This window comes from Rathayibacter sp. AY1F8, assembly GCF_002932165.1.
GTDB lineage: Bacteria > Actinomycetota > Actinomycetes > Actinomycetales > Microbacteriaceae > Rathayibacter.
Window position 1 is genome coordinate 1 of the sequence record NZ_PSVB01000013.1, and the last position, 91,685, is coordinate 91,685.

A 91,685-nucleotide genomic window follows, 5' to 3' on the forward strand; every position below is an offset into this window, starting at 1 on the left:
GCCGATGGTACTGCAGGGGGGACCCTGTGGGAGAGTAGGACACCGCCGGACACCATTCACGATGGCCACCCAGAAATGGGTGGCCATCGCTGTTTAACCACCACCTCGGATCCCCGCTGCTCACTGGAGCGCGGTGCGGGTTAGGGTGGTGCGACGGCTGCGGCCGTCCTCCCCGCCCTCGGGCGGGTCAACTCCACAGAGCATCACCACGACAGGCGAGGAACGCATGGACGACTCAGGATCCGACCGCAACGACCGGGACTCCGGACGTCGTGACGAGCGGCCGCCTCGCGCCGGCGGCCCCGGCCGCTCCTCGAACGATCGCGGCGGCTCGGGCGATTCCCGCCCCCGCCGCGACGGTGATGCTCGTCCTCCCTATCGTGGCGGTGGCGACTCCCGTCCGCAGCGGGATGGTGACGCGCGTCCTCCTTACCACGGTGGTGGTCGGGATTCGCGTCCGCAGCGTGATGGGGACTCCCGGCCTCCGTACCGTGGTGGTGGGGATTCGCGTCCGCAGCGTGATGGGGACTCGCGGCCTCCGTACCGTGGTGGTGGGGATTCGCGTCCGCAGCGGGATGGTGACTCGCGTCCTCCCTATCGCGGTGGCGACTCGCGTCCCCAGCGTGACGGGGACTCCCGACCTCCGTACCGTGGAGGTGGAGACTCGCGTCCGCAGCGTGATGGTGACTCGCGTCCTCCGTACCGCGGTGGCGGCGACTCTCGTCCGCAGCGTGACAGTGGCTCTCGTCCTCCTTACCGCGGGGGTGGGGATTCCCGTCCTCAGCGGGATGGGGACTCCCGTCCTCCTTACCGTGGAGGTGGGGATTCCCGTCCGCAGCGGGACGGTGACTCGCGTCCCCAGCGTGACGGGGACTCCCGGCCTCCTTACCGTGGAGGTGGGGACTCGCGTCCGCAGCGGGATGGAGACTCCCGCCCTTCCTACCGTGGTGGTGGCGACTCTCGTCCGCAGCGTGACGGGGACTCGCGTCCTCCGTTCCGTGGTGGATCGCGCGACGGGGGAAGCAGGCCGTGGTCGGACGATCGTCGTGGCGGCGGAGACCGCCAGGGCGGCGGACGCGGACGCGAGGGCTTCGGCGGCGGACGCGGCGGCCCCCGCGAGGAGCCGGAGCTCACCGAGGAGGAGCGCGAGCGGCGCTCCCTCCAGTCGGTGCGTCCGCGCCACGACGACCCGGACCTTCCGGACGACGTGCAGGCCAAGGACCTCGACAAGGTCGCCCGCAACGAGCTGCGCACGCTCTCGAAGGACAACGCCGAATGGGTCGCCCGTCACCTGGTGATGGCCGGCCGCCTCCTCGAGGAGGACCCCGAGCTGGCGCACCGCCACGTGCTCTCGGCGGCCCGTCGCGCGGGACGCATCGCCGTTGTCCGCGAGTCGCTGGCCATCTCGGCGTACGCGACGGGCGACTTCGCCCTGGCGCTGCGCGAGCTGCGGACCTTCCGTCGGATCTCCGGCTCGGACGAGCAGGTGCCGCTGATGGTCGACTCCGAGCGCGGCGTCGGCCGACCCGACAAGGCGCTCGAGCTGGGACGGTCGATCGACCGCACCACGCTGAGTCCCGGCGCGCAGGTGTCGCTGGCCATCGCCATGTCCGGCGCCCGCCTCGACCTCGGGCAGGCGGAGCTCGCTCTCATGGAGCTCGAGATCCCGCAGCTCGACCCGGACCGCGCGTTCTCGTACAGCCCGGATCTCTTCGCCGCCTACGCACTCGTCCTCGAGGAGGTCGGCCGCTCCGAGGAGGCGGCCGAGTGGCAGCGTCGCGCCGACATCGCGGCGCAGGCCGTCTTCGCGGCCGAGGGCGGCGGTGACGACGAGACGATCGAGGTGATCGAGGAGGAGCACGAGTCGGCCGACGCCGCGTCCGCTCCCGATCGCGCCGAGGAAGGGACCGCGGTCGACGACGCGGACGACTACCTAGACGACGCGGACGAGGACGACGCGATCGCCGTCGACGACGCGGACGAGGACGACGCCCGGCGGACCGTCTCCGAGGAGATCGCCGACGACGACGACGACGCGGACGCGGACGACGCTGATGCGACCGCTGGCGCCGAGGCCGACCTCGTCGACACGGACGAGCCGACCTTCGCAGACGAGTCCCTCGAGTCCGACGATCTCGCCGAGACGGACCCGGATGAGGCTCTCGACTCGGCGGAGCCGACCGCCGACGAGTCGGTCGAGCCCGCCGACGCCGCTGAGACGGCCGGCTCCCCGGACGCCCGCGAGACCGATGAGTCCGCCGAGCCCGCGGACAGCGGCGAGCCCATCGACTCCGACGAGCCGACCGACACCGAGGAGCCGACCGACTCCGACGAGCCGACCGACTCCGCGGACACCGACGAGCCCGCCGACACCACCGAGCCCGCCGAGCCCACCGACGTCGACGAGTCCGTCACTACCGACGAGCCCGTCACGACGACCCGCCGCACCAGGCCCGCCGACACCACCGAGGAGGACGCCGATGTTCCGCAGCAGCAGGACTGAGCCCACTCCGCTCGACGGCCGCGACTCCGTCCTGGCCGACCTCGACGGGGTCGTCTACAAGGGTGCCGACGCGATCCCCTTCGCGGTCGAGAGCCTCAACCGAGCGGCCGAGACGCTGCGGGTCGGCTACATCACCAACAACGCCTCCCGCACGGACGCCTCCGTCGCCGGGCACCTCTCCGAGCTGGGGCTGAGCGTCCGGCCCGAGGACGTCGTCACCTCCCCGCAGGCAGCGGTCGTGCTGCTCGCCGACCTGGTGCCGGCCGGCTCGACGATCCTCGTCGTCGGGGCGGAGGGCCTCACCTCCGAGGTCGAGCGCGCCGGGTTCACCGTGACGCGCAGCGCGGAGGACTCGCCGGCGGCGGTCATCCAGGGCTTCGCGCCCACGGTCGGCTGGGAGCAGCTGGCCGAGGCCTCGTTCGCGCTCCACACGGGGATCCCGTGGGTCGCGACGAACACCGACTGGACGATCCCCGTCGCGCGCGGCATCGCCCCGGGCAACGGGACCCTCGTCTCGGCCGTGCACACCGCGGTCGGCCGGCTCCCGGTCGTCGCGGGCAAGCCCGAGCGGGCCATCTTCGACGCGGCGACCGCGCGCTTCGGCTCGACGAACCCGCTGTTCCTCGGCGACCGGCTCGACACCGACATCGCCGGCGCGAACGGCGCCGACATGGAGAGCGCCCACGTGCTCACCGGGATCGACCGGGCCAAGCAGCTCCTCGCGGCGGAGCCCAAGCTCCGGCCGACGTACATCCTCGGCGACCTGCGCGAGCTGCACCTGCCCTACCCGGCGACGACGGTCTCGCGGAACGGCACGCACGCCGTCCGCGGCGCCAAGGTCCGCCTCGACGGCGAATCCGTGGTGATCGTGGACGCCGGCGACGACGCGACCGATCTGCTCCGGGCCGCCTGCTCGGTGATCTGGTCGTCCGGCCGCGCGATCTACGGCCTCGACGTGCCGGAGTCGCTCTACAGCTGAGCCTGCTCGGCGGGCTCCCGGCGTCCCTCGCGGCGCAGGAGCCCGTCGAGCCGGCCGGCCAGACCGACCGCGACGATCGCGATCAGCGCGGCGTACGAGAAGGTCGCGGCGAAGACCCCGGTCCCGGCCCCGATCAGCCCGGTGACCGCCGCCGCGAGGAGGCCCGTCAGCGCGAGGGAGACCGAGGCGCCGGTCGAGTCGGCGATCTGCAGGGCCGAGCTGTTGAAGCCCTCCCGGCCCGGAGCGGAGAGCGCGAGCGTCATCGTCCCCATCCGCGGGAACATCGTGCCCATGCCGCCGCCGGCCAGGAACCAGCCCACGCCCGCGACGATCGGGCTGAGGGCGAGCACCGTGACGAGCAGCACGACTCCGATGCCGGCGAGCACGAGCGTCGTGCCGAGCCGCATCGCTCCGCCGTGGCTGAGGCGGGTACCCGGGCGTCCCTGGATGTTCGAGCCGAGAGCCCAGGAGACGGCGCCCGCGGTGAGCATGGCGCCCGAGAGCCAGGGCGGCAGGCCGTACTGCTCCGAGAGCAGCAGCGGCAGGTAGACCTCGGTGCCGAAGAACGCCGCGGCGACGAGGGCGCGGAGGAGGATCACCGACGGCAGGACGCCCCGAGCGCGCAGCGTGCCGTCGGGCAGGAGCGCGCGAACCGCCACGACCACGACCACCACGGCGGCCGCGGCCAGGAGCCCGGCGAGGTCGGGCGCGAGTTCGGCGCTCGTGCTCAGCACGACGACTCCGGCCGAGACGACCACGGCGCGGGCGATGCGGCCCACTGCCCGGCGATCGAAGGGGAGGCGCTCGCGCGGCTCGAGCGAGCTGAGCGTCGGCGCGATCGCGGCGCTCGCGAGGGCCACCAGGGCGACGACTCCGAAGAAGACCCAGTGCCAGCTCGCGAGCTCGGCGACGACTCCGGCCACCAGCGGCCCCACCAGCGACGGCACGACCCAGGCCGCGGCGAAGGCGCCGAAGATCCTCGGATGCAGCTCGCTCGGGTAGACCCGCGCGACGAGCACGTAGAGGGTGACGGTGATCCCTCCGCTGCCCAGCCCCTGCAGCAGGCGGGCCGCCACGAAGACCGGCATCGACTGCGCGGCACCCGCGGCGACGAGACCCAGGGTGAAGAGCAGGATCGCGACCACGAGCGACGGCGTCGGGCCGCGGCGGTCGGCCGAGGAGCCGGCCGCGACCATCCCGACCACGGCGGCGGCGAGCGTCGCCGCGAAGGCCAGGGGGTAGAGGGCGCGGCCGTCGAGGTCGGCGCTGACGATCGGCATGATCGTCGTCACGGCGAGCGACTCGAACGCGCAGAGGAAGACGAGGCTCGTCGTTCCGATGGTCGTCAGGAGGAGGGGAGCCGAGGTGATGCCGCGGCGATCACGAGAACGCACCTGCTCAACAGTACGCCGAGCGCAGAGCCGGTCAGCGGTAGACGGCCCAGTCGTCCTTCGCGAGCACCGTCGGGGTGCCCTCGATCTCGACCAGCCAGCCGCGGTCGTCGCGCTCGAGGTAGCGCCCCTGCACGATCTCGGGGGCCCAGCCGCCGTCGCGGGACGAGATCCAGCGGACGAAGCGGACGGTGCCTCCGCGCCGGAACAGTGTGCCGTTGTGGTCGCTCATGCGGGGATCTTCTTCACGGAGAGGTCGTCGGGCGACGAGGTTTCGGGGAGGAGGTGGAGGCCGAGGCGGCCGTTCGAGGCGTTCGAGAGCTCGCGCAGCCAGTGCGGGTTCAGCTCGATCACGGCGGTGCCGTCGTACTCGTAGCGGGTGGGGATGCCGGGGTGGAGCCACAGTTCGGACCGGCGGCCCTCGGCGTCCTCGATCGTCAGGAGGAAGCCCTCGCCGCGGCGGAACCGCGAGGTGATCACGGTCTGGAGGTGGGCCAGGGCGCGGTCCTCGAAGGAGTGCGAGCTGGCGGGTGCGCCGTAGAGCAGTCGTCCCATCGCGCGCACCTCTTCACCGTCGGCGGCGCACGGAAGGCGTGCCGCACCGTCGACACTAGGTATTGCTAAGTCGGTTGACTAACAGTCTCGGCGCCGACTGCGCTTTCGGGACACACGCCGTCCGATCGCCGGAGAAGTGGTTCGATGGGGGCAGCGAGTTCCCGTCCGGGGCGCCTGCCGCTCGGAAGGTGCACCTCGATGGACGCTCGGCCAGACCTGTTCGCTCTGCTCGCGCGATTGCGCACGGCGGAGCGCGACTACGACGGCCGCGTGGAGCGCCGCCTGGGCATAGGCGCCACGGATCTCGCGGCCCTGCGGCTGATCGGGGTCGGGGAGCGGCGCGACGAGATCGTCCGCGCCGTCGACCTGTCCGCGGCCCTGTCGATCACGACGGCGGCCGTCTCCCTCCTCGTCGACCGCCTCGCCCGCGCCGGCTACGTGAACCGCACTCCCGACCCGTCCGACGGCCGCGGCCGCATCCTCTGCCTGACGGAGCGCGCGCAGAAGGCCATCGTCGGCACCGACGACCCGACCTACGAGCAGATCCGCGCGATGGTCGCGAAGGTGCCCGAGTCGGAGGCCGCGACCGTCGCGGTGCTGCTCGACGGCCTCAGCCGCATCCTCGAGGGGCAGCCGCCGCCCGACCTCGTCGACTGATCAGCTCTGCAGGGTGGCGCTCGGCGACTCGCCGAACCGCTCCGCGTAGGCCGCGCTGAAGCGGCCCGCGTTCCCGAAGCCCCAGTGCCGGGCGACGGCGGCGACTGTCGTCCCGTGGGGCGGGCTCGCCGCCAGCTCCACCCGGGCGCGGTCGAGCCGCACCAGGCGCAGGTAGGCGATCGGGCGCATCCCGAGCACCCGCTGGAACGCGGACTGCAGGCCCCGAACGGTCAGGCCCGACGCCGCCGCCATCTCGGCGGGGCCGATCGGCTCGCTGCAGTGGGCGTGCACGTACTCGACGGCCGTGCGGATCCGTGCGTTCCGGGGGGCGAGGAGCTCGGGCGGGACCGGAGCGGACTCCGGAGGGTAGAGGTCGAGCAGCGCGGAGGCCGTGGCGCGGGTGAGCTCGTCCCAGAGCAGCGGCTCGACGCGCTCGCTGCGCAGCGCGCGGGCGGAGTCGGCGACGGCGGTGCGCCAGCGGCGGATCGCCGCGGCGTCGGGGCGGTGCTCGGAGTCGAAGACGAGGGACCCGACGAGGCCCCGCTCGGCGGCGACCCGGTCGACCACTCCCCGGTCGAGGTGCACCAGGCGCTGGTCGAAGTCGACGTAGTCGAAGGCGAACGGACGGCCGACGGGGAAGAGGACGGGACGGTTCTCCTCCATCGCGATCGAGGCGCGGCCGACGTCGATCCGGCCGGAGCCGCCCACGATCCACTGCACGACGACGTCGTCCGAGTCGCCCACGCCGCCCGCGAGGCGCCCGGACATCCGCGAGGTGCGGAGGGTCATCCCGCCGTCGCCGATGGCCGCGTAGCGGTAGCTGAAGTCGGCCGCGGTGGTGGCGGCGCGCCACTCGTCGCCGTTGTAGAGCCGCGCGAGGCTGTGCCGCGCCTCGTCCGGGTCCTCGCCGCGGGCCTCGAGCCGGACGCGAGGGTGGTGATCGTCCACAGGTCGTTCCGGTGCCTCAGCGCGTGAGGCGCTCGATGAGCTCGCGGTAGCGCGCGGCCGTGCGCTCGACGATCTCGGACGGGAGGGTCGGCGGGAGGCCCTGGCCGTCCCAGTTGTCGGAGAGCCAGTCGCGCACGATCTGCTTGTCGAACGAGCGGCCGCGGATGCCGGCGTCGTAGTCGTCGGCGTCCCAGTAGCGGGAGGAGTCGCTCGTGAGGACCTCGTCGCCGAGGGTGACGACTCCGGTCCCGCGGTCGACCCCGAACTCGAACTTCGTATCGGCCAGCAGCACGCCGCGGGCCAGGGCGATGGTGGACGCCTCGCGGAAGACCGCGAGCGAGAGGGTGCGCAGCGCCTCCGCGGCCTCCTCCCCGACGATCTCGACCGTGCGCTCGAAGGTGATGTTCTCGTCGTGCTCGCCCTGCGGGGCCTTCCACGCGGGGGTGTAGATCGGCTCGGGGAGCGCGTCGCCGTCCTGGAGGCCCTCGGGGAGCGGGACGCCGCAGACGGAGCCCGTCTCCCGGTACTCCTTCCAGCCGCTGCCGGAGAGGTAGCCGCGGACGACGCACTCGATCGGGAACATGTCGAGCGTCTTCACCAGCATCGACCGGCCGCGGACCGCCTCGGGGATCGCGCCCGGGATCAGATGGTTGGGGACGTCGGAGAGCTGCGCGAACCACCAGAGGGAGAGCGTGGTCAGCAGCTCGCCCTTGCCGGGGATCCCGGGCTCGAGGACCGCGTCGTACGCGCTGACCCGGTCGCTGGCGACGACGAGCATGCGGTCGGCGCCGAGCACGGGGTCGGCGTCGTCGGGGGTGTAGAGGTCGCGCACCTTGCCGGAGTAGGCGTGCTGCCAGCCGGGCAGCGGCGCCGTGGTGTCGAAGGACAGGGAGTCGTCGCGGGTCACCGCACCATTCTCCCCGATCCGGGGGGCTCCGCGGCTCCTGAAGACCTCCTGTGTCCTGGCGGATCGGGGCTGTCAAGCACGCGCGGTCGCCGATCCCGCGCACCTAGCGTCGAGACATGACCTCGCAGAACGACCAGACTCCGCAGAACGACCAGTACACGTTCCAAGACCCGACCGCGATGTTCGCCGACATCGACACGGAGGCCCAGTACCAGGAGGGCTCCGGCCTCGACTCGAAGATGGACGACCCCGCCGACCGCGGCGAGTCGACCTACCGCGGCTCCGGCCGCCTGACCGGGCGCAGGGCGCTCGTCACCGGAGGCGACTCGGGCATCGGCGCGGCCGTCGCCATCGCCTACGCCCGCGAGGGCGCCGACGTCGCGATCGTCTACCTCCCCGAGGAGGAGTCGGACGCGAAGAAGGTCGTCGCGCTGATCGAGGAGGCCGGACGCACCGCCGTCGCCATCCCCGGTGACATCACCGACCACGACTTCGCGGTGGGCGCCGTCGCGAAGGCCGTCGAGGGCCTGGGCGGACTCGACATCCTCGTCAACAACGCGGGCAAGCAGCAGCACGTCGAGGACTTCCTCGAGCTCTCGGACGAGCAGTTCGACGAGACCTTCAAGACCAACGTCTACGCGATGTTCTGGATGACGAAGGCGGCCGTGCCGCACCTCGCCCCGGGCTCCGCGATCATCAGCACCTCGTCGATCCAGGCCTACCAGCCGTCGCCGATGCTGGTCGACTACGCCAGCACGAAGGCCACGATCAACACGTTCTCGAAGGCGCTCGCGCAGCAGCTCGCGCCCAAGGGGATCCGCGTGAACGTCGTCGCCCCGGGCCCGATCTGGACGCCGCTGCAGACCGCGGGCGGCCAGCCGTCCGACAAGCTGCCCGAGGTCGGCTCGCAGACGCCGCTCGGACGCTGGGGTCAGCCGGCCGAGCTCGCTCCCGCCTACGTGTTCCTCGCCTCCCCGGAGTCGAGCTACGTCGTCGGCGAGACGCTGCACGTCAACGGCGGCATGCCCACGCCGTAACACTCGGCGCTCACGGCGGGCCCGGTCGCGGAGCGGAGGAACCTCTTCCGCGCTGTGGCGGGGCCCGCCGTTTTGGTTGTCGTAACAATCGACTGCTGTGCAGGTTCGTGCGCGAGAGTCGGTGCATGACCGATTCCCTGCCGATCCTCGACCTGTCCCGCCTCGACCGGGGGGAGGCGGAGGCCGCCGCCTTCCGCCGCGACCTCCGGGAGACCACGCACGACGTGGGCTTCTTCTACCTCGTCGGCCACGGCGTGCCCCAGGACCTCCTCGACGACGTCGTCGCCGCCTCCCGCCGCTTCTTCGACCTGCCGGAGGAGGACAAGCTCGCGATCGAGAACACCCTCAGCCCGCAGTTCCGCGGCTACACCCGCTTCGGCGCCGAGCTCACCAACGGCGACGTCGACTACCGCGAGCAGGTCGACATCGGCATCGACCGACCGGCCGTTCCCGCCGGGCCCGGCGTCGCCGACTACGAGCGCCTCGAGGGGCCGAACCTCTGGCCCGAGGCGCTGCCGGAGTTCCGCGAGGTCTTCGAGCGCTGGCACGCGGAGCTCGCCGCGGTCGCGATCCGGCTGCTGCGCACCTGGGCCGTCGCGCTCGACGCCCCGGAGGACGTGTTCGACGAGGCGTTCGCCGAGCGGCCGTTCTCGCTGGTGAAGGTCGTCCGCTACCCGGGCACCTCCGACCCGGAGCCCAAGCAGGGCGTGGGCGCGCACCGCGACGGCGGCGTGCTGACGCTGCTGCTGGTCGAGCCCGGCAAGGGCGGCCTGCAGGTCGAGCACGACGGCTCGTGGATCGAGGCACCCGCGATGGAGGGCGCGTTCGTCGTCAACATCGGCGAGATGCTGGAGCTCGCCACGGGCGGCTACCTCAAGGCCACGCTGCACCGCGTGATCTCGCCGCTGATCGGGACGGACAGGATCTCGATCCCGTTCTTCTTCAATCCCGCGCTCTCGGCCACCATGCCCTCGCTCCCGCTGCCCGAGGAGCTCAAGTCCGGCCTCTCGGTCGACCCGACGAACGCGCCGATCCTCGAGACCTACGGCGAGAACGCGCTGCGCTACCGGCTCCGGGCGCACCCGAACGTGGCGGCCGCCCACCACGCGGACCTGCTCGCTCCCACCGTCTGACCCGGGAACGACGAAGGGCCCCCTTCCGCGCGAGCGCAGGAGGGGGCCCTTCGTCGTCAGTGCGTCAGCAGCGCGCGGCGGCCACGGGGACCGTCGCGGTGAACGCGGGCTGGCCGGTCGCCGATCCGGTCACCGTCACCGTGCCGGCCGGCATCGAGGCCAGGCGGGTGGTGAAGGCGGCGGAGGCGGACGAGCCGGGAGCGACCGCGGTGAACGACTTCGAGCCGTAGGCCGAGGTGATCGTGACGTCCGCGGCAGCGGTGTCGGTGTTCTTCACGGTCGCGGTGAGCACGATCTTGCCGGCGACGCAGCGCGTGGCGACCGCGGGGACGAGCTCGAGGGTGTCCAGCGGGACGACGGCCGAGACCGACGTGCGCACCAGCTTGTCCGCGTACCCGGTGTAGGAGGCCGTGACGCCGGTCACGTCCGCCGGGACCGAGACGCTCGCCGAGCCGCCGGAGAGCGGGACGGTCGAGGTCCACGAGCCGCCGGTGAAGGTGACCGAGCCGACGACGTCGCCCTTGTCGGCCGCCGCGACCGTCGCCGTGACCGTGCGGCCGTCGGCGGTGAGGGTCGTGGTGGAGTCGACGGCGGTGACGCCGGTCCAGTTCTTCATGGCGGTGAGGACCGTCTGCGGGACGCTCACGAACGCACCGTGCCGCGGGCTGGCCGGGAGGCCGGCGCGGCTCTTGGGCGAGACGTTCCAGTCGGCCGACTGCGAGAGGCGGTTCGTCTGCGAGCTGCCGGCGATGGCCGCTCCGGAGGTGAGGAAGGCCTTGTAGCCGCCGTCGCCGTAGTTGTCGACGAGGAACGCGTAGCCGTCGCCCGTGCCGGTGGTGTCGTTCGGGTCGCCCGCGTTCAGCTTGATGATCTCGGGTCCCTCACCGGCCTGGCCGGTCTCGAGCGAGGTCATCCGGGTGTCGGTGAGCTGCCAGGTGGTGTTCGGGTCGGCACTCCAGTTCGAGGAGGTCGTCCCGGCGGTCAGGACCTTCGACTTCTCGAGGAAGATGTCCTTTCCGGCCTCGAGGGTGCCAGCGGCGCCGCCCTCCTCGTTCTTGGTGAAGCGGTAGTAGTAGTCGCCGATCTTCGTGATCGTCGAGTCGATCCGCGCGTAGCCGGTGTCCTGCCAGGTGGCGGGAGGAGCGGTGAAGGTGCGGAAGTCGCGGGTGATCACGGAGAAGACGCGGGCGTAGAGCTTGTCGCTGTTGGTCTTCGTCGCGTCGGAGTAGAGGCGCGAGGAGAAGAACACGACGTAGGACTGCAGGGCGTCGTCCCAGTACGCCTCGGGCGCCCAGGTCATTCCGGCGGCCGGCTGGTTCACCGTGATGCCGGTGTCGGCGCCGTTGGTGCGGGTCCACTGCACCAGGTCGGTCGACTCCCAGACCTCGATCTTCAGGCTGCCCTTGGACTGGGCGTCGCCCCAGCCGGTGCCGCAGGAGATGCAGAGGTCGGTGGCGACCATGTAGTACTTGTCGCCGTTGTGCGAGCGGAGGATGAACGGGTCGCGCAGGCCCTTCGTGTCGGTCGTCGAGGTGATGACCGCCTTCCCGCCGTTGACCGGCGAGAAGGTGAAGAAGTCGTTGCCCGAGGTCGCGGCCTGGTAGATCTTCTCGTCGCCGTCCGACTTGAAGTACGCCGAGGCGTAGCCCGCGTCGGGAGCGGTGCGGCCGAGCTCGGCGACCGTCAGCGTGAAGGCGCGCGTCTCGGTGACGCCGTTGAGGGTGGCCGTCGCGGTGAGGGTGACGGTCCTGTCTCCGGAGCCGTAGGCCGGCCGGGTGACGACGCCGCCGCCGCGGTAGGGGTCGGCCGCGCCGACCGCCGGAGCCGCGTAGGAGGTGTTCGTCGGCGTGACGAGGGCCGGGTCCGAGGAGGTCCAGGTGATGTCGGTGCCGTTCCGGGCGCCCTTCACCGCGAGGGGGAGGTTCTCGGTGGTGCGCGTGGCGAGCTTCAGCGCGTCGAGGTCGTCGTTGATGCTCGGGGCGAGCACGACCACCTCGAAGGCGATCGTCGCGCCCTGGGCGGTGGTCGCCGTCAGGGTGACCGGGGTGTTCTGCGCGATCGAGCGCGAGACGACGCCGGTGGTCGAGACGACCGCGCTGTTCGAGGAGGTCCAGGTGAGCGGGACGCCGCTGCTGGAGGCGGGCAGCGTCAGGTTCGAGGAGACCTGGGCCAGCGACGGGTTGCCGGCCAGCAGGACGGGCTGGATGTCCGAGCGCAGCAGGGCGGAGGTCGCGGACGCCTTCGCCGCGGCGGTCGGCATGCTCGAGGCGACCTGCTCGGCGGTGAGGGAGGTGTCCCAGAACTTCACGTCGGTGACGTCGGCGGTCACGAGCGCGTCGCCGGAGTAGAGCGAGCGGCCGAGGTAGCCGAGCGTGGACCCGGTCGGGACGATGCTCGCCATCGACTTCGTGGTGTTCGCGGTCGAGATCTGCGTGCCGTCGCGGTAGAGGGTCAGCACGGTGCTCGACCCCGTGCCGGTGCCGACGAGCGTGAGGGTCGTGAACCCGGGGTTCAGCGTGCCGCCGAACGGCATGCGGGTCTCGCCGTTGCTGGTGGGCTCCTTGACGCGGATGCCCGCGAGGACCTGTCCGCTGGGCGAGCCGTCCGGGTTGCGCGGGTTCACGAAGACGTGGTTGCCGAGCTGCGTGGTGTTCCACGGGCCGACGCCGTCGCCGATGACCCAGCCGAACTGGTTGGCGGTGGTCTGCGTCTTCACCGTGTACTCGACGGCGAACGCGTTGTCGGCTCCGGTGACCAGGCCCTGGGGGAGGCTCGCGTAGCCGTCGTTCTTGAACCGGGCGACCTGGTCGCCGCCGGCGTTCGCGAAGGACGCGTCGGTGAGGCCGGTCAGGGTGGCGTTGCGTCCGTTGCCCGAGATGTCGAGCAGGGCCGAGCCGGCGTGGGACATGTCGTAGTGCGCGGTGGGCGCCGGGACGTCGACGGCCTGCGCCGAGACGGGGACGAGAGCGCCGGTGAGGGCGACGCTCGTGCAGGCGAGAGCGGAGAGGAAGAGGGATCGCACGCGGCGCCGAGGCGCGGCGGCAGGGGGCTCCGGGGAGCGTCGTCTCATCGTCGAGACCTTTCCTTCAGGGGAGGGATGCGTCGAGCCGAGGGGACCGACGCGTCTGTTCACGTTAACATGTGAGCCGCCTCAGAGCCATGGGGGAATTGCTCCGGCGGCGAGAGCGAACCATGCGACAGGGGAGCGCTTCGGCGCAAGACCTGCACCCCCGAGCGCCCAGGGCGTAGCGTGAGCGCACCGCATCCTGGCCCCCGGTGACGGAACCATGCCCATCCGCCTGCCCTGCGAGGATTTGACCATGACGACGCTCTTCCACACCGGTGGCTCCCTCTCCCTCGACGACGCGACCGCCGACGCCGTCGTCCGGTACTCGCTCGCGCTCGCGCAGCGGCACCGGATGAGCACGGTCAGCGTCGCCGACGACTCGGCCCCATCCTCCGTCGTGACGCTCACCGTCGGGCTCGGCGTCCCCCTGGTGGTCGCAGGGGCCGGTAGCGCAGCGGCGGAGTCGAGCACCGAGATCCTCGAGCGCCTCGACGCGCTCGACAGTGCGGGCGGACCGGTGCCCGCCTCGGACGTCGACCCCCGCGCGACGTGGGAGCTCGAGAACGAGTACTGAGCTCCGAGCCGCGGCGCCGCCGGCGCGGATCCGCCCCGCTCCTGCTCCGCTGGCGCGGAGCGTCAGCGCCGGTAGTCGCGGATGATCTCCTGGGCGAGCGTCGTGATCGGGGTCGACGTCGCTCGCGCGCGGACCCGCAGCACCTCGAAGGCCTGCTCGACCGTGGTGCGGTGGGCGTAGGCGAGGATCCCCTTCGCCTGCTCGATCAGCACCCGGCTGTCGAGGGCGTGCTGCAGCTGCTCCTGGGTGACCGTGCTCTGCTGGAGCGCGCGCTGGTGCAGGATCCCGATCGTCGCGACGTCGGCGAACGCCTGCACGACCGCGATGTCGTCCGGATCGAGCCGCCCCGGCCGGGCCTGGAAGAGGTTGAGGGAGCCGATCGTCGTCCCCGCCGAGCGCATCGGCACGCAGTGCGCCGAGAGCACGTCGAGCTCGACCGCCAGCGTCCGGAACTCCGCCCACTCCTCGCCCACGGCGCGGGCGTCCTCGACGATCACCGGCCGCCCGGTCTCGAAGCACTGGATGCACGGGCCCGACCCGCTGTCGAGCTGGAGCAGCTCGATCAGCCGGGTGTCCTCGTCCGTGGAGGCGAGCACCTCGAGGGAGCCGGTGGAGTCGGCGAGGACGAGCCCCGCCGAGACGGCGTCGAAGAGGGTCGCGCTGCTCTCCACGAGGGTCTGGGTGAAGTCGACGACGTCGTAGTCGTCGACCAGTGTGTCGGAGAGGGCGACGAACGTCTGGATGACGCTGCGCTCGCGGGAGTTCGTCACCATGTGTCGTCCTGGGCGGTGAGAGGGCGGTCGGGGAACCCGTCGTGCCGGGCCACGATGCCGGAGGCGACATCGACGACGGAGCGCTGCTGGGCGAAGGCGTGGGCGCGCAGCAGCAGCTGCGCCTCCTCGGCCGTGCTGCCGTAGCGCGCGATGATCATGCCGGTCGCCTGGTGCACCACGCGTCGCGAGCGCGGATTCGTGCTCTCCTCGACCTCGTTGTCGCGCAGCACCGCGGCCAGCACCAGCAGCGCCGTCGCGGTGGTCGAGGCGCTGATCCGGCCGAGGAGGGAGTCGCTGAGCGACGTGGGGCGGCGGGAGTAGAGGTCGACCGCGCCGATCGAGAGCCCCGCGATCGAGAGCGGGAAGGCGAAGACCGCGCGCACCGCCGTGGGGCCGATCGCCTCGGTGAAGAGCGGCCAGCGCTCCTCCGCGCCGGTGTCCGGCACCGAGACGGGGCCGGCAGCGCGGATCGCCTCCCAGCACGGGCCCTCGCCGAGGTCGATCTGGATCTCGTCCAGTCGGCTCGCGGTGCTGTCGCTCGCGGCGACGGTCTCGCCGCCGAAGGGGCTGCCGAGCGTGGAGATCGCGACGCCGTCGATCGGATACCCGCGCAGATACGGGTCGCAGAGAGCGTCGGAGTCGGTCACCGCGCCCATTTTAGCCGTCGGCTCCGCTCGGCGCGACGCTCCGTCGGACCGGCGGGGACGACGACGCGGTGACGCGCGGGAGCCCGCCTGGCTGCGCTGCCCGGGCGCACGAGGCGACGGCCCGTGAAGCGGCTCGTCGGGCGCGGACGGTGCATGGTGCGGGGCGACGGGAGCCGGAGGACGGCGGCCTGCACGGCGACGGAGCGGCTCAGGCCGGGGTCGATCGAGCCGGGACGCTCGAGGGCGGCGATGAGGTCGTCGAGGACGGCGAAGGCGGGATCTGTCATCACGGCTCCTGGCCGGGTGTCCGCGGCCGTTGTTCTGCGCGCCGGGGCGCGGGCGGTGTCGATCGGGTGTCGCCGTGCGGGGTCCGCGAACGACGTCGACGAGGTCCTGCACGACGGTACGGGGCGCGGATCGACCAGACGACGTGGTTGACCTCCCCGAGGTCCGCCGCTACTCGTGCTCTGCGTTGAGCTCGTCGAAGTCGTTCGTGATGATCGACAGCGGGGTGTACGGCGTGATGAGGAGGAGCGCCGGGTTCGCGCGTCCCTCGCCGTAGTTGACCGTCAGCCATTGCGGCGTCGGAGAGGCGAGGGCGGCCTCGACCTCGGCGCGGAACTCCTCGAGGCTCCTGTTGTTGACCGTGTAGGCGGTGCCGTTGTAGATCAGGTCGATGCGCTTCACAGCTGATCGCCCTTCGCCGGAGGACGCACCGGTTCGGCGGGTTCCGAGATCACGTACAGCCCGCCCGCGGAGTTCGCGAGGTCGGTGAGCGCGGAGATCCAGGCGGGGTTGATGCGGGGCATCCGGCCGCCGAAGTACTTGTAGCGGAGCGCGTGGGAGGGGTGGATCCAGATCGCGCTGCGGCCGTCGCCCATGCTGTGGTCGTCGCGCCAGCTGAGCAGGAACGACTCGTTGCGGCGCAGCTTCGCGGTGATGACGATCTGCAGGTGCGCGAGCACGCGGTCCTCGAAATCGATCTCGACGGTCCCGTCGTAGTGCAGCTTCCCCATCGGCGTCTCCAGCCCCTGATCTCCGGCCGGCAGGCGCCCGCCGTTGCCACCACCCTTCCGCAGACCGGAGGGATCCGACAACCCGGCCTGCCATTCTCTGCTCGATCTGTCCAGGTCTTCCGTCAGCGGCGGTCCTCTGTCAACCTCCTCCCTCCACGCAGCCGGCGCTGCCGAGCATGGACGGCATGAAGCACATCCTCTTCGCCGACAAGACGATCCTCGTGGGGGACGAGGCGGCCGACGCACTCGTCGAGTACGCCGTCGCCCTCGCCTCGAAGGGCGCGGCCGACACCGTCGAGTACACGGGGATCGGCGCCGACGGCGGGACGGTCGATGCCACCTTCCTCGTGAACGCCGCGGCCGCCCTCATCGTCGAGACCACGCCGAGCGACCTGCCCGAACCGGACAACGCGGCGGAGGTGGCACGGCTGCGCGCGCGGATCGACGCGCTCACCGGCGAGCATCCCGTGCAACCCGGCGACGGCGAGGTGACCAGTGGTGCCGACTACGAGGACTCCTACGAGCAGTGAGTGGTTCCCCGTCGTGCGGACCCGGACCCGGACCCGGACCGGGATGCGACCGGCGTCCGCTACCACTGCGAGGCTCCGCAGTGAACCCCCTGATCGGCTGAGGGGAGGCGGACGTACCGTGGCCCTGCGGGTCGCCGACGACACGATCACCGGTCGACCGCTACGGGCACGGCCGCGGGTCGGCCGGGGAGGAAGGACACCATGACCGGAGACCATCCCTTCTGGGTGCGCCTCGCGCGCAAGGAGCCGCAGTGCGCCATCGTGCGCGGCCGGGTCTTCGAGATCGGCGCCCCCGACGAGCGGGACGGCGCCTTCCTCCTCACGGTCTGGGAGAAGGGGCGGCCCGTCGGGCACGTCCTGAACGTGGATCCGCCCGCCTACAAGCCGTGCGGACTCGGGCACCCGGTCGAGCCGCAGCGGGTCGACGGGGTCGAGGAGCTGCTCGAGCTCCTGGTGCCCCAGCGCACCCGGCTCGCGGCGCACGGCTGACGCCGCTCCCGTCCGCGGGGGCCGCCCGAGTCCTGTGCACCGGGAGCGGGGCGAGCGCTGAGCACCCGCTGACGGACGCCCGGGACGGGGGAGTCGTGCGCCCGGGCGGCGGCTGGCATCCTGACCTCGGTGCGACGAGCGCGCCCGCTGACGGACGCCCGGGACGGGGGAGTCGTGCGCCCGGGCGGCGGCTGGCATCCTGACCTCGGTGCGACGAGCGCGCCCGCGAGGGGGAGCCCGATGAGCACCACCGAGGACGTCGACGACGGGACCGCTGAGTTCGGGTACCGCCCCTCCCTCACCCGCGGCATCGGCCGCTTCGGCAGCTTCGCCGCAGGCGTGAGCTACATCTCGATCCTGACCGGCACGTTCCAGCTCTTCTCCTTCGGCTTCGCGCTCGGCGGTCCCGCCTACTGGTGGTCCTGGCCGATCGTGTTCACCGGGCAGCTCATGGTCGCGCTGTGCTTCGCCGAGCTCGCCGCCCGCTACCCGGTCGCCGGCTCCGTCTACAACTGGAGCAAGCGCCTCGCCGGGCCGACGGTGAGCTGGCTGGCGGGCTGGCTGATGGCCACCGCGTCCGTGGTCACGCTCGCGGCCGTCGTGCTGGCGTACCAGGCGACGCTCCCGCAGATCTGGAGCGGGTTCCAGCTCGGCGGCTCCGCGGGGGTGAGCGCGGTGGTCTGGGGAGGACTGCTGATCGCGTTCACCACCGCGGTCAACGCGCGCGGCGTGCGGCTGATGGCCCGGATCAACAGCGTCGGCGTGCTGATCGAGCTCGTCGCGGCGGTGCTGCTGGTGGCGGTGCTCGCGGTGAACGTGGTGCATCCGCCGACCGTGCTGCTCGACACCAGCGGCTACGGCGGGAGCACGCCGGGCGGGTACGCCGGCGCGTTCCTCATCGCCGCGATCGCGTCGGCGTACGTGATGTACGGGTTCGACACCGCGGGCTCGCTCGGCGAGGAGACGCTCGACCCGCGCCGGACCGCGCCGACGGCGATCCTGCGGGCGGTGACCGCCTCCTTCGTCCTCGGCGGCCTCATCCTGCTGCTGGGCATCCTCTCGGCGCCCGACCTCGCCGACCCGGCGCTCGGGCAGGCGTCGGGCGGGCTGCAGCGGATCGTGCTGCAGGTGCTCGGCGGCCCCCTCGGATCGGTCCTCCTGCTCTGCGTTGTCGTCGCGATCACGGTGTGCGCGCTGGCGGTGCACACGGCGGCCATCCGACTGATCTTCGCGATGGCCCGCGACAACGCCCTGCCCGGCAGCCGCGTGCTCGCCCGCGTCGACCCGCGGCGCGGGACACCGGTGGCGCCGGCGCTGGTCGTGGGGGTGCTCGCGGTGCTGATCCTGGTCGTGAACATCGGGACGCCGGCGATCTTCACGGCCGTGACGAGCGTGGCGGTCATCCTGATCTACCTCGCCTACCTGCTGGTGACGGTGCCGCTGCTGATCGCCCGGCTCCGCGGCCGGTGGCCCGCAGCCGCGCCCGGGCGCTTCTCGCTCGGCCGCGCGGGCCTGCCGGTGAACATCGTCGCGGTGCTCTGGGGCGCGGCGATGACGGTCGACCTCGCGTGGCCGCGCGTCGAGGTCTACGGGGAGGAGCTGCGCTGGAGCGCGGTCGTCGTGATCGCCGCGGTCGTCGGGATCGGCCTGGCCTGGTTCCTCCTCCGCGGCCGGCACCGCCTCGGCACCCTGCCCGCGCACGCGCTCCCCTCGCCGCCGCCGCAGGGCTGAGTCGCACGAGAAGGCCCGTTCTCGAGGGGGCAGGACGATCCTTGCCGGGCGACTCGGCGGCGGCACCGGGAGGAGGATGGGGGAGCGGGTGCTCGGCCGAGCGCCGCGGGAAGGAGCGTGCGTGCGGAACCGCCTGGCGACTCCGTCCCTGCTCGCGCACGCCGTGCTCATCCAGGCCGTCGCGTTCCTGCTCCGGCCGGCCGCCGTCTACCAGGCGATCCGGCTCGACGTGCCGGCCTGGGCGCTCGGGGCGCTCGGCGCCTCGTTCGCGCTGGTGCCGCTGCTGATCGCGCTGCCGGTGGGCGGGCTGGTCGACCGGGTCGGCGCCCGGGCGGTGATGGCCGTCGGCTCGCTCGTCGCGGTGGGAGCGGCCGCGGTGCTGCTCCTGGCGGGCGGGAGCGTCGCGGGGCTGCTCCTCGGCATCGCCCTGCTCGGCGCGGGGCACCTGGGCTGCGTGGTCGGGCAGCAGACCGTCGTCGCGGGCGGCACCGGAGGGACGCGGCTCGACAGCCGCTTCGGCTACTACACGTTCGCCGCGTCGCTCGGGCAGGCGATCGGGCCCGCGTTCATCCCGGTGCTCGCGGGCGGCTCGGTGCGGCCCGACCCGGCGCCGCTGTTCCTCGTGGGCGGGATCCTCGCGGTGCTGCTGCTCGTCTCGACGGCGGGGATCCGCAGCCCGTCCCCGCGCGGACCCGCGGCGGAAGGGGCGGCGGCTCCGGGCTCGACGCTCGGTCTCCTCCGGGTGCCGGGCCTCGCGCGCGCCCTGCTGACCAGCGCGACCGTCGTCGCCGCCGTCGACCTGACCGTCGTCTACCTCCCCGCCCTCGGCGCCGAGCGCGGGCTCCCGGCCGGCGTCGTCGGAGCCCTGCTCACCGTGCGCGCGCTCGCGTCGATGGCCTCGCGGCTCCTCCTCGGCGCGGCCACCGCCCGGCTCGGGCGCACCCGGGTGATGGTGGGCGGCATCCTGATCTCGGCGCTCTGCCTGGTGCTGGTCGCCCTGCCCGCGCCGACCGTGCTCCTCTTCGTCGCGGTCGCCGCCCTCGGCCTGGGCCTCGGGATCGGCCAGCCCATCACGATGTCCTGGCTGATCGAGCGCACCCCCGCCGACCGCCACGGCCGCGCCCTCGCGCTGCGCCTGGCCGGGAACCGCCTCGGGCTGATCGCCCTGCCCAGTCTCCTCGGCGTCCTCGCGGCGGCGGCTGGAGCGGGCGGCGTCCTCATCGGCACCGGTGCCGCGGTCGGCGCGACCCTCCTCCTGCTGCGCGGGGTGCGCCTGGACTGAGGTGCCCGGGGCCGCAGCGGATCGGCGGCGCGAGCGGCGATGCCGGGCCTCGCAGTCGGAAGACCGGAGGGTCAGCTGCCCGGCTCCTCCACGCGGACGTCCTCGGCGGCCTTGTCGGCGCGCCAGCCGCGCCAGACCGGCTGGCGGAGGGTGCCGGAGGCGGTGCGCTCGCGGTAGCGGACCTCGCCGACCAGGACGGGCGACACCCAGTGCACGCCGCGCGACTCGAGCGGAGGGACGGAGACGGCGGGCTCCTCGGTGGCGTGCTCGGCCAGGCGGTCGACCAGTCCGCGGCGCTCGCGGTCACTGAAGCCGGTGCCCACACGGCCGGAGTAGGCGAGCCCGTCCTCGCCGGGGATCGCGGTCAGCAGCGCCCCGACCGACCCCTGCAGGCCGCCCTCGCCCTCGCGCCAGCCCACGATCACGACCTCCTGCAGCCGGTGGTGGGTGAGCTTGATCCAGTCGCGCGAGCGGCTGCCCTCCTGGTAGCGCGAGTCGCGGCGCTTGGCGACCACGCCCTCGAGGCCGAGGGTGCGGCTGGTGGCCATCGCCTCCTCCAGGTCGCCGTCGAACACGGACGGGACGTGCACGCGCTCGTTCTCGGCGACCAGCTCGACCAGTGCCGAGCGACGGGTGTCGTAGTCGCTCCCGGTCAGGTCCTCTCCTGCGCGCTCGAGCAGGTCGAAGACCATCAGGTGCACCGGAGTGGACCGGGCGGCCGCCTCGATCTCGCGCGGCTTCGTCAGCCCGCCGCGGGTCTGCAGGGCGCCGAAGTCGGGGCGCCCGCGAGCGTCGAGGGCGACGATCTCGCCGTCGAGCACGGCGTCGGCGGCGGCCTCGGCGAGCGGGGCGAGCAGATCGGGGAACGCTGCGGTCAGGTCGTTGCCGTTGCGGCTCGTGAGGGTCGCGGTGCCGCCCTGCACCCGCACGAGAGCGCGGTAGCCGTCCCACTTCATCTCGATCGCGGCCCCGGGGTCCACGTCGCCGCGGCGTCCGGCCGTGGCGAGCATGGGGCGGTGGCGGCGCGGAGCGGAGTCCTCGGCCGGGCGGTCTGCGGAGGGTGCGGGGCGGGGAGCGGGCGACGCGGCGGACGCGGCCGCCCGGCCCCGTCGCTGCGTCCCGTGCCCGTGAGCGGGACCCGGCGCCATCAGGTGCAGGAGCCAGTTCTTCTCGGCGCCCTCCCTCGAGCCCGTGTGCAGCAGGGCGTAGCGACGGGGCTCGCCGCCGAGCCCGCCGTCGGGGCGGCCGGTCAGCACCGCGATCACCTCCTTCCCCTCGCGCCACTTCTCGAGCGCGTAGGTGCCCTCGTCCCAGATGCGCACCTCGCCGCCGCCGTACTCGCCGGCCGGGATCGTGCCCTCGAAGGTCGCGTACTCGAGGGGGTGGTCCTCGGTCTGCACCGCGAGCCGGTTCGGGTCGCCCTCCAGCGGCGGGCCCTTCGGCACCGCCCAGCTGACCAGGACGCCGTCGTGCTCGAGCCGGAAGTCGTAGTGCAGGCGCCGCGCGTGGTGCTCCTGGATGACGAAGGAGTCGCCCGAGGAGGAGCCCGCGGACCCCGCCTCGGGCACCGGCTCCGGCGTCCTCGACGCGTCGCGCATGCTGCGGTAGGTCGCCAAGCGGTCGGAGGAGGCGTCCGTCGCGGCGAAGCCCGCCATCCGCTCCGGGGTCGGCTCGAGCCCGGCACCCCGGGCGGCGAGCAGCGGGCGGAGGAGGTCGCCGTCGCTCCGCAGCCGCTCCACCACCTCGTCGGGCGACAGGTGGCGCAGGTCCTCGGCACCCAGCTCCTCCCACGTGCGGGGCGCGGCGGCGGCCGGCCGGAGGCGCCCGCGGAGGGAGTAGGGGGCGATGGTCGTCTTCGCCGCGCTGTTCTGGCTCCAGTCGACGAGGACCTTGCCCTCGCGCAGGGTCTTCTTCATGTCCGAGACGACGAGGTCGCGGTGGTCCGACTCGAGCGCGCGCGCCAGCTCGTGCGCGACCGCCGAGATCTGGTCGCTGGAGGCGGAGGCGTCCAGCGGGCAGTAGAGGTGGATCCCCTTGCTCCCGCTGGTCACCGGCAGCGGAGCCAGCCCCATCCCCTCCAGCAGGTCGCGGGCGAGGAACGCGACCTCGGCGCACTCGGCGAGGCCCGCCCCCTCGCCCGGGTCGAGGTCGAGCACGAGACGGTCGGGCGGACGGCGCTCGCCGTCGGAGCCCAACCGCCACTGCGGGACGTGCAGCTCGAGCGCCGCCTGCTGCGCCAGCCAGGTGAGCCCGGCGACGTCGTCGACCAGCGGGTACTCGACGTCGCGCGACGAGTGCGCGAGCCGGGTCCGGCTCAGCCAGTAGGGGGCGGAGGAGGGGAGGTTCTTCTCGAAGAAGACCTCGCCCGGATGCTCGGCGGTGCCCACTCCGTCGACCCAGCGCTTCCGGGTGACCGGGCGGCGCGCGAGATGGGGCAGCATCGCGGAGGCGACGGAGGCGTAGTAGGAGAGCACATCGGCCTTGGTGAAGCCCGTCTCCGGGTAGACGACCTTGTCGAGGTTCGTCAGCCGCAGCCTCCGCCCGCCGACCGAGACGATCTGCTGCGAGGCGGCCATCCCCCCATGGTGGAGGCAGGCGCGCGCGGAGGGAACCCCGGACCGTCGCGGGAACCCGCAGCGAGCCGCCTCCACGACTCGGGGTTCCGTCGGCGGCGGGGAGTAGCGTCGACGCACCACGTCCGAAGGAGCCCTCCGTGCCCGACACGATCGCCGACATCCCCCTCACCACGATCGACGGCACCACGTCGACCCTCGCCGACTACCCGCCCGTGCGGCTGATCGTCAACGTCGCCTCCCGCTGCGGCCTCGCCCCGCAGTACGAGAAGCTCGAGGCCCTGCAGAAGAGCTACGGGGAGCGCGGATTCACGGTCCTCGGCTTCCCGAGCAACCAGTTCCTCCAGGAGCTGAGCGACGAGGACAAGATCAAGGCGTACTGCTCGACGACCTGGGGGGTCACCTTCCCGATGTTCGAGAAGGTCCGCGTCAACGGCCGCTCGGCGCACCCGCTCTACGCGGAGCTCACCAAGGCGGAGGACGAGAACGGCAAGGCCGGCCGGGTGAAGTGGAACTTCGAGAAGTTCCTGATCACGGCCGACGGCACGGTCCACCGGTTCCGCCCGACGGTCGAGCCCGACGACCCTCGGATCGTCGACCTGATCGAGGCGTCGCTACCCGCCTGATCCCGCTCAGCGGCGGGCGCGGGGCGGAGCACCCCGCCCGTCGCGGATCAGCGGTCGCGGAGCCCCAGGGCCGAGCGGGCGTCCGCGGGCTCGACGCCCTCGGGGCAGACGATGTCCGAGACGTCGAACGGCGTCGCGCGCGAGAACGGGATCATCTCGATCCCGTCGACGTGGCGCAGCAGCACGAGGCCGCCCTCGCCCTCGCGCAGGCTCCGGCGCACCTGGCGCAGGAAGATGCCGGCCATGTCGAGCTCGACGACGAAGGAGCGGCCGCTCACGTCGATCCGGCAGCCGATGACCGGCTGGGAGCCGACGGAGACGGAGTCCGGCACGCGGCGCGGCTCGATCGGCTGCTCCTTGCGGAGGGTCCGCACCGGGGTGAGGGTGGGCAGGCCGGTCGCTCGCGCGGTGTCCGTCATGGTCGTCTCCGTCCGTCGACGTCCGCCGATGGTTCCGGGGACGTCTTCTCGACGGTACTTCGCGTCCCCCGCAGAGGGGACGGGGTTGACGGCCGCCCGATCAGGGGGCAGCAGGGCCCAGGAGCGGCAGGGCCCAGGAGCGGCAGGGCCCAGGAGCGGCAGGGCTCAGGAGCGGCAGGGCTCAGGAGCCCTGGCGCTGCTCCTCGGGCTCCGGCAGGACCGAGAGCTCGCCGTGCATGCTGGCGACGCTGAGCATCTGCTCGATCCACGCGCGGTTGAGCTTGGGCTGGTGCGCCTCGGTGAAGCGGAAGTGCAGCGGCACCGACGGGTGCAGCCAGACGGAGCTCCGGCCGTGTCCGGTGGAGGCGTCCTCCATCCACGAGAGCGAGAAGGCTTCGTTGCGGCGCAGCTTCGAGAGGACGGCGACCTTCAGGTGCGCGAGGACGCGCTCCTCGAATTCGATCTCGAGGTTCTGCGGTCCGTAGATGAGCGTGGCCACGGGCCCCCTTCGTTCATCGGGCCGGCCCTGGCGGACGGCTCCTCGGGGGACGGTATCCGCTCGGACCCCGGTGCGGGGAATCGGGAGGGAGACACGCCGGACCCCCATTGACAGTCCCGCGGACGGGACGTAGCACTGCTGGGCGTGCTGGGCGCCACGTTAGCCGACGCATGTAGCGAGAGTCGATGCTCCGTCGCGGATCTCCCGTCGGCCGGGGCCGGCCCGGGAGCGAGCGCGGGCACCTCCGGCTGCCGGCCGCGCCGCTCAGGATCCCGTCACGGCCCGGCCGGCGCGTCCCACCCCTCCTGCGGAGTCGCGCAGGTGCCGCGGAAGACGTACTGCGACGGCAGCTTCCGCTGGTGCGAGGACCAGTCGATCGCCGGCCGCCGCTGCTCCGGAGGCAGGTAGCCGAGCCGGTACACCGCCATCAGCTCCAGCTCGTCGGGCACGGCGAGCAGCGACTCGATCCGCGCCCACGCTCCCGGCACCTCCATCGGGAACGACACGAACTGGATCCCCATCCCCAGCTCGACCGTGCTCAGCCAGACGTTCTCCATCGCGGCGCCCATGCTGAACACCGAGTAGAAGGAGGAGAGCTCGCCCGGCCGGTACTCGGAGCGGTCGAGCATCACCCCGAGCAGCAGCGGCGATCCCGCGACGAGCCGGCGGTTCTCCTCGCCGAGCGTCTGCGGGACGCGGAGGGAGTTCATCAGGAACTGCCCGCGCTTCGTGAAGACCTGCTTCGTGAAGGGGCGGAGCGGAGCCGGCAGCTTGTCGAACAGCATCCCGTCGCGCCGCTGCTCCATCTCCTCGCTGCTGAAGCGGAAGTAGGGCTTGTAGCGCTCGAAGAACGTGCCGTTCGACATCGCGGTGGTCATGCTCTCGCCGCTGATCGCGGCGATCCGGTCGATCGTCTCGCGCTCCTCGACGAGCACGAACCGCCACGGCTGGCTGTTGAGCTGCGAGGGCGCCCGGCCGGCCACCTCCATCAGGAGCCGCTGGTGCTCCTCGGAGACGGGGTCGGGCAGGAACGCGCCGTTGGTGGTCTTCCGGCGCCGGACGACATCGAGGAACTCCATGCCTCGATCCTGCCCCGATCGATCGCGCAGAGGGGGGAGCGGCGGCGGCCCGGGGCGCGCGCGGTAGCATCGAGGGTCCTGTGCAGGCTCGAGGGAAGCGGTGGAACGGTGAAGACGAGGGTCATCTTCTACCTTCTCGGAGGTGTGTTCGTGCTCGGCGCGGGCATCAACTCGGTCGTGGGCAGCGGCTTCTCGGTGCCGAACCTGCTGACGATGCTCTGCGGCGCGCTGATCCTCGCGATCGCGGGCTGGCAGGCGCTGCGCTCCTACCGCTCCGACCCCGACCGCGACGTCGAGCCCCCGCGCTAGAAGCCGGGGCGCGTCAGCGCAGGGCTGACCCGGCCCCGAGACGCTGGAGCACTCCTCGGCGCCGCGCCGGCCGCCGCGTCCGCCCGAGAGCGGCGAGCACGAACGGAGCCGCCGCCAGCGCGATCGCCGGGTGCCGACGTCCGTGCGTCCCCGCGAAGGGGATCACCGCCAGCGGGACGGCGGCGGGAGCCAGCGCGGACGCGGCGCGGGTGTCCGACCGTCGCAGCGTCGCCCAGGCCAGAGCGGTGAGCGTCGACGTGCAGATGTAGAGCGCGTGATGGATCCAGTGCCAGCGGCCCGTGCGGAGAGCGCCGGTGGCGACGGCGGTGCCGAGGGCGCAGTTGGCGGAGTAGCTGACAGCGGCGGCGCGCAGCCAGAGCGGACCGGAAGCGCTCACCCTCCGCCGCGTCCTCACACCTCGCCCCGCGCGAGCAGCAGCCGGTAGGGCGCCGCGCGCTCGACCCGCCACCCCTCGGGCGCCACCGCCCGCAGCTCGGCGGCGGTGAAGCTGCGCCGCACCGACAGCGACCCGTCGTAGTGGAGGAACGAGCCGGCCGCGATCGGTCGCGTGGCCAGCAGGTAGGCCGTGTAGGCCAGCCGCGAGCGCTCGATGTCGTTGTGCAGTGCGCGCGGGGCCAGGCGCTCGCTGTCGGCGAGCAGGTCGGCGAGTGATTCCGGCGACAGGTGGTGCAGCACGTGGTTGGAGGTCACCAGGTCGAAGTGCTCGCCCTCGGCGACCAGGTCGGCGCTGCTCGCGCGGCGGAACTCGACTCCGGGCGGCGCGGGCGTCGACGTGGCGAAGGCGGAGGCGCGCTCGTCCGGATCGACGGCGGTGATCGCCAGGCGGAGGCCGTCCTCGCGGGCCCAGCCGGCGAGGGAGCGGGCGACGTCGCCGCCTCCGGAGCCGATGTCGAGCAGGCGGAACGGCTCGTCGGGCCGCAGCAGCGGACGCAGGCGCGAGCGGTAGAGGCCACGCCACCCCGAGACCAGCCGGTTCACGGTGCCGAAGCGGGCGTAGGTGGCGTCGAGCAGGGTGCGGTCGCAGTCCGGGTCGTCCATCAGCTCCTGCTCGGAGACCTCGCGGTGGCGCAGGTCCGGCGCGAGAGGGGCTCGCGGAGTCACTCCCCGCCCCGCTTGGTGAGCAGCGCGAGCTCGACGGTGAGGCCGGGGCCGAACGCCATCGCGCCGATCCGCTCGCCGTCGGCCGCCTCGCCGTGCAGCAGGCGCCGCAGGATGAAGAGGACGGTCGCGCTCGACATGTTGCCGTTGGTCCGCAGCACCTCGCGCGACGGGGCCAGCTGCTCGTCGCTGAGGGCGAGCGAGGCCTGCACCTTGTCGAGGATGCTGCGGCCGCCGGGGTGGATCGCCCAGCGCTGCACGTCGCTCCGCTCGACCTCGGCGCCGGCCAGCAGCGGGGCGACGGCCGCCTCGATGTTCGCTCCGATGATCGAGGGCACGTAGGTGCTCAGCCGCATCGAGAAGCCGTGGTCGCCGATCGTCCACGCCATCTCGGTCTCGCCCTCGTCGGTGAGCGTCGTGGCGAGCGCGTCGAGCTCGAGCACCGGGGTGCCGGGCGCGGCCTCGCGGGCGGTGACGACGGCCGCCGCACCGCCGTCGGCGAAGACGGAGGTCGCGACGATCTGCTCCGGGTCGTTGGAGCTCGTGAGGTGGATGGTGCACAGCTCGACCGCGACGACGAGGACGACCGCCTCCGGGTCGGCCTCGCAGAACTGGCGGGCGGCGCGCAGACCGGGGAAGGCGCCGTAGCAGCCCATGAAGCCGAGGTGGAAGCGCTGCGTCGAGGGCGCGAGGCCGAGGCGGCGGACCAGCTGGTAGTCGGGCCCCGGGGCGTAGAAGCCGGTGCAGGAGACCGTCACCACGTGGGTGACGTCCTCGGGGGTCATCGACGCGGACGCGAGGGCGCGGCGGGCCGCCTCCGTGAAGAGCTCGGGAGCGCGCTCGGTGTAGACGGCGTTGCGCGCGGCCGTCCCCGGGTCGAGCACCAGGCCGCTCCCCGCGTCGTAGAAGACGCTCGCACCCTCCCGCTCGACCCGGTCGAGCTCGTCGACCACCGTGCTGCGGGTGTCGATCCCGGACGCGTCGAAGGCCGCGCCGATCAGGCGGGACCCGAGCCGGGTCATCGCGGGCTGGGACGCGAAGAGGTCGCGCACCTCGGACTGGCGCAGGACCGTGGTCGGCACCGCCGTCTCGATGCTGCGGATGTGGACACTCACCCGCAGGAACCTATCGCGGAATCCTGCGGGTGAGCGGTGCCCTGGAGCGTGATCAGAGGATCGGCTTCCCGCCGGTGACGGCGATCGTCGACCCGCTGATGTAGCTCGCCTCGTCGGAGGCGAGGAGGACGTAGGCGGGGGCCACCTCGGCCGGCTGCCCGGGGCGGCCCAGCGGGACCTGCTCGCCGAACTCGGCGACGGCCTCCTCCGGCATGGTCGAGGGGATGAGCGGCGTCCAGATCGGGCCGGGCGCGACGGAATTGGCGCGGATGCCCTTCTCGCCGAGCGCCTGCGCGAACGAGGCGGTGAGGCTGAGGATCGCCGACTTCGTGGCGGCGTAGGGGAGCAGCTGGTACGACGGCTGGTCGGACTGCACCGAGCTCGTCGCGATGATCGATGCGCCCTCCTTCAGGTGGGGCAGCGCCGACTTCACGAGGTGGAAGTAGGCGCTGATGTTCGTCGCGATCGTGCGGTCCCACTCCTCGTCCGGGATGTCGGTGACGCTCTCGCGGCTCATCTGGAAGGCGGCGTTGCTGACGAGCACCTCGAGGTGGCCGAAGCGCTCGACGGTCTCGGTGACGACGGCGCGGCAGTGCGCCGGGTCCTGCAGGTCGCCGGGGAGGAGCAGCGCCTCGCGGCCGGCCTCCCGGACCCACTCGGCGGTGTCCTCGGCGTCGTCGTGCTCGTCGAGGTACGAGATCGCGACGTCGGCGCCCTCGCGCGCGAACGCGATCGCGACGGCCTTGCCGATGCCGCTGTCGCCGCCCGTGATGAGGGCGACCTTGCCGCTGAGGCGGCCGGTGCCGCGGTAGGTGGTCTCGCCGTGGTCGGCCTTCGGCGTCAGCTCGGCCTCGGTGCCGGGCGGTGTCTGCTCGGGGGATTCCGGAGTCATGACTCTCCCTCTCGTGTCGTCGGTCGGTCCCTCCATGCAAGCGGGTGGGAGGGAGGGGGCGCAGGGGGTTGACGCCCGGACCGCTCCGTCGTGTCGTCAAGCCCGCGACACCGAGGGCTCCCTGGGTCTTGACTGAGCGTGTCGCCCTTCTTCGGGGCGCTCGGCCAGGAGGTTCGACATGAGCACGACAGACAGGGATCCGGCTGACGGCGGACTGCCGCGACGGGCAGAGGGCTCGGCGGCGGGCGGCACGGCGCGCATCGACTCCGCGGGGGATACGGGAGCGGCTGCGGCGACGGACCGCTCCGCGACTCCGGCCCGTTCCGCCTCCTCGGACCGCTCCGCTTCGACGGACCGCTCCGCTTCGACGGACCGCTCCGACTCCGCGCATTCGGCTCCCGAGCACCGCGCGCCCGTCGACCCCGACTCCGCCGAGGCGAAGCAGGCCCGTGCGGCCGCGCGCAAGGACATCCACCAGCGCGAGCGCGACCGCTTCGGCGGCTTCAAGATCGGCTGCGCCTTCTTCGGCTGGCTCGCCGCCACCGGACTCGCCGTCCTCCTGACCGCCCTCGTCACCGCGATCGGGGCCGCCGTCATCGGCACCCAGGACGTCACCGGCGACCTCGCGGCCGACCCCGCCGCGTTCGGCTGGGCGGGCGCGATCGCACTGCTGGTCATCCTCCTCGTCGCCTACTACTGCGGCGGCTACGTGGCAGGCCGCATGGCCCGCTTCAGCGGAGCGAAGCAGGGCGTCGGAGTGTGGGCCTGGGCGGTCGTCGTCGCGATCGTCGTGGGCATCGTCTCGGCGATCACCGGCGGCAGCCAGGCGCTCTCCGCGGTGAGCGGCTTCCCGACGATCCCCCTGGACGCCGGCGACGCCACGGCCGCGGCGGTCGTGACGGCGCTCGCCGCCCTGGTCGTCGCGCTGGTCGGCGCCGTGCTCGGCGGTCTCGCCGGCATGCGCTTCCACCGCCGCGTCGACCGCGAGGGCCTCTCCGGCCTCTCCGTCTGACGCTCCCGTCCCTCCTCTCTCCGCGAGACGCCGCTCCGGTACGCCACGCACGCCGTGCAGCGCACCGGAGGGGCAGCTCGCGGAGGGGAGGTAGGGTCCTTCGCGTGACGGGGGAGCGAGGGACGCGGCTGGCGGGCGAGCTGCGGGAGTGGGACGCGGGCGCGCTCGCGGACCTGCGGGACGAGTACCTGGCGTTCCTCGAGCAGCGCGGCGAGTCGGCGCTCGAGCGCGACGGCGGCCCCGAGCACGTCACGGCGAGCTGCTTCGTGCTCTCGCCGAATCTGGCGCAGGTGCTGCTCTGCTTCCACCGCAAGGGCCGGTTCTGGGTGCAGCTCGGCGGTCATGTCGAGCCCGGCGACGACTCCACGGCCGACGCGGCCCTCCGCGAGGCGCGGGAGGAGAGCGGAGCGGCACGGCTGCAGCCGCTCGGCGTCCTGCCCCTCGACCTCGACCGGCACGCGCTCGGCGACGGCTTCGGCCGCTGCTCCCGCCACTGGGACGTGGGCTACGGTGCGATCGCCGATCCGGACGCTCCGGTGAGCGTCAGCGACGAGAGCGACGACGTGGCCTGGTGGCCGGTCGACGCGCTGCCCGCCGAGGTGCCGCCGGGGTTCGCCGAGCGGCTGGCCGGGGCGCTCGCCGCGGCGCGTCTCCTCCGCGATGCGGGGTCGCTCGGCGGCTGACCGAGGCCCGCCTCCACCCACTCCGCGTCCCGGCAGCGCGCCTGCGACGAGTCCTCCCCGTGACTCCGGCGCCGTGCGGCACGATGGGGCGATGAGCAGCACCGCTGACCCCGTCGTCGTCCTCGCCGGTGCGAGCGGATTCCTCGGGACGGACCTCGCCCGCCGCTTCACCGCCGACGGCTGGACGGTGCGGAGGGTCGGCCGCTCCGGGCCGGACGCGCGCTGGGGCGACACCGTCGGCATCACCCGCGTGCTCGACGGTGCGCGCCTCCTGGTGAACCTGGCCGGCAAGAGCGTCGACTGCCGGTACACCGCGGCGAACCGCGCCGAGATCCTCCGCTCGCGCGTGGCGACCACCGCGGAGCTGCACCGGGCGGTCGCGGCGGCCGCGACTCCTCCGCCGGTCTGGATGAACGCGAGCACGGCCACGATCTACCGGCACGAGGAGGAGCGGGCGAACACCGAGGACGAGGGCGTGCTCGGCGAGGGCTTCTCGGTCGACGTGGCGCGGGCGTGGGAGTCGGAGTTCTTCGCCGGGGAGACGCCCGGCGTGCGGCGCGTGGCGCTGCGGATGTCCATCGTGCTCGGAGACGGTCCGGCGACGGCGATCCTGCTGCGGCTGGCGCGGCTCGGCCTCGGCGGTCCGCAGTTCGACGGGCCGTGGCCCTCGACGCGCGCGCGCCGCGAGGCCGGTGTGCACCACGAGCACCGGCGCACCCGCGGCCGTCAGCACTTCAGCTGGATCCACGTGGAGGACGTCCACCGGTCGATCCGCTTCCTCGAGGAGTCGACCCTCGACGGGCCGGTGAACCTCGCGTCGCCGAATCCGAGCGACAACACCGAGCTCTCCCGGCTGCTCCGCGCCGCCGTCGGCCGCCGGATCGGCGTGCCGGCTCCGCGCTTCGTCCTCGAGCCCGCGACGCTCCTGCTCCGCACCGAGTCCGAGCTCCTGCTCAAGTCCCGCTGGGTCGTGCCCGCCCGCCTCGAGGACGCCGGCTTCACCTTCGCGCACCCCCACCTCGCCGAGGCCCTCCGCACCCTGGCCTGACCCGCCCCCCGCGAGGCGACCGACCTCCGCCGCGAGCCCGTGTCGCGGAGGTCCGAGTCCGAGCGCGGATCCACCCCACCCCGGCCACCCTCGAGGCGTCGACCGGAACGCGTGCCGAGCGTTCTGGACGCGCCGACCGCGCCCCGCTCTCCGAGTACCCGGCCGGTCTCTGAGTCGACCGCGCCACGCCGCGCGGGGAGCGGCGTGGCCGACATCACGCTGAGGTCGCTCTACTTCGCGACCTTCGCCGCGATGTCGCTCCGATACAGCCCGCCGTCGAGGTGGATCAGGTCGAGCGCGCGGTACGCCCGCTCCCGCGCCTCGGCGAAGTCGGCACCGCGTGCGACGACGTTGAGCACGCGGCCGCCGGTGGCGACGAAGCTCCCGTCGACCAGCTGGGTCGCCGCGTGGGCGATGGTGACGCCGGGTACGTCCGCCGCCGCGTCGAGTCCGGTGATGGTCCGTCCGGTGACGGCGTTCTCGGGGTAGCCCTCGCTCGCGAGGACGACGGTGACGGCGACCTCGTCCGTGAACGCGGGCCACGGGACGGAGGCGAGCGCGCCGGTGGCCGCCGCGTGCAGCAGCGCGGACAGCGGGGAGGCGAGGCGGGGGAGGACGACCTGGGTCTCGGGGTCTCCGAAGCGGGCGTTGAACTCGATCACGCGCAGGCCCGCGTCGGTCACGATGAGGCCGCAGTAGAGGAGTCCGACGAAGGGGGTGCGCTCGCGCTCGAGCTGCCGGATGGTCGGGATGGCGACCGTGTCGATCACCTCGTCGACGAAGGCGCGCTCGCTCTCCCAGCGGTCGGCGAGCCAGGGGAGCGGGGAGTAGGCGCCCATGCCGCCGGTGTTCGGCCCCTCGTCGCCGTCGCTCAGGCGCTTGAAGTCCTGCGCGGGGGAGAGGGGGACGACGTCGTGGCCGTCGGAGAGGAGGAAGAGGGAGACCTCCTGGCCGGCGAGGAACTCCTCGATGAGGACGTCGCCGGACTGCAGCCAGAACTCGGCGTGCGCGATCGCAGCGCTGCGCGACTCCGTCACCAGGACGCCCTTGCCCGCGGCGAGGCCGTCGGCCTTGACGACCGAGGGGAGTCCGTACTCGTCGATGGCGCGGGTGGCGTCGACCAGGGTGGAGACGCGGGTCGCGCGGCCGGTGGGCACGCGGGCCATGTCCATCACGCGCTTCGCGAAGGTCTTCGAGCCCTCGAGTGCGGCGGCGGCCCGGTCGGGGCCGAAGGTGGGGATGCGGCGCTTGCGGAGCGCGTCGGCGACTCCGGCGACCAGGGGCGCCTCGGGGCCGATGACGACGAGCTCGATGCCCTGCTCCACCGCGAAGTCGCTGACCAGCCGGGGGCTGTTCGTGTCGAAGTGGATGACCTCGACGTCGCGCGCGATGCCGGCGTTGCCGGGCGCCGCGATGATCTCGTGGTGCTCCTCCTCCGCGAGGAGAGCCGTGATGATGGCGTGCTCACGGGCACCCGAACCGAGGACGAGGATCTTCACCTTGACAGGATAGGGCGCCCCGCGCCGGGGCTGGTCCCTGTGACGTCCTCCTCCGCAGGGCGGCGCTGCGGACGCCGACACGCCGGGCGGAGCCCCGCGGAGGCCTCCGGGAGCGAGCGGCGGCGGCAGGATGGGTGGATGGCCAAGGGCAGGATCGACGAGGCGAGCGGGCAGTCCGCGGTGCGGGCGGCGCTCGCCGGAGGAGCGGACCGGAACACGACGGCGACGGCGGTGCGGTTCCTCCTGCAGATCATCGAGACGAACGTCCCCGGGCGCAGCGTCGAGGTGCGCGTTCCGCCGTTCGGCGCGGCCCAGTGCGTCGAGGGCCCGGGCCACACCCGCGGGACTCCGCCGAACGTGATCGAGATGGACGCGGCGACCTGGCTGCCGCTCGCGACCGGCTCGCTGCCGTGGAGCGAGGGTCTCGCGAGCGGGCGGATTCACGCCTCCGGAGTGCGCGCGGACCTCACGCCGTTCCTTCCCATCCTGCGCGTCGGCTGAGCGTCGGCGAGTTAACTTCTCGTAAACGCGGCGGCGAGCCGTCTCCAGAACGTTTGACCTGGGCTCCGCCGTCGGGTTGTCTGGGAATAACCCCCTCACGCGGCACGAATCCTCTCCGGATCCACCGCTCGATGCTTGGAGTCCCCTTCACGATGCGCAGTACTTCCCCGGGCCGACGCGGCCTCACCCGACTCCTCTCCGCGACCGCCGTCGGCGCCGTCGCCGGAGCGGCCCTCCTCGGCGCCACGCCCGCCGCGGCGGCCGAGGGCGATGTCGCCATCGACATCCTCTCGATCAACGACTTCCACGGGCGGCTCGCCGCCGACCGCGCCGTCGCCGGAGCCGCCGTGCTCGCCGGTGCCGTCGACTCCTACCGCGCCGCCAACCCGAACACGCTGTTCGTCTCGGCCGGCGACAACATCGGCGCCTCGACCTTCGTGTCGAAGGTGCAGGGCGACATCCCCACGCTCGACTCGCTGAACGCGATGGGCCTCGACGTCAGCACCCTGGGCAACCACGAGTTCGACCAGGGCCGCGCCGACGTCGACGGCCGCGTCGTGGACGCCTCGGCGTTCCCCTACGTGAACGCGAACCTCTACGACACCGCGACCGGCGAGCGCGCCTACTCCCCGTACGTGATCACCGAGCAGGACGGCGTCTCCGTCGCCTTCATCGGCGCGATCACCGAGGACCTCGGCAAGCTCGTCAGCCCCGCCACGATCTCGACGCTCTCCATCGAGCCGATCGCCGAGAACGTCAACGAGGTCGCCGCGCAGCTCCAGGACGGCGACGCCGCCAACGACGAGGCCGACGTGGTCGTCCTGCTCCTGCACGAGGGAGCCGACGCCGACGCGGCCGAGCTGAACACTCCGGAGGCGGACCCCAAGTTCGGCGCGATCGTCAACGCGGTCGCCCCGAACGTCGACGCGATCGTCTCGGGCCACAGCCACCAGGAGTACGACGCGGGCATCGACGCGGGCCGGGCCTTCCCGACCGTCGTGTCGCAGACCGGCAGCTACGCCGAGAACATCGGCCGCATGTCCCTGACCGTCGACCCGGCGACCAAGCAGCTCACCTCGCTCACCAGCGAGGTCGTGCCGCTGACGAAGGTCGTCGACGACCCGACCTCCGACGACCCGGCCAAGACGATCGTCGTCGGCGCCTTCGAGCCCGACCCCGAGGTCGAGACCATCGTCGCCGACGCCCAGGCCGTCGCCGTCCGCGAGGGCAGCGTGAAGGTCGGCACCATCACCGAGGACATCTCGCGCGCCTACCGCCCGGACGGCACCACGACCAACCGCGGCTCGGAGTCGACCCTCGGCAACCTCGTCTCGGACGCCCAGCTCTGGGCCACCCGTGAGCTCGGCACGCAGATCGCCTTCTCGAACGCGGGCGGCCTGCGCGACGACCTCTCCTACACCGCGACTCCGGACCAGCCCGGCGACGCGGACGGCGTGGTCACCTACGCCGAGGCCTCCGACGCCCAGCCCTTCGCGAACACCCTGGTGACCCTGCAGCTGACCGGCGAGCAGATCTCCGACCTGCTCGAGGAGCAGTGGGTGGGCAGCTCCAGCCACCCGCAGCTGAACCTCTCCACCTCGAAGGACCTCACCTACGTCTTCGACGCCACGGCGCCCGAGGGCTCGCGCATCTCGCAGGTGTTCTTCCAGAACGAGCCGATCGACCCGGCCGCGACCTTCACCGTCGTGACCAGCAGCTTCCTCGCGAGCGGCGGCGACGGCTTCAGCACCTTCACCGAGGGCACCGGCACGGCCGACTCCGGCCGCATCGACCTGGACGCCTTCGTCGGCTACATCCAGGACCTCGGCACCGTCAGCCCCGACCCCGTGCAGCGCACGATCGGCCTGACCGACAACGTCCCGGACTCGGGCGAGTACGCGGTCGGCGACACGATGACCGTCGACCTCTCCTCGCTCCTGTCCAGCACCGGAGCCGCGGCCGACACCACCGTGACCGCGAGCGTCGACGGCACCGTCGTCGGCACCGCGACGATCGACCCGACCCGGGCCGTCACCGACGACTCGACCGGTCGCGCCTCGTTCTCGGTCCCGATCGACGAGAGTCTGGCGGGCGGCGCGCACACCGCGACGTTCGTGCTCGACACCACCGGCACCGAGATCAGCGTCGGCTTCGCCGTCGCGGCCGGCGCCGGAGCGGGCACCCCGACTCCCGGACCGACCACGGAGCCGACGCCCGCGCCGACCACGCCGCCCACCACGGGCCCCGCGCCGACGCCGACCACTGCTCCGGTCGCCGGCTCGCACCACCTCGCCGAGACCGGAGTGGACGCGACCCCCGCGTTCGCCGCCGGGATCGCCGCTCTGCTGCTCGGTCTGGGCATGACGGTCGCGCGCCTGCGCCGCCGCACCGCCGCGAAGTAGCCGCACCGCGCGCACGACGGGCCCTCGACTCCGGTCGGGGGCCCGTCGTCGTGTGCGGGGCGAGCCGATGGTCGACCCCCGGGAGCCGCGGCGGGGAGGCGCTCCCCGAGGAGCGGCACCAGCCCCCGGAGACGCGAGAACGCCGCCTCCCGGTCGGGAGACGGCGTCGGAACGCGATGAGGTGCTGTCGCGGAGCGGCGGGGCTCAGTGCTGCGCGGGGACCTGACGGTAGCCGTCGCGGCTGGCGACGAGCACCGTCGACACCGTGCCCCATGCGGCGAGGCCACTGAGGACGACGAGGATTGCGATGCTCATGAGTGTTCTGCCTTTCGTTGCGGCGGCTTCTGATCCATCCGCCGGGATGCTGTGTACAACGTCCAGTGTCCGGCCCTGTGTTCCGTAGGACAATCGAACTGTTCTTGCGCTGACGTGTAGTTTCTCTACATGGACGTGCGACGGCTGGAACTGCTCCGCGAGCTCTCGATGCGCCGCTCGATCACGGCCGTGGCGGAGGCGACGCACCGCACGCCCTCCGCGGTCTCGCAGCAGCTCAAGGTGCTCGAGCGCGAGGCCGGCGTGCCGCTGATCGAGCGCTCCGGCCGCGGCGTGGTGCTCACGGCGGCGGGACGCGAGCTCGCCCGGAGCGCCACCGAGATCGCGATCGCGCTCGAGCGGGCCGACGCCGTCTGGCAGACGTTCAGGAACAACCCGATCGGCGAGGTCACCATCGCGACCTTCCCCACTGCGGGCCAGATGCTCCTCCCGAACGCGCTGGTGGCGCTCCGGAGCGTCGAGGGGCTCGTCGTGCAGTGCGAGGACGCGGACCCCGGCACCGACGAGTTCGCCGACCTGACCGCCGACTTCGACATCGTGCTCGCCCACTCGCCCACCGGCAGAAGCGCCTGGGCCGGCCGCGGACTCGCGATGGCGGAGCTGATGATCGAGCCCCTCGACATCGGCCTGCCGGCCGGGCACCGCCTCGCGGACCGGGCGACGGTGTCGGCGGCGGATCTGGTCGGCGAGACCTGGATCGGCGTCCCGGACGGGTTCCCGTTCGAGCGCGTGATGCAGGACATCGAGACCGCGTCCGGCGAGGCGGTGCGGGTGGAGCAGCGCTTCGCGTCGACCCGCGTGACGGAGGCGTTCGTCGCGGCGGGCCTGGGCATCGCGGTGCTCCCGCGCTACACGGCGGGCGGCGCGGGAGTGGTGGTGAAGCCGCTCCGCGGGGTGAACTCCGTGCGGCACATCGTCGCGCTGATGCGGCCGGACCGGGCGGAGCGGCTCTCGGTCCGCACCGTCGTCCGCGAGCTGCGCGCGCAGGCGGGCCGGCTCGTGCACGCGCTCTGAGCGATCACGGTGCCGTGCCCTCGCCCGCGCGGGGGAGAATGGAGGCATGAGCGATCCCGCCCGCCCCGAGGTCACCCGCGAAGAGGTCGACGTCCGCCGCTCCCCGCGCGTCTGGCGCATCCTGACCCTCGGCGTCGGGCTCGGAGCGATCGCGGCCTTCGTGCTGACCTTCGCGCTGCCCGAGACGCAGGGCTTCTCCCGCGGGCAGGTCTTCGGCTTCAGCCTGCTGCTCTTCGTGACGCTGTTCGGCGCTCTCGCGGGGCTCGTCGTGGTGCTGCTCGACCGGGTCGTCGGCCGGAAGGTCGTCCGGACCACCGCCGAGCGGATCGTCGAGCGCGAGGACGCGGCCGAGGAGCCCGTGGCCGAGGAGGCCCTGCCCGACGTGCGGACGACGTCCGACGAGGACGACCCGCAGACGGGGTCCGACCGGGTCTAGCCGGCGGAGGCGGGCCGCCCTGCGGCCGCTGCACTTCGCCCTGCGCTGAAGGTCCCGCCCGCGGCTCGCGCTCGCGGACGGGACCGCGGCGTCAGCGTCCCCGGCGCGACGAGGAGCGGCGGCTGCTGCTCGCGCTGGACGTCGGGCGCTTGGCGGCGGCGCGCTTGGCCTTCTGCGACTTCGAGATCTTCTTGGCCACGAAGGTGAGCAGGAACGGAAGGATTCGGTAGATCACGGGGGACTCCTCGGGTGCATGCGCGCGGGGCCGCGCACCCTCCGATCATGGAGCGGCGCACGGATCCGCGGCACCCGTTGCGCCGCGCCCGGCGCTGTGCAGAGCTCAGCTCAGCTGCGTGCGCTCCACCCAGTCGAGGTACTCCGGGGTGACGGTGCCCGTGACGTACTCGCCGGTGAAGCAGCTGGTCTCGAGGTCGGTGACGTCCGAGCCCTCGAGGATCGCCGCCTTCATGTCGGCGACCTCCTGGTAGATCAGCTGGTCGGCGCCGATCGCCTCCGAGATCTCGGGGATGCGGCGGTTGTGGGCCACGAGCTCCTGGCGCGAGGGCATGTTGATCCCGTACACGTGCGGGTAGCGCACGGGAGGCGCGGCGGATGCGAAGGTGACCGTGTTCGCGCCGGCCGCGCGGGCCATGTCGACGATCTCCTTGGAGGTGGTGCCGCGGACGATCGAGTCGTCGACGATCAGGACGTTCTTGCCCTTGAACTCGCTCGACATCGCGTTGAGCTTCTGCCGCACCGACTTCTTGCGGACCGCCTGCCCGGGCATGATGAACGTCCGGCCGACGTAGCGGTTCTTGTAGAAGCCCTCGCGGTACTCGATCCCGAGCTTCTGCGCGACCTGCATCGCGGCGGGGCGGGAGGAGTCGGGGATCGGCATGACGACGTCGATCGCTCCGCCCGGGGTGTACTGCGCGATGGTGTCGGCGAGGCGGTCGCCCAGGCGCAGGCGCGCCTCGTAGACCGAGATGCCCGACATCACGGAGTCGGGGCGGGCGAGGTAGACGTACTCGAACGAGCACGGGATGAGTCGCGGATCCTTCGCGCACTGGCGGCTGGCCATCCGGCCGTCGGGGGTGATGAAGACCGCCTCGCCGGGAGCGACGTCGCGGACGATCTCGAAGCCCTGCGCCTCGAGCACGAGCGACTCGGAGGCGACGACCCAGTCGTCCGGCGCGCCCGTGTTGCTGCGGCGGCCGACGATGAGCGGGCGGATGCCGAAGGGGTCGCGGAACGCCAGCAGCCCGACGCCGGCGATCAGCGCGATCGTGGCGTAGGAGCCCTCGACGCGCTCGTGCACGCGGGCGACGGCGTCGAACACCTCGTCGGCGTCGAGGTCGCGGCCCGACATCGAGGCCTGCAGCTCGTTCGCCAGCACGTTGACCAGCAGCTCCGTGTCGGAGGTGGTGTTGAGGTGGCGGCGGTCGATGCGGAAGAGCTCCTCGGTGAGCTCGCGCGTGTTCGTGAGGTTGCCGTTGTGGACGAGGATGATGCCGTACGGCGCGTTCACGTAGAACGGCTGGGCCTCCTCCTCGCGCTCGGCGTTGCCCTTCGTCGCGTAGCGCACGTGGCCGAGGCCCATGGATCCGAGCAGCGAGCGCATGTCGCGGGTGCGGAAGGCCTCGCGGACCTGTCCCGCGGCCTTCTTGATGTGCAGGGTGCTGCCGTCGGCGGTCGCGATGCCGGTCGAGTCCTGGCCGCGGTGCTGCAGGAGGGAGAGGCTGTCGTAGATGGACTGGTTGACCGGTCCGGAGGACACGATCCCAACGATTCCGCACATGCCGGAGGGGCTCCCAAGGGGATAGCAGGGGGGTTTGACGGTCCATCCTGGCACGCGGGGGACTCATCCCCTAATGGTTCGCCGTGGGCGGATCCGTGGTCGTGGGGGTACTCAGGGCGGCGTCGACCGGCGGATCGGCCGGGCGGTCGGTCGGGGAGCCGCGCGGCCGCTCAGCTGCTCGGAGCCGTCCAGGCGCCGGCGAGGCTGCGGTCCAGGACGCGGCGCCAGCCCTGCGGAGCCGCGGACTCGCGGCTGGTCGTGCCCGCCATCCAGAGCAGGGCCATCAGGTCGTCGTGGGTGAAGTCGGGGGAGAGGGATCCGTCGCGGTGGGCGGCCTCGACGAGATCCCGGCCGAGCTCGATCGAGCGGTCGCAGGCGTCGATGCGGGCGACTGCGTCGGGGGCCTGCGGAACTGGGTCCTCAACCTCCACTCCGCGCTCGAGCCCCGGGGCGTCTACGCCGCCCACGTGGCGATCACCGCGCTCATCGACGGCGGCCACCCGGACGCGGCGGCCGAGGTCATCGCCCGGTCCTACCTCGACCTCCACCGCAGCCGCGACCGCGCCGAGCTGCACTACGTGGCCTGGGACGCGTGACCGCGGGCGCGGAGCGGGAGCCGCCGGTGCGGCGGATCCGGATCCGCGCCGCGGCGGGAGAGGGCAGTCGGTAGGGTCGTCGCGTGAGTGATGAGACGAGCAGCTACGCCCGCGCAGGAGTCGACACGGCGGCGGGGGACCTCGCCGTCGAGCTGATGAAGTCGGCGGTGTCGGCGACGCACGACAGCCGGGTCCTCGGCGGGGTCGGCGGCTTCGCGGGCCTCTACGACGTCTCCTTCCTCCGCGACTTCCGAGCCCCCCTCCTCGCGACCTCGACCGACGGCGTCGGCACCAAGGTCGCGCTCGCCCAGGCGATCGACAAGCACGACACCATCGGGCAGGACCTCGTCGGCATGGTCGTCGACGACATCGTCGTGGTCGGCGCCCGCCCCTTCTTCATGACCGACTACATCGCGTGCGGCAAGGTCGTCCCGGCCCGCATCGCCGACATCGTCGCCGGCATCGCGCGCGCCTGCTCCGAGACGGGCACCGCGCTCGTCGGCGGCGAGACGGCCGAGCACCCGGGCCTGCTCGGACCCGACGACTACGACGTGGCGGGCGCGGCGGTCGGCGCGATCGAGGCCGACCAGGTGCGCGGCGCCGACCGCGTGCGCGACGGCGACGTCGTGGTGGCGATGGCCTCCTCCGGACTGCACTCGAACGGCTACTCGCTCGTGCGCCACATCCTCGCCGAGCGCGGCATCGGCTTCACCGACCGCTCCGAGGAGCTGGGCGGCGTGGTCGGCGAGGTGCTGCTGGAGCCGACCCGCCTCTACACCCGGCCCCTCCTCGACCTGCTCGACGACGCCGAGCTCGGCCCGGCCGTCCACTCCATCAGCCACGTCACCGGCGGCGGGATCGCGGCGAACCTCGCCCGGGTGCTGCCGCGCGGCTCCTGGGTCGAGGTCGAGCGGGCGAGCTGGAGCCCGTCCGACGTGTTCCGCGCGCTCGCCGCGATGTCCGGCGCGACGCTCGAGAGCACCGAGGGCACCTGGAACCTCGGCATCGGCATGTTCGCCGTGGTCGCGGCGGAGGCGGCCGACGGCGTGATCGCGCGCCTCGAGCGCTCGGGCGTCCCGTCGTGGGTCGCGGGCCGCGTCTCGACCGCCGCGCGCGGGTTCGAGGGCTTCGAGCAGGGCGCGAAGGGCGTCGACGGCGGAGCGGTCCGCCTGGTCGGGTCCTACGCGGGCTGATCCCCGGAGGCGCCGCGGATCAGCGCGGTGCGGCGTGCGCGCGCTCCCAGGAGTGCTCGTGCCGGGTCAGCAGCCACGAGCCCGCCGCGCAGAGGGCGCAGGCGGCCGCGGTGGCGAGCAGGGCGGTCGCCCAGGTCGGGGCGTCGCGGCTGACGAGCAGGTTCGCGGAGGCGACCAGCACGCCGAGACCGGCGCCCGCGCTGGTGCCGAGCACGAACGGGCCGTCGCGGCGGCTCGCGACGCGCACCGCGACCATGCCGGCGACCGCTCCCGCGCCTCCGACGACTCCGATGCCCGCGCCGGAGGCCGCTCCCATGAGCAGGCCGAAGCTCACCAGCCCGGGCGGGCCGTCGGCGGCGAGGACGCCGGGCAGGTAGAGGACCAGGGCGACGGCGGCGCCGACCGCGCCGCCCACCAGGATCGCGCCGACCAGCAGGGCGGCGGTGACGTAGCCGACCCGCGCGACAGGCCGCGCGGATCCTCCGGGTTCGAACATTCGCGACTCCATCGACGCGGGCCCGCGGGGCAGCGGGCGGTCCTCGGACAGTACGCCCGAACGCCCCTCGGCGGAACCGCCGTCGGGGATCGGCGGGACTAGCGGCGAAGGGTCTCGCTCGGGAGCTCGCCGAAGCGCGTCGCGTAGTGCTGGGCGAAGCGGCCACCGCTGATGAACCCCCAGCGGGCGGCGACGTCGCCGACCACCAGTGAGCCGGCCGACCCGGATACGAGCTCCTCGTGCGCGCGCTCGAGGCGGACGTCGCGCAGGTAGTGCCGCGGGGTCTCGCCGAAGGCGCGCTGGAACGCCAGCTGCACGCCGCGGACCGTGAGCCCCGCTGCGTCGGCGATGTCGGCCACTCCGAGGGGCAGATCGGCGTTGGCCTGCACGAACTCCACGGCCCGGCGGAGGCGCCGCGCGCTGACCGAGGGCGGCACGGCCGGCAGCGGGGCGATGCGGTGGGCGAAGGTCTGCAGGGCGGCGAGCGCGGCGATGCGGGCGACGCCGTCGCGCTGCAGCACGGTGGGCGTGTGCGCGGAGGCGAGGGTGTCGCGCAGGAGCCGGATCGCCGCCCACCAGGCGGTCGTGTCGCGCGCCACAGGGGCGAACCGCAGCGGGCCGGGCTCTGTGCCGTGCAGCTCCGCGGCGATCGCCTCGAGGTGGGCGGCCTCGAAGTGCACGAGCGCGTCGCGGTACTCGAGGGCCTCGAAGCCGAAGGGCCGGCCGCTCGGGAACATGGCCGGGCGTCCGACGACGAGGCGGTGCTCGTCGCGCCCCAGGTCGAGGGAGGCGCGCCCCGCGGTCAGCCAGAGGGCGACGTAGACGTCGCTCGGGGCCACCGTGCCGCGCACCCGGCCGAGGAAGGAGGCGGAGTGGAGGCTCACGGGCCCGGGCCCGGTCGTCGTGTAGCGGAACGCGAACGGCACGACCGAGCGCTCGGCCCGGAAGCCGGAGCCGTTGTACGAGCCGGCGTAGAAGTCGCGCGCCTCGTCGAGGTCGTTCCCGCGACGCTCCGACTGCCACACGGGCAGCCGTGCGGGCGGGGAAGTGCTCATCCGGTCAGTGTCCCAGGGGGCACCGACATTCTGCACTCAGTGGCGGAAAGCGGGAGAACGTGCTCAGCCGAGCGACCCGCGCTCCAGGTCGGGTTCCTCACCCGCCGGATCGCCGTCCGCACGCGAAACGGGGCCGCCCCGAGGGAGCGGCCCCGATTCACGGGAGGAGTCACGCACGCTTCTGGTGCGGCTCCTCGACGAGGTCCGTGTCGTCGCCGTCGTCCTCGGCGTCGATCCACTTCGAGTAGTCCGGCTCGTCCGGGTGGCTGAGCTCGCGCTCGAGCGCGCTGTAATCGACCGCCGGGCTGAACGACTTCAGCTCACGGGCGATCTTGGTGTTCTTCGCCTTCTGACGGCCGCGCCCCATGGGTGACCCCCTCACGATGACAGGCCAGACGGGCAGTGAGCCGGCTGGGGAAAAGAGCAGACAGGGAAAGTTGAAATCTACGCGGTAGTTTAGCAGACGGGGGACACGCCACCCCGGGCCTCGATCTGCCGGACGGCCGCCCATCCTCGACCGCGTCAGGAGCACCGTGGACAGCGTCGCCCCACCGCGTCCCGTCGTGGTGATCGGCGCGGGCCAGGCGGGTCTGTCCGTGGCCTACTACCTGCGCCGTCTCGGCCTCGTCCCCGGGCGCGACCTGATCGTCCTCGACCGCGGTCCGGAGCCCGGCGGGGCCTGGCAGTTCCGCTGGGAGGCCCTGCGGCTCGGCTCCGCGCACCGCGTGCACGATCTCCCGGGCATGGAGCGGATGGGGCTCTCGTTCCGCACGGCCGATCACCGGCGACCGGCACGGGACGTGGTCCGCGAGTACTACGGGCGCTACGAGGAGGAGCTCGGTCTCGAGATCCGCCGTCCGGAGTCGGTGCGGCGCGTCACGAGTGCGACGCCGCACGACACGGGGTCGCCGCTCGTCGTCGAGTCCGACCGCGCGGTCGAGCGCGCGAGCCTGCTCGTCAACGCGACCGGCACCTGGGGATCGCCCTTCGTCCCGCACTACCCCGGGCGCGACCGCTTCCGCGGCGTGCAGATTGACCCGACCGAGTACGTCCGCGCCGAGGACTTCGCCGGGAAGCAGGTGCTCGTGGTCGGCGGCGGCACCTCGGCGATCGGCTTCCTGCTGGAGCTCGAGCGGGTGGCGCGCTCACTGACGTGGGCGACGCGGCGACCGGTGGTCTACCACGACGGCGAGCAGCTGGCGATGGAGTCGGCGGTGGAGGCGGTGGCCGAGCAGGACCGCGCCGCCCGCGCCGGGCTGCCCCTCCCGAGCATCGTCGGCGGCACGGGCGTGCAGCGCACCCGCCGGGTGGTCGCCGGGATCGAGCGCGGGCTCCTGCACGAGCGGGGGATGTTCTCGTCGATCGAGGAGGAGGGCGTGCGCTGGCCGGACGGCTCCTTCACGCGCGCCGACGCGATCATCTGGGCGACGGGCTTCCGGCCGGAGCTGCGCCACCTCGCTCCGCTCGGGCTGCGCGAGCGCGAGGGCGGCATCGCGGTCGCCGACGGAGCCTCGCTGACGGATCAGCGCGTCTTCTTCGCCGGCTACGGCCCGACGGCCTCGACCATCGGGGCGAACCGCTCGGGCCGGCGCATCGCGCGCGCGGTCGTGGCGCGCCTGCCCTGAGCGCGCCTGCCCTGAGCCGGCCTGATCTGAGCCGGTCCGCCCTGAGCGGCGCGGCGCCTCAGATCCTGCCGTCCCAGTCCACCGGCACCACGGAGCCGCGGTAGCGGATCCCGTCCACGCGGATCGGCCCGGCGAGCGCGGGCGAGAGCGGCGCGACGACCAGGGTGTCGCCTCCGGGAGCGAGCCCCAGCGCCGCCGACAGCACGGCGACGGAGGCGGCCGCCGACCAGGCCTGCGGTCGGCAGGCCGCCGGGTACGGCACCGGCGCGTGCACCTCGGCGGCGGGGTCGCCCGAGTGCAGCTCGGGCATCCGGTAGCCGAAGCCCTCGGCCGCGGCGATCAGTCCGCGCGAGAGGGTCGTCGCCGCCGCCCCGAAGCCCTCCCGGGCGAGCCCGGTGACGGCGATCGCGGTGTCGTGGGCCCAGACGGAGCCGCCGTGGTACGACAGCGGCCAGTAGCCGCCCGAGCCGGTGTCCAGGGTGCGCAGGCCGAAGCCCGAGTCGAGCCCGGGGGAGACCAGCAGCTCGGCGACCCGGGCGGCGTGCTCGGGGGAGAGGATGCCGGTGCCGAGGAGGTGGCCGAGGTTGCTGGTGATCGTGTCGACCGGGCGCCCGGCCGCGTCGAGCGCGATCGCCGGGTAGCCGCCGTCGGCGTCGTCGATCCAGAACGCCTCCGCGAAGCGCGCCTTCAGCGTCGACGCCGCCTCGCGCCACTCCGAGCCGTCACGGCCGAGGTGCTCGAGCAGCGCCGCTCCGCCGACCATGGCCTCGTGGGCGTAGGCCTGCACCTCGCAGAGCGCGATCGGACCCTCCGCGAGCGTGCCGTCGCGCCACTGGATCGAGCGGCCTGTTCCACGCCGTCTACGAGCACGGCATGACGGGCGTGGCGCGGTCGGAGGACGAGCGGCTGCGAGCCGTCGACGGATCCGCTCGTGCGGTCGTGGACGCCGTCACCGCGGTCTTCGACAGGCACCGGGCCTTCCTCCGTGCGGTGATGGTCGCCTCGTCGAGCGATCGCGCACTGCTCGAGCGGGGCGCCCAGGAGTCCCGCCGCTTCGCGGACCGGGTGGCGCAGGTGCTCCCGACCGCCGACCCCGAGGCGGGGCGATCGGCCGCTCGGGCGCTCTACGAGGCGAACTCCTTCCGCACGCTGCACGGCGATGCGTTCTGGAGCCCCGGAGGAGAGCATCGAGACGCGTTCATCGATCGGACGACCCGGCTCGTGGACACGATCCTCGACTGACGCACTCCCACCGCCGGACCTGGGCAGGCCGTTCGCCGGACCTCGCCGTGCCCCGACGCCCCTCCTGGGCTGCTCGACCGGCAGAGGCCGCTCACGCTGATCGAGCAGCGCGCGCAGCGCGCGTATCGAGATCCGCTTGTGTTCAGCGGATCTCGATACGCCCCTGCGGGGCTGCTCGACCAGCATGCGGGAGTGCCGCCGCTACTTCGCGAGGAACTCCAGGACGACGCGGTTCCACTCCTCCGGGTGGCTCACGGTCACTCCGTGCGGGGCGCCGTGGACGACGTGCAGCTCGGAGCCGGGGATCGCCGCGTGGGTGCGGGCGCCGGAGCCCTCGAACGGAACCGTGCCGTCGCCGTCGCCGTGGATGACGAGCGCGGGCACCGACACGTTGGGCAGGTCCTCGCGGAAGTCGGTGGTCGCGAACGCCGTCATGCAGGCGAGGGCCGCGTGCTTGGCCGACTGCTTCGCCAGAGCGATCGCCTCCTGGCGCTGCTCCTCCGTCACCTTCAGCACGCCGTCGACCGAGAAGAAGTCGGTGGTGAACTGGTCGTAGAAGTCGTCCTCGCTCTTCGTGAGGCCCGCGGTCATCTGCGCGGCCTGCGCCTTCTCGAGCGGGCCGTCCGGGTTGTCGTCCGTCTTCATCAGGTACGGCGGGACGGCCGAGGCGAAGACGACGCTGTGCAGGCGATCGGCGCCGTACTTCGTGAAGTAGCGGGCGACCTCGCCGCCGCCCATCGAGAAGCCGACCAGGGTGACGTCCTGCAGGTCGAGCTCGGTGAGGAGGGTGTGCAGGTCCTCGGTGAGCGTGTCGTAGCTGTAGCCGGTGAGCGGCTTGTCGCTGCGCCCGAAGCCGCGGCGGTCGTAGGTGACGACGCGGTAGCCGGCCTCGGCGAACGCGGGGACCTGCTCCTTCCACGACTCGCCCGAGAGGGGCCAGCCGTGGATGAGGACCACGGGGCGGCCCGATCCGCCGGTGTCGTCGACGTGCAGGTCCGTGTCCTTGAAGAGTCCGTGGTGGGCGGTGATCTCGGCCATGGCGAGTGCTCCTTCCGGCGCCGACGATCGGCGTCACTTGATGTTCGAGGACGTCCCTGCGAGCGGATGGCCGGGGCGGGGAGGGTTGACAGCTCCCGTCACTCCGCGACGACGGCCGCGGCGAGGCCCCGCAGCGCGGTGTGCAGCCCGGGGCTCATGGGCAGCCCGGCGTCGAGCACCGCGTTCGCGGCGGCGACCAGCACCGGTGCCGCGGGGGAGGAGACCACGGTGAGGCCGGCGGGCGGATCCGCGTCGCCCGAGGGCCGCACGACCAGGACGAGCCGGGAGCTGGGAGCGCTCGTGCTGATCGTCGCTCCCGATCGGGCGGGCAGCACCGCGAGGGTGCCGCGGCCGACGAACTCGCGCTCCTCCCGACTGGTGACGGTGAACGCGCCCTCGAGCGGGAGCAGGAGCACCACCGACCCCGGGTCGGCGCGGGGGCTCGGGCGGAAGTCGATCGTGCCGGCCGTGTGCCAGATCCGCCGGAGGAGCACGCCCTCGGCGGCGGCCTCCTGACCGGTGACGGCGAAGGCGGGGTCGGGCCCGGCCTCGGCGTGGCGGGCCCGCAGCCAGTACCGGGCGGAGTCGCCGCGGAGGGGCATCGGGCGGATCAGCGGATCGGACACGGCGGCTCCCGAGGAACGCGGACCTGAATCGGCCGAGACAGTGAGGAACCATCATCCTAGGAGCGGCGGGAGGCGTCGTCCGCGGAGTGGCGCGTCCTCACATGCGGATGCCGCCCCGGCCGCGCTGAGCGCGACGCCGGAGCGGCATCCGAAGAGTGGTGCGGACTACTGGAATCCGCCGCCGCGGTCCTCCGGGTCCTCGATCGGGTCGGAGTCGGGAGTGTCGATCGAGTAGGTCACGTGGACCGCCTCGCCGACCTCCTTCGCGGAGACGGCGTTGTAGACGAGGTGCGTCTCCTGGCCGTCGACGGCGGCGTAGACGTCGACCTCCTTCTCGTAGCCTCCCTCGGTGCTGACGCGGTTCTCGGTCTGGCCGTCGAACGGCCCGCCCTGGAAGAAGGCGAGGTAGCTCTCGCCCTCGGCGAGTGCGCGGATGTCGTTGCTCATGCCCCCAGGTCTACCACTCGGCGCCTCCCCGCCGCTCGGCCTTGCGCTCGGCGGGCGGAGGAGGGCCGGGAGCGGCGGCGGCCGTGCCGCGAGGTGGCACTGCTCGACGGGATCTCTCCGCACGCGCCGTCAGGGCACGAGCCGCTGCGTGATCGAGGCGGTCGGCCCGCTCAGCGCGATCTCTGCGAGCGCGCCGTTGACCAGGGGCATCTGCGGCGGCTGGTGCCCGGTGTCGACGTCGAGGATCACCGGCACGCCGAGGTCGCCGAGCGCCCGCCGCACCGCGTCCTCCTGGCTCAGCTCGGGCAGCCAGGCGCCCTCGGTCCGGCCGATCAGGACGCCGGCCGCCTGCTCGAACCAGCCCGCGAGCCGGAGCGAGGTGAGCATCCGGAGCACCGAGACGGAGTCGGACCCGGCCGCCTCCAGGTAGACGACGGTGCCCTCCGGCGCGTGCCGGCGAGCGAAGCCCGGAACGTCGCCGTAGGGCGTGCCCGCGAGCAGGGACACCGTCTCGAGGCATCCGCCGATCAAGCGGCCGGACATCGCCGCGTCCGCTGACCCGTCGAGCGAGCGCCAGCGGGTCGGCTCCTCGTAGGCCCGATCGCGGTCGAGCGGCTCGTCCGCCCACGCACCCCACGGACGGCTCCGGCGTCGCGGCGCGGCGTGCTGCGTGAACGCGGCTCCGGGCTCGAGGCCGGCGACCTCCGTCCAGCGGTGGAACCCGACCGGCAGCTCCCACGGCTCGTCCATCAGATTGGCGCCGTGGATCGTCGCGAGCCCGGTCGTCGTCGTCAGGGGCAGGAGCAGCGTCGAGACGTCCGACCAGCCGACGAACCAGGGCCGGGCCTCCGCGAGGGCGTGCCAGTCGAGCCTCTCCAGCAGCTCGACGGCGAGCTCGCCGCCCCACGGAGGAAGGACCGCGTCCCCGCTCCGGAAGGCGTCGTGCAGGTCGGCCGCCCGATCCGCGGCGGACGCCGGAGCGAGTCCGCCGAGGAGGGCATGCGGCCGGACCCGGACGTCGTAGCCCGCCGAGCCGAGTCGGCGCGCGGCGTCCTGCAGCCGGTCGTGCAGGGGCTCGGGGACTCCCATCGAGGGCGCGGGCACCTCCACCCGGCCTCCGGCGCGGAGGGGCGTGGGGTACGTGATGCTCGCCATCCGATGACGCTAACGCCCCTCGCGGTGACGGGCTTCGAATGCTCCGTCCGGCGAGTACCTCCGCGCCCTTCCTGCCCCGACTCGCGGGCGGCCGCTGAGCGCGATCGCGAGAGGGGTCGGCGCGAGTGCCGCGCCGCCCACCCACCCACTCGTGCGCAGCGCCGCCCGCCGGGAAGAAAGATGGGGCCAGGAGGCGCACCGGAACGAGACGTCGCGGTCTCGCGCAGGCGTCTCGGCTCCGCTGCTGCCTGCGGCGATCAGCGTCACGCGGCGCGTTCAGCTCGTGAGGCGGCCGATCTCGTCCTCGGAGAGGAGGCGGTCGGAGTAGAGCGCGATGCGGGCCGCGGGGTCAGGGCTGTGCGCGTCGGGGCCCGCCCACCTCCGTTCGAGACCGAGTCGAGCGACCGTGCGGTGCGATCGCTCGTTCCGTTCCGCGACGACCGCGGTCACGGGGAGCTCCGGCCGGAGCCGCCGCGCCCGAGCGATCCCTGCGGAGGCGACCTCCTGGGCGTACCCCCTGCCCCAGTGGTCCGGATGGACGGTGAACGCGACGTTCCAGGCCGTGTCGGTGAGGAGGGTGCATCCGCCGATCCCGATCGCACCGTCCGCGCCGCCCTCGGGACTCCGCAGCCGGACGACCCAGCTGCTGAGGTCGTCCCGTTCCCACTGCGCCGTCCGGCGGGCGAGCACCGCCCGGGTCTGCTCGACGGAGCCGTGTCGGAGGAGGGGGTCGCCCGCCGCGATCCGCTCGTCGGAGTACAGCCGCCACAGCTCGTCCAGATCGCTCTCGGCGGGACGGAACAGCCGGAGCCGCTCGGTCGTCTCGTCGGGGCGATCACCGGCGCCGATGCTGCTGCCGCTCGCTCGAGGCGGGACTCGGGGCCATCGGGGCGGTCGCCGAGGAGTGAGGCGAGCGCGGTGACCGCGCCTGGACGTCCACCCGCTCAGCCCGTGATCAGGCCGGTGAGGCGGTCGGCGGCGGCTCCGACGGTCGAGACCGCATTGACCGTGACGAGGCAGGCGATTCCCCAGAACCAGGTGCGACCGGGTGCCCCGGCGCTGCGCCGCTCGAAGGCGAGCCACCAGGCGCCGACCACCGAGACGCACGCCGCGACCACCGAGCCGAGCGCCATGCGGACGTACTCCTCCGGTCCGGGGGAGGACCAGGCCGTGGTCGCGAGGACGATGAGCAGCGGGGCCACGATCATCCCCAGTGCGCCGAGCAGCACCGCATGGAGGTGACTGCGGGGAGGGGCCCCGGTCGTCGTCGTCGCGGTCCGCGTCCGTGTCGTGTCCATGCCGCGTCCCCCGTCGCCGCGGCCCGGTCCGCGCTGCCCCGACGCTATCCGCTCGCCGTCCCGCCGTCACCCAGCACCTCGAAGCGGGCCGCGTGAACGGTGGCGTCAGCCACGCCGCCCGCGCCGCCCCGGCCGAACGCCGAGAACGTAGGATGTCCGGGATGACGATCGGACGCCGCCTCTTCCTCTCGGGAGCCGCCACGGGAGTCGGGCTCCTGGCCCTCGCGGGCTGCACGCCGTCGCGTCCGACGCCGACCCGCTCGGTCACGAAGGCCCCCGTGCCCACGCCGAGCACCACCGCCGTCCCCGCGCCGGCCGCCTTCGTGCGCTCCGCCTGGGCCGAGGATCCGTACGCGCTCGGCTCCGTCTCCTACCTGCCCGTCGGCGCGACGCCGCAGCACCGCACCGACCTGGGCACCGCGGTCCTCGACCGCGTCTTCCTCGCGGGCGAGGCCACCGACACGGAGGCGCCCGGCACGCTCCAGGGCGCCTGGAGCTCCGGGGTCCGCGCGGCCGCCGAGATCAGCGCCGTCGCCGACGAGGGCGAGCGGATCGCGATCGTCGGGGCCGGCCTCGCCGGAGCGGTCGCCGCGCGGCGCCTGGCCGACGCGGGCTTCGACGTCACCGTGGTCGAGGCGCGCGAGCGCACCGGCGGCCGCATCGCCACCGCGACTCCGGACGGCTGGCCGATCGCCGTCGAGACCGGAGCCTGGGCCCTCACCGGCGCGGGAGCCGCCCTGCGCGAGAGCATCGCGGACGCGGGCGTCGTCACGACCGCGGTCGACCTCGCCGACGTCCGCTCGAGCGACGCCGGCGGCGCGGCCCTCGACACCGGCACCACGGGCGCCGACGCCCTGACCCGTGCTCTCGAGTGGGGAGCGGAGCAGCCGGAGGACCTGGCGCTCGCCGAGTCGTTCGCCGGCTCCGGAGCGCCCGACCCCGCCGAGGCCGAGCCGGGCTCCGGCGACGGCGACGCCGCCCGCGTGGCGGCGCACCTCGCCGGGACGACCGCACTGCGCACCGGCGCCGCTCCCGAGGAGCTCTCCTCCTGGTACGGACTGGGCGACGCCTCCGCCGCCACGACCGCGGAGGAGCTGAGCGACGACTCCGGCGACGCGCTGCTGACCGACGGGCTCGCGCCCCTGGTCGACACCTTGCTCGCCGACGTCGAGGTCTCGCTGCGCGCCGTGGTGAGCGGCATCGGCTACACGGAGACCGGCGTCAGCATCCGCCTGGGCACCGGCGAGTCGTTCACAGCCGACCGGGTACTGGTCACCGTGCCGATCGGGGTGCTCCAGACGGACGCGATCGCCTTCGACCCGCCGCTCCCGTTCGCGCAGCGCGCGGCCGTCGCGGCCCTCGGCTCCGGTGTCGTCGAGACGCTGTGGCTGCGCTTCGACGAGGCGTTCTGGGAGGCCGACGCCCCCGCGCGCTGGTCGCTCGTCGGCTCCGAGGCGGGCATCACCGAGTGGCTCAATCTTCAGCCGTCGACCGGCGAGGCGGTGCTCGTCGGGCTGGTCGGAGCGGATCAGGCCCTCTCGCTGCAGGACCTCAGCGACGACGAGCTGGTCACCCTCGCGCAGACGGCGCTCGAGCCGTTCGCCGTCGTCCCCGGCTGACGAGCTCGCGGAGCCGCGCCAGCGGGCCCCGCCACTCCGACGCGTGCGCCGCCCCGAGCGGCCGCACCCGGCTGAGCGCGAGGACGAACACGGCGATGCCGGAGATCAGGCTCAGCACGATCACGTCGTAGAGCACGAACATCACGGGGCCGTCGACCTGGCCGGGGTCGAGGAAGAAGTACGGGTACCAGCCGATGAGGGCCCCGCGGACCAGGGTGATGACGCCCCAGACGATCGGGAAGCCGAGCACGGTCAGCGCCCCGCGCCAGGCGACCGGGCGGCGGCCGGCTCCGAGGATCCAGTCGAGGATCGCGAGCGTCGGGATCACGAAGTGCAGGAGCGCGCTCGACCAGGGCACGTCGACCCGCACGCCGCGGTTGTTGGCCTCGACCGCGATCAGCCCGAAGACGATCCCCGACACGACCATGTAGGTGAGCACGAGCGCCCGCACCGTGCTGAGCCAGCGCGGCTCCCGCTCGCGCGCAAGGGCGACCAGGCCGGACAGGCCCAGCACCACGACCCCGGCCATGTTCGACTGCGTCGTGAAGTAGGCGAAGAAGTTGTCGATCTGGAACGCGCGGAAGCCCAGGGTGTAGAAGAAGTCGCCGACGAGTCCGACCGCGCCCAGCCCGGCGAGGGTCAGGCGGAGGATCGCGAACGCCTTCCGCACACCCGCTCCGATCCGTCGCCGCTGGGCCCGGAGGGCCGGACTTCCGGACGATTCTACGGTCGCCGCGCTCGGAGCTCCCCGAGCGCGCGGCTCCACCGAGCGGGGGAGGCGGGCCCCGCGGAGGCGACCTAGCGTGGAGGGATGGCGCGCGCACAGGACGGGAAGGGTTCGGGTCGGATGTCGTCGGAGGAGGCGTCCCGGCGCTGGAACGCGGTCACGGGTCCGCTGTTCCTCGCGGCGGGAGCGGTCTTCGCGGTCCTCGGGAATCCGGTCTGGCCGGTGTTCCTCGTCCTGGGGATCACGTTCCTCGGGCTGACCGCCGGCCCCGGGAGGCCGACGCGCCGGAGCGGAGCCCAGGAGCCGGACCGCGATCGGTGACGCGCGCTTCGCGACGCGGACACTCGCCGGCCGCGTTGCCGGGATAGCGTGCGTGTCATGCCCTTCACGCCGAGCCACGCCGTCGTCGCGCTCGCGTTCTCGAACGGCCGGATCCCCGCCGCGGCCGTGGCCATCGGCGCGATGGTCCCGGACATCGGCATGTACCTCCCGATCGCCGTCGCCCGCGAGTCCACCCACTCCCTCCTCGGCGTCGTCACCGTCGACCTGCTGCTCGGGATGCTCGGCCTCGCGCTGTGGAGCGCGGTCGTCGCTCCGGCCTGGCGCGACCTCGCGCCCGCGCTGGTCCGCTCGCGCCTGCGTCCCCGGCGCTCGCCGCCCCGCGGGGCCGCCGCGTGGATCCGCGTGCTCGTCTTCGCGGCCGCCGGCATCGCCATCGGAGCCGCCAGCCACGTGATGTGGGACGGCTTCACCCACCGGGGCGGCCTCTTCGTCTCGGCGATCCCCCTGCTGCAGCAGGAGCTCGGGCCCTTCCCCGGCTTCCGGTGGGCGCAGTACGCGAGCGGTGTGCTCGGGCTGCTCGGGCTCGGGATCGGCGCGGTGGTCTGGTACGTCGGTCGCCGTCCCCGGAAGCTCCGCTCCGACGGCCGGCAGCCGGTGCGCATCGCGGCCGCGGCCGTGGTGCTCGCGGCCGCGGTGGTTCCCGCCGGGATCGTGCTGGCGGGGGCGGGCATCGATCCGCTCGACGCCGCCTACCGGGCGCACGTGGTGCGGGCGGCGATCCTGCTCGTGGGCGGCGGCGCGGCGGCCGCGGTCGCCGTCGCGGCGGTCTGGTGGCTCACCGGCCGAGGGGTGCGCGGGGCCGTCGTCTGAGACGGCGGAGGACGAGCCTGTCGTCTGAAGGGAGCACGGGCATCCGTCGCGAGGAGGATGCGCCGGTGCATAGCCCACCGATAGCGTCGGACACGGCCCGTTGGGGCGGGCCGCCTTCGGGGGAAGGCACTAAGGGGAAATCGGGGGCTCGCGGCACACGCCGCGGGCCCTCTACCCGTTTCCGGGCCGCCGCCGGCCGGGAGCTCCCGCCGCCTCAGCGCCGCTTCGAGCGCGGCCGGTTCTGCGCGGCCGGGCGCTGCGGGATGCGCGGAGCGCCCTCGCCGGCGGCTCCCTGGGGGAGCGAGGACGCGGGCGGGATCGGGCGGCGGGTCACCGGGCGCACCGGCTCGCCGCGGCGCGTCTGGCCGGGGATCGGCCGGGAGCGGCGTCCGTAGATGAGCTCGGACGAGTCGAGCAGCCACGGCACCAGCGCCACCGTCACTCCGTGCACCAGCAGGAGCTTCTGGCGGATCCGCCGCGACTTGTGGTTGTGGAGGAACGCCTCCCACCAGTGCCCGACGATGTACTGCGGCATGTAGACCGTGGTGATCTCGGAGCCGTGCTCGAGGCGGTGGGCCTTGATGTACTTGATCAGCGGGTACGAGATGTCGCGATAGGGGGAGGCCACGCAGCGCAGCGGCACCTCGATGTCCATCTGCGCCCAGTCGGCCTTCAGCTGCGCGGTCTGCGCGTCGTCGATGGAGGAGTGCACCGCCTCCAGCGTCTCGTGCCGCGCCGCGATGGCGTAGTCGAGCGCCTTCAGCGTGGGCTTGTTCATCCGGCCCACCAGCACGATCGCGTGGTCGCCGTTGGCGCCGAAGGTCGTGGTCGGGTCGACCTCGATCTCCTTCTCGACGTCGCGGTAGTAGCGGTAGACGCCGGCCATCAGCACACCGAGGATCGGCATCACCAGGTAGACGAGCCAGGCGCCGTGGGTGAACTTCGTGATCGTGACGACGACGAGCACCGCGAACGTCAGCGTCGCGCCGAACAGGTTGATGGCCAGGCTCGTGTAGACGGTGCGCGAGCCCTCGCCGTTGCGGATCATCCGCACCCAGTGCTTGACCATGCCCGACTGCCCGAGCGTGAACGAGACGAAGACGCCGATGATGTACAGCTGCACGAGGCTCGTGAGCGAGGCCTGGTAGACGAGCAGGATGATCGCGGCGACGAGCGCCAGGATGATCACTCCGTTGGAGTAGATGAGGCGGTCGCCGCGGGTGTTCAGCGACTTGGGCGCGTAGCCGTCGCGGGCCAGCACGGAGCCCAGCAGCGGGAAGCCGTTGAACGCGGTGTTCGCCGCGAGGAGCAGGACGGCGGCCGTCGCGGCCTGGATGATGAAGAACAGGATCGTGTTGTTGCCGAACGTGGCGGCGGCGACCTGCGCGATCACGGAGCGCTGCGGGGTCGTGGCGCAGTCGGCGAAGCCCACCAGGTGGCAGGCGTTCTCGGCGTAGTGCACGTTCGAGAGCAGGGCGAGGGCGGTCAGGCCGACGAAGAGCACGATCGCGATCGTTCCCATCGCGACGAGGGTGCGCTGGGCGTTCTTGACCTTCGGGGCGCGGAACGCGGGCACACCGTTCGAGATGGCCTCGACGCCCGTGAGCGCCGCGCAGCCGCTGGCGAAGGAGCGCAGCAGCAGGAGGACGACGGCCGCCTGCGTGAGCTGCTCGCCCTGCACGGTGAAGCCCGCCGACTCCGCGACCGGGGTGTCGCCGAAGGCGGTGCGGACCAGGCCGACGACGACCATGACGAAGACGCTCGCGACGAAGAGGTACGTCGGGACGGCGAAGGCGCGGCTCGACTCCGAGACGCCGCGGAGGTTCACGGCCGCCAGCAGCACCACGAAGAGGATGGCCAGCTCGACCCGCAGCGGCGCCAGCTCGGGTACTGCGGAGATGATGTTGTCGACTCCGGAGGCGACCGACACGGCCACGGTGAGCACGTAGTCCACGAGGAGGGCGGCGGCGACCGTGAGGCCCGCGGTCTCGCCCAGGTTGGTGCGGGCGACCTCGTAGTCGCCGCCGCCGGACGGGTAGGCCCGGATCAGCTGGCGGTAGCTCAGCACCACCACGACGAGGAGGACGACCACGCACGCGGCCACCCAGGGGGCGAAGGTGAGGAAGGAGAGTCCGCCGAGCAGCAGGATCATCAGCAGCTCCTGCGGCGCGTAGGCCACGGAGGAGAGCGGGTCGCTGGCGAAGATGGGGAGCGCGAGCCGCTTCTGCAGCAGCTGTCCCTCGAGCTTGTCGCTGGGGAGCGGCTCGCCGATGAAGAAGTGCTTGGCGGTGCGCAGCTCGGTCGCGTCGGCCGATGATCCGTCCGCGGCGGACGGGGGGCCCTCGTGTGTCACGAGCGATGACACTACTCCGTACGAGGGGGCAGTCAAGACGGCCGGGAGCGGGCCGAGCGGAGGCTGATCCCGCGCTGTGACCGGGAGTTTCCCGGTGCGGCGGGGAGCGGCGGCCGGCGTGCTCGCGGCCGACGCCCCGAGCGGGGGGTCAGCGGCCGTCGCGGGTCGCGGCTCCGATCAGGCCGGTGAGGCTGTCGCGGAGCGCGATGAGCTCCTCGAGGGGGACGTCGAGCCGCTCCACGATCTGAGGAGGAACCTGCAGGGCCTGCTCGCGGAGGGCCGCTCCGGAGGGGGTCAGCGCGACGTCGAGGCGGCGCTCGTCGTCGCTGCTCCGGGCGCGCGTGACGTGGCCGCTCGCCTCCAGGCGCTTCACGAGCGGGCTGAGCGTGGCCGGCTCGAGGCGCAGCGCGGAGCCGAGGTCGGCGAGCGAGCGGGGGCTCCGCTCCCAGAGCGCGAGCATCACGAGGTACTGCGGGTGCGTGAGCCCGAGCGGCTCGAGCACGGGGCGGTACAGCCCGATGACGGTGCGCGCCGCGACGGCGAGGGAGAAGCAGACCTGGTTCTGGAGGGCGAGCGGGTCGGTTTCCACGGCGTCATCCTCTCATCGTGCCCTGATGGTTAGTACACTAAGGATATGACGCGGAAGAAGACCGGCTCCCTCTACCAGCGCTTCAACGCGCGGCTGTTCCCCTGGATCGGCCCGCCGCCGCTCGGCCCGTACGACCAGCCCGAGCAGGAGGCGCCCGCGGGGCAGGCATGCCCGCTCTGCGGCCGGCCGATGTCCGAGCACGTCATCGACCGCTCCGGTCCGCGCACCCAGCTGTACTGCCCGAGCGACCCCTCCTGAGTCGCACGCCCCCGTTCGGGGGTCAGGGGCTTCGGGCGGCGGGGGCGGATGATGAGCGCATGTCCCGTCTGAGCCCCACCGCCGCCCGCGTCGTCCAGTACAGCCGTTTCGGCGACGCGGACGTCCTCGAGATCGCCGAGGTCGAGCGGCCGAAGCCCGGGGCGGGCGAGGTGCTGGTCGAGGTGCTCTCCGCCGGGGTGAACCACATGGAGGCGTTCATCCGGCAGGGCCAGTTCGACTCCGACCACTCCGCGGCCTTCCCGATGCGCCAGGGCACCGACTTCTCGGGCGTCGTCGTCGCCCTCGGCGAGGGCGTCACCGACATCAAGCTCCGCAGCGACGTGGTCGGCCACGCGCTCGTCGGCTCGCACGCGACCCACGTCGTGGTGCCGCGCCGCAACCTCGTCGCCAAGCCCGCCTCCGTGAGCTGGGAGGTCGGCGGCGCGCTGTTCCTCGCCGGAGTGACCGCGTGGCGCGCGCTCGAGGCCACGCACGTCGGACCGGACGACACCGTCCTCGTCTCCGCCGCGGCCGGAGGAGTGGGCAGCCTCGAGATCCAGCTGGCGAAGCTCCGCGGCGCGACCGTGATCGGCACCTGCGGCGAGCGCAACTTCGACTACCTCCGCCAGATCGGCGTGAAGCCGGTGGTCTACGGCGACGGGATCGCCGACCGCATCCGGGCCGCGGCGCCCGGCGGGGTCACGGTGTTCCTCGACAACTTCGGCGGGGAGAACGACGCCCTCGCCGACGAGCTCGGCATCGCGGCGGGCCGCTTCCACTCCAGCGACGACCGCAAGGAGATCGAGCTGCGCGCCGTCTGGCCCGACGCCGAGACCGCCCAGCGCGACACCGAGATCCTCGGCGAGCTGGTCGGCCTCGTCGGCGAGCAGAAGCTGCGGGTGCTCGTCTCGGGCTTCTACCCCTTCGACCAGGTGCAGGACGCCTTCGACGACCTCGAGAAGCGGCACTCGCGCGGCAAGATCGTCCTCGGCATGAACCCGGTGGACCCGGCGAAGGTCACCAAGGCGCGCGACATCCACGAGGCCGGCCGCTAGCCGCACCCTCCCGGCGGCTGTCCGGGCTGCTCTCCGGGCGGCCACAATGGGGCCGTGGCGCGCGGACGCCCGGGAGGAGTGACGCGATGGAGGAGCCCGTCGTCGCGATCGTCTGGATCGTCTCGTTCGTGGTGGTGACCGTCCTGGTCACCGGGCTGTCGGGGCGGGTGAACTGGTCCGCTCCCGTGGCGCTCGTCGCCGTCGGAGCCCTCGCCTCCTTCGTCCCCGGGATCCCGGAGGTGGTGGTCGAGCCGGACGTGGTGCTGTTCGGGATCCTGCCGCCGCTGCTCTACGCGGCGGCGATCCGCACCTCCGTCCTCGACGTCCGCGCTCGTGGCGACAGCATCCACCTGCTGTCGGTCGGGCTCGTCGTCTTCACGGTCGCGGTGGTCGGCGCGGTGGCCTGGATGGTCGTCCCGGCGATCACGGTCGCCGCGGCCCTCGCGTTCGGCGCGATCGTGGCGCCCACGGACGCGGTGGCGGTCACGGCGATCGCGGGGCGGCTCCGCCTGCCGCGGCGCATGCTCACGGTGCTCGAGGGCGAGAGCCTCCTCAACGACGCGACCGCGCTGGTGGCGCTGAACGCCTCCCTCCTGGCGATCGTCAGCACGGTCACTCCCGGGCGCATCGCGCTCGACTTCGTGCTGGCCGTGGCAGTGGGCGGCGGAGTCGGGATCGGCATCGCCGTGCTGCTCGGGTTCGTGCGCAAGCAGGTGCAGTCGTCCGTGCTGGACACGAGCCTCTCGCTGGTGACGCCCTACGTCGCGTTCATCCCGGCGCAGCTGCTGCACGGCTCCGGGGTGCTGGCGGTCGTGGTCGCGGGGCTCTACCTGGGCTACCGGGCGCCGGTCATCCAGTCGGCGCAGGCGCGGATCGCGGAGTCGCTCAACTGGCGGACGATCCAGTTCCTGCTCGAGAACGCGGTGTTCCTCTTCATCGGGCTCAGCCTGTCGTCGGTGGTGGAGGCGACGGCCGACTCGGGCATCGGGATCTGGCAGACGGTCGGCATCGGCGCGGCCGTGCTCGCGGCGCTGGTCGGGAGCCGCGTGGCCTGGATGTGCATGACGACGCTGCTGTTCCGGCACGGTCCGCGCCGGCTGCAGCAGCGCGGGTGGACCTGGCCGACCGCGATCGGGGTGTCGTTCGCGGGCATCCGCGGCGTGGTCACCCTCGCCGCCGCGTTCCTCCTGCCCGCGGAGACGCCGCAGCGCGCGTTCCTGCAGTTCCTCGCCTTCATCGTGGTGGCGGGGACGCTCGTCGAGGGGCTCGCGCTCCCGCGGCTCGTCCGCGCCCTGAAGCTGCCGGCCCCGAACGAGATGCAGGAGCACGTCGAGAAGCAGATGCTGCTCGCGGAGGCGCAGGCCGCCGGCCTCGCCCGGCTCGACGCGGAGCCGCAGGACGGAGTGGAGGACCGCGTGCTCGACCGGCTGCGGCGGAACGCGACGTTCCTCGCCGACGCCCTGGAGAACCCGCCGGAGGGCGAGGGCGTGGAGCCGCTCCCGCAGGCCTACAACCGGCTCCGGCGCGTGATGATCGCGGCCGAGCGGGAGGCGGTGCTCCGCGCGCGCTCCGAGGGGCGGTACCAGGAGCCGGCGGTGGTGAGCGCTCTGGCGTTCCTCGACGTGGAGGAGGAGGCGCTGGCGGTCGGGCGGCAGTAGCGCCAGGAGGGCGGGGACCCCGGGCGGGATCCCCGCCCTCCCGGCGCTGAGGTGTCCGGGCTCAGTCCAGGGTGGAGCGGACCGAGGCGCGGGCCTCGTCGAGCGCGGCGCGCAGGGCGTCGACGCTCGCGGTCGTCACGGATCCCGAGGAGGCGGCGGTGCGCAGCTCCGCGCGCAGCTCGTCGCGGAACTCGGTGAGCAGCACCTCGGCGTCGCGCAGGGCGATCCGCGAGGCGGTGCGCGCGTCGGGCGAAACCGGCGCGGTCTGCTCCGGCGCGGGCTGCTCGGAGGGGGTGCCGGACGTGTCCTGCGGGCGCGGCTCCTCGGCGGAGTGCTCCGGTCGGCGTCCGGGCTCCCGCGAGTCGCGGGCGGCGCTGGCCAGGTCGGCGCGGAGGCTCTTCATCGCCTCCGCGACGCCGAGGCGGACCTCGTCGGCGAGCCGGCGGACGGAGTCGGTGAGCTCCTCCTCGATGTCGCCCAGGTCGGTCGCGCGGTTCGCGAGCTCGGCGCGGCCGGCGTCGGTGATGGAGTAGACGGTCTTGCGGCCGTCGGCCTCCTTCGTGACGAGTCCCTCCTCCTCGAGCTTCGCGAGGCGCGGGTAGACCGTGCCGGCGCTGGGCGCGTAGGTGCCGCCGAAGCGCTCGCTGAGCGCCTGGATCAGCTCGTAGCCGTGACGCGGCGACTCGGCGAGGAGGTTGAGCAGGTAGAGGCGCAGGCGGCCGTGCGCGAAGACGGGGCTCACAGCGAGCTCCCGTCCATCGGGCGGCGGCCGTCGGCGGGGCCGGCGCCGGGGGAGCCCCAGCCCTCGCCCACCGAGGCGGAGGACGCGGCGACGGACCGGCGGACGACGACCACGTCTCCCGAGACGGAGTTGGCGGCGACGTCGACCCACTTCGAGTCGAGCGAGCCCGTGGTCGAGGTGAAGCCCCGGCCGAAGGTGCCCTTGACGACGGAGCCGTCGAGCTGGAGCGTGCCCGAGACGGTGTTGATGCGGTAGCGGGCGCCGAGGCCCTCGTCGACGCGGATCGTGAGGTCGCCGCTGACGGTGTTGGCCTGGATCCGGTCGGGGGTGCCCTCGGCGTCGACGAACACGCTGCCCGAGACGCCGTCGACGGTGAAGCGGGTGAGCTCGCCGGTCGCGGTGACGTCGCCGGAGACGGTGCGCGCGGTGACGCGGCCGGTGTGGCTGCGGACCGAGAGCTCGCCGTGGACGGTGTTCACCTCGATGTCGCCGTGCAGGCCGTCGACGACGATGTCGCCGCCGACCGTCGAGACGCGGGCGTCGCTGTGGAGACCCGAGACCAGGCCGTCGGCCGAGACGGTGTCGAACTTGAGGTCGACGCCGCGGGGGACGAGGAGGCTGATGTCGGCGCGGTCGCCGCGGCGGCCGAGGCCCTTCACGACGTCGACGATGGTGTCCCAGCGGAGCTGGACGTGGTCGATCTCGAGGCGGTCGCCGTCCATCGAGACCTTGAGCGGGCGGCCGTCGACGCTGTGGACCTCCACGCGAGCGGTCGGCTCGTCGTGGGCGATGACGTCGATCTGGCCGCCGACGAGAGCGACCTTGACCGAGCGGACGACGTCGAGGTCGATGACCTTCGTCTCGCCGGCCTGTACGAGCCATTTCTCGAGGGACATGAGCTCCTCCTCCTGCACCGGAGTGCCTTTCTGAAACGCGATACATCGCGAGTGGACGAGAGTCACGATATATCTCGATCGTCACGGTCGGCAACGGGGCTCGGCCGGTTCCCAGCGTCGAGCGGCCGGGACCGGGGCGGGGCCGAGGCGGGATGAGGCCGGGGGCCGGAGCCGAGGCCGCCGTCGAGGGGGTGAGGCCGCGGCGGGCGCCGTGGTAGACCGGGCGCATGGACCCGATCGCGGCACTCGAGGAGATCGCAGCACTGCTCGAGCGGGAGCGGGCCTCCCGCTACCGGGCGAAGGCGTTCCGCCGCGCGGCCGCGGTGCTGGAGGGGATGGCGTCCGCCGAGCGGGACGACCTCGCCCTCGTGCGGCGGGCCTCCGGGATCGGCGACACGACCTTCACGGTGATCGAGCAGGCGCGGTCGGGCCGGGTGCCCGACTACCTCGCGGAGCTGCGCGGCTCGGCTCCTCCGCCCGCGAGCGCGCTGCGGGGACGGCTGCGCGGCGACCTCCACAGCCACAGCGAGTGGTCCGACGGGGCGACGCCCGTCCTCGCGATGGCGGACGCGGCCCGCGCGCTCGGCCACGAGTACCTGGCGCTCACCGATCACTCGCCGCGGCTCCGGGTCGCCCACGGTCTCAGCGCGGAGCGGCTGGAGGAGCAGCTGGCCCATCTCGCGGGCCTCGACACCGGGCCCCTGCGGCTGCTCAGCGGGATCGAGGTGGACGTCCTCGAGGACGGCGCGCTCGACCAGACGGACGAGCTGCTGGACCGCCTCGACGTGGTCGTCGCGAGCGCCCACTCGAAGCTGCGGCTGCCCTCCCGCGAGATGACGGCCCGGCTGGTCGCGGCGGCCTCGGATCCGCGGACCGACGTCCTCGGCCATGTCACGGGGCGGCTGGTGTCGGGCGAGCGCGGCACCCGCCCGCCGTCGACCTTCGACGCCCGGGCCGTGTTCCGGGCGTGCGCCGACCACTCCACCGCGGTCGAGATCAACGCCCGCCCCGAGCGCGAGGACCCGCCGGACGAGCTGATCGCGGTCGCGCTCGAGGAGGGCTGCCTGTTCTCGATCGACAGCGACGCGCACGCTCCGGGCCAGCTGGGCCTGCTCGACTACGGGGCCGAGCGGGCGGAGCGGCTCGGCGTCCCGGAGGAGCGGATCGTGACCACCTGGCCGGTCGAGCGGCTCCTGGAGTGGACCCGCGGCTGAGGATCCTCGCGCGTTGCGCAAACGAACTGCGGCCATCACCCCCTTGACAGGAGGCCGTACCGCGGGAGGAGATCCGACGCAAGTGGCGAAATCCCAGCCGCCCACACGGCATGCTCGGTACCGGTCCGCTCCTCCTGGGCCGCTCCAGCGGTCGGGAGTCGCGCTCCGTCGCACTCTCCGCTCCGACAGACCAGGTGAACCATGGCCACGCAGACCGCTCTCGACGCCGTGCGCGCCGCTCCCACTCTGCTCGAGGCCGTCCGGATGGCCGACGAGCTGACGGTCGCCGCGGTGAGCGACGGCGGCGGCCGCGCGGTGCGCCTCCTCACCCGCGCAGCCCTGGACCCCTCGGACCAGCTCACTGCGATCGCGGCCGTGCACTCGCTCGCGCAGGTCTTCGACGAGGAGGCCGACCTCGCGCTGCTGATGCTGCTCGAGGACGAGCGCCCGTACCTCCGCGAGCACGCCGCCTGGGCCTTCGGCGGGCGCCTGCCCCGCCCCGCCGCGCTCGGACCGCTGCTGCGCCTGGTCCGCGACGGCGGCTTCTCCGGCATGCTCGCGCAGCGCACCGTCCTGCTCTGGGCCTCCTCGACCCCCGACCTCGTCGCCGTCGCGCTCGAGGGCGCGCTGCTCGGCGAGCGCGAAGCGGCGGCCCGGGCACGGCTCGTCGAGACCCTGGGCCTCGTGCCCGGCACGATCGCCGAGCGCACCCTCCTGCACGTGGCCGCCGATCGCGCGGAGGGGCTGGAGGCGCGGGCCGCCGCGACGGACGCGCTCGGCGAGCGCGGCTCCGACGACGCCGAGCTCCTGCTCACCGGCCTGGCCGAGGAGGCGGCGCCGATCGGGCCCCTCGCCCGGCTCGCCCTGGGCGACCTCGCCCCCGCACCGGCCGTGGAGGCCGGACCGACGGTCGCGCAGCTCTTCGTCCACGCCGACATCGACGGCACCCTGACGCGGGTGGGCGCCGGCGACAACGGCGGCATCGCGACCCTGCTGGTGCGCCTGGGCGACTCGCTCGTCGAGCAGGAGGGCATCGACCGGGTGCTCACGCTCTCGCGCGGGACCCCGGCCGAGGCCGAGCGCGCGCTCGGCGAGCTGCCCGACTCCGGCCACGGCTTCGCTCCGGTCCCGTTCGTGGGGCCGCACGTCGCCATGCCCCAGGCGTGGAGCCGCCGCATCGCCGCCGAGCGCGGCATCCGCCGGATCCTGCGCGAGGCCGGCCGGGTCGACGTGCTGCACCTGCGGATGGCGGACGTCGGATCCCTCGCGGCGGCCGCGGTCGCCCGGGAGCTCGAGATCCCCGTCGTGTTCACCCTCGCTCCGGATCCGCACGCCCTGATCGCGGGCCTGGACGCGTCCGGCGCCCTCACCCGCGCGGACTTCGGCGAGCGCGACGCCGCCGAGCACTTCTGGTTCCGCGTGCGCCTGGTGCAGCGCCTGGCCGCCGACGCCGCGCACACCGTCCTGTTCCCGCGGGAGGAGCTGGCGGCGACCATCCGCGAGCTGATCGGCGTCGACATCACCGCGCACCCGGAGCGGCACACGATCGTCCCGGAGGGGATCGACGTCGGCCTTGTCGAGCGCGGCGAGGCGGCTGCGCGCGCCTCCGCCGCCGGTGAGCCGGTCGCGCTGGACGAGGGCGGAGACCTGGCCTCGCTCGACCTCCTGCTGGAGGAGCTGCCCGAGCACCGCCGCGGCCTCCCGCTGCTGCTCAGCGTGGGCCGCCTGCACCGGGTGAAGGGGATGGCGGCGCTCGCCGAGGCCTGGGCGTCCGACCCCTCGCTCCGGGAGCGCGCCAACCTGCTCCTGGTCGGCGGCGACCTCGCCGACCCGAGTCCTGACGAGCGCGAGCAGCTCGACCGCATCCGCGCCGTCGCGTCCGACGGGCTCCTCCTGGCCGGCCACCGCCCGAACGGGACCGTGGCCCGCTGGCTCGGCGCGATCCGGCACGGCCGACCGGGGCTCTCTGCTCCGGGAGGCGCCTACGTCTGCGCGAGCGTCAAGGAGGAGTTCGGCATCGCCCTCCTCGAGGCGCTCTCCGCAGGACTGGTCGTCGTCGCTCCGGCGACAGGCGGGCCCGCGACCTACGTCGAGGAGGGGGAGACCGGCTTCCTGGTCGACACCGCCGACCCCGCGGCGCTCGCCGCCGGCGCCGCCGCCGCACTGGATCTCGCAGGAGGGCCTCTCGGCGAGCACGCCGCGGCCCGCGGGCGTGCGATGGTCGCCGAGCGCTACACGGTGCAGGCCATGGCTCATGCCCTCTCGGGCGTCTACGCGCACGCGACCGCGGACCAGGAGCGTCCTCTCCGCTCGCCGCTCGTGCTGGGGGCCTCGTGACCCTGCTGATCATCAGCCCCGACTACGCGTCGCACCTGCTGCCGCTGGCGACCCTCGGCACGGCGTGGCAGGAGGCGGGCGAGCGCGTCGTCGTGGCCACCGGCGACGCGACGCGCTCCATCGTGGACGGCTTCGGATTCGAGCACATCGCGCTCCGGCTGGGGCGCGGCTCCAACCCGGGCACGATCCGCGCGGAGGAGCAGGCGCCCGACGAGGGCGCGTCCCTCCGCGGCTTCTTCGACGCCACCCGGCGCGGGATGGTCCCGACCCTCGCCTACCAGGCGCGGGAGCGGCTCACCGACCTGCTCTGGGATCCGGCCGGCGTCTCCGCGCGCCTGCGCGTGATCCTCGACGAGGTGCAGCCCGACGCGATCGTGGTCGACCACCTCGCCTTCACCGCGCGCGTGGCGCTGAAGGCACTCCGCGTGCCCTACGGCGACGTCGTGCTCGGCCACCCCAGCGCGCTCACGGTGCCCGGCGAAGTCTACGGCTTCCCCCCGGTCTGGCCGGACGCCTTCGCTCCGGAGCCCGACGACCTCGATGCGCTCCGCGCCCTCTGCGAGCAGGTGCGCGACTCCTTCACCGCGGAGTGGAACGCCGCCCTCACCACCCTCGACCCCGGGGCGGCGCCCAGCGCCGACGCCTTCGCCGAGAGCGGCGACGTCCTGCTGCTCAACTACCCGGGCGAGCTCCACGACTCGGCCCGCACCGCGCAGCTGCCGCCGCACGCGTTCCTCGGCTCCGCCGTCCGCGAGGAGCCCGACGACGCGGAGGTCGAGGAGTGGCTCGCCGCGTCCGACGATCCGGTCGTCTACGTGAGCTTCGGCAGCTTCCTCTCGGTGCGCGACGACGTGCTCGCCCGGGTCGTCGAGGCCCTGGCCTGCGTCGAGGTCGGGGGCAGGCCCGTCCGCGTGGCTCTCGCCTCCGGCGCGACCGAGCGCTCGGCCCTGGGCGAGATCCCCGAGGGCTGGCTGGTCCGCGGCTTCCTGCCGCAGGTCGCGCTCCTGCGCCGGGCCGCGCTCGCGGTCAGCCACGGCGGCAACAACAGCGTCACGGAGGCGATGACCGCGGGCGTGCCGCTCGTCGTCCTGCCGTTCTCGACGGACCAGTTCGCGGGGGCGTCCGCGCTCGAGGACGCCGGGTTCGCCGCCGTGCTCGACCCCAACGCCGCATCCGCGGGACAGCTCGCGGAGGCTGCGCGGCGGATGCTCGCACTCGACGCTCCCGCCCGGGAACGGCTGACGGCGCTCGCCGAGGGCCTCGCCCGCGAGACGGGGCCGCAACGGGCCCTCTCCGCCCTGAGCGGAGCGACAGTCCAGCGCTAGCCTGGGCCGATGGTCGAGCCGACACCCCAGGACGCGCCCCTGCGCGCCGAGCGGGACGCTGGGCGGGCGGAGCCGATGCTGGGCGCTCTCGGTGCGTTCGGGCGCTTCGAGGGGTCGTCCCTCCGCTGTTCGAGGCGGCCGTGCGGATCCTGCACCCCTCCGACGACCCGCCCCGGCGCTGGCGCGAGGTCGCCGAGCGGGAGGGGACGCTCCTGCATCCGCTCGCGCAGTGGTACTCGCTCACCGGCGAGCATCCCGACGAGTACCCGGAGCCCCGCCTCGGAGTGCTCCCGCTCGACGAGCTCGCGGCCGTCGCCGCCGTGCTCGCGGAGCACACGAGCACCCCCGACGACTGCCTCGCCGTGTTCTGGGAGGGGTTCGGCGTGCTGAGCGGCGGGTCGCGGATCCTGATCTCCCGCTCGGACGCCTCGGAGGAGCTGCCCGAGTGGATGAGCGACACCCGGCCGACCGGCTGGGAGCACCCCGAGACCGCCGCCGCGGCGACGGTCGAGCTGCCGGGGCGGGAGGGGCCTCTGCTCTCGCTCGACGTCAGGGTGCTCGAGGACACCGCGTGGGCGCGCGCGGCGGGCTTCGCCGACGCCTCCGGGCTCGTCGTGCAGACTCCGCTCGCGCTCTGGCCGGAGGACCGGGCCTGGTACCTCGCGAGCGAGGTCGACTTCGACTCGACGCTGATCGGCGGATCGCGCGCCCTCGTCGACGACCTGCTGCGGCTCTCCGCCGCGGGGCGCATCGAGGCGCTCCTCCTGCCGGAGCAGGTGGACCTCACGAGCACCGGTGACCGGCTCAACCCGAGGCGGCGGTGACGGGGTGAGCGACGAGGACGACGAGCGCTGGCTCGTGGTGAAGGGCCGCCGATGGCGGCGCACCGACCCCTCGCTGCCGGAGGACGTGGTCGCCGGCCTCACGTCGCACCTCGGGCGCGGGCGCTCGGGAGTGCGCTCCGCCAGGCTGCACGAGGACGCGGAGGCGGAGGCGCTGGCGCGCAGGAGGATCGGGCTCGCCAAGCACGGGCTGGGCGAGCGCGGACCGGCATGGTGGGACGAGCCCGAGGCCGATCGTCTCGAGCGCGCCCGCGAGGCGCTGCGGGCGCTCGAGGAGCTCGACGCTCCGGAGGACTGACTCGGCTTCTGCATCCCCCGAGCGTGCTCGTCGGGCGAGGCGGGCGGGGAGTGCCCGAGCGGATCCGGGGAGAGCGCGCGGAACCGCGGCCTGTGGAGGAGGACCGCCCCCGCCGAGGCCGCCCGCCGAGGCCGCCCGCCGAGGCCGCGAGCCGAGCCCGCCCGCCCCTAGCGGAACCTCACCACGAAGCCGTCCTCCGGCCCGGTCGGGAAGCTCTGCAGGCTCACGCGCAGATCCTGCCCGTCCTCGACGTCGTACGGGTGCCCCGCGGCCAGGAGCTCCAGCGCCGCGGACAGCAGGTCGACGGTCGCCGGCTCGCCCGGGCACCGGTGGTCGCCTCCGTAGTGCCCGCCGCCCTGGGCGATGAAGCCGTTGCGGTCGACCGGCGACCGGAACCGCTCCGGATCGAAGCGGCCCGGCGCCTCCCAGTGCGAGCCGTGGTCCGTCGCGTAGAGGTCGAGCAGCATCCACTGCCCTGCGGGAAGCGTCTCGCCGCGGAAGTCCAGCTCCCGGCGGGCCCTTCCTCCGACCATCGGGAAGAACGGGTAGAAGCGCCGCACCTCGTTCGCGAACGCGACGCGCTCCTCCTGGTCGGCGAGCCGCTCCCGCCACTCCGGATGCCGGTGCAGCGCGAGCGCCGCCAGGACCACGAAGCGCCCCACCGCGACCGTGGGCCGCAGCACGTTGATCAGCTCCACCGCGGCGACCTCGACGGGCAGGAGGCCGCCGTCCTCCTTCTCGTGCGCGATCCGGTGCAGGGGAGTCGAGGAGGGTCCGGCCGTCCGGCTCGCCTCGATCAGGCCGCGCGCCCACCGCTCGGTCGAGCGGCGGCGGAGTCGCGCGGCCCAGTTGGGCGGGCCGAAGCGCCCGGCGTTGTCGATCATCGCCCGGAGCTCGTCCGTGCGCCGCAGCACCTCCTCCTCGTCGGCCTCGATGCCGGCCCACGACAGGACCGCGCGGCCCAGGACCTCCGCGGCGACGTCCTGGAGGCGGACCCGCTCGCCCGTCAGCCGGGCGGCGGACGCCTGCCACTCCCGCGCGAAGGCCGAGACCAGCCTCGACCGCTGCTCGGGCGTCTCCACCAGATCCAGGAACATGCGCTTCCGCCGCCGGTGCGGCTCGTCCTCGAGGGTCTGCACGCTGCCCTCGTCCTGCAGGAGGTGCAGCACCGAGCCGGGCAGCGCGCCCTCGCGGTCGAAGCGCCCGCCCTCGTAGAAGAAGCGCGCCGCCTCGATGCCGCGCGCCATGATCACCGGCCGTCCGAGGATCCGGGTGCGGAACGCGTCCGCGCCCACGTCGTCGAAGCGCCGCGTCCCGAAGAGGTAGCCGTCGGCGAGGACGGCCGCGCTGCTGTCGACCGCGGGGAGGACGGGGATCGAGGCGGCGATCAGCCGGCCGATCCCTCGGTGTCGTCGCCCTCGGCCTGCGAGGGCTTGTCGACGCCCGCGTCGTCGACGTGGTCGTGGTTCTGCGGGTTCTCCTGCGGCTGCTCGGTCCGGTCGGTCATGGTGCTCCTCTCGCGTCGGCGCGGTGCGCGCCTCGCGGCCACGGTAGGAAGAGCGTGGCGGACCCGGGTACCCCGTTGACTCGCGGGGGAGGGGCGGGCAGACTCCGCCGCCCTCAGCGCCTCCGCAGGAGGACCGGCGCGGTCGCCCAGACCACGGCGAGCAGCAGCAGCACGCCTCCGCCCGCCCAGAGGCCTGCCGGCCCGCCCAGCACTACGTCGAACACGAAGCCCACGACTCCGACGAACAGCAGCGATCCCGCCGCGAGGCACACCGTGACCACCCGGTTGCCGAACCGCACCAGCTCGGCCTTCCTCCGCCGCTGGAACAGCAGCCGGTGGGCGATGACGGGCGCCAGCGCCAGGATCGTGACGCACGCGGCGAGCAGGACGAGCACGAGGTAGAGCGCCACGTCGGGCGGCGCGAGGTCGGCGAAGCGCTGCTGGAAGCACAGCGTCAGCAGGAAGCCGCCCAGGATCTGCGTGCCGGTCTGCACGACCCGCAGCTCCTGCAGGATCTCGTTCCAGTTGCGGTCGGATCGCTCCTCCACCGTCTCGTCGCGACCGGAGTCGGGGGCGGAGGGGTCGACGGGTCGGTCGCTCATGGGACGAGGGTAGAGCTCAGGCGAGCAGGGACTCCGCCAGCGAGATCGCCCCGCGCACCCCGGACTCGTCGCCGAGGGCCGGGCGCACGATGCGGATCCGCCCGCCGCCCGTCCCCGTCGCTCCGGGCGCGCCCATCAGCCGCTCGACCTCGGCCTCGACCGCGGGGACGAGCCCCGGCGTCTTCGACACGCCTCCGCCGACGACCGCGAGCCGCACGCCCGCGACGTAGGCGAGCGTCGTGACGAGCTGCGCGAGGTAGTAGGAGCTGAAGCGGAGGTTGGCGGCCGCCTCCTCGGGGCCGAGGCGGGAGCCGTCGACCCCCCAGCGCGCCGAGATCGCGGGACCGGCGACCAGGCCCTCGAGGCAGTCGCCGTGGAACGGGCAGGTGCCGGCGAAGCCGTCCTCGGGGTGGCGGCGGGGCAGCAGGTGCGCGACCTCGGGCCAGCCGCTGCCGGCGAGGAGCCGTCCGCCCGCGATCACGCCGCCGCCGACTCCGGTGCCGACGGTCAGGTAGACGAAGTCGTCGACTCCGGTTCCGGCGCCCCAGCGGGCCTCGCCCAGGGCGGCTCCGTTGACGTCGGTGACCAGCGCGAGCCGCGCGCCCGGTGCGGCCGAGCCGATCGGGCCGAGGACGTCGGTGCCTTCCCAGCCGAGCTTCGGCGTGGAGGTGAGGTGTCCGTAGGTCGGCGAGCCGGGGTCGATGTCGAGCGGGCCGAAGGAGGCGACGCCGACCGCGGCGACGGTGCCGTCGACTCCGTGGCCGCTGACGAAGCCGGCCAGATCGGCGAGAGTCTCGGCGGGCCCGCGGGTCGGCAGGGTCGTCGTCGCGAGGATCCGCTCGGGATCAGCGGCGTCGGCGACCGCCGCGACGACCTTCGTGCCCCCGGTCTCGATGCCGACGAGGAGGGGACGGTCGGCGGTGGCGCTCATGGATCTCCAGGGCTCGTGCGGTGCGTCTCGGGTCTCAGCAGGCGGACAGCGAGCGCACCTGCGCCGACAGGGTCAGGGGGCTGCCGAGGAGCAGCACCTGATCGAGGTCGTGGCCCTGCATCTTCACGCGGGTGCTGCGCGGCAGGCAGGTCGGCTCGCTGAGGTAGAGCGGGGCGCCCTGTTTCGCGGCGACCGGGCCGACGGCCAGCGCGTCGGCGAAGCCGGTGGCGGTCGCGAGGTAGACGGTGTCGCCCAGCTCGGACGGCGGGAAGACGTCGTTGAGGCGTCGGCTGGTGTCGTGGCGGTCCGTCCCGGCGATGCGCGACACGGTGCCGGCGATCTTCGCGGCGCGCAGGTCTGCCTCGACGGCGGTCGAGATCGACGGCGCACCGCCGAGCAGCTGCACGGAGGAGGGGTCGAGTCCGGCGAGGGTGTCACGGGTCGGCTGGTCGAGGCGCGAGCGGGCGCCGTCGACGAGGAGGACGGGCTCGGCGCGGCGGCCGGCGATCGGCGCGACCGAGAGGGCGTCCGGGAAGTTGGTGCCGGTCGCGACGAAGACGTCCTCGTAGCTGCCGTCCGGGAAGGCGTCCTCGACGATCCGGCGTGAGGTGTCGTAGCGGTCGACGCCCTCGATGCGCTCGGTCGGGATCCCGAGGGCCTTCACCTGCTGGAGCACCGACTCGCTCACGGAGAGGGCGCTGCCGACCACGACGATCCGCTGCGGGGCGAGGCGGCGCAGCTCGGCCGCCACCACGGCGGGCAGGACGCTCGGGTCGGTGAGCAGGAGGGCGCCGCCCTGCTTCGCGGCGGCGGGGCCGGCGCTCAGCGCGTCCGGCCAGTTCGCTCCGCTGGCGAGGTAGACGACGGGGGCGCCGTCGGCGAATCCGGAGGCGGTCACCGCGACGGCGGTCGCGTACCGGTCGGTCCCGGCGAGGCGGGCGACGTCGGAGGAGTAGGCGGACGGGAAGAAGTCGATGCCGCTGCGGCCGCCCGGCGGCACGGAGACGACCGCGCGCTCGTCGAGGCGGGCCAGGCGCGAGAAGTACTGGTCGTCGTAGGCGGGGTACCCCGGCTCCACGAGGCGCAGGAGGTAGTCGCCGGCGGGCAGGGCGAGGTCGCTCGTGTCCCACGCGCGGGCGGCGCCGGGGGCTCCGGTGACGGGGACGGTGTCGAAGAGCGAGTACGTCCCTCCGTCGACCCACCAGGCCTGCACGTCGAAGGAGGGGGAGGAGACGCCCGGGACCGCGTCGGCGGTGATCGATCCGGACAGCTCAGCGGTGCGCAGGAGGGAGATGGCGACGGACTCGTCGGTCCCCCGGGTCGTCCTCGCGGCCTCGGCGACCGGGGTGTCGCCGAACCAGGTCGGGTACCAGTCGTCGCTGCCGATCAGGTTCGCGCGGACGGTGAGGGGCTCGCCGCCGGGAACGGGGAGGGAGAAGTCGGCGCCCGTGTCCGCCTCGGCGACCACGTCCCCCTCGGCGTTCTGGACCTGGACGTAGAAGGACGGGTTCGCGGGGGCGGGGTGCTCCTCGTCGGCGTCGCGGAGCGCGATGGTGCCGGACAGGACGACCTCGGCGGCCGCCTCCTGCGCGGCGCTCGCGCCCGGGAGATCGGGGGCGGCGACGGCCGGACCGGCGGCGAGGCCGGCCAGCAGGAGAGCGGAGACGCCGATCGCGGCGAGGGGGCGTGCGGGCACGGCGGGCCTTTCGGCAGGATCCGCGGGAGGCCGCGGCGGACACGGTGTCTGAATGCTAGCCGCCGCCCGCCTCCGGGCGAGGGCGGATGTCGGCGGGATGGGCCCCCGTCCGGGGGACGATGGTGGTGGATTCCCGGGCCGCCGGAGGAGTCCGCGCGAGCAGGCTCGCCCCGGCGACCCGCGTCGGATCCCCTACTTGACGACCGCTGCGGTGGCGGCGGAGGTGCGCGTCGCCGTCGTGTAGTCGGCCTTCTTGCCGGTGACGGTCACCGTGATCTTCTTCCCCACCGTGGCGCTGGTCGGCTTGTAGGTGGCGGAGGTCGCCCCGGAGATCGCGGTGCCGTTCGCCTTCCACTGGTAGGTGAGGGCCACCGGCGAGGGACCCCAGGTGCCCGGCTTGGCGGTCAGGGTGGAGCCGACCTTCGCGGTGCCGGTGATCGTCGGGGTCGCGGCGGAGAGGGTGCCCGCCACCACGGCGCTCGTCTTCGCGGAGGTCTTCGTCACAGCGGTGAATCCGGACTTCGACCCCGTGACCGTCACAGTGATCGTCTTCCCGAGAGTGGCGCCGGTCGGCGTGTACGTCGCGGACGTCGCCCCGCTCAGAGCGGTGCCGTTCGCCTTCCACTGGTAGGCGAGGGCGACGGGGGAGGGACCCCAGGTGCCGGGCTTCGCGGTGAGGGTCGAGCCGACCTTCGCCGTGCCGCTGATGGTCGGCGTCGCGGCGGTGATCGCGCCGCCGGTCACGGCAGCGGTCCCGGAGGAGACCCGCGTGGTCGAGACGTAGCCCGACTTCGAGCCCGTGACGGCGACGGTGATCACCCTGCCCGCGTCGCCCGCGACCGGACGGTACGTGGTGCCGGTCGCCCCGCTGATCGCGGTGCCGTTCGCGCGCCACTGGTACGCGAGTGCCACGGGGGAGGGACCCCAGGTGCCGGCGCTCGCCGTGAGCGTCGAGCCGACCGCGGCGGTGCCGGTGACGGTCGGCGTCGCGGCGGTGAGGGCGGTGCCGCCGATGCGCACGACGGTCGATGCCGCCCCGCTGTCGCCTCCGGCGTTGATCGCGCCGACGCTCATCGTGTAGGTGGCGCCCGCCGCCAGGTGCGTGAACGTGAAGGAGCGGGCGGTGGCGGCGACCGTCGTCGACCACGGACCGGCGCCCGCGTTGTCGACGCCGTTGCGCGAGACGCGGTAGCCGGTGATCGCCGGGTTGCCGGCCGACTCCGGAGGCGCCCAGGAGATCGTCGCGGATCGCACGCTGTCGTTCGTGGTGCCGGCGACGCGCGTGGGGACGGACGGAGCGAAGTAGGCGTCGGCGGTGCGGGTGACCGTTGCCGCTTCGCTGGTGCCGATCGCGTTGATCGCCTGAACGGTGAAGGTGTAGGAGGTGTTCGGGCGCAGGTTCGTGAACGTCTGCGAGCGGCGGTCGGCGGAGACGACGGTCGACCAGGGGCCGCTGCCGGACGCGTCGGTGCCGTTGCGGCTGACCCTGTAGCCCGTGATGTCGGTGCCGCCGTCGGCGTAGGGCGCCTCCCATGAAACGGTCATCGACGTGCCGCTGGGCTCCGCGTATGCGAATTCAGGAGCAGCCGGACGGGTGGTGCCGGTGCCGAAGGAGACACAGCTCTTTGGAGAGTCGAGGTAGTCGGCATAGTCGGCACTTTCCGACCTGAAGTACCAGGACGCAGCCCAGATGCAGTATTCGTAGCGATGGCCAGCGGCCACATCGAGATTCTGCGAGGTTGTGGTCAGGGAGTACTCGACGACGTAGCCGCTGCCGTTGCCCCAGTCATCGTCGTAACTCGCAATATCGTCGAGCGTGGCGTGGTACTCATCGAAGGAGCACGCTTCCCCGTTGATCGACGGCCGCTTCCACCGGGCGGAAGCCAGTGCTGTGGATTCGTCGTAGGCCACCGAGAGCTCGGCCGGCGCAGGGACGTTCCAGTAATGGTAGAGACCGGTGCTAGTCGGGATGCTCTGGGTCGATGATGCGACTAGTTTCTGGCCGTACTCGCCGCCGGAGAACGAGGCGTTGAAATCAGTCACACTCGCAACTTCGATGGTATAGCCATTCACATCGCGAGGTAAGTCGAAAGAGACCGATGTTGCGTTCGATACTTCCGTCAGGGCTGTCGTATACGAGTCGGTGTCCCCATATCGCGTCGTGTAAATCGTGTAGATGTGCACGCGATAGCCGGCGACCTTCTGCGCGGGTGCCGTCCACGAGATGGTGACGGCGTCCGTGCAGCTGTTGTCAGACGCGACGACGTTCGTCGGCGCAGCCGGCGAGCCCGCGGCCTGGGCCGGGGTCGCGACGAAGAGGGAGAGGAGCAGGGCGAGGAAAAGGGAGACGCTGAGGGTCTTCGTTCGCATGGAGGAGGGCATCCGGATTCGTCGGAGCGAGAAGGCCGACGACTGTCGGGCCGGAGGGATCGTCCCATGCCGCTTATCGCTGCACTAAGTCCCCCATTCAGGGCAGAATTCGGCGGATTTCACAGATGTCATCAGCGCGATGACAAGAGTGAGGGATAAGGCCTTCTCGCCGAGAGGCGTTCAGTCGTCCCTCCGAAAACCCGTGCCTCAGGGTGAGAAAGAGGAGCCGCGGCGGCAGCACAGCGCCCCGCGCGAGAACCGCGGCGTTTTCCCGCGCTGCACCCACCGTTCACGCGCGTTCCGTGCGCCCCGCGGCGAGAACCGCACGATCGGCGCGTGCAAGACTGGGCGCGAGCGTGCTCCATCCCGCTGCGTCATGCGCGGGGCACGGAGCCACTGGACCCGGTCCGCTCATCCGCATCCTTTCGCAGGAGGACTCGAATGACCGATACCGCCGTGCTCGCCGAGGCACCCGCCCGAACCCCCGTCGCGAAGACGATCCTGATGTGCCGTCCCGAGCACTTCACCGTCGTCTACCGCATCAATCCGTGGATGGACCCGCAGGTCCCCACCGACACCTCCCTCGCCGTCCGGCAGTGGCAGACCCTCCACGACACCTACGCCGACCTCGGCTTCACGATCGAGCTGATCGAGCCCGAGGCCGGACTGCCGGACATGGTCTACGCAGCCAACGGCGGATTCGTGATCGACGGCATCGCCTACGGTGCCTCCTTCACCTACCCCGAGCGCCAGCCCGAGGGCCCGGCGTACATGGACTGGTTCCGCTCGGCCGGCTTCGACGTCCGCGTCCCCGAGGAGGTCAACGAGGGCGAGGGCGACTTCCTCCTCGTCGGCGAGCGGATCCTCGCCGGCACGGGCTTCCGCTCCGCCTCCGACTCGCACGCCGAGGTCGCCCGCGTCTTCGGCCGCGAGGTCGTCACGCTCGAGCTCGTGAACCCGTCGTTCTACCACCTCGACACCGCGATCGCCGTGCTCGACGACACGAACATCGCCTACCTTCCGAGCGCGTTCAGCGAGGAGGGCAACCGCACCCTCCGCGAGCTCTACCCCGACGCGATCCTCGTCTCGGAGGAGGACGCGTCCGTGCTCGGGCTGAACTCCTTCTCCGACGGCCTCAACGTCGTCATCGCGTCCCGTGCGACGGGCTTCGAGCGCCAGCTGCGCGAGCGCGGCTACAACCCGATCGGCGTCGACCTGTCCGAGCTGCTGCTCGGCGGCGGCGGCGTGAAGTGCTGCACGCTCGAGCTGCGCCGCTGACCCACTCCCCGTGGTCGGCGACCAGCAGCGCCGACCCACCCTCCACTGTCCACGATCCGTCGCACTCGACGCCGAGTGCGACGACTCCTGGAGAGTCGATCGTCCCCTCAGGAGGAACGACATGAGCATCACCGACACCGACACCGCCCGCTCCGCCGCCCTCATCGCCGCGGAGGAGGAGCACGCCGCCCACAACTACCACCCGCTGCCCGTCGTCGCGGCCACCGGCGACGGCGCCTGGATCACCGACGTCGAGGGCGTCCGCTACCTCGACTGCCTCGCCGCCTACTCCGCCGTGAACTTCGGCCACTCGCACCCGGTGCTGCTGGAGGCGGCCCGCGAGCAGCTCGGCCGCGTCACCCTGACCAGCCGCGCGTTCCACAACGACCGCCTCGGCCCGTTCGTCACGGCGCTCGCCGCGCTCGCCGGCAAGGACATGGTCCTGCCGATGAACACGGGCGCGGAGGCGGTCGAGTCGGGCATCAAGGTCGCCCGCGCCTGGGGCTACCGGGTCAAGGGCGTCGCTCCGGGCCGGGCGAACATCATCGTCGCGGCGGGCAACTTCCACGGTCGCACGACCACGATCATCTCGTTCAGCGACGACGCGGAGGCGCGCGACGGCTTCGCTCCGTTCACGCCCGGATTCCGCACGGTCCCGTTCGGCGACGCGGAAGCCCTCGAGGCCGCGATCGACGACGACACCGTGGCGGTGCTGATCGAGCCGATCCAGGGCGAGGCGGGCATCGTCGTGCCGCCGGCCGACTACCTCCCGGCCGTCCGCGAGATCACCGCGCGCCGCAACGTCCTCTTCATCGCGGATGAGATCCAGTCCGGCCTCGGCCGCACCGGCGCCACCTTCGCCTGCGACCTGGTCGGAGTCGTCCCCGACGTCTACCTGCTCGGCAAGGCGCTCGGCGGCGGCATCGTCCCCGTCTCGGCCGTGGTCGCGGACGCCGACGTGCTCGGCGTCCTGCAGCCGGGCCAGCACGGCTCCACCTTCGGCGGCAACCCGCTCGCCGCGGCCGTCGGCCTCGCAGTCGTCGAGATGCTCGCGACCGGCGAGTACCAGGCCCTCGCCCGCGAGCGCGGCGCCCAGCTGCACGCGCGCCTCGAGGCGCTGATCGGCCGGGGAGTAGTCGCCGTCCGCGGCGCCGGACTCTGGGCCGGCATCGACATCGACCCGCGGCTCGCCTCGGGCCGCGCCGTCTGCGAGGCCCTGATGGCCCGCGGGGTGCTGGCCAAGGACACGCACGGCTCGACGATCCGCCTGGCGCCGCCGCTCGTGGTCACCGCTGCCGAGATCGACTTCGCCGTCGACGAGCTGGAGGCCGTGCTCGAGTCGCTGCGCTGAGGCGCACCGTCCTCCCTCCCTCCGCGAGATGCCGTTCCGGTCCGCGACGCGCTGTGTCCGGCGTGCCCGAACGGCATCCCGCGGGAGGGGGAGGGACGTGTTGAGACGGGACGTCTCGACGTCGCGGCAGGCCGTCGCCGCTCTGCGATACTCGCGCGATGAGCACACCTCTCCCGCCGGAGAACACCCCGCCCTCGTCCCCCGACCAACCCGCCGCAGGCCCCGCCTACGGCACGGCGACCCTCCCTCCCCGCCCCCGCGCGACCGGCCCGACCGGCCTCGCCATCGCCGCACTCGTCGTCGGCATCGTCGCGTTCCTCGTCGGCCTCGTGCCGGTCTTCGGAGCACTCGTCGGGATCGCCGCCGTCATCCTGGGCATCCTCGCCCTCCGCCGCGGTCAGTCGAAGGCGATGTCGATCACCGGCGTCGTCCTCGGCGGTCTGGCCGTCCTCGCCTCGCTCCTGACGACGATCGGCTTCGGAGCCGCCGTGAACTCCGCCTCGAGCGACCGCCCGGCGGCCGTGATCGTCGAGTCGTCCGAGCCCACGACCGCTCCCGTCGTGCCGGCCACGGAGGAGGCGGAGGTCGTCGAGACGGCGGAGCCCGCACCCGTCGAGACGGCGGAGCCCGCACCCGTCGAGACGGTCGCCCCTGCCCCGGCGCCTGTCGAGACGGCGGCTGCTGCGCAGGTCTCGCCCGAGTTCGCCTCGGCACTCATCAAGGCGCAGAGCTACTCCGAGATGCTCCACATGAGCAAGGCGGGCCTGTACGGCCAGCTCACCTCCGAGTACGGGGAGCAGTTCTCGCCCGAGGCCGCGCAGTACGCGGTGGATACCGTCTCCGCCGACTGGAACGCCAACGCGCTGGCGAAGGCCAAGGACTACCAGGCCCAGATGGCGATGGCGCCGGAGGCCATCCGCGACCAGCTGACCAGCGAGTACGGGGAGCAGTTCACGAGCGACGAGGCCGACTACGCCATCGCGCACCTGAACGACTAGTCCCACTCGGACCGTCGCGGCACTGCGCGGCCACTGAGCGGGTCCTCCCGGAGCGCGCCGCCGTCCGTCGCCCACGACCCGGGCGACGGGGGGCGGCGGACCACCGGAGCCGGTTCAGGCCAGGACGGCGAGGGTGACGGGGAGCGCCTCGCTCCACCTGCCGGTCAGCCGCTCCTCGCCCTCGAGGAACGGCGGCGCGAGGACCCGCGCGAGGACGAGAGTCAGACCGTCGGCCGAGGTCGTGGTGGTCCGTGCGTCGCTGCGGACGAGCACCGTCGACGGCGGCCCGGACGCTCCGACGCCTGATCCGCTGCCCTGCACCGTCGCGGTCGGCGGGCGGACGATGCGCTGCCCGTCCTCCTCGAAATGCTGCTCGACCTCCCGGGCGCCGGTGCGGATCGCCGTGGCGAAGGCGGCGATCGCGACGGGGTCGCCGGCACCGTCGTAGACCCAGCGACGACCGAGGACGGTGTGCTCGACGGTCGCGAGGAGATGCGCGTCACCGCCGGCGAGAGGCGAGCCGCGGTAGGTCAGCGGCACCTGGAGCGGCGGCTGCCCGGTCGACTGGACGATCAGCGTCTCCACTCCCACCTCGCCATCGGGGTCGTCGAACCGGTAGGCGCCGAGCAGCGTGAATCCGCCGCCCTCGCACCAGGGCTGCGTCGGCGCCCATGCCTCCACGATCTCGAGCTTCCCGGGGGTGATCGTCGCACGGTGCAGAAGGGCCATGCACCGAGAGTAGAGCCGGCCGATCCGTCCGGAGGAGTGCCCGTCAGCGAGCGGCGCCCGCCGTCGCCGACTCGGGCAGGCTGCTCATCGGGAGCGTGTACTCGCCCTTGAGCGCCGAGATCCAGACGGTGGTCGGGGCGACGGCGGCGAAGTTCGAGTTGAGCAGCGCCATCAGCGTGGTGTGCAGGGAGTGCGCGTCGATCGAGCCCGCGTCGTTCGCGATCGCGATCGCGCCCGTCGCGTCCGAGAGGACCTCGGCGCGGAGCCCGTGCGTCTCGGCCTCGGCGGCCGAGGCGAGGATGCAGTTGTTGGTCATGTAGCCGACGAGGGTGATCGTGTCGACGTCGTGCTCGCGGAGCCAGTCGAGCAGGTCGGTCCCCGCGAAGACCGTGCCGAACCGCTTCGTGACGTTCTTCCACGAGTCCGAGCGGCGCTTCTCGATCTCCGGGTGCAGCGCGAAGGACGGACCCGACGGGTCGAAGATCGGCGCTCCCTCGCCCGCGCTGTGCTGGACGACGGCGATCGGGAGGCCCGCGGCGGCGGCGGAGTCGAGGGCGGCGGCGATCCTCGGCAGCGACTGCGCGTGCGGCGGGTACTGGATCTCGAGCGGACCGCTGAAGTACTCCTGCTGCACGTCGACGAGGATCAGTGCGCGGCGCGGTGTAGTCATGAGGGGCTCCCATCGGTGGCGGACGTCCCCGATCCTCCCGCCCGGGGCTGGGAGCGGCGGTCAGCCACGCGGCCCGCGACCCGGTCGTGGGCGCAGGCCCACACCTCCTCGTGCTCGAGCGGAGTGAGGACGCCGGCGTCGAGCAGCCTGTCGGCCCGCCGCAGCGCGGCAGCGATCGCCGCCTGCTCGGCGACGGCGGGGGAGTCGACGTCCGCGATCACGAGCCGACGGGCGCAGGCCCGGCGGAGGCGGCGGGTCGAGCGGGCCGAGAGGAGCAGGAGCGACGCGGTCGGCAGGGCGAGCGCGGCCAGCAGGAGGAGCGGCAGCCGGTCGAGCGCGAGCGTCCCGACGGCGCCGGCGGCCGTCACGGCCACGACCAGCTGCGGACCGGCCGCGTGCAGGCGGAGGCGCCTCCGCTCCTCGGCGGAGGTGCCGGGCGCGAAGACGACGAGCTCGCTCCGGACGACGCCGTACCGGCTCGCACCGACGGTGTGGCGGCCCCAGCGGGGGCCGGCGTCGAGGAGGCGGAGGAGCAGGTGCACGAGCGACATCGTCGGCCTGCGACGGCGGGTGCGAGGGGATCCTGACGGAACGCGGACGCGCACCGGGCCGATCCGCACGGTCCGCTCGCGCGACGCTCACGATGCCCTCACGACCCCCTCACGACGCGGGATCGCGCGTCGACGTCCCTCCCCAGCCGATTACCCGTGAGGAAAGCGTGAGGATCCGCTCATTCCGGGCGGGCGCGCTCCTCACGGCGAGTAGAAACATCCAGTGACCTCTTCCGTCGTCCGTGGCGACCCCGACGCCCTCGAACCCTCCCCCCTCTCCTCCGCGCGCGCGGGCGGGGTGAAGGCGTGGCTCCTCGAGGGCCTCCGCGACGACTCCGGAGCGCACCCCGGCCCCCACGCGGCCACCGGCAGGACGCACTCGTGGTGGCGCGTCATGTGCCTCACGGGCGTCGACTACTTCTCCACCCTCGGCTACCAGCCGGCGATCGCGGCGCTCGCCGCGGGCCTCGTCTCTCCGCTCGCGACGATCGTCCTGGTGGTGCTGACGCTCCTCGGCGCGCTCCCCGTCTACCGCCGCGTGGCCCGCGAGAGCTTCCGCGGCGAGGGGTCGATCGCGATGCTCGAGCGCCTGCTGCCCTGGTGGGGCGGCAAGCTCTTCGTGCTCGTGCTGCTGGGGTTCGCGGCCACCGACTTCATGATCACGATCACGCTCTCGGCGGCCGACGCGACGGCGCACGCGGTCGAGAACCCGTTCGCCCCCGCCTGGTTCCACGGGGCGGAGGTGCCGCTCACGCTGGGGCTGATCGCCCTGCTGGGGATCGTGTTCCTGCGCGGGTTCCGCGAGGCCATCTCGATCGCGGTCGTGCTCGTGGCCGTGTTCCTCCTGCTCAACGCGATCGTGATCGCCGTGGCGATCGGGCACGTGGCCGAGAACCCCGTCGTCATCGGCGACTGGTGGTCGGCGCTCACGACCCAGCACGGGAATCCGCTGGTCATGGTCGGCATCGCGCTCATCGTGTTCCCCAAGCTCGCGCTCGGGCTCTCCGGCTTCGAGACCGGGGTCGCTGTCATGCCGCAGATCCGCGGCGACGCGGGCGACACCGAGGACGCCCCCGTCGGCCGCATCCGCGGGGCGAAGCGGCTGCTCATCACCGCCGCCGTCACGATGTCGGCGTTCCTCATCACCTCGAGCTTCGTCACCACGCTGCTCATCCCGCAGGCGCAGTTCCAGCCGGGCGGCGAGGCCAACGGCCGCGCGCTGGCCTACCTCGCGCACGAGTACCTCGGCGAGGGCTTCGGCACGGTCTACGACGTCGCGACGATCTGCATCCTCTGGTTCGCGGGCGCCTCCGCGCTGGCCGGCCTGCTCAACATCGTCCCGCGCTACCTGCCCCGCTACGGCATGGCGCCGCAGTGGGCCGGCGCCGTCCGTCCGCTCGTGCTGGTCTTCACCGTCGTCGCCTTCGTCATCACGATCCTCTTCCGCGCCGACGTCGACGCGCAGGGCGGGGCCTACGCGACCGGCGTGCTGGTGCTGATCACCTCCGCGTCCGTCGCCGTGTTCCTCTCGGCGAAGCGCAGGAAGCAGCGCAAGCGCGCCGTGGGCTTCGCGGTCATCGCGCTGGTCTTCGTCTACACGACGGTCGTGAACGTGGTCGAGAGGCCCGACGGCGTGAGGATCGCGGCGGTCTTCATCGTCGGCATCCTCGCGGTCTCGCTCGTCTCGCGCGTGCACCGCTCGTTCCAGCTGCGCGCCACCTCCGTGGTGTTCGACGCCGCCGCGATCGACTTCCTCACCACGGACGCCGACGACTACGGCGTGATCCGCATCCTCGCGAACGAGCCCGACGACGGCTCCGAGGCGGAGTACCGGGACAAGCTGGCGGAGGAGCAGCGCGACAGCAACCTGCCGATGCGCGGCCCGGTGCTCTTCCTCGAGGTGCACACCACCGACTCCTCCGACTTCGAGGAGGACCTGGTCGTGCAGGGCCGCGTCTGCCACGGCTTCCGCGTGCTGACGGTGACCAGCGGCAACATCCCGAACACCATCGCCACGGTGCTGCTCGAGATCCGCGACCTCACCGGCGTGATCCCGGACGTCTACTTCGAGTGGACCGAGGGCGGCCCCATCTCGAACATGTTCCGCTTCCTCATCACCGGCACCGGCGAGGTCGCCCCCGTCACCCGCGAGGTCCTCCGCCGCGCGGAGTCCCGCCGCGACCGCCGGCCTGGCGTGCACGTGGGCTGACGCCTGCTGCGCGGCCGGGGCGTGGCGGCGCCGAGGTGCCGCTCCTGCTGCAGGATGCCGCCGAGACGCCGCTCCGTCATCGAGACACCGCTGCAGGAGCGGTGCGTCGGCGGAGGAGGCGGCGTCCCGGCGCGCGGCGGCCCCGTAGCGTGGGCGCGGGCACCCGTCGGGGCGCCGACACCGACGAACGGACGACGATGACCCTCGAGGACCAGCGCGCGCACATCCTGACCGGCGCCGTGTACGACGACATGACCCCCGAGCTGGTCGCCGCGCGCGAGCGGGCGGTCCTCGCCTCGAACGCGTACAACGCGAGCTTCGGGCGTCCCCCGGTCGAGCGGGAGGCTCTGCTCCGCGAGCTCGTCGCCTCGGTGGGCGCGGACGCGCACCTCGAGCCGACGTTCCGGTGCGAGTTCGGGTTCAACATCACGATCGGCGACCGCTTCTACGCGAACTTCGACTGCATCCTGCTCGACGGCGCCCCCATCACGATCGGCGACGACGTGCTGTTCGGCCCGCGCGTCTCGATCTACACGTCGAACCACGCCCTCGACCCGGCCGAGCGCGCCGCCGGCGCCTGCACCGCGAAGCCGGTCGTCGTCGGCGACGGCGTCTGGATCGGCGGCGGCGTCACGATCAACCAGGGCGTCACCATCGGCGACGGGGCCGTGATCGGCTCGGGCAGCGTCGTCACCCGCGACGTTCCTCCGCTCACCATCGCGGCCGGCGTCCCCGCCCGCGTCCTCCGCTCGATCACCCCCGACGACCGGACCGGCTACCGCCCGGCCCACTGACGGCGGCCCGCGCCGGCTCCGAGACGTCGGCCCCGAGACGCCTCAGGACGGCTCCCGGCCTCGCGGCGATCCGCCCTCAGGACTTCACGGTCGACAGAGGCTCGGTGATGCTCTCGAGGCTGCGGCGCTCGGCGTCGACGCCGAAGATCAGGGCGATCACGCCGCCGAGGATCATCACGGCGGCGCCGACGAAGTAGCCGATCGTCAGCGGACCGCGGTCGCTGCCGTCGCCGATCAGGGCGCCGTAGAGGGCGGGGGCGACCGCTCCGGCGATCTGGCCGAGGGTGAAGAAGTACGAGATCGCCTGGCTGCGCAGCTCGAGCGGGAAGATCTCGCTCACGGTGAGGTAGGCGCTCGAGGCTCCGGCGGAGGCGAAGAAGAACGACACGCACCAGAGGATCGTCTGCGTCGTCGCGGTCAGGACGTCCATGCTGAAGAGGACCGCCGAGACGGCCAGGACCGCTCCCGAGACGCCGTAGGTGAGGAAGATCATCTTCCGCCGGCCCCACACGTCGAACAGGTGGCCGAGCACCAGCGGCCCGACGAGGTTGCCGATCGCGAACGGGAAGAAGAAGTACGAGATCGCGCTCTGCTCGACTCCGTAGAAGTTCTCGAGCACCAGAGCGTAGGTGAAGAAGATCGCGTTGTAGAGGAACGACTGGGTGATCATCATCGTCGCGCCCACCAGCGTCCGCTTCGGGTACTGCCGCAGCAGCACCCGGGCGATGGTGCGGAACGGGATGCTCTCCGTCGCCTTCACGGTGATCGCCTTCGCGTCGTCGACAGGCTCGAGCACGCCGCCCTCCGCCTCCACTCGGCGCTCGATCTCGTCGACGGTGCGCTCCGCCTCCTCCTCGCGGCCGTGCGTCATCAGCCAGCGCGGGCTCTCGGGGATGTGGCGGCGGAGGTAGATGATCGCCAGTCCGAGGATCGGGCCGAGGAAGAAGCCGAGGCGCCAGCCGACGTTCTCGGCGAAGAGCGCGTCGTTCAGGAAGAACAGGTTGGCCGCGGAGCCCAGAGCCGCGCCGCCCCAGTAGGTGCCGTTGATCGCGATGTCGACGCGGCCGCGGTACTTGGAGGGGATGAGCTCGTCGATCGCGGAGTTGATCGCCGCGTACTCGCCGCCGATCCCCATGCCCGCGAAGAAGCGGAACACGGCGAGGAAGACGTAGTTCGGCGCGAGTCCCGCCAGGCCGCTGGCGACCAGGTAGATGACGAGCGTCAGGATGAACAGCTTGCGCCGCCCGAGCTTGTCGCTCAGCCGCCCGAAGATCAGGGCGCCCGCGATCTGGCCGCACAGGTAGATCGTGCCGAGCAGGCCGACCTCGAAGGCCGAGAGCCCGAACTCCTTCGCGAAGCCGGCGGAGGCGACGATCTGGATCTCGAGGCCGTCGAGCACCCACGAGAAGCCGAGGCCGACGACGATCGACCAGTGGAAGCGGGTCCAGGGGAGCCTGTCGATGCGGGCGGGCACGAGGCTCCGGACCGGGCCGCGCGGACTGGTGGATGTCGACATGGCGAGCGCCTTCCTGTCGCCCCGGCGTCGTTGCGGAGGAACGCTGTCCCGAGCGCGGCGAGACGACACTAGACCCGCGGGCGGCTCCATATCGCCGGGCTATTCACCCCTTGTCACGGACCGCCGAGCGGGTGTATTCCGGGGACCGGTGCCCACCCGGGGGCGGAGCGCGGCGCGGAGCTCATCGGTACGGATCCGGAGCGAGGCGCGGTGGACGCGAGCCCGGATCCGTCCCGCGGGGCCTGACACCGCCCGCCTCCTCGGCCTAGCGTGGAGGCATGATCGACGCGACGCCCGCGGGCACCCCCACCTACGTCCTCAGCGAGGGGCCCGTCTGGGATCCGGACACCGCCCGCCTCACCTGGGTCGACATCGAGGCCGGCGCGGTCCTGTCCGCCCCCGTCACCGCGGAGGGGATCGGAGCGATCTCGCGCACCGACGTCGGCGAGCAGGTCGGCGCCGCGCTGCCCCTGGGCGACGGGCGGACGCTCGTCGCGCTGACCCGACGGCTCGCGATCCTGGAGGTCGACGGCTCCCTCACGCGCGGCTCCGAGCTGCTGCCGGAGGGGCACCGCTTCAACGACGGCACGATCGACCCGCAGGGGCGCCTCCTGGTCGGCTCGCTGACCCTCGGCGAGTCGGCGGGCGACGACGTCCTGCTGCGCATCGAGCACGACGGATCCGTCACCGTGCTCGACGACGACCTGCGGCTCTCGAACGGACTCGGCTTCTCGCCGGACGGCTCCGTGCTGTACTCGGCCGACACCGAGTCGGGCGTGATCCACCGCCGCTCCTACGCGGACGCCGAGCACGGCCCGCGCGAGCCCTTCGTCGAGCTCGAGGAGGGCGTGTTCGCCGACGGACTGACCGTGGACGCCGACGGCCGCGTGTGGGTCGCGGTCTGGGGCGGGAGCGGCGTCCGCGTGTTCGAGGCCGACGGCAGCCCGGTCGAGGGCGAGGGCATCAGGATCGACGCCCCGCACTCCTCCAGCATCGCCTTCGCGGGGGAGGACCTGGACATCGCGGTCGTCACCTCCGCCTCGCGCGACCTCTCGGCGGACGAGCGGGCGCGTCATCCGCACGCCGGCGGACTGTGGATCGCGCAGCCCGGAGCCCGCGGCCGCGCCGCCACGCGCTGGGTGGAGGGCCCTCTGCCCTAGGCGCGGCCGGTCGCCCGTCAGACGGCGGGCGCCGTCGGCGGGCTCGGCTCCGATGCGGGCTGCGGCACGAGGGTCAGCCGCGAGATGCGGTAGCGGTCCGTCTCGGCCACGCGGAGCAGGTGGTCGCCGACGAGCACGGAGTCGCCCACGACGGCCACACGGCCGATCCGGTCGAGGACGAACCCGCCGACCGTCTCGTACGGACCCTCGGGCAGCTCGATGCCCAGCTGCTCCGCCAGGTCCTCGAGGATCATCCCGCCGTCGACGTCGTGCAGCTGCTCGGCCGCCTTCGCGTCGACCGCCTGGCGGGCGCCGTCGTACTCGTCGTAGATCTCGCCGACGAGCTCCTCGAGCAGGTCCTCCAGCGTGATGATGCCGTCGGTCCCTCCGTACTCGTCGATGACGACGGCGATCTGGTGGCCGTCCTGCCGCATGGTGCGCAGGGCCGCGAGCACCTTCGTCGTACCGGGGACCGCGAGGATCGGGCGGGTGATGTCGGCGACGCTGCTCGCGGTGCCGGCGCGGCCCGCCTCCGGGAACGCGGACATCAGGTCGCGCACGTGGACGAAGCCGAGCACGTCGTCGAAGTCGTCGCCGACCACCGGGTAGCGCGAGTGCGGCTGGTCGAGGACCGCCGCGTAGCCCTCGGCCACGCTGAGCGCGCCGCGGAGGAAGTCGACGTCCGGGCGCGGGCGCATCACCTCGGCGACGCGGCGGTCGTCCGCGCGGAAGATGTCGGTGAGCAGCCGGCGGCTGTCCTCGTGGATCTCGGTGTTGCTGGAGATCATGTCGCGCACCTCGTCGGCCGAGACGCTCTCGCCCTTCTCGCGCGGGTCGGCGCCGAGGAGGCGGACGACGGCGTCGGTCGAGACGGACAGCAGCCAGATCACGGGGCGCATCAGGCGCGCCAGGGCGTTGAGCGGGGGCGCGAGGGCCTTGGTGAACGCGACGGACTTCTGCATCGCCAGGCGCTTGGGGACCAGCTCGCCCAGCACCAGGGAGAGGTACGCGATGACGAGGGTCATCAGGATCAGGGCGACGGTCGAGGCGGCGGAGGCCGAGAGGCCGAGCGACTGCAGCGGAGGCACGAGGTCGGGCGCGATGGTCGAGGCGCCGTACGCCGAGGAGAAGAAGCCGGCGAGCGTGACACCGATCTGGACCGCGGAGAGGAACGTGTTGGGATTGCGGACGAGCTCGGCGATGCGCCGGCCGCGCTCGCTGCCGGCCTCGATCGCGCGGACCTGGCTCTCGCGGAGGCTGACGATGGCCATCTCGGTGCCCGCGAAGACGCCTCCGAGGAGGACGAACAGCACGACGAGGCCGATGTTGAGGAGGGTGTCGAGATCCACGCCGACCAGAGTAGGGATGCCGGCCGTGAGAACGCCTCGTGGACTCTCAGGGAGTGGGTCGGGCGGGGCGACGCCCCGCCCGCCCGCTCAGGACGCGTCGGCCGGGCGCACGCCGATCGTGAGGATGAGGTTCGCGTAGATGCGGCGGTCGCCCGAGGCGATGGTGAGCGCGACGTCGGGCGTGCGCGCCTCGGCGTAGAAGGCGTGCCGCTCGAGCGAGGTGAAGGGGACGCCGTCGAGGGACCGGCGGAAGGCGTCCTGCGCGGGGACGTCGATCCCGGGCGCGGGGGTCATGACCGTCGCCTCCTCGACGACGATCGCCGAGAGAAGGGCGTCGAGGATCTCGTCGACGGTCAGCATGTCGGGCCGGAGGTTCAGGTGCACCAGGGCGGAGTTCGGTCCGAGCGTGGTGCCGACGGGGTAGTTGCCGTCGGCGATGAGGACGCGGGAGCCGTGGCCCGCGCGGGCGAGCGCGTGCAGGATCTCGGGGTGGAGGAGGGTCGTGGTCAGCAAGAGGAGCTCCTAGAGGTCGTGGAGGTGGGCGACGGACGAGCCGGCGAGCAGGCGGCCGGGGAGCCTCCGCTCCTGGGGGCCGGGCTGCTCCGCCCCGGAGTCGAGGCGGAGGCGGACGAGGGCGGCGGCCTCGGCGGCGATCGCCTCCGTCGGCTGGGCGATCGTGGTCAGGTGCGGGCGGACCACGCGGGCCAGCTCGACGTTGTCGAAGCCGACGACGGAGAGGTCCGTCGGCACGCGCAGCCCGGAGTCGCCGAGGGCGATCAGGGCGCCGACCGTCAGCTCGCGGTTGCTCGCGAACAGGGCGGTCGGCCGGGGGCTCAGGGCGAGGATCCGCTCGACGGCGGCGACCCCGCTCTCGACCGTCAGCGGGCCGCGCACCACGGCGTCGGCGGCGGGGTGCACGCCGCGCTCGGCCAGGGCGGCGAGGAAGCCGGCGGTCCGCTCCCGGGTGGAGGACACTCCGTCCTCCCCGCCGAGCACCGCGATCGAGCGGTGGCCGTGGTCGAGGAGGTGGCGGGCGGCGGAGGCGCCGGCGCCCGCGTTGTCGAGCGCGACGCGATCGGTGACCAGTGCGTCGTCGATCCAGTCGACGGCCACCACGGGGGTGCCCTGCTCGGAGGCGCGGCGCAGCGCGTCGACGTCGCCCGCGGACGGCACCGCCACGATCCCGTCGACCATCTTCTCGAGCAGCAGGTCGACCGCGGCTCCCGGCTCGGGGCGGCTCACGCCGACCAGCACGCCGATGCCCTCTCCGCGCAGGGCCCGCTCGAGGCCCGCGATGATCGAGAGGTGGAACTCGTTGTCGAGGGCGGGCAGCAGCACTCCGACCGTGCGGGAGCGCCGCGAGCGCAGGCCTCGAGCGAAGCCGTTGACGCGGAAGCCGACCTCGGCGGCCGCCGCCTCGATCGCCGCCCGGTTCTCGGGGCGCACGGGGAGCCCGTTGTAGTGCTTCGAGATGGTCGAGAGCGAGAGGCCGGTCAGCCGCTGCAGGTCCTTGTAGGTGGCCACGTCACAGGGTGGCGCGGGGCGAGCCGTAGCCGCTCCAGCCCGGGATCGTGCCGTCGGCGTCCCACAGGTCGAGCCAGCCGGTGCTGCCGGGCCAGAGGAAGACCTGGCCCTTGATCAGCCGGTTGTTGCGCTCGGCGCCGCGCAGCGCCTCCTGCTCCTCGGCCGTGAGCACCAGGGAGGCGGCGGCCAGGTTCGCCTCGATCTGCTCCGGCTTCACCGCGAACGGGATCGGGATCTGGCCGCGGTTCACCGCCCAGGCGAGGCACACGACGGCCGGATGCACGCCCCGCTCCTCGGCGATCGCCCGCACCGCGGGGTGCTCGATGTCGACGATGTCGCCCTCCACCCGGTCGCGCTCCGGCCGCGACGGCGAGCCCAGCGGCGAGTAGCCGATCGGCTGGATGCGGTGGTCGAGGCAGAAGCGGAACAGCTCCGGCTGCTGGAAGCAGGGGTGCAGCTCCATCTCGTTCAGCTGCGGGGCGATGCGGACGTCGGCGAGGATCCGCTCGAGCTTGGGGATGGTGACGTTGGAGGTGCCGAGGTGCCGGACGAGGCCCCGGTCGACCAGGCTCTCGAGCGCTCGCCAGGTCTCGAGGAACGCCTCGTGGACGTACGGGCGGGCGTGCGGATCGCGTGCGTCGGTCTCGGCGTGCGGCGGGTGGTGATTGGGGAAGGGCCAGTGCACGAAGACGGCGTCGAGCACGTCGAGGCCGAGATCGGCGAGCGAGCGCTCGACGGAGGCGACGGCCGCCGCGGGCTCGTGCGCGTCGTTCCAGATCTTCGACATGACGAAGAGCTCGTCGCGGTCGACTCCGGAGTCGGCGATCGCCCGGCCGACGCGCGGCTCGTTGCCGTAGACGGTGGCGCAGTCGAGGAGGCGGAAGCCGGCGCGGAGGGAGTGCTCGACCGCGAGGCCGACGGTCTCGGCGTCGTAGCGGTCGGAGCCGAACGTCCCGGCGCCGATCGCGGGGATGCGGCTGCCGCTCGCGAGGACGCGGTGGCTCGGCGGAGTGGGGGCCATGCGGATCCTCCTGGTGCGGCGGTGGGGGCGAAACGTTGCGCTTCACGGTAGGCGGGGGAGGGCGGTGACGTCAACGATGCCGTCGACTGGTGTGCGTAACGTTTCGTGCGGTGGGTGCTTTCGTCCTCCGTTCCTGCCCCGCCTCCCTCGAGAGTCCAGTAGTTGTCGCACTCGAGCGCGACTGCGACGACTCCTGGACTGTCGAGAAGAGCCCCGCCCCTCCGCTCACACCAGCCGGCGCGACTCCTCCGTGACCACGCGGAACCAGCGCGCGCCGTAGCCGTCGAGGGGCACCGACACGGCGCCGTCCTCGTCGAGCGGGAGCGACTCGCCGCCGAGGGAGTCGACCAGCCGCGCCCCGGCGGGGGTGTCGGGGAGCGTCAGGTCCGCCGTGCGCGGGTTCGACGCCAGATTATGCACCGCGACGGTCGTGCCGGTCGACGCGGACATCCGGTGCGCGAGCACGCTCGGCTCGTCGCAGGGGAGGTGCGTGTACTCGCCCCAGCCGATCTCCGGCGACCGCCGGTACAGCCAGGCGAGGCCCTTCACGTGGGCCAGGATCGAGTCCGGATCCTGGAGCTGCGCGGCCGCGTTCACGTGCTCGGGTCCGAAGCCGCCGCCGGGAGGGGCGGCGATCAGGTCGGAGGCGTCGGCGCGCGAGAACCCGCCGTTGGCAGCGCTGCTCCACTGCATCGGGGTCCGCACGGCGCTGCGGCCCGGGATGTCGGCGTTCTCGCCCATCCCGATCTCCTCGCCGTAGTAGAGCACCGGGGTCCCGGGCAGCGAGAAGACGAGGCTGTGGACCAGGCGGACGCGGCGCGGGTCGCCGTCGACCATCGGCGGGAGGCGGCGGACGATGCCGCGCCCGTGGATCCGCTGCGACTGCTCCGGAGCGAACGCCGCGAAGACCTCGTCGCGCTCGTCGTCGCTCAGCTGGTCGAGGGTGAGCTCGTCGTGGTTGCGCGCGAAGTTCGCCCACTGGCTGCCGACGGAGATCTCGGGGCGGCTCGCGAGCGCCTCGACGAGAGGCGCCGCCTCCTCCCGGGCCAGCGCGAGGTAGAGGCGCTGGTTGCCGATGAAGTCGAACTGCATCGACAGCTCGTCCGCGTCCTCGCCGCCGAAGAAGCCGAGCTGCTCCTCGCGGGTCACGTTGACCTCGCCCAGCAGCATCGCCTCGCCGGAGCGCCGCGAGACGAAGCGGCGCAGCAGGCGCAGCCACTCGTGCTCGTCGCGTTCGCCGGGCTCGATCAGGTACGGCACCGCGTCGACCCGGAAGCCGTCGACGCCCAGCTGCAGCCAGAATCCGATGAGCTTCGCGATCTCGTCGCGCACGGCCGGGTTCTCGGTGTTGAGGTCGGGCTGGTGCCGGTAGAAGTGGTGCAGGTAGTACTGGCCCGCCTCCTCGTCGCGGAACCAGACGCCGTCCTCCGCGTCCGGGAACACGTTCGCGGGCTGGTCGGCGGGCGGCTCGTCGCGCCAGACGTAGTAGTCGCGGTACGGGCTGTCGCGAGAGGAGCGGGCGGCCTGGAACCAGGGGTGCTGGTCCGAGGTGTGGTTGACGACGAGGTCGACGATCACACGCATCCCGCGGTCGTGGGCGGTCCGGATCACCTCGACGACGTCGCCGTGGTGCCCGAAGCGCTCGTCCACTCCGTAGAAGTCGCTGATGTCGTAGCCGTTGTCGCGGCCGGGGGACCGGTAGAACGGCGCGAGCCAGAGGCAGCTGACGCCGAGCTCGGCCAGGTAGTCGATCCGGTGGACGAGGCCCTCGAGGTCGCCGACGCCGTCGTCGTCCCAGTCCATGAACGTCTTCACGTCGAGGTTGTAGAAGACGGCGGTGCGCCACCACAGGTCGCTCGTGTCGGTGACCCTCATGCGCGGGGCTCCGGGCGGGAGGAGGCGGAGGGTGCGGGGGTGAGTGGCGCGGGCGCGGTTGTGAGCGTGCGGGTGGCGGCGGTGCGGGTGGCGGCGGTGCGGGTGGCGGCGTGCGGGTGCTCGTGATGCGTCACGGAGGGGC

At 73.1% G+C, this 91,685-nt stretch carries 91 protein-coding genes; 40 read left to right on the top strand and 51 right to left on the bottom strand.

What is annotated here, in order from left to right:
• Window positions 1–1,168 precede the first annotated feature (1,168 nt).
• Window positions 1,169–2,503 (top strand): hypothetical protein, encoded by a 1,335-nt coding sequence (locus tag C5C35_RS17265; RefSeq protein ID WP_181134943.1) that lies wholly within the window; start codon window positions 1,169–1,171, stop codon window positions 2,501–2,503.
• The gene (locus C5C35_RS10665; protein ID WP_104263078.1) at window positions 2,481–3,482 is read left to right on the top strand and encodes an HAD-IIA family hydrolase; all 1,002 of its coding nucleotides are present in this window, start codon (window positions 2,481–2,483) and stop codon (window positions 3,480–3,482) included. Before C5C35_RS17265 ends, C5C35_RS10665 begins: the two co-directional genes overlap by 23 nt.
• Here C5C35_RS10665 and C5C35_RS10670 read toward each other — a convergent pair.
• The 3 genes from C5C35_RS10670 to C5C35_RS10680 are packed head-to-tail and all read right to left on the bottom strand — an operon-like array spanning window position 3,473 to window position 5,428.
• Window positions 3,473–4,876, bottom strand: a complete 1,404-nt coding sequence (locus C5C35_RS10670) for an MFS transporter (protein WP_104263079.1) — start codon at window positions 4,874–4,876, stop codon at window positions 3,473–3,475. The two genes, C5C35_RS10665 and C5C35_RS10670, sit on opposite strands and share 10 nt — an antisense overlap.
• Window positions 4,877–4,907: 31 nt before the next feature.
• Window positions 4,908–5,105: a hypothetical protein gene (locus C5C35_RS10675; protein WP_068256013.1), complete on the bottom strand. Its 198-nt coding sequence runs from the start codon at window positions 5,103–5,105 to the stop codon at window positions 4,908–4,910.
• Window positions 5,102–5,428, bottom strand: coding sequence for a hypothetical protein (locus C5C35_RS10680; RefSeq protein WP_104263080.1), 327 nt, complete (start codon window positions 5,426–5,428; stop codon window positions 5,102–5,104). Before C5C35_RS10680 ends, C5C35_RS10675 begins: the two co-directional genes overlap by 4 nt.
• Window positions 5,429–5,626: 198 nt before the next feature.
• Between C5C35_RS10680 and C5C35_RS10685 the strand changes: the two genes are divergently transcribed.
• Window positions 5,627–6,085 (top strand): MarR family winged helix-turn-helix transcriptional regulator, encoded by a 459-nt coding sequence (locus tag C5C35_RS10685; protein WP_181134944.1) that lies wholly within the window; start codon window positions 5,627–5,629, stop codon window positions 6,083–6,085.
• Here the strand turns inward: C5C35_RS10685 and C5C35_RS10690 are convergent, their stop codons facing one another.
• Window positions 6,086–7,033 (bottom strand): helix-turn-helix transcriptional regulator, encoded by a 948-nt coding sequence (locus tag C5C35_RS10690; RefSeq protein ID WP_104263082.1) that lies wholly within the window; start codon window positions 7,031–7,033, stop codon window positions 6,086–6,088.
• A gap of 16 nt (window positions 7,034–7,049) precedes the next feature.
• Window positions 7,050–7,940: a phosphoribosylaminoimidazolesuccinocarboxamide synthase gene (locus C5C35_RS10695; protein WP_258059453.1), complete on the bottom strand. Its 891-nt coding sequence runs from the start codon at window positions 7,938–7,940 to the stop codon at window positions 7,050–7,052.
• A 116-nt stretch (window positions 7,941–8,056) separates the two neighbouring features.
• On the opposite strand from C5C35_RS10695, the gene C5C35_RS10700 reads away from it, so the two are divergent.
• Window positions 8,057–8,977, top strand: coding sequence for a glucose 1-dehydrogenase (locus tag C5C35_RS10700; RefSeq protein ID WP_104233811.1), 921 nt, complete (start codon window positions 8,057–8,059; stop codon window positions 8,975–8,977).
• Window positions 8,978–9,102: 125 nt separating this feature from the next.
• The gene (locus tag C5C35_RS10705; RefSeq protein WP_104263083.1) at window positions 9,103–10,110 is read left to right on the top strand and encodes an isopenicillin N synthase family oxygenase; all 1,008 of its coding nucleotides are present in this window, start codon (window positions 9,103–9,105) and stop codon (window positions 10,108–10,110) included.
• Between the two features lie 64 nt (window positions 10,111–10,174).
• Here C5C35_RS10705 and C5C35_RS10710 read toward each other — a convergent pair whose 3' ends face one another.
• Window positions 10,175–13,132: an immunoglobulin-like domain-containing protein gene (locus C5C35_RS10710; RefSeq protein WP_258066444.1), complete on the bottom strand. Its 2,958-nt coding sequence runs from the start codon at window positions 13,130–13,132 to the stop codon at window positions 10,175–10,177.
• Window positions 13,133–13,430: 298 nt separating this feature from the next.
• On the opposite strand from C5C35_RS10710, the gene C5C35_RS10715 reads away from it, so the two are divergent.
• Window positions 13,431–13,751, top strand: coding sequence for a hypothetical protein (locus tag C5C35_RS10715; RefSeq protein ID WP_104223789.1), 321 nt, complete (start codon window positions 13,431–13,433; stop codon window positions 13,749–13,751).
• Window positions 13,752–13,813: 62 nt separating this feature from the next.
• On the opposite strand, the gene C5C35_RS10720 is transcribed toward C5C35_RS10715, so the two are convergent.
• The 5 genes from C5C35_RS10720 to C5C35_RS10740 form a co-directional block, all read right to left on the bottom strand.
• The gene (locus C5C35_RS10720) at window positions 13,814–14,524 is read right to left on the bottom strand and encodes a GAF and ANTAR domain-containing protein (RefSeq protein WP_104239019.1); all 711 of its coding nucleotides are present in this window, start codon (window positions 14,522–14,524) and stop codon (window positions 13,814–13,816) included.
• On the bottom strand, window positions 14,518–15,171 hold the full coding sequence (locus tag C5C35_RS10725) for a GAF and ANTAR domain-containing protein (protein ID WP_104351715.1): 654 nt from the start codon (window positions 15,169–15,171) through the stop codon (window positions 14,518–14,520). Before C5C35_RS10725 ends, C5C35_RS10720 begins: the two co-directional genes overlap by 7 nt.
• Window positions 15,168–15,458 carry a hypothetical protein gene (locus C5C35_RS10730; RefSeq protein WP_104263084.1) on the bottom strand — a complete coding sequence of 97 codons (291 nt, stop codon included), beginning with the start codon at window positions 15,456–15,458 and terminating at the stop codon, window positions 15,168–15,170. The genes C5C35_RS10725 and C5C35_RS10730 overlap by 4 nt, the downstream gene beginning before the upstream one ends.
• Before the next feature lie 169 nt (window positions 15,459–15,627).
• Window positions 15,628–15,858: a hypothetical protein gene (locus C5C35_RS10735; RefSeq protein ID WP_104226801.1), complete on the bottom strand. Its 231-nt coding sequence runs from the start codon at window positions 15,856–15,858 to the stop codon at window positions 15,628–15,630.
• Entirely contained in the window at window positions 15,855–16,187 is a 333-nt protein-coding gene (locus C5C35_RS10740) for an ATP-dependent DNA ligase (RefSeq protein ID WP_104223784.1), read from the bottom strand. Before C5C35_RS10740 ends, C5C35_RS10735 begins: the two co-directional genes overlap by 4 nt.
• A 185-nt stretch (window positions 16,188–16,372) precedes the next feature.
• On the opposite strand from C5C35_RS10740, the gene C5C35_RS10745 reads away from it, so the two are divergent.
• The 4 genes from C5C35_RS10745 (at window position 16,373) to C5C35_RS10760 (ending at window position 20,219) form a co-directional block, all read left to right on the top strand.
• On the top strand, window positions 16,373–16,717 hold the full coding sequence (locus tag C5C35_RS10745; protein ID WP_146084590.1) for a hypothetical protein: 345 nt from the start codon (window positions 16,373–16,375) through the stop codon (window positions 16,715–16,717).
• A 201-nt stretch (window positions 16,718–16,918) separates the two neighbouring features.
• Complete coding sequence (locus C5C35_RS10750; RefSeq protein WP_104263086.1) at window positions 16,919–17,206, top strand: hypothetical protein; 288 nt, start codon at window positions 16,919–16,921, stop codon at window positions 17,204–17,206.
• Window positions 17,207–17,446: 240 nt separating this feature from the next.
• Window positions 17,447–18,937 carry an APC family permease gene (locus tag C5C35_RS10755; protein ID WP_104263087.1) on the top strand — a complete coding sequence of 497 codons (1,491 nt, stop codon included), beginning with the start codon at window positions 17,447–17,449 and terminating at the stop codon, window positions 18,935–18,937.
• Window positions 18,938–19,058: 121 nt separating this feature from the next.
• Window positions 19,059–20,219: an MFS transporter gene (locus tag C5C35_RS10760; protein ID WP_159940156.1), complete on the top strand. Its 1,161-nt coding sequence runs from the start codon at window positions 19,059–19,061 to the stop codon at window positions 20,217–20,219.
• A gap of 71 nt (window positions 20,220–20,290) precedes the next feature.
• Here the strand turns inward: C5C35_RS10760 and C5C35_RS10765 are convergent, their stop codons facing one another.
• Window positions 20,291–22,795, bottom strand: a complete 2,505-nt coding sequence (locus tag C5C35_RS10765) for an ATP-dependent DNA ligase (RefSeq protein WP_104263089.1) — start codon at window positions 22,793–22,795, stop codon at window positions 20,291–20,293.
• Window positions 22,796–22,932: 137 nt separating this feature from the next.
• Here C5C35_RS10765 and C5C35_RS10770 point away from each other — a divergent pair, with 137 nt between their 5' ends.
• Window positions 22,933–23,418 (top strand): glutathione peroxidase, encoded by a 486-nt coding sequence (locus C5C35_RS10770; RefSeq protein ID WP_244229546.1) that lies wholly within the window; start codon window positions 22,933–22,935, stop codon window positions 23,416–23,418.
• 47 nt (window positions 23,419–23,465) lie between these two features.
• Here C5C35_RS10770 and C5C35_RS10775 read toward each other — a convergent pair whose 3' ends face one another.
• From C5C35_RS10775 to C5C35_RS10785, 3 genes are all read right to left on the bottom strand, one after another.
• Window positions 23,466–23,837: a hypothetical protein gene (locus C5C35_RS10775; protein WP_104223778.1), complete on the bottom strand. Its 372-nt coding sequence runs from the start codon at window positions 23,835–23,837 to the stop codon at window positions 23,466–23,468.
• Window positions 23,838–24,018: 181 nt separating this feature from the next.
• Complete coding sequence (locus tag C5C35_RS10780; protein ID WP_244229547.1) at window positions 24,019–24,336, bottom strand: hypothetical protein; 318 nt, start codon at window positions 24,334–24,336, stop codon at window positions 24,019–24,021.
• 275 nt (window positions 24,337–24,611) lie between these two features.
• The gene (locus tag C5C35_RS10785; RefSeq protein WP_104256039.1) at window positions 24,612–25,415 is read right to left on the bottom strand and encodes a nitroreductase family protein; all 804 of its coding nucleotides are present in this window, start codon (window positions 25,413–25,415) and stop codon (window positions 24,612–24,614) included.
• Window positions 25,416–25,523: 108 nt separating this feature from the next.
• Here C5C35_RS10785 and C5C35_RS10790 point away from each other — a divergent pair, with 108 nt between their 5' ends.
• Window positions 25,524–25,724 (top strand): hypothetical protein, encoded by a 201-nt coding sequence (locus C5C35_RS10790; protein WP_104223776.1) that lies wholly within the window; start codon window positions 25,524–25,526, stop codon window positions 25,722–25,724.
• A 13-nt stretch (window positions 25,725–25,737) separates the two neighbouring features.
• On the opposite strand, the gene C5C35_RS10795 is transcribed toward C5C35_RS10790, so the two are convergent.
• The 4 genes from C5C35_RS10795 to C5C35_RS10810 are packed head-to-tail and all read right to left on the bottom strand — an operon-like array spanning window position 25,738 to window position 28,850.
• Window positions 25,738–26,121, bottom strand: coding sequence for a hypothetical protein (locus C5C35_RS10795; RefSeq protein WP_104263090.1), 384 nt, complete (start codon window positions 26,119–26,121; stop codon window positions 25,738–25,740).
• A 14-nt stretch (window positions 26,122–26,135) separates the two neighbouring features.
• Window positions 26,136–26,846 (bottom strand): class I SAM-dependent methyltransferase, encoded by a 711-nt coding sequence (locus C5C35_RS10800; protein ID WP_258060494.1) that lies wholly within the window; start codon window positions 26,844–26,846, stop codon window positions 26,136–26,138.
• The gene (locus tag C5C35_RS10805) at window positions 26,843–27,958 is read right to left on the bottom strand and encodes a type III polyketide synthase (RefSeq protein WP_104250783.1); all 1,116 of its coding nucleotides are present in this window, start codon (window positions 27,956–27,958) and stop codon (window positions 26,843–26,845) included. The genes C5C35_RS10800 and C5C35_RS10805 overlap by 4 nt, the downstream gene beginning before the upstream one ends.
• 52 nt (window positions 27,959–28,010) lie before the next feature.
• Window positions 28,011–28,850, bottom strand: coding sequence for an SDR family oxidoreductase (locus C5C35_RS10810; RefSeq protein ID WP_104257880.1), 840 nt, complete (start codon window positions 28,848–28,850; stop codon window positions 28,011–28,013).
• Window positions 28,851–29,028: 178 nt separating this feature from the next.
• Here C5C35_RS10810 and C5C35_RS10815 point away from each other — a divergent pair, with 178 nt between their 5' ends.
• The 3 genes from C5C35_RS10815 to C5C35_RS10825 all read left to right on the top strand — a co-directional run bounded on the left by C5C35_RS10815 (window position 29,029) and on the right by C5C35_RS10825 (window position 31,593).
• Entirely contained in the window at window positions 29,029–29,862 is an 834-nt protein-coding gene (locus C5C35_RS10815) for a hypothetical protein (protein WP_104263091.1), read from the top strand.
• A gap of 104 nt (window positions 29,863–29,966) precedes the next feature.
• Window positions 29,967–30,545 carry an NUDIX hydrolase gene (locus C5C35_RS10820; RefSeq protein WP_258066408.1) on the top strand — a complete coding sequence of 193 codons (579 nt, stop codon included), beginning with the start codon at window positions 29,967–29,969 and terminating at the stop codon, window positions 30,543–30,545.
• Between the two features lie 91 nt (window positions 30,546–30,636).
• The gene (locus C5C35_RS10825; RefSeq protein WP_104263092.1) at window positions 30,637–31,593 is read left to right on the top strand and encodes an epimerase; all 957 of its coding nucleotides are present in this window, start codon (window positions 30,637–30,639) and stop codon (window positions 31,591–31,593) included.
• Between the two features lie 230 nt (window positions 31,594–31,823).
• Here the strand turns inward: C5C35_RS10825 and purD are convergent, their stop codons facing one another.
• Window positions 31,824–33,092: a phosphoribosylamine--glycine ligase gene (gene purD / locus C5C35_RS10830; RefSeq protein ID WP_104233829.1), complete on the bottom strand. Its 1,269-nt coding sequence runs from the start codon at window positions 33,090–33,092 to the stop codon at window positions 31,824–31,826.
• 138 nt (window positions 33,093–33,230) lie between these two features.
• Here purD and C5C35_RS10835 point away from each other — a divergent pair, with 138 nt between their 5' ends.
• The 4 genes from C5C35_RS10835 to C5C35_RS10850 all read left to right on the top strand — a co-directional run bounded on the left by C5C35_RS10835 (window position 33,231) and on the right by C5C35_RS10850 (window position 37,778).
• Window positions 33,231–33,593: a sterol carrier family protein gene (locus tag C5C35_RS10835; protein WP_104223770.1), complete on the top strand. Its 363-nt coding sequence runs from the start codon at window positions 33,231–33,233 to the stop codon at window positions 33,591–33,593.
• A 152-nt stretch (window positions 33,594–33,745) separates the two neighbouring features.
• Window positions 33,746–35,995: a bifunctional UDP-sugar hydrolase/5'-nucleotidase gene (locus C5C35_RS10840; protein ID WP_181134133.1), complete on the top strand. Its 2,250-nt coding sequence runs from the start codon at window positions 33,746–33,748 to the stop codon at window positions 35,993–35,995.
• 444 nt (window positions 35,996–36,439) lie between these two features.
• The gene (locus C5C35_RS10845; protein WP_104263094.1) at window positions 36,440–37,342 is read left to right on the top strand and encodes a LysR family transcriptional regulator; all 903 of its coding nucleotides are present in this window, start codon (window positions 36,440–36,442) and stop codon (window positions 37,340–37,342) included.
• Window positions 37,343–37,388: 46 nt separating this feature from the next.
• Window positions 37,389–37,778: a hypothetical protein gene (locus C5C35_RS10850; protein WP_104226813.1), complete on the top strand. Its 390-nt coding sequence runs from the start codon at window positions 37,389–37,391 to the stop codon at window positions 37,776–37,778.
• Between the two features lie 91 nt (window positions 37,779–37,869).
• Here C5C35_RS10850 and C5C35_RS16995 read toward each other — a convergent pair whose 3' ends face one another.
• Window positions 37,870–38,013, bottom strand: a complete 144-nt coding sequence (locus C5C35_RS16995; RefSeq protein ID WP_181028791.1) for a hypothetical protein — start codon at window positions 38,011–38,013, stop codon at window positions 37,870–37,872.
• A 105-nt stretch (window positions 38,014–38,118) separates the two neighbouring features.
• Window positions 38,119–39,576, bottom strand: coding sequence for an amidophosphoribosyltransferase (purF, locus tag C5C35_RS10855; protein WP_104223766.1), 1,458 nt, complete (start codon window positions 39,574–39,576; stop codon window positions 38,119–38,121).
• Between the two features lie 293 nt (window positions 39,577–39,869).
• Between purF and C5C35_RS10860 the strand changes: the two genes are divergently transcribed.
• Together C5C35_RS10860 and purM are read left to right on the top strand one after the other, a co-directional pair.
• Window positions 39,870–40,172 (top strand): hypothetical protein, encoded by a 303-nt coding sequence (locus C5C35_RS10860; protein WP_146078984.1) that lies wholly within the window; start codon window positions 39,870–39,872, stop codon window positions 40,170–40,172.
• A gap of 83 nt (window positions 40,173–40,255) precedes the next feature.
• Window positions 40,256–41,365, top strand: a complete 1,110-nt coding sequence (gene purM / locus C5C35_RS10865; RefSeq protein ID WP_104226815.1) for a phosphoribosylformylglycinamidine cyclo-ligase — start codon at window positions 40,256–40,258, stop codon at window positions 41,363–41,365.
• Between the two features lie 19 nt (window positions 41,366–41,384).
• Here purM and C5C35_RS10870 read toward each other — a convergent pair whose 3' ends face one another.
• The 3 genes from C5C35_RS10870 to C5C35_RS10880 form a co-directional block, all read right to left on the bottom strand.
• Window positions 41,385–41,861: a hypothetical protein gene (locus C5C35_RS10870; protein ID WP_104226816.1), complete on the bottom strand. Its 477-nt coding sequence runs from the start codon at window positions 41,859–41,861 to the stop codon at window positions 41,385–41,387.
• 98 nt (window positions 41,862–41,959) lie between these two features.
• Window positions 41,960–42,916, bottom strand: a complete 957-nt coding sequence (locus C5C35_RS10875; protein WP_104257888.1) for an AraC family transcriptional regulator — start codon at window positions 42,914–42,916, stop codon at window positions 41,960–41,962.
• Window positions 42,917–43,085: 169 nt separating this feature from the next.
• On the bottom strand, window positions 43,086–43,283 hold the full coding sequence (locus C5C35_RS10880) for a DUF3073 domain-containing protein (RefSeq protein WP_097167615.1): 198 nt from the start codon (window positions 43,281–43,283) through the stop codon (window positions 43,086–43,088).
• A 166-nt stretch (window positions 43,284–43,449) separates the two neighbouring features.
• Here C5C35_RS10880 and C5C35_RS10885 point away from each other — a divergent pair, with 166 nt between their 5' ends.
• Complete coding sequence (locus tag C5C35_RS10885; protein ID WP_104257889.1) at window positions 43,450–44,541, top strand: FAD-dependent oxidoreductase; 1,092 nt, start codon at window positions 43,450–43,452, stop codon at window positions 44,539–44,541.
• A 58-nt stretch (window positions 44,542–44,599) separates the two neighbouring features.
• Here C5C35_RS10885 and C5C35_RS10890 read toward each other — a convergent pair whose 3' ends face one another.
• A complete protein-coding gene (locus tag C5C35_RS10890) occupies window positions 44,600–45,466 on the bottom strand; it encodes an amylo-alpha-1,6-glucosidase (protein ID WP_374953120.1) in 867 nt (288 codons plus the stop codon).
• Between C5C35_RS10890 and C5C35_RS10895 the strand changes: the two genes are divergently transcribed.
• Window positions 45,415–45,783 carry a hypothetical protein gene (locus C5C35_RS10895; protein ID WP_104257890.1) on the top strand — a complete coding sequence of 123 codons (369 nt, stop codon included), beginning with the start codon at window positions 45,415–45,417 and terminating at the stop codon, window positions 45,781–45,783. The two genes, C5C35_RS10890 and C5C35_RS10895, sit on opposite strands and share 52 nt — an antisense overlap.
• 201 nt (window positions 45,784–45,984) lie before the next feature.
• Here the strand turns inward: C5C35_RS10895 and C5C35_RS10900 are convergent, their stop codons facing one another.
• The 6 genes from C5C35_RS10900 to C5C35_RS17270 all read right to left on the bottom strand — a co-directional run bounded on the left by C5C35_RS10900 (window position 45,985) and on the right by C5C35_RS17270 (window position 50,347).
• Window positions 45,985–46,821 (bottom strand): alpha/beta fold hydrolase, encoded by an 837-nt coding sequence (locus tag C5C35_RS10900; RefSeq protein ID WP_104223760.1) that lies wholly within the window; start codon window positions 46,819–46,821, stop codon window positions 45,985–45,987.
• A gap of 98 nt (window positions 46,822–46,919) precedes the next feature.
• The gene (locus tag C5C35_RS10905) at window positions 46,920–47,447 is read right to left on the bottom strand and encodes a hypothetical protein (protein ID WP_104263095.1); all 528 of its coding nucleotides are present in this window, start codon (window positions 47,445–47,447) and stop codon (window positions 46,920–46,922) included.
• 165 nt (window positions 47,448–47,612) lie between these two features.
• Entirely contained in the window at window positions 47,613–47,894 is a 282-nt protein-coding gene (locus C5C35_RS10910) for an oligoribonuclease (RefSeq protein WP_104223758.1), read from the bottom strand.
• 129 nt (window positions 47,895–48,023) lie between these two features.
• Window positions 48,024–49,049, bottom strand: coding sequence for an LD-carboxypeptidase (locus C5C35_RS10915; protein ID WP_104263096.1), 1,026 nt, complete (start codon window positions 49,047–49,049; stop codon window positions 48,024–48,026).
• Window positions 49,050–49,325: 276 nt separating this feature from the next.
• Window positions 49,326–50,087: a GNAT family N-acetyltransferase gene (locus C5C35_RS10920; RefSeq protein ID WP_258066410.1), complete on the bottom strand. Its 762-nt coding sequence runs from the start codon at window positions 50,085–50,087 to the stop codon at window positions 49,326–49,328.
• Window positions 49,994–50,347, bottom strand: a complete 354-nt coding sequence (locus C5C35_RS17270) for a hypothetical protein (RefSeq protein WP_146078830.1) — start codon at window positions 50,345–50,347, stop codon at window positions 49,994–49,996. The genes C5C35_RS10920 and C5C35_RS17270 overlap by 94 nt, the downstream gene beginning before the upstream one ends.
• A 161-nt stretch (window positions 50,348–50,508) precedes the next feature.
• Here C5C35_RS17270 and C5C35_RS10925 point away from each other — a divergent pair, with 161 nt between their 5' ends.
• Entirely contained in the window at window positions 50,509–51,966 is a 1,458-nt protein-coding gene (locus tag C5C35_RS10925; protein ID WP_181134135.1) for an NAD(P)/FAD-dependent oxidoreductase, read from the top strand.
• Here C5C35_RS10925 and C5C35_RS10930 read toward each other — a convergent pair.
• On the bottom strand, window positions 51,917–52,636 hold the full coding sequence (locus tag C5C35_RS10930; protein WP_104263099.1) for a Pr6Pr family membrane protein: 720 nt from the start codon (window positions 52,634–52,636) through the stop codon (window positions 51,917–51,919). The two genes, C5C35_RS10925 and C5C35_RS10930, sit on opposite strands and share 50 nt — an antisense overlap.
• A 141-nt stretch (window positions 52,637–52,777) precedes the next feature.
• Between C5C35_RS10930 and C5C35_RS10935 the strand changes: the two genes are divergently transcribed.
• Together C5C35_RS10935 and C5C35_RS10940 are read left to right on the top strand one after the other, a co-directional pair.
• Window positions 52,778–53,014, top strand: coding sequence for a hypothetical protein (locus C5C35_RS10935; RefSeq protein ID WP_146080930.1), 237 nt, complete (start codon window positions 52,778–52,780; stop codon window positions 53,012–53,014).
• A gap of 57 nt (window positions 53,015–53,071) precedes the next feature.
• The gene (locus C5C35_RS10940; protein ID WP_104223752.1) at window positions 53,072–53,845 is read left to right on the top strand and encodes a DUF4184 family protein; all 774 of its coding nucleotides are present in this window, start codon (window positions 53,072–53,074) and stop codon (window positions 53,843–53,845) included.
• Between the two features lie 214 nt (window positions 53,846–54,059).
• Here the strand turns inward: C5C35_RS10940 and C5C35_RS10945 are convergent, their stop codons facing one another.
• Window positions 54,060–56,198 (bottom strand): APC family permease, encoded by a 2,139-nt coding sequence (locus C5C35_RS10945; protein WP_374952928.1) that lies wholly within the window; start codon window positions 56,196–56,198, stop codon window positions 54,060–54,062.
• A gap of 148 nt (window positions 56,199–56,346) precedes the next feature.
• Window positions 56,347–56,787, bottom strand: a complete 441-nt coding sequence (locus tag C5C35_RS10950) for a MarR family winged helix-turn-helix transcriptional regulator (protein ID WP_104263100.1) — start codon at window positions 56,785–56,787, stop codon at window positions 56,347–56,349.
• A gap of 45 nt (window positions 56,788–56,832) precedes the next feature.
• On the opposite strand from C5C35_RS10950, the gene C5C35_RS10955 reads away from it, so the two are divergent.
• From C5C35_RS10955 to C5C35_RS10965, 3 genes are all read left to right on the top strand, one after another.
• The gene (locus tag C5C35_RS10955; RefSeq protein ID WP_104223750.1) at window positions 56,833–57,045 is read left to right on the top strand and encodes a hypothetical protein; all 213 of its coding nucleotides are present in this window, start codon (window positions 56,833–56,835) and stop codon (window positions 57,043–57,045) included.
• A gap of 59 nt (window positions 57,046–57,104) precedes the next feature.
• On the top strand, window positions 57,105–58,100 hold the full coding sequence (locus C5C35_RS10960) for an NADP-dependent oxidoreductase (RefSeq protein ID WP_104238704.1): 996 nt from the start codon (window positions 57,105–57,107) through the stop codon (window positions 58,098–58,100).
• An 86-nt stretch (window positions 58,101–58,186) separates the two neighbouring features.
• Window positions 58,187–59,758, top strand: coding sequence for a sodium:proton antiporter (locus C5C35_RS10965; protein ID WP_104263101.1), 1,572 nt, complete (start codon window positions 58,187–58,189; stop codon window positions 59,756–59,758).
• A 61-nt stretch (window positions 59,759–59,819) separates the two neighbouring features.
• Here the strand turns inward: C5C35_RS10965 and C5C35_RS10970 are convergent, their stop codons facing one another.
• Both C5C35_RS10970 and C5C35_RS10975 read right to left on the bottom strand, forming a co-directional pair.
• Window positions 59,820–60,500 carry a PadR family transcriptional regulator gene (locus C5C35_RS10970; protein WP_104247409.1) on the bottom strand — a complete coding sequence of 227 codons (681 nt, stop codon included), beginning with the start codon at window positions 60,498–60,500 and terminating at the stop codon, window positions 59,820–59,822.
• A complete protein-coding gene (locus C5C35_RS10975) occupies window positions 60,497–61,396 on the bottom strand; it encodes a hypothetical protein (RefSeq protein WP_258063310.1) in 900 nt (299 codons plus the stop codon). Before C5C35_RS10975 ends, C5C35_RS10970 begins: the two co-directional genes overlap by 4 nt.
• Before the next feature lie 227 nt (window positions 61,397–61,623).
• Here C5C35_RS10975 and C5C35_RS10980 point away from each other — a divergent pair, with 227 nt between their 5' ends.
• From C5C35_RS10980 to C5C35_RS11000, 5 genes are all read left to right on the top strand, one after another.
• Window positions 61,624–62,610: a PHP domain-containing protein gene (locus C5C35_RS10980; protein WP_104263102.1), complete on the top strand. Its 987-nt coding sequence runs from the start codon at window positions 61,624–61,626 to the stop codon at window positions 62,608–62,610.
• A gap of 201 nt (window positions 62,611–62,811) precedes the next feature.
• Entirely contained in the window at window positions 62,812–64,947 is a 2,136-nt protein-coding gene (locus C5C35_RS10985; protein WP_104263103.1) for a glycosyltransferase, read from the top strand.
• Window positions 64,944–66,272 (top strand): glycosyltransferase, encoded by a 1,329-nt coding sequence (locus tag C5C35_RS10990; protein WP_104263104.1) that lies wholly within the window; start codon window positions 64,944–64,946, stop codon window positions 66,270–66,272. The genes C5C35_RS10985 and C5C35_RS10990 overlap by 4 nt, the downstream gene beginning before the upstream one ends.
• 140 nt (window positions 66,273–66,412) lie before the next feature.
• Window positions 66,413–67,096, top strand: a complete 684-nt coding sequence (locus C5C35_RS10995) for a hypothetical protein (protein WP_104263105.1) — start codon at window positions 66,413–66,415, stop codon at window positions 67,094–67,096.
• Window positions 67,097–67,100: 4 nt separating this feature from the next.
• On the top strand, window positions 67,101–67,412 hold the full coding sequence (locus C5C35_RS11000) for a biopolymer transporter Tol (protein WP_104263106.1): 312 nt from the start codon (window positions 67,101–67,103) through the stop codon (window positions 67,410–67,412).
• A gap of 167 nt (window positions 67,413–67,579) precedes the next feature.
• Here the strand turns inward: C5C35_RS11000 and C5C35_RS11005 are convergent, their stop codons facing one another.
• The 5 genes from C5C35_RS11005 to C5C35_RS11025 all read right to left on the bottom strand — a co-directional run bounded on the left by C5C35_RS11005 (window position 67,580) and on the right by C5C35_RS11025 (window position 74,518).
• The gene (locus C5C35_RS11005) at window positions 67,580–68,707 is read right to left on the bottom strand and encodes a cytochrome P450 (protein ID WP_104263107.1); all 1,128 of its coding nucleotides are present in this window, start codon (window positions 68,705–68,707) and stop codon (window positions 67,580–67,582) included.
• Between the two features lie 325 nt (window positions 68,708–69,032).
• Window positions 69,033–69,521: a DUF6328 family protein gene (locus tag C5C35_RS11010; RefSeq protein WP_104223741.1), complete on the bottom strand. Its 489-nt coding sequence runs from the start codon at window positions 69,519–69,521 to the stop codon at window positions 69,033–69,035.
• A 16-nt stretch (window positions 69,522–69,537) separates the two neighbouring features.
• Window positions 69,538–70,452: an ROK family protein gene (locus C5C35_RS11015; RefSeq protein ID WP_104223740.1), complete on the bottom strand. Its 915-nt coding sequence runs from the start codon at window positions 70,450–70,452 to the stop codon at window positions 69,538–69,540.
• Between the two features lie 34 nt (window positions 70,453–70,486).
• Window positions 70,487–72,148 carry a cell wall-binding repeat-containing protein gene (locus C5C35_RS11020; protein WP_104263108.1) on the bottom strand — a complete coding sequence of 554 codons (1,662 nt, stop codon included), beginning with the start codon at window positions 72,146–72,148 and terminating at the stop codon, window positions 70,487–70,489.
• A 192-nt stretch (window positions 72,149–72,340) separates the two neighbouring features.
• Window positions 72,341–74,518: a fibronectin type III domain-containing protein gene (locus C5C35_RS11025; protein WP_181134945.1), complete on the bottom strand. Its 2,178-nt coding sequence runs from the start codon at window positions 74,516–74,518 to the stop codon at window positions 72,341–72,343.
• Between the two features lie 441 nt (window positions 74,519–74,959).
• Between C5C35_RS11025 and ddaH the strand changes: the two genes are divergently transcribed.
• The 3 genes from ddaH (at window position 74,960) to C5C35_RS11040 (ending at window position 78,145) form a co-directional block, all read left to right on the top strand.
• Window positions 74,960–75,796, top strand: coding sequence for a dimethylargininase (gene ddaH, locus C5C35_RS11030; RefSeq protein ID WP_104260862.1), 837 nt, complete (start codon window positions 74,960–74,962; stop codon window positions 75,794–75,796).
• A 121-nt stretch (window positions 75,797–75,917) separates the two neighbouring features.
• Window positions 75,918–77,147 (top strand): ornithine--oxo-acid transaminase, encoded by a 1,230-nt coding sequence (rocD, locus tag C5C35_RS11035; RefSeq protein WP_181133842.1) that lies wholly within the window; start codon window positions 75,918–75,920, stop codon window positions 77,145–77,147.
• A 158-nt stretch (window positions 77,148–77,305) separates the two neighbouring features.
• Window positions 77,306–78,145: an Ltp family lipoprotein gene (locus tag C5C35_RS11040; RefSeq protein WP_104263110.1), complete on the top strand. Its 840-nt coding sequence runs from the start codon at window positions 77,306–77,308 to the stop codon at window positions 78,143–78,145.
• A 114-nt stretch (window positions 78,146–78,259) separates the two neighbouring features.
• Here C5C35_RS11040 and C5C35_RS11045 read toward each other — a convergent pair whose 3' ends face one another.
• The 3 genes from C5C35_RS11045 to C5C35_RS11055 are packed head-to-tail and all read right to left on the bottom strand — an operon-like array spanning window position 78,260 to window position 80,095.
• Window positions 78,260–78,874: a hypothetical protein gene (locus tag C5C35_RS11045; RefSeq protein WP_104263111.1), complete on the bottom strand. Its 615-nt coding sequence runs from the start codon at window positions 78,872–78,874 to the stop codon at window positions 78,260–78,262.
• 43 nt (window positions 78,875–78,917) lie between these two features.
• Window positions 78,918–79,544 carry an isochorismatase family protein gene (locus C5C35_RS11050; RefSeq protein WP_104256665.1) on the bottom strand — a complete coding sequence of 209 codons (627 nt, stop codon included), beginning with the start codon at window positions 79,542–79,544 and terminating at the stop codon, window positions 78,918–78,920.
• Window positions 79,541–80,095, bottom strand: a complete 555-nt coding sequence (locus tag C5C35_RS11055; protein ID WP_104263112.1) for a DUF6611 family protein — start codon at window positions 80,093–80,095, stop codon at window positions 79,541–79,543. The genes C5C35_RS11050 and C5C35_RS11055 overlap by 4 nt, the downstream gene beginning before the upstream one ends.
• Before the next feature lie 223 nt (window positions 80,096–80,318).
• Here C5C35_RS11055 and C5C35_RS11060 point away from each other — a divergent pair, with 223 nt between their 5' ends.
• The gene (locus tag C5C35_RS11060; protein ID WP_374953119.1) at window positions 80,319–82,304 is read left to right on the top strand and encodes an amino acid permease; all 1,986 of its coding nucleotides are present in this window, start codon (window positions 80,319–80,321) and stop codon (window positions 82,302–82,304) included.
• Window positions 82,305–82,501: 197 nt separating this feature from the next.
• On the top strand, window positions 82,502–83,098 hold the full coding sequence (locus C5C35_RS11065; RefSeq protein WP_104248278.1) for a sugar O-acetyltransferase: 597 nt from the start codon (window positions 82,502–82,504) through the stop codon (window positions 83,096–83,098).
• Window positions 83,099–83,174: 76 nt separating this feature from the next.
• On the opposite strand, the gene C5C35_RS11070 is transcribed toward C5C35_RS11065, so the two are convergent.
• Entirely contained in the window at window positions 83,175–84,614 is a 1,440-nt protein-coding gene (locus C5C35_RS11070) for an MFS transporter (protein ID WP_104225083.1), read from the bottom strand.
• 278 nt (window positions 84,615–84,892) lie between these two features.
• On the opposite strand from C5C35_RS11070, the gene C5C35_RS11075 reads away from it, so the two are divergent.
• A complete protein-coding gene (locus C5C35_RS11075; protein WP_104239634.1) occupies window positions 84,893–85,774 on the top strand; it encodes an SMP-30/gluconolactonase/LRE family protein in 882 nt (293 codons plus the stop codon).
• A 17-nt stretch (window positions 85,775–85,791) separates the two neighbouring features.
• Here C5C35_RS11075 and C5C35_RS11080 read toward each other — a convergent pair whose 3' ends face one another.
• The 5 genes from C5C35_RS11080 to C5C35_RS11100 all read right to left on the bottom strand — a co-directional run bounded on the left by C5C35_RS11080 (window position 85,792) and on the right by C5C35_RS11100 (window position 91,543).
• Window positions 85,792–87,123: a hemolysin family protein gene (locus tag C5C35_RS11080; protein ID WP_104233863.1), complete on the bottom strand. Its 1,332-nt coding sequence runs from the start codon at window positions 87,121–87,123 to the stop codon at window positions 85,792–85,794.
• 87 nt (window positions 87,124–87,210) lie between these two features.
• Entirely contained in the window at window positions 87,211–87,636 is a 426-nt protein-coding gene (locus C5C35_RS11085) for an RbsD/FucU family protein (protein WP_104225080.1), read from the bottom strand.
• A gap of 9 nt (window positions 87,637–87,645) precedes the next feature.
• Complete coding sequence (locus C5C35_RS11090; protein WP_104261685.1) at window positions 87,646–88,647, bottom strand: LacI family DNA-binding transcriptional regulator; 1,002 nt, start codon at window positions 88,645–88,647, stop codon at window positions 87,646–87,648.
• Window position 88,648: 1 nt separating this feature from the next.
• Window positions 88,649–89,668: an aldo/keto reductase gene (locus C5C35_RS11095; RefSeq protein ID WP_104261686.1), complete on the bottom strand. Its 1,020-nt coding sequence runs from the start codon at window positions 89,666–89,668 to the stop codon at window positions 88,649–88,651.
• A 225-nt stretch (window positions 89,669–89,893) separates the two neighbouring features.
• Window positions 89,894–91,543 (bottom strand): alpha-amylase family protein, encoded by a 1,650-nt coding sequence (locus tag C5C35_RS11100; RefSeq protein ID WP_104263113.1) that lies wholly within the window; start codon window positions 91,541–91,543, stop codon window positions 89,894–89,896.
• Window positions 91,544–91,685: the final 142 nt, after the last annotated feature.

Excerpts from the sequence above, each read along its gene's own strand:
- C5C35_RS10810 (WP_104257880.1), bottom strand. The coding sequence starts at position 28,850 with ATGACTCCGGAATCCCCCGAGCAGACACCGCCCGGCACCGAGGCCGAG.
- C5C35_RS11015 (WP_104223740.1), bottom strand. The coding sequence starts at position 70,452 with ATGAGCGCCACCGCCGACCGTCCCCTCCTCGTCGGCATCGAGACCGGG.
- C5C35_RS10935 (WP_146080930.1), top strand. The coding sequence starts at position 52,778 with ATGGCGCGCGCACAGGACGGGAAGGGTTCGGGTCGGATGTCGTCGGAG.
- C5C35_RS10765 (WP_104263089.1), bottom strand. The coding sequence starts at position 22,795 with ATGGCCGCCTCGCAGCAGATCGTCTCGGTCGGCGGGCGGAGGCTGCGG.
- C5C35_RS11025 (WP_181134945.1), bottom strand. The coding sequence starts at position 74,518 with ATGCGAACGAAGACCCTCAGCGTCTCCCTTTTCCTCGCCCTGCTCCTC.
- C5C35_RS10700 (WP_104233811.1), top strand. The coding sequence starts at position 8,057 with ATGACCTCGCAGAACGACCAGACTCCGCAGAACGACCAGTACACGTTC.
- C5C35_RS11055 (WP_104263112.1), bottom strand. The coding sequence starts at position 80,095 with ATGTCGCTCGTGCACCTGCTCCTCCGCCTCCTCGACGCCGGCCCCCGC.
- rocD (WP_181133842.1), top strand. The coding sequence starts at position 75,918 with ATGAGCATCACCGACACCGACACCGCCCGCTCCGCCGCCCTCATCGCC.
- C5C35_RS10975 (WP_258063310.1), bottom strand. The coding sequence starts at position 61,396 with ATGTCCCTCGAGAAATGGCTCGTACAGGCCGGCGAGACGAAGGTCATC.
- C5C35_RS10825 (WP_104263092.1), top strand. The coding sequence starts at position 30,637 with ATGAGCAGCACCGCTGACCCCGTCGTCGTCCTCGCCGGTGCGAGCGGA.
- C5C35_RS10750 (WP_104263086.1), top strand. The coding sequence starts at position 16,919 with ATGACCGGAGACCATCCCTTCTGGGTGCGCCTCGCGCGCAAGGAGCCG.
- C5C35_RS11065 (WP_104248278.1), top strand. The coding sequence starts at position 82,502 with ATGACCCTCGAGGACCAGCGCGCGCACATCCTGACCGGCGCCGTGTAC.
- C5C35_RS10955 (WP_104223750.1), top strand. The coding sequence starts at position 56,833 with ATGACGCGGAAGAAGACCGGCTCCCTCTACCAGCGCTTCAACGCGCGG.
- C5C35_RS10785 (WP_104256039.1), bottom strand. The coding sequence starts at position 25,415 with ATGGAGTTCCTCGATGTCGTCCGGCGCCGGAAGACCACCAACGGCGCG.
- C5C35_RS10665 (WP_104263078.1), top strand. The coding sequence starts at position 2,481 with ATGTTCCGCAGCAGCAGGACTGAGCCCACTCCGCTCGACGGCCGCGAC.
- C5C35_RS10895 (WP_104257890.1), top strand. The coding sequence starts at position 45,415 with ATGACGGGCGTGGCGCGGTCGGAGGACGAGCGGCTGCGAGCCGTCGAC.
- C5C35_RS11095 (WP_104261686.1), bottom strand. The coding sequence starts at position 89,668 with ATGGCCCCCACTCCGCCGAGCCACCGCGTCCTCGCGAGCGGCAGCCGC.
- C5C35_RS10875 (WP_104257888.1), bottom strand. The coding sequence starts at position 42,916 with ATGAGCACTTCCCCGCCCGCACGGCTGCCCGTGTGGCAGTCGGAGCGT.
- C5C35_RS11050 (WP_104256665.1), bottom strand. The coding sequence starts at position 79,544 with ATGACTACACCGCGCCGCGCACTGATCCTCGTCGACGTGCAGCAGGAG.
- C5C35_RS11070 (WP_104225083.1), bottom strand. The coding sequence starts at position 84,614 with ATGTCGACATCCACCAGTCCGCGCGGCCCGGTCCGGAGCCTCGTGCCC.
- C5C35_RS10720 (WP_104239019.1), bottom strand. The coding sequence starts at position 14,524 with ATGGTGACGAACTCCCGCGAGCGCAGCGTCATCCAGACGTTCGTCGCC.
- C5C35_RS10685 (WP_181134944.1), top strand. The coding sequence starts at position 5,627 with ATGGACGCTCGGCCAGACCTGTTCGCTCTGCTCGCGCGATTGCGCACG.
- C5C35_RS10900 (WP_104223760.1), bottom strand. The coding sequence starts at position 46,821 with ATGGCCGAGATCACCGCCCACCACGGACTCTTCAAGGACACGGACCTG.
- C5C35_RS10680 (WP_104263080.1), bottom strand. The coding sequence starts at position 5,428 with ATGGGACGACTGCTCTACGGCGCACCCGCCAGCTCGCACTCCTTCGAG.
- C5C35_RS10730 (WP_104263084.1), bottom strand. The coding sequence starts at position 15,458 with ATGACAGATCCCGCCTTCGCCGTCCTCGACGACCTCATCGCCGCCCTC.
- C5C35_RS10880 (WP_097167615.1), bottom strand. The coding sequence starts at position 43,283 with ATGGGGCGCGGCCGTCAGAAGGCGAAGAACACCAAGATCGCCCGTGAG.
- C5C35_RS10835 (WP_104223770.1), top strand. The coding sequence starts at position 33,231 with ATGGCCAAGGGCAGGATCGACGAGGCGAGCGGGCAGTCCGCGGTGCGG.
- C5C35_RS10775 (WP_104223778.1), bottom strand. The coding sequence starts at position 23,837 with ATGACGGACACCGCGCGAGCGACCGGCCTGCCCACCCTCACCCCGGTG.
- C5C35_RS10675 (WP_068256013.1), bottom strand. The coding sequence starts at position 5,105 with ATGAGCGACCACAACGGCACACTGTTCCGGCGCGGAGGCACCGTCCGC.
- C5C35_RS10815 (WP_104263091.1), top strand. The coding sequence starts at position 29,029 with ATGAGCACGACAGACAGGGATCCGGCTGACGGCGGACTGCCGCGACGG.
- C5C35_RS10980 (WP_104263102.1), top strand. The coding sequence starts at position 61,624 with ATGGACCCGATCGCGGCACTCGAGGAGATCGCAGCACTGCTCGAGCGG.
- C5C35_RS10845 (WP_104263094.1), top strand. The coding sequence starts at position 36,440 with ATGGACGTGCGACGGCTGGAACTGCTCCGCGAGCTCTCGATGCGCCGC.
- C5C35_RS11075 (WP_104239634.1), top strand. The coding sequence starts at position 84,893 with ATGATCGACGCGACGCCCGCGGGCACCCCCACCTACGTCCTCAGCGAG.
- purF (WP_104223766.1), bottom strand. The coding sequence starts at position 39,576 with ATGTGCGGAATCGTTGGGATCGTGTCCTCCGGACCGGTCAACCAGTCC.
- C5C35_RS10870 (WP_104226816.1), bottom strand. The coding sequence starts at position 41,861 with ATGTTCGAACCCGGAGGATCCGCGCGGCCTGTCGCGCGGGTCGGCTAC.
- C5C35_RS10715 (WP_104223789.1), top strand. The coding sequence starts at position 13,431 with ATGACGACGCTCTTCCACACCGGTGGCTCCCTCTCCCTCGACGACGCG.
- C5C35_RS10965 (WP_104263101.1), top strand. The coding sequence starts at position 58,187 with ATGGAGGAGCCCGTCGTCGCGATCGTCTGGATCGTCTCGTTCGTGGTG.
- C5C35_RS11045 (WP_104263111.1), bottom strand. The coding sequence starts at position 78,874 with ATGGCCCTTCTGCACCGTGCGACGATCACCCCCGGGAAGCTCGAGATC.
- C5C35_RS10985 (WP_104263103.1), top strand. The coding sequence starts at position 62,812 with ATGGCCACGCAGACCGCTCTCGACGCCGTGCGCGCCGCTCCCACTCTG.
- C5C35_RS10840 (WP_181134133.1), top strand. The coding sequence starts at position 33,746 with ATGCGCAGTACTTCCCCGGGCCGACGCGGCCTCACCCGACTCCTCTCC.
- C5C35_RS10940 (WP_104223752.1), top strand. The coding sequence starts at position 53,072 with ATGCCCTTCACGCCGAGCCACGCCGTCGTCGCGCTCGCGTTCTCGAAC.
- C5C35_RS11010 (WP_104223741.1), bottom strand. The coding sequence starts at position 69,521 with ATGAGCGACCGACCCGTCGACCCCTCCGCCCCCGACTCCGGTCGCGAC.
- C5C35_RS11100 (WP_104263113.1), bottom strand. The coding sequence starts at position 91,543 with ATGAGGGTCACCGACACGAGCGACCTGTGGTGGCGCACCGCCGTCTTC.
- C5C35_RS10755 (WP_104263087.1), top strand. The coding sequence starts at position 17,447 with ATGAGCACCACCGAGGACGTCGACGACGGGACCGCTGAGTTCGGGTAC.
- C5C35_RS10910 (WP_104223758.1), bottom strand. The coding sequence starts at position 47,894 with ATGAGCAACGACATCCGCGCACTCGCCGAGGGCGAGAGCTACCTCGCC.
- C5C35_RS10740 (WP_104223784.1), bottom strand. The coding sequence starts at position 16,187 with ATGGGGAAGCTGCACTACGACGGGACCGTCGAGATCGATTTCGAGGAC.
- C5C35_RS10850 (WP_104226813.1), top strand. The coding sequence starts at position 37,389 with ATGAGCGATCCCGCCCGCCCCGAGGTCACCCGCGAAGAGGTCGACGTC.
- ddaH (WP_104260862.1), top strand. The coding sequence starts at position 74,960 with ATGACCGATACCGCCGTGCTCGCCGAGGCACCCGCCCGAACCCCCGTC.
- C5C35_RS17270 (WP_146078830.1), bottom strand. The coding sequence starts at position 50,347 with ATGGACACGACACGGACGCGGACCGCGACGACGACGACCGGGGCCCCT.
- C5C35_RS10925 (WP_181134135.1), top strand. The coding sequence starts at position 50,509 with ATGACGATCGGACGCCGCCTCTTCCTCTCGGGAGCCGCCACGGGAGTC.
- C5C35_RS10960 (WP_104238704.1), top strand. The coding sequence starts at position 57,105 with ATGTCCCGTCTGAGCCCCACCGCCGCCCGCGTCGTCCAGTACAGCCGT.
- C5C35_RS11040 (WP_104263110.1), top strand. The coding sequence starts at position 77,306 with ATGAGCACACCTCTCCCGCCGGAGAACACCCCGCCCTCGTCCCCCGAC.
- C5C35_RS10705 (WP_104263083.1), top strand. The coding sequence starts at position 9,103 with ATGACCGATTCCCTGCCGATCCTCGACCTGTCCCGCCTCGACCGGGGG.
- C5C35_RS10915 (WP_104263096.1), bottom strand. The coding sequence starts at position 49,049 with ATGGCGAGCATCACGTACCCCACGCCCCTCCGCGCCGGAGGCCGGGTG.
- C5C35_RS10745 (WP_146084590.1), top strand. The coding sequence starts at position 16,373 with ATGAAGCACATCCTCTTCGCCGACAAGACGATCCTCGTGGGGGACGAG.